Genomic DNA, 110,725 nt, shown 5'->3' on the forward strand with positions numbered 1-110,725 from the left:
CCTTCCGGGAGCGTGGATCAGATGCGGTCCGAGCTGGGAATCCAGGGCCTTGCCCCGGAGGGAAATCCCCCGGATTCATCCGTGGGGATCGTTAAGACAATGCCTTTCCGACGTACGTACGCGAGGGATGACATCACAACAGCACCAGGTCGTCGCGGTGGACGACCTCTCGTTCATAGCCCGGACCGAGCTCCGCGGCCAACTCCGGTGTGGAGCGCCCGAGCAGCGCGGGGAGTTCGACGGCGTCGTAGTTGACCAGCCCGCGGGCCACCGGAGTGCCGGATCCGGCGTCGACCAGATCGACCGGGTCGCCGGCGGCGAACGAGCCGTCCACCGCGGTGATCCCGGCCGGTAGCAGCGACTTGCGCCGGGCCACCACCGCGGCGACCGCGCCCGGGTCCAGGTGCAGGCGGCCGCGGGGGGCGGTGGCGTGCGCGAGCCAGAAGAGCCGGGCCGCGGGGCGGGAGGGCGCCGCCTCGAAGAGCGTGCCCACCTCCTCACCGTCCAGCACCGGCCCGGCCAGCGGCGCGGCGGTCAGCACCACGGGGATGCCGAACCCGGTCGCGATCCGGGCCGCCTCGACCTTGGTGACCATCCCGCCGGTGCCGACCCCGGACTTGCCGGCCGAGCCGATCGCCACGTCGGCGAGGTCGCTCTCGTCGCGGACCAGTGGGATCTTCCGGGAGGTGGGGTCGGCCGGGTTGCCGGTGTAGAGCGCGTCCACATCGGAGAGCAGCACCAGCAGGTCGGCGTCGGCGAGGGCGGCCACCAGCGCGGCCAGCCGGTCGTTGTCGCCGAACCGGATCTCCTCGGTGGCGACCGTGTCGTTCTCGTTGACGATCGGCAGCGCGCCCAGGTCGAGCAGTTTCCGCAGCGTCCGGTACGCGTTCCGGTAGTGCGCCCGCCGGGTCACGTCGTCGACGGTGAGCAGCACCTGCCCGACGGTGATCCCGTGCCGGGCGAATCCGGACGCGTACCGCCCGATCAGGAGTCCCTGGCCCACCGCGGCGGCTGCCTGCTGGGTGGCCAGGTCGCGCGGTCGGCGGCGCAGCTGCAACGGGGCGAGCCCGGCGGCGATGGCGCCGCTGGAGACCAGCACCACCTCGCGCCCGCTCGCGGCCAGCTTGCCCAGGACGTCGACCAGCGTGTCGACGCGTTGCTCGTCGATGCCGCCCGCCGCGGTGGTCAGCGAGGAGGACCCCACCTTCACCACGATCCGGCGCGCACCGGTAACCACTTCCCGCACCCGGCCCATTGTGCTCGGCCGGGCGGTGTCGATCGCCGCCAGATCCCATATCGTGGCCGGTGATGACACCGGAGGAGTACGTCGAAGCGGTCCTCACGCTCGTCGAGAGCATCCCCGAGGGCAGGGTCATGTCGTACGGCGCGATCGCCGACGCGCTGGCCGAGCGGTCCGGCCGCAACTCGCCCCGCCAGATCGGCTCGATCATGGCCCGGCACGGTGGCGGGGTGCCCTGGCATCGCGTGGTGAACAGTGCGGGCCGGACACCGCCCGGGCACGAGCGGGAAGCCCGGGCCCGGCTGACGGCCGAGGGCGTACCGTTGCGGGGCGACCGGGTCGTGATCGCCGAAGCGGGGTGGATGCCTGATGAAGACCGGACAACCGAGTAGGACGGCGTACCAGGCGGCGCGCTACCGGGCGGCACATCAGCTGCTGGAGCGGGGGTCGATCTTCCCGGATCCGATCGCGGTTCCGCTGCTGGGCGAGAGCGAGGAGACACTCCTCGCCGACGAGGCCCGGCGCGGGATGCGGCTCTTCATCGCGGCCCGGCACCGGTTCGCCGAGGACCATCTCGCGGCCGCGGTACGCCGGGGCGTGACCCGGGTGGTGGTGCTCGGCGCGGGGCTGGACACCTTCGCGTATCGGAACCCGTACCCGGAGATCGAAGTGATCGAGATCGACCACCCGGAGACGCAGGCCTGGAAGCGTTCGCGGCTGGAGGCCGCGGGCGTGACGATTCCGGCGAACATGCGATATGTCGGGATCGACTTCGAGCGGGAGAGCCTGGGCGACGCCGGGCTGGGCGAATCAGGTCTGGGCGAATCCGGGCTGGGCGAATCCGGGCTGGCCGGCTTCTTCCTCTGGATGGGCGTGGTGCCCTACCTCACGCCGGAGGCCTTCGCGCAGTCGCTGGACGCCATCGCGGCGACCCCGGGCAACGAGGTGGTCTTCGACTACGCCCAGTCCCCGGAGCGGATGCCGGCCGAGCGTCGTGCCTGGCTGGAGGCGCGGGCCGCCCGGGTCGCCAAGATCGGCGAGCCCTGGCTGACCTTCTTCGAGCCCGAGGAGATCGCCGCCGAGCTGCACGGCCGGGGCTTCGGCGAGATCGAGGACCTGGGCCCGTCCGGTCTCGCGGCCCGCTTCTTCGGCCGCCCGGACGTCCCCGCCGAGACCCCCGGCGGCCACGTCCTGCACGCCCGGAAGCTCTAGCCCGGGTTCCGGCACACGGGCTAGGCGCTCAACCCGACGAGCGAGGCCGCCAACCGGGCCTGCCATTCGAAGAAGCCGCGCCGGTCGTCCTCGATCGTGTTGTTGAGCTGCCCGAACAGCTCGGCGCTGACCGCTCCGCAGAGGTGGATGAAGCCGAACATCGTGGTGCCGACCAGGTGGGCCGGCACCGCGGTACCGAAGTGTTCGGCCACCACGGCCAGTTCCTCACCGAAGCGCCCGGCGGGCGGCTCCGGCACGTCGGTGATCCGCCCGGACTCCAGCGCGTCCCGCACCACCCCGGCGAGCATCATGATCACCCGGGTGGCGGGCATGATCGTGTCCTGCGGCGCCTGGTACCCGGGCACCGGGCTGCCGTAGATCAGTGCCCACTGGTGCGGGCTGGCCAGCGCCCACTCGCGGACCGCATGACCGATCGTGATCCAGCGCTGGTACGGATCGGCGACCGTCGCTGCGGCCCGCTCGGCGGTGTCCCCGACCGCGTCGTACGCGTCGATGATCAGTGCCGTGAGCAGCTCGTCGCGGCTGGCGAAGTACCGGTAGACCGCCGACGAGGCCATCCCCAGATCGCGCGCGACCGCCCGTAGAGACAGGTTCGCCCCGTCGGTGGCCAGGTGGCGGCGGGCCACGTCCTTGATCTCTTCGGTCATCTCGGCCCGGACCCGGGCCCGCAGGTTGGCGGCGCTCATGGGGGCAAGTGTCTCACATCGAGAGCACTGCTCTTGTTTTTCACGAAGCCGCATGAGACTGTTGTTCTCAACAGAGAGCACTGCTCGCAAAGGAGAACATCATGGCTCAGCATCTGGTCGTCGGTTCCGGCCCGATCGGCTCGAACGTCGCCCGCCTCCTCGCCGAGCGGGGCGAGACGGTCCGCGTGGTGACCCGCAGCGGCGGCGGCCCCGAGCACGCGCTGATCGAGCGGGTCAGGGGCGACGCCTCCGACGCCCGGCGCCTCACCGCGCTGGCCGAGGGCGCCGAGGTGGTCTACAACTGCGCGAACCCGAAGTACACCGAGTGGGCCGACAAGTGGTTCCCGATGAACGATGCGATGATCGCCGCCGCGAAGTCCGCCGGAGCCGTCTACGCGATCACCGGCAACCTGTACGGCTACGGCCCCCAGCCCGGCGGCGTGATGACCGAGGACTCCCCGCTCGCCGCGACCGGCCGCAAGGGGCGCATCCGGATCAAGATGTGGCAGGACGCGCTGGCCAGCGGGGTGCGGACCGTCGAGGCCCGTGCGTCGGACTACATCGGGGCCGGCGCGGCCAGCGTCTTCTCGGCCGTGCTGCTGCCGGCGATCCGCAGCGGCCGGACGGCGTGGGGCCCTGCGAAGATGGACGTCCCGCACACCTTCACCTACACCGGCGACATGGCCCGCACGCTGGTCACCCTCGCCCGGGACGAGCGCGCCCACGGGAAGGCCTGGCACGTGCCGTCGCCGGCCCCGGTCACCATCCGCGAGCTCTCGGCGCGCTACTGCGAGCTGGCCGGGCTGCCGCCGGTCAAGGTCGCCGCCATGCCGCGCTTCGTCATGCGTACGGCGGGGCTCGCGGTGCCGATGGCGCACGAGCTGGCCGAGATGGACTACCAGTTCTACGCGCCGTTCATCCTGGACAGCACCCGTACCGAGAAGACCTTCGGCCTCACCGCGACCGGCCTCGACGTGGCGCTGCGCGAGGTCGAGGCCGCCGCCGAGGCCACCGCGGCCCGCACGATGTGACGCCCCGGCGCGGATGTGGCCCGCTCGTGCGCGCCGAGGCCGGCGCCTACAGCAGCAGGCCGACCCCGCCGCGCCGGGGGTCGCCCGCGGCGCCGGCCCGGCCCACCGCCGTGACCCCGCCGAAGTAGTGGGTGGGCTCGGGCCACTCGACGATCTGCCACCCGGCGGCCCGGAGCGCGTCCAGCTCGGCGGGCTCGGACCCGGCCTCCGCGTGCACGGTGTCCTCGACCACGTGGAACCGCGGCCGGGCGATCGCGTCCGGGATGTCCAGCCCGTCCACCAGCACCCCGAGCAGCGTGTCGACCAGCGCCGTCCGGATCCGGGAGGCTCCGGCCGACCCGGCCGCCACCACCAGCCGCCCGTCCGGCCCGATCACCACCAGCGGGCACATGTACGACGACATCCGCTGCCCCGGCGCGAGATCGTCGGTGAGCAGCTCGCCCTCGCCGAGCATCGAGTTCAGGTTGATCCCCAGTCCCGGCAGCCACACCCCGGCGCCCAGCCCGAGCGTCGTGGTGATCACGCAGGCGTTGCCCTCCGGGTCGACCACCGAGACGTTGGTGGTGTCGCCGAGCCGCTGGACGCCCCGGTTGCGGAGCGCGGCGGCCACCCCGGGCGCCCGGCCCGGACGGGAGAGGTCCGCCGGCAGCGCGCTGATCGTCTCCACGGTCCGATTCAGATCGCGCCGGGCGCAGACCTGGAAGCCGGCCAGGCGCGCGTGGTCCACGGCCACCTCGGCGACCCGGTACCCGGCCAGGTCGGCCGACCCGAGCGCGCCGCCGGCCGCCCGGACCGTGTCGACCAGCAGCCGGGCGTACTCGCCGGTGTAGAAGACGTCCGGCCCGTCCGCGGCGAGCGCGTCCATGGCGGTGTCCAGGCCGGGGTGGAAGAGCAGCTCGTCGCGTTCCAGCAGGCGACCGCCCGGCTGGTACGGCTCGGCCCCCTCGCCGTACGCCAGGGCCGTGGCGCACGACCGGAGCGTGGCCGCGTGCTCGGCCGGCAGCAGCACCCCGGTCCGCGCCAGCCCGGCCGCCGGTTCCACCACCTCGGCCCAGGAGAGCCGTCCCCAGCGCTTGTGCACCTCGCCCAGCCCGGCCGGGACCCCCGGTACGGCGACGCTGGCGCCCCCGATCGAGTACATCTGTGGCAGTCCGCCGAAGAAGACGTCGACCGCGACCATCGGCTCCGGCTTCCGGTCGCCGTCCAGTCCTGGTACGGCCACGAAGAAGTCCAGACAGGTGACCTGCCCGGTCCGGCTGTCGAAGTAGGTGGCGAAGCCCCCGCCGCCCAGCCCGGTGTAGATCGTCTCGGCGACACAGCACGCCAGCACGGCGCCGACCGCGGCATCGGCGGCGGACCCGCCGGCCTCGAGGATGCGTACCCCGGTCCGCGCGGTCGCCGGATGGCTTGCGGCGACGCCGGCCGCAACGGTTCCCATGCGAGCGAGGGTAGGCGGCTCAGCCCGATCATGGTTACGATGCGCGTCGATGACACCCCGTGGTCCCTCTACCGTGGTACCCCGCACGGGTGTCTCATCTCGACATGTTTCCCCAGGCCATGCCCATGGTCATCCCCTGGTTGTGGCGGCCGATCTCCTGCTTCCGCTCGATTCCCCCAACACACAGGGTGTCGCTCCGCCACCCCTTGCCCTAGTCAACCCGCTACCCGGTCAGATATCCGACCGGCACGACGAAGGGCGTTGCCGAAGCCGCTTGACGCAATGAATGCGTCATTGTTTCATTGGCTCATGCTCTATCCCACGCCCTCCCTGACCCCGGCAGATCATGACGTTCTGGCCGAGATCGAGACGATGAGGGAGAGCCTGCGTCATCAGATCCAGTCGAGACCTGCCAAATGGGCACAGGGGCTGCGCAAATTCCTGACCGCCGACGCGGTCGCGGCATCGAACTCGATCGAGGGTTTCCGGGTCTCGACGGCCGACGTCCAGGATCTGATGGACGGCGAGCGGGACGTCGACGTCTCCGACGAGAACCGGGCGGAGACCCTCGCCTACCGGCAGATGATGACCTACGTGCAGACGCTGCACGACGTCACCCACTTCTCGTACCACAGCAGCCTGCTGAACGCGCTGCACTGGATGCTGCAGGGGCATCGGCACACCAAGCGCAAACCCGCCGGACAATGGCGTGGCGGTCCGGTCTACGTGACCGATCCTCGCGATCCGACTATCGCTGCCTACACGGCTCCGGCCGCGGACGAGGTGCCGGAGCTGATGGACGAGCTCGTGGCGTGGCTCAACACCGACGACGGCACGCATCCTCTGGTTCGAGCGGCCATGGCGCACCTGCACCTGGTCTCGATCCATCCGTGGGCTGACGGCAACGGCCGGATGTCGCGCTCGCTGCAGACCCTGTTGATCGCGCGTGAGGGCGTCCTGGCCCCGGAGTTCTCCTCGATCGAGGCGTGGCTCGGCCGGCCGGGCAACACCTGGGAGTATTACCGCGAGCTCCAGCGCCGTGGCGGGACCTACCGGCCGGACCAGGATGTCTCCGGCTGGATCCGGTTCAACCTGACGGCATATCACCAGCAGGCGCAGACCGTGCAGGGGCGGGCCAACAGATCAACCGAGGTATGGGGCTTGCTCCTTGCCTTCACCGGCCCGACGGGCCTGGACGAGCGTATGGTCTCCGGGCTGCACGACGTCGCCGTCGTCGGCCGTATCCGCAGGTCCCACTATGAGCAGGCCGAGGGGCTGACACGTCAGCAGGCTCAGCGCGATCTGCGTGATCTGGCGGCGGCGGGGATTCTCGAGTCGGTGGGGCGGACCCGGGCCCGCTATTACACCGCTGGGCCGCGTTTTCCCGAGGATGTGCTTGAGGTGGCGCGGCGGCCGATGACGCTGAGCGAGCCCTATGGGGATGCAGTAGGTTGACCGAATGGCCCTGCCCGGAGTGCTCGGTGAACCCATCCGGTTCGTGCTGAACTGGGGGCGGCGCTACTCGCTGTGGGTGTTCAACTTCGGGCTGGCCTGCTGTGCGATCGAGTTCATCGCGTCCAGCATGAGCCGGCACGACTTCATGCGGCTCGGGGTGATCCCGTTCGCGCACGGGCCGCGCCAGGCCGACCTGATGGTCGTCTCCGGGACGGTCACCGACAAGATGGCGCCGGCCATCAAGCGGCTCTACGACCAGATGCCCGAGCCGAAGTACGTCATCTCGTTCGGCTCCTGCTCGAACTGCGGTGGCCCGTACTGGGATTCATATTCGGTCACCAAGGGGGTCGACCAGATCATCCCGGTGGACGTCTACGTCCCCGGTTGCCCGCCCCGCCCCGAGGCCCTGCTCCACGGCATCCTCCGCCTCCAGGAGAAGATCGCCGCCGAACAGTCCGGCCCGGGTGGCGTTTCCCGCCCCGACCCGCTGGCGGCGAAGCCTGCTTCCGTGCTCACGGCACCCCTGGTGGCTCCACCGAGCTAGCGTGATCGGCATGAGTTCTGGGTCCCGTGCCGACTTCATCGTCGACGTCCTGACTCGCGAGTTCGGCGAGCTGATGGCGATCGACCCCGCCGCGTTCCGCCGGAAGTTCCGGAAGATGGCGGCCTCGCCGTTCGCGTTCTACCGGGGGAGTGCGGCGCTCTTCTACGCCGATCTGACCGACACATACCGGGACGACGGCTACCTCGACGAGCGGACCGGGCGGGTCTGGATCCACGGGGATCTGCACGCCGAGAACTTCGGGACGTACATGAACTCGGACGGGCGGTTGGTCTTCAACGTCAACGACTTCGACGAGGCGTACGTCGGACCCTTCTCCTGGGATCTGAAGCGCTTCTCGGCGAGCCTGGCGCTGATCGGGTACTCCAAGGCGCTCTCCGACGAGAACATCACGGCGCTGGTCACCACGTTCGCGGGGGCGTACCTGACCGAGCTGCGGGCGATCGCGGCCGGCGGGGACGACGCGATCGGCTCGATCACGCTGGCGAACGCGGACGGGGTGCTGCGCCGGGTGCTGCAGGCGGCGCGGCTCAACACCCGGGTCGAGCTGCTCGGCGGGCAGACCACGATCGACGACCACGAGCGCCGCTTCTCCCTCGGCGACGGGGTCTACGAGGTCGACGCGGCCACCGCCGACCGGGTCACCGCCGCGTTCGAGCGGTACCTGGGGACGCTGCCCGAGGCGAGCCGGCCGATCTCGACCAACATCAAGGACATCAAGCTCCGCAAGGGCGTGGGGATCGGCTCGGCCGGGCTGCCGTCGTACAACCTGCTGCTCGAGGGGCACACCGAGGCCCTCGAGAACGACGTGATCATCTACATGAAGCAGGCCCAGATCCCCGCCGTCGCCCGATGGATCGACGATGAGCGCGTCCGGGCGTACTTCGAGCATCAGGGCCATCGCACCGCCGAGTCGCAGCGGGCGCTGCAGGCGCACGCCGACCCCTGGCTCGGTTTCACCGAGCTGAACGGGGTCGGGCAGCTGGTCGCCGAGGTCTCGCCGTACGCGGCCGACCTGGACTGGTCCGACGTCAACGAGCCCGAGGAGCTGACCGGGGTGATCGCCGACCTGGGGCGCGCGGTGGCCCGGATGCACTCGGTCGCCGACGACGAGTCCAGCCACGACCTGGTCGACTTCTCCACCGAGGAGGCGATCGTCGCGGCCGTCGACAAGGACGAGCCGGGCTTCGTCCGGCACCTGGTCGAGTTCGCCCACCGGTACGGCGATCAGGCCCGCGAGGACCACCAGGATTTCGTCGACGTCTTCCGCAACGGCCGCCTCCCCGGCCTCTGAGGCGTTACTCCTCGATCAGGACGTATGCCCTCGCCGCGCGGGCCGGCGAATCGGACCGGTATTGGTCCAGCTCTTCCGTCAGCCGCCGGTTGGCGAACTCGTGATCGATCGGGAACTCGTAGGCCTTCGGGCGTACGCCGCAGGGGATCGTGTGATCGGCCACCACCTCGCCGCCCTCCCGGAGCTGGAAACGGAGCGTCCCGTCGCCCCGGCAGGCCAGCATGAGCGTGTACTTCCGGCCGTCCCGGAGGTGGCCGCCGCCGCTGAGACTGAGCTCGTCGGATCGGGGCATCTCCATCGTGCTGCCGCCCTCTCGCACGAGCGTTCCGGCCCGCGGCTTCGACCCCACCGCGGGGAGCACGCTCCAGGGATCGCCGCTCGGGTCGGTCGGGGCGAGCCGGGTGTCCTCCCGTGAATAGAGGCGATAGGCGAATCCGGCGCCCGCCGCGCCCGTCGTCGCGGCCAGCCGGAGTGTCAGCAGCGTCTCGACGGTGGACTGCACCTTCGCGGTCTTCCGGACCGGTTCCGTCCCGCACGGCACGGTGACCCGGGCCAGTTCACGGGACCTCTCGACGTGCTTGACGTCCTCCGGCATCCGGCCGTCCACCTGCAGGGTGATCTGGCCGCCGGTCCCGGCGCAGGCCACGCTCACCTCCAGGTAGGGCGCGTAGACGCGCTCCTCGCGGCGGTACCCGGCGGTGACCGGTGATCGGACGTCGAACGAGGCGATGACGTCGTCGTCGGTCAGCGCGTCGCTCGCGACGGTCGCGTTCCGATCGGCCTCGGACACCGAGGGCGACACCGAGGGCGCGGCCGGGGCCGGGGCCGTGCTCGCCGGACGGTCGAGGACCGCGAACGCGCCGCCCGCCGCGATCACCACCGCACAGGCCGCGGCGACCATCGTGCCCGCCCGGCGGCGCCGCACGGTCTGCCGCGCGGCCGCCACCCCGGGTGCCCGCATCTCGCCGATCTCCGCGGCGCGCAGGTCCGCGAAGAGCCGCTCCAGCTGGTCGTTCATCGCGCGTCCCCCGTACCCAGCCGCTCCGCCAGTGCCGTACGTCCCCGGTGCAGCCAGGACCGCACGGTTCCCTCCGCTACCCGCTCCCGTTCGGCGATCTCCCCGACCGTCATGTCCGCGAGGTACCGCAGCACGATCGCCCGCCGCTGGGCCGCGGGCAGCGTGCCCAGGGCCGCCACCAGGGCGACCCGCTCCGGGGTGGGACCGGCGACCCGGGGCTCGCCGGGTGGCTGCCGCCGGAGGAAGTTCAGCGCGGTCCGTGCCCGCCGCCACCGGCTGATCGCCAGGTTCCAGGCGATCCGGCGGATCCACGCCACCGGGTCGTCGTATCGCGCGACGGTGCCCCAGCGGGCCAGTGCGCGGCAGAACGCCTCCTGCGCGACGTCCTGCGCCTCCTGCCGGTCCCCGAAGTACGCGTACAACTGGACCGCGAGGTCGGCGAAGTGCGCGGAGTAGATCTCGTCGAAGCTCGGCGGGTGCGCGGCTATCGGTGTCTCCGTTACCACGATGGCTGTCACAGCGACTACACGCGTGACCGCCCGGCGCTGCTGCAGCGGATCAGCGCGAGATCAGGCGGATCAGCGCGAGATCAGGCGGATCAGCGCGAGATCAGCTGGAACGCGAAGTCGGTCGGCTCCGCCGAGGAGTCGGTGTACCGGTAGAGGACGTCCACGTTCTGGTCGAGCTCGCCGAGGTTGAAGTCCTGCCGGGCCGGCGGCCACTGGCACCGCACGTCGAACTCCTGCCCTGTCCCGCGGATCTTCAGTCGGAGTACGCCCGTCCCGGTGCACGCCGCCGCCAGCCAGTACCGTCCGCTCAGCTTGAGCCGCTTCCCGAACGAGCCGTGCTCACCCGGGTCGGCCGAGTCGCTGCCGCCGAAACCGGACTGTCCGCTCAGGTCCAGCGCGACGGTCGGGTCCCCGGCGTCGTCACCGCGGATGATCGGCTCCCCGGTGCTGCTGGTCACCCGGTACGCGAAGCCGGATCCGAGCGACGCCTGTTCCACGCCCTCGAGTGCGTACTCGACCAGGGTGTAGTCGCCCGGTGTGCGGAACGTCGTGTTGGTCGCCTCCGGCTGGGCGCTGCAGGGCACCGGCACCTCGGCGAGCGCGACGTCGCCCGGGAGTCCGCGTACCTTAAGGGTGAATTTGCCGTTTCCGGCACAAGCGGCACGGAGCGTGAGAAGGCCCAGGTAGTTCGGCTCGGACTGGACGTAGTCGTCCCGGACCGGGCCGCGCCGCAGCACCGGAGCGGTCGCCGAGTCGGTGCTGACCGCGGCCAGAGCCAGGTCCACCAGACCGGGGTCCGGCCCCTCGCCCGGGATCGGCGGACCGCCGTCCGCCGGGGGTGCCGCGGCCTGTGTGCTGGTGCTCGAGCCGCTTCCACCCATGACAACGAGCCCACCCACGGCCACCAGCAGCAGCGCCAGGCCGAGCGCGGGAATCCACCACGTCTTGACGGTCGTCGACATCTCGCTACCGGACGATACGGGAAAGTCAGGACGCCGGGCACCCGCCGAGGGATCATAGGATGCACGTCATGACGCCCGAAGAGGTCGCTGAGCGACTGGTCGCCCTGCTCACGGCGGACGAGTCGGAGACGGGACCGGTCGTCGGCAGCGTGTCCGGCGGCGGCGAGAAGCACGCCCGGGCGGTGGTCGACGTGCCGGTGGCCCGCTGGTGGCCGGCCGCCGAGATCGTCCGCGACCAGGGGGCGCTCGGCTGCGACTTCTTCGACTGGCTCTCCGCGGTGGACGAGATGGACGACGGGTTCGACGTGGTCGCCCACCTCTGGTCCACCCGGCGCCGGCACGGGGTCCTGCTGCGTACCCGGGTGCCGCGCGCCGATCCGGTGGTGGAGTCCCTGGTGGACCTCTACCCGGGCGCGTCCTGGCACGAGCGGGAGACGTACGAGATGTTCGGCATCACCTTCGCCCGCCACCCCGACCTGCGCCCGCTGCTGCTGCCCCCGGAGTTCGAGGGCCACCCGCTGCGCAAGGAGTTCGTGCTCGCCGCCCGGGTCGCCAAGCCGTGGCCGGGTGCCAAGGAGCCGGGCGAGTCCGAGGCCGGCACCGCCAAGCGCGCCCCGATGCGCCCGCCGGGCGTGCCCGACCCGAACGAGTGGGGTCCGCGGAAGGGACAGGCCGGCTGATGCCCCTCTGGCTCGATCTCCTCATCCGGGTCGCCGCCGTGCTGGCCGGCTTCCTGGTCCTGCCGCTCGTGGTCGGCCAGGCCGAGCACAAGGTGATGGCGCACATGCAGGGCCGGCTCGGCCCGATGTACGCCGGTGCCTTCCACGGCTGGGCCCAGCTCGTCGCCGACGGCGTGAAGTTCGTGCAGAAGGAGGACATCCACCCGGACGGCTCCGACCGTACGGTCTTCCGCCTGGCCCCGATGGTCGCGCTCTTCCCGTACCTGGTCGTCATCCTGACCATCCCGCTCGGCCCGAACGGCCTGGTCGCGCAGAGCCTCGACATCGGGCTCTTCCTGGTCCTGGCCGTACTCGGCATCGGGGTGGTCGCGGTGCTGATGTCCGCGTGGGCCTCGGCCAACAAGTACAGCCTGCTCGGCGGCCTGCGCGGCGCCGCCCAGCTGCTCGGCTACGAGCTCCCGCTGGTCCTCGCCGCCGCCAGCGTGGCGATGGCGGCCGGCACGCTCAGCCTCCCCGGGATCGTCGAGGCGTGGCGTCCCTGGTGGCTGATCTGGCAGGCCCCGGCCGCGGTGGTCTTCTTCGTCTCCGGTCTCGCCGAGATCCGCCGTCCGCCGTTCGACATGCCGATCGCCGACTCCGAGCTGGTCTTCGGCTACATGACCGAGTACACCGGCCTGCGGTTCGCGTTCTTCCTGCTGGCGGAGTACGTCGGCATCGTGGTGATCGCCGCGCTGACCACGGTCCTCTTCCTCGGGGGCTGGCACGGCCCGTACGCGGAAAGCCTGGGCTGGCTCTGGACCCTGCTGAAGGCCGCCGCCGTCGCGTTCGTGATCATCTGGTTCCGGGTGACCTTCCCCCGGCTGCGCGAGGACCAGCTGCAGCGCCTCTGCTGGCTGATCCTGGTCCCGCTCTCCCTGGCCCAGCTGGTCCTGACGGTCGCGGTGAGGTCCCTGCTCTAGTGCAGGTGGCGGGGCGTCAGCTTCTTGATCGGAACGTCGATCGCCCAGGGGTCGGTCACCCGGATGCGCGCGTCGAGGACGTCGGTCGGCCGGTATGTCCGGTTCTCCGGGTCGAGCCGGTGGACGTGGACGGCGATGCCGTTGGTGGTCTCGATCCGCCAGAAGTGGGGGATGCCCGCCGCCGCGTAGAGCGCCGGCTTCGTGAACCGGTCCATCGCGATCGAACTGGGCGACACGATCTCGACCGCCAGCACGACCTCGGCCGGCAGGTAGTAGCGCCCCCGGCGCCGGGCGGCGTCATCGGTGGCCACCAGCACATCCGGAATGAACGTCCGGTTGTGGCTCAGCCGAATTTCCACCCCTTGGGTGACCTGAAGTTCACTGGGACAGGTCGCTTCGAGCGCGACCCCGAGGCGCATGGCGATGATCTGATGAACATCGGTGGGGGAGGGGGACACGAGGAGCACTCCATCGAGCAACTCGCGGCGTACGCCGTCTTCGGGAAGGTCGTCGAGATCCTCAGTGGTCCAGCCAGCCGCGCGAGGGAAATCGCTGATCGCCATGGTCATCTGGGCCTCCGAAAGGGGGTAATCAACCCTCCGACAAACGTTACTCCAAGATACGGCGGGGTCAGCCTCGCGTCACCCGAAGGGAGCGGGCAGGATATGCCCTTGTGACCGATGACGGCGACCGGAGCGTGCCCGGCAAGGGCTTGATCAATGGCCTTGCCGTCACCATGAAGACGCTGACCCAGCGCACCACCACGCAGCAGTACCCCGACGTCGAGCCGGACCTGCCCCCGCGCAGCCGTGGCGTCATCGCGCTGCTGGAGGAGAACTGCACGGTCTGCATGCTCTGCGCCCGGGAATGCCCGGACTGGTGCATCTACATCGACTCGCACAAGGAGGAGGTCGTCGTCCCGGGCGCCGCCCGCGCGCGTCAGCGCAACGTGCTGGACCGTTTCGACATCGACTTCTCCCTCTGCATGTACTGCGGCATCTGCATCGAGGTCTGCCCGTTCGACGCGCTGCACTGGACGCCCGAGTTCGAATACGCCGAGACCGACGTGCTCAGCCTCCTGCACGACAAGGACCGGCTGGGTGAGTGGATGCGCACGGTCCCCCCGCCGCCGGCGCACGACGTGCTCGGTGAGCCGTCGAAGGAGGAGGCCACCGCGGCGCGCAAGCTCGCCGGTCCGGGTGCGGCCACCGCCGCCAAGACCGCAAGGCCTTCTCCCGTACGCGCAACGCCCCCCACGCCTTCCGCACGTGCGACGCCTCCCCGACCGGAGGCCGACCGGTGACCGTCGCCGATGTGCTGCTGCTGGCCCTGGGCGCCGTCGCGGTCGGTGCGGGTGCCCTGGTCGTCACCGGTGCCCACCTGGTCCGCTCCGGGCTCTACCTGGTGGTGAGCCTGGGCGCGATCGCCGGCCTCTACCTCGTCCTCGGTGCCGAACTGGTCGCCTGGGTGCAGATCCTGGTCTACGTCGGCGCCGTGGTCGTCCTGCTGCTCTTCGCGGTGATGCTGACCCGCGCCCCGATCGGCCCCTCCGACGACCTGGACCGGCCACCCCTCCCGGCCGCCGCGATCGGCGCCGGAGTGGGCCTGGGCCTCGCGGTCCTGCTCGCCGACGCGTTCCACTGGATCGAGTACCCACAACCCGAGACCGGCACCGCCGAGCGCCTCGGCACCGAGATCTTCGGGACCTGGGTGCTGCCCTTCGAGGTGCTCTCCATCCTGCTGCTCTCCGCCCTGGTCGGCGCGATCGTGCTGTCGCGGCCGGACATCGGCGCCCGCCCGGCGGTGCCCGGCGAGACCGGGGAGACCGAGCCGGTGCCCGCCGAGGAGGTGGAGGCCTGATGCACGTGACCATCCCGTACGTGGTCGGTGCCCTGCTCTTCGGGCTCGGCGTTTACGGCGTGCTCCGGCGCCGCAACGCGATCCTGGTGCTGATGGCGGTCGAGCTGATGCTGAACGCGGTCAACCTGATCCTGGTCACCGCCGACGTCTCGCTCCGCTCCGCGCTGTCCGGTGTGCCCGGCGAGGCCTGGTCCACGCCGAGCGCCCAGCCCGGTTCCGGCGCGGTGTTCGCGCTCTTCGTGATCGTCCTGGCCGCCGCCGAGGTGGGCGTCGGGCTCGCCATCGTCCTGCAGTACTACCGGATGCGGCGGGCCGTGGTGATCGACGAGGTGTCGTTGGCCGAGTCGCCCGACGGCGAGGTGCACAAGTGACCGCCGCGGGCGTTCTGGGGGTGCTGCTTCCGGGCGTACCGCTGATCCTCGGTCTTGTGGGCCTGTTGCTGACGCCCGGCGACGATGCGGGAGGAGTACGCAGATCCGCCGCCGCGCTCGGCATCGCCGGCGCCGGGATCGCGCTGGCCGACGCGATCGCCCTGCTCGCGGTCGCGACGAGCCGTAGCGAGCCGCTCGCCGCGGGCACCACCTGGGCCTCGATCGGCGGCATCGACGTGACGCTGGCCTTCTCGGCCGGGCCCGCCGCGCTCTACGTCGCGATCGCGGTCTGCTCGGTGGCGCTCGCCGTGCAGGTCTACTCGGTCACCTACCTGCACGACGACCCGAGATACGCGCCGTACGCCGCCCAGGTGAGCCTCTTCACCGGCGCGATGCTGCTGGTGGTGACCTCCGGCGACCTGATCCTGCTGCTGGTCGGCTGGGAGGTGATGGGCGCCTGCTCGTACCTGCTGATCGGCCACGACCGGCGGCTGCCCGAGGCGCCGGCCGCCGCGATGAAGGCGTTCCTGGTCACCCGGGTCGGCGACGTCGGCTTCCTGCTCGGCATCGCGCTGCTCATCTCCGGAGCCGGCACGTCGCGGATCTCCGAGGTGCTGGCCTTCGATTTCGACAGGGGAACGCTCGTCGCCGCCCTGCTGCTGATCCTGGCCGGTGTCGCGGGCAAGAGCGCCCAGTTCCCGCTGCACACCTGGCTCCCCGACGCGATGGCCGGTCCCACTCCGATCTCCGCGCTGATCCACGCGGCCACCATGGTCGCGGCCGGCGTCTACGTGGTGTTCCGCGCCTACCCGCTCTTCGAACGGTCCCCGGCCGTGCTTGCGACGCTCGCCGTGATGGCCTCGATCACCATCCTGCTCGGCGCGCTCTCCGCGACCGCCCAGGACGACCTGAAACGCGTGCTGGCCTGGTCCACGGTCTCGCAGATCGGCTACATGACCGGGGCGCTGGCCGTCGGCTCGCCCGCCGCCGCACTGTTCCACCTGCTCACCCACGCCGCGTTCAAGGCGCTGCTCTTCCTCGCGGCGGGCGCGGTGATCCACGCGGTGGGCACCAACCACCTCTCCCGGATGGGCGGCCTGCGCGAGCACATGCCGGTCACCTTCTGGACGTTCGTGATCGGGCTCGGCGCGCTGGCCGGGGTGCCGCCGCTGGCCGGCTTCTGGTCCAAGGAGAACGTGCTGACCGCCGCCGCGCACGCCACCGAGGGCACCGAGCCGGTCCCGGTCTGGGCCGGCTGGCTGGTCTGGATCAGCGCGCTCCTCGCCGTCGCGATCACCGCGTGGTACTCGGCCCGGCTGCTGCTCCGCGTGTTCTTCGGCCCGTCCCGCCAGCACGGTCCGGACGGCCCGGACTGGGAGATCGGCTTCGACGACGCCCGCTACACCGAGCCGGCCGTGCCGCACGACCCGCCGACCCTGATGCGCTGGCCGATCGTCCTGCTCGGGATCCCCGCCGCGCTGCTCGGCCTGGCCGCCTTCGCCCCCGGCTTCCGGCACGCGCTGGAGCTCGAGGACCCGCACCTGGGCGTCGCCGTCGTGCTGCCGCTGGTGCTGCTCACGGCCGGTGCGGGCGCCGCGTGGTGGCTCTGGACGGCGGTTCCGGGCGTGGACCCGGCCGAGGCGCTGGGCCGGGCGCGCCCGCTCTTCGCCGCCGGGTTCCACCTCGACCGGGTGCAGAGCCTCCTGGTGGTACGCCCGGTCCGCGCGCTGGCCCGCTGGCTCACCGTCGCCGACGAGCGCGGGATCGACGCGGCCGTACACGGGACCGGCACCGGGGTGAGCCGCCTCGGCGCGATCTTCGCCGACGGGCACCGGGTGGCCCTCCCGGCCGCCGCCGTCCTGGTCTGCCTGGGCGCCCTGGTACTCGGTCTCGTCGCGTGGTTGGGAGCTCTGGCCTGATGTACCGCTACTACCTGAGCTCCTCGGATTTCGGGTTTCCGCAGGCGCTTCTGCTGCTGTTGGTGGTCCTGCCCGCGGTGGGCGCGGCGGTGGTCGCGCTGTTCCCGGCCACGCGTGATCGGCAAGCCCGGATCCTCGCGACCGTCGTGGCTGGTGGGACATTCGCGATCTCCCTGCTTCTGCCGCTCTTCCCGTCATCGGATCGCGGCTGGTTCGCGTACACCCCGCTGTCGAGTTCACCCCAGCTCCCGTGGATCGACCTGGATCTCCCGTGGGTCCCCGACCTCGGGCTGCGTTTCCATCTCGCCGTCGACGGGATCTCGTATCCGCTGGTCGTGCTCACCGGGCTGCTCACGGTGCTCTGTTGCGCGTACACGATAAGGGGTTCCGGCCGTGCCCTGAGCGCGTTGCTCCTGGTCCTCGAGGTCGGCGTGCTCGGCACCTTCCTCGCCTTCGACCTGATCCTCTTCTTCGTCTTCTTCGAGGTCGTCCTGCTTCCGATGTACGCCGTGATCGCGGGCTGGGGCGGCCCGGACCGTCGCGCGGCGGCCCGCAAGTTCGTGCTCTACACGCTCGCCGGCTCGGTCCTGCTGCTGCTCGGCGTGCTCCTGGTGGTCACCCGGGCCGGCACCGGCGACCTGATCGCGCTCGCCGGCGGAGGCACGCTCACCCGGACCACCCAGTGCGTCGCGTTCGCGCTGCTCGCCGTCGCGTTCGCGATCAAAGCCCCGCTCTGGCCGCTGCACACCTGGCTCCCCGACGCACACACCGAGGCACCCACGGTCGGCTCGGTGATCCTGGCCGGCGTACTGCTCAAGATGGGCACGTACGGCCTGATCAGGGTCGCCGTCGGCGTCCTCCCGCAGGGCGCGGCCTGGGCCTCCCCGGTGCTCGGAGCGCTCGCCGCGATCGCGATTCTCGCCGGTTCGCTGATCTGCCTCCGCCAGCACGACCTGAAGCGCCTGATCGCCTACTCCAGTGTCGGCCACATGGGTTTCGTCCTGCTCGGCATCGCCACGCTGACCGCCACCGGCATCCAGGCGGCCCTGCTCGGCAACGTGGCACACGGCCTGATCACCGGCCTGCTCTTCTTCCTGGCCGGCGCGATCAAGGACCGGGCCGGCACCGGCTCCCTGGAACAGCTCAGCGGCCTGCGCGAGACGGCACCTCGCCTGGCCGGCCTCTTCGCCTTCGCCGCGATCGCCTCCCTCGGCCTCCCCGGCCTGGCCGGCTTCTGGGGCGAGGCGTTCGCCGTGGTCGCCGCCGTGCACCGGGGCGGACCGCTCTGGATCACCCTGGCCGTCCTGGCGGCCATCGGCGGCGCGCTGACCGCGGCGTACCTCCTCCGCCTGCTGCGCCGCGTCACCCACGGCCCGGCGACCCCGGCGGTCCACGCGATGAGCCCGGCCATCGCCCCGGCCGAGTGGTTCGCCTGGGCGCCGCTGATCGCTCTCACGCTCGCTGTCGGCCTGGTCCCGGCCCTGGTTCTCACCGACACCCTGGGGGTTCAGCCGTGAGCCAGTCCGTCGACCACGTCGCGCTGCTACCGCTCTACCTCGCGGCCGGTACCGCCGTCCTCGCCTTCCTGGCCGACCTCTTCATCGCCCGGCGGGCCGCCGTCCTCGCCACGACCTGGCTCGGCACCCTGGCCACCGCGGTCTCGGCCCTCGCGGTCGGCGCGCACGCCGGCACCTTCTGCACCCAGGGCGCCTGCTCGTGGGTGCCGACCTGGCCCGCCGCCGTCACCGCCGCGCTCTTCGCCGCGCTGACCGCCGGAGTCCTGGCCTTCTCGGCACCCGCCCTGCGCGTGGGCTTCGCCCCGGCCGGCGAGTTCTGCTTCCTGCTCGCCTGCTCGATGACCGGCGGCGTGGTGGTGGCGTACGCCGGTGACCTGATCTCCCTGATCGTCGGTCTGGAGACGCTGACCCTCCCGCTCTACGTGCTGGTCGGCCTGCGCCGCCCCGCCACCGCCGTCGCCGCGTCCGCCTCCCTGACGTTCTTCCTGATCAGCGTGGTCTCGACGGCGATCGCCCTGCTCGGCATCGCCCTGAACTACGCCGCCACCGGCGCCGTCCACCTGGCCCTGCTGACGGCTCCGTCGCCGTCGTTCCGCGCTGTCTCCGAGGTCGGCGTGGCCCTGCTCGTCACCGGCCTGGCCTTCAAGGTCGCCGCCGTCCCGCTGCACGCCTGGGCCCCCGCGACGTACGACGGCGCGCCCATCCCGATCGCCGCCTACCTCTCCACCGCCTCCAAGCTGGGCGGCATCCTGGCCCTGGCCGCCGTCGTCACCCACCTGGAGGCCCGCGCGATCCTGGCGATCCTGGCCGTCCTCACGATGACCATCGGCAACGTGGTCGCCCTCCGCCAGACCCGCATGATCCGCCTGCTGGCGTGGTCCTCGATCGCCCAGGCCGGCTACATCCTGGCCGCCCTGGCCCTGGGGTCTCCCGGCGTCCCCGCCGCCCTGGCCTACGCGGTCTTCTTCATCACCCTGGAGTTCCTGGCCTTCGGCGTGGTGGTCGCCCTGTGCCCGCCGGGCGCCTCCGCCGGCCCGATCACGGACTTCCGGGGCGCCGGCCGCCGAAGCCCGTGGCTGGGCGCCGCCCTGGTCCTGTCCTTCGCCGGTCTGGCCGGTCTGCCCCCGGGCCTGGCCGGCCTCTTCGCCAAGCTTTCGGTGGTCGACGCGCTGATCGCCCACCACTGGTCCTGGCTGGCCGCGGTGGTCGTCCTGAACGCGGTCATCGCCCTGGCGTACTACGTCAGGGTCTCCGCCCTGCTCTACACCCTGCCCCCGCGTATCGGCCTGTCGGTCGCCGACCCGGTCCTGCTGGACGCCGCCCTGCACCCCCGGCTCCCGATCACCCGCCCGGTGGCAGCCGCTCTGGCTCTCACCGCGGCGCTCGCCGTCATCCTGGGCTTCGCTCCACAGCTCCTGCTCAACGCGCTGACCTAGCGGTTCCGGCTGGGGCTCAGCCGGGAGTACCGTCGTCGGTTCGGCGTACCCCGGAGCGGGTGGCCCTTACTTGACGCGGCGGGTGGAGCGGGCGACCAGCTTCTCGTACTCCGGGTGTTTGTCGAGCCACTTCGCCACGAACGGGCACATCGGGACGATCGTCTGGGATCGCGCCTTGGCCTCGTTCAGGGCCGTACGTGCCAGCTCGGAGCCCACGCCCTTGCCCTCGAAGGCCTCGTCCACCTTGGTGTGTGTGAAGACGACGATGTCGCCGGTCTTCTGGTAGGTCAGCACGCCCGCGAGGGTGCCGTTCTCGTCGCGGGCCTCGAAGCGCTCGCGCTCCGGCACCTCGGTCACCGTGATCGTCACGGGAACCATCCTGTCACGGTCGGCGGCGGGTGAGCCGCTGGGAAACGTCGTCGCGCAGGCCGGCGGGGAGTTCCGGGGCCTCCAGCAACCTCGCGAAGCGGGTCGCGTCATGCATGTAGATGTCGAAGGCCTCGGAGATGGTCAGGCCGTGCGCGGGGCGGGACGTCACCGTGATCCGGTCGCCGGGGACGAGGGTGCCGGGGGTCAGGATCCGCAGGTACGTCCCGGTGCGGTTGGAGTCGGCGAAGCGTTTGATCCAGCCCGGCTCGTTCATCCGGTTCTGGAAGGTCAGGCACGGGATGCGGCCGAACGTGGGCTGCAGGATCAGGCCGGAGCCGAACTCCCACACCTCGCCGACGACGGTGCCGAACAGATCAAGTCCGGATGTGGTCAGGTTCTCGCCGAAGAGACCCGGGGGCAGCGGACGGCCGAGCGACGCCGACCACCAGGCGTAGTCCTCCTCCCCGTACGCGTAGACGGCCTGGTCGTTCCCGCCGTGGTGGTGGGTGTCGCCGATGTGGTCGCCGACGATGCCGCTGTGCAGACCCGTCCGTTTCGGGCCGGGCGGGCGGACCTGGACCGGGTGGTCGACGGGCTGTTTGTGGATGCCGGTCGACCCGGTGTCCTTCCCCATCGGGGGCCGCGCCGCGCCGACGTTGACCGAGATGACCGTGCCGATCACGAGAACGCCACCGCGGCTCGGTCCTCCACCGGGCGGTAGCCGAGCCGCTGGTAGAGCGCGTTGCTCGTCGGGTTCGCCAGGTCGGTGTAGAGCACCACCTCGGCGGCCTCGGACGACGCCAGGCGGGTGGACTCGGCGGTCACCCCGGCAGCGTAACCCCGGCGCCGCAGCGACGGGGGCGTCCAGACGTGCAGGATGCGGACCATGCCGGACTCCGGGCGGGAACGGATCGACATCGAGACCGGGGCGCCGCCGTCGATCCAGAGCGTCACGCCCCCGTGGGCCAGGTGATCGTCGACCAGGCCGGCCACGTCCTCCCGGGGTTCCTCGACGTACGCGTAGAAGTCCCGCAGCCACGTGATCACCAGGACCCGGTCGTCCGCCGTGGCGGGGCGGGCGAAACCGGACGGGGTGGGGGATGGTGGCACCGGTTCGCCGAGCCGGTACAGGCGCGTCCGCATGCCCGGTTCGATGGTGACCGGGCCGTACGCGGCGACGAAGGCGTCCACGTCACCGGCGGCGAGGTTCGCGCCGGAGAGCTGTCGGCCGGCGAGCGCCTCGGCGGCGGGCGCGACGGCCTCGGGCGGGATGCCGCTGATCAGAACCGGGTACGGCGGGGTCTGCAGCAGTACCCCGTCCACCTCCCCGGCAGCCGACGTCCACCAGCCGAAGTACGGGGGTTCCTGGCCGTACGCGAAAAGCCGCGAGCGCAGGGTGGCGATCAGCGTGAGGAAGACGGTGTGGCGGACCGGATCGGTCCGGAGGAATCTCTCCGTCGTGGTGGCGAAGAGCTCGACGTCGGACGTGAGGCGCCAGGGCATGACAGACATCCTGCGTCATAGCAGTCAGCGAGGGACACCGATTTACAGGCCCCAGACCTTGGCGATCCGGGCCAGGGTGTCGCGCCGGGTCGCCGGGTCGAAAACGGTCCCGGCCAGGATCAGTTCGTCGGCGCCGGTCCGCTCGACCAGGGCGTCCAGGCTCGCCACCACCTCGTCCGCGGTGCCCGCGTACTGCGTGCCCGGCAACGACGCGAGCATCGAACGATCCATCTCGGACAGTTCGATCGTCGCGGCCCGCTCCGGCGCGATGATCGGGCCGAGCCGGCCGGTGCGCAGGCTGAGCGCCATTATCCGGCTGGGCCCGGCCAGGTACTGCGCCTCCTCGGTGGTCTCGGCGGCGATCGCCGAGGCGGAGACCATCACGTACGGGCGTGGCAGGCGCGGCGACGGCTGGAATCCGGAGCGGTAGAGCCGGAGCGCGGCCTCCACATCGGAGGCGATTGCGAAGTGATATGCGTAACAGAACGGCAGGCCCAGCGCCGCCGCGATCTGCGCGCCGTAGGTGGACGACCCGAGGATCCAGACCTCGGGGTACGTCTCCGGGGCGGGCGTGGCGCGCAGCCGGCCGGCGCTGTCCGCGGCGCGTTCGTCGCCGAGCAGACCGAGCAGCGTCTGCAGGTGCTCCGGGAACTGCTCGACGGTCAGATAGGGCGAAACGCCGCGAAGTGCCGCCGCGGTCGCCTGGTCGGTGCCGGGTGCGCGGCCGATGCCGAGGTCGATCCGGTCCGGGTAGAGCGCCTCCAGCAGGGCGAACTGCTCGGCGACCACGAACGGCATGTGGTTCGGGAGCATCACGCCGCCGGAGCCGACCCTGATCGTCCTGGTGTTGGCGGCGACCGCACCGATCAGCACCGGCGGGGTGGTCGACGCGACGGCCGGCATGTTGTGGTGCTCGGCCACCCAGAACCGTGAGTAGCCCAGCTCGTCGGCGGCCTTCGCGGTCTCGATCGTGCCGCGCAGCGCGTCGGCACTGCTGTGCCCGTGACGAACCGTCGCCAGGTCCAGCACGGAGAGTGGAACCCGGGTCATCGCGTCCTCCCGCCCAGGGGCCGCTGCTGGTGGCGGATCACCTGAACACCGATCGTCACCGCGGTCAGCGCCGCGCCGGGCACCAGCATCCAGGCAGGCCAGGGGTACAGATCGTCTCCCTGGAACAGAGTGATCTTGACCAGCCCGTAGACCACCAGGTTCACCGCGGCGAGCGCCGCCCACACGGTCCAGAGAACCACCAGCGCAAGCGGAATCCGGCGTTCCTCCGCAATCCGCCGCGCCTTCACGTCGGCCGCGCTCATCCCCGGCCTCGGCAGGTCCCCGACCAGCGGCAGCAGCTCGGCGTAGGTGCGCGCCGCGTAGGCCCGCTGCAGCCGCTCGTCATACTCACCGAGATCGAGCCGCCCCTCGTCGAGCGCGCTCTTGAGCTGATCCGCGATCTGCCGGCGATCCGCGTCCGCCGCACGCATGGTGTCGATCTGCTGCTCGGAACGCCGGCCCCGGCCGGTCAGATCCTTCGCCATCATGGGGCTCCTTCGCGCACACACCGCCTCCGCGCCACGCTAGTCCACCCATTCAAACCCGAAAATCACTGCTGGGGTACGGCCCACACCGCCCGCAACCGCACCATCCCCGCTCCGCCTTCGCGGCCCGCGACCCGCCCTGCCCGGTCCGGTCCGCAGCGCGACTCACCGTCTCGGCTGGTGCTCCGGGGTGCCTCGCTCCGCGTCAGGCACCCCGGAGCACCAGCCAAAACCGTGCGGGCTCGTCCGAAGCGCCAGCTGAAACCGTGCAGGTCTGTCCGGAGCGCCGGCCGGGACCTCGGGTCAGGCCGGCTCGTGGCTCCGGTCAGGCCGGCTCGGTGGCGATCGCGGGTTCGGGGTGGGACTCGGCGCTGGACATCGAGCCGTCCGGTACCGCGGCGACCGCGGTGGCGAGCAGCAGGACCGCGGCGGCGAACGCGAACGACCACGGCGGGCCGCCCGGACGGTCGACGATCACACCGGCGATGGCGCCGCCCGCCGCACTGCCGGCCACCGAGACGGTGACCACCCAGGTGTAGGCCTCGTTCAACATGCCCGGCGGGGTGATCCGGGCGACCAGGCTGGTCTGCACGGTGAGCGCCGGCGCGATCGCCGCACCGCCGAAGACCAGAGCGACGCCCAGGTACAGCGGTCCCGGCATGAAGGCCAGGACCAGGAAACTCGTGGCGACGGCGGCCAGCAGCCAGGCGAACTGGCGGGTCAGGGCCATGGCCGGGTGTCGCGTACCGAACCAGATGCCGCCGATCGCGCTGCCCACACCCCAGACGCCGAGCAGTATCCCGCCGAGCGAGTCGTCGCCGCCGTGCTGGGCCGCGTACGCCGGGACGGTCACCCCGGCCGCGCCGAACGCGAGGCCGAGCGCGCCGACGCAGAGCAGCAGCGCGGGGAGACCACGGGCACGGAGCGGGCCGAGTCCCCGGGCCGCCCCGGCGGCGTGGTGGGCGCCGCGGTGCCGCATCACCGGCAGGCGGGCGATCCACGCGGTGCCGATCAGGGTCGCCAGCGCCGAGGTGACCAGCGCCGTCGCGGGCCGCCCGGTGACGATGAGGAGGGCCGAGACCAGCATCGGGCCGAACACGAAGACCAGCTCGAACAGCGAGGTCTCGGCGGCCAGGGCGGCGCCGCGCAGGTCGTGTTCTCCACTGTCGACCGAGGTCATGTCGTTCCAGGCGCGCCGGATCGCCGCGGTCGACGGCGGGTACGTCGCACCGGCCACCGCCGAGGCCACGAAGATCCAGGTGAGCGCGCCCCCGCCGGCGAGCAGCAGGGCGCCCAGCGCGAACGGGTGCGCCAGCGCGGTGATGAGCAGGATCCGGGCCGGGCCGATCCGGTCGGCGAGGCGCCCGGCGACCGGGCTGAGCGCGGCGCCGGCCAGGGCGTAGATCCCACCGGCGAGCCCCGCGGCCGCGTAACTGCCGGTCGCCTGCGCGACGAGCAGCAGCAGGGCCAGCGGGGTCATGCCGATGCCGAGCCGGGCCGGGATGCCGACCACCAGCAGGGTCCGCGCCCCGGGAAGCCGCCACACGCGTAGGTATCGCCGCAACGCGGTCACGAACCGGCCTCCAGGTGACGAACGGGACGGGAGCCGAGGCTAACGGCACCGGGCCGATCGACACACCTGAAATACGCCCACCCGAACCTGCCCCTGATCGCTCGGCTGTCCGGGCGGCTTCCGGCCGCCGTGCTTCGGCTGGCGTGCTTCGGTTGGCGTGTTTCGGCTGGCTTGTTTCGGTCAGCGCAGGTTCGGGCGGGCGCCGCCGGTGAGGGCCGCCTGCTGGTGGAGGCGCTGGATGCGCTCGCCCATCGGCGGGTGGGTGGAGAAGAGCGCGGAGAGCCCGCCGCCCCGGAACGGGTTGGCGATCATCAGGTGCGCGGCGCTCGTGAGCTGGCCATCGGCCGGGAGCGGGGCTGCCTGCGTACCGTAAGAGATCTTTTCAAGGGCGCTGGCGAGGGCCAGTGGATCTCCGGTGAGGGTGGCTCCGGAGGCGTCTGCCTGGAACTCGCGGTTGCGGCTGATCGCCAGCTGGATGATCGACGCGGCCAGCGGACCGAGGATCACCATCAGCAGCAGCGCCGCCGGGTTGGGCGCGTCATCGTCGTCCGACCCGCCGAACGGCAGGAAGATCGCCAGCTGAGCGATCATCGTGACGATGCCGGCCAGCCCCGCCGCCACACTGGAGATCAGGATGTCCCGGTTGTAGACGTGGGACAGCTCGTGCCCGATCACGCCACGCAGTTCACGCGGGGTGAGCAGCCGGGTGATCCCCACCGTCACCGCGACCGCCGCGTGCTCCGGATCCCGCCCGGTCGCGAACGCGTTCGGCTGCATCGACGGCGACACGTACAGCCGGGGCATCGGCTGTCCCGCCGTGGTCGCCAGCTTCCGGACGATCTGGTACAGCGCTGGGAACTCGGCCTCACTGACCGGCTGCGCCCGCATGGCCCGCAGCGCGATCCGATCCGAGTAGAAGTAGCTCACCGTATTGGTGACCAGCGAGAACAGCACGGCGATGACCAGCCCGGTGCTGCCTCCCAGCCAGTACCCGACGGCCAGGATGAGCCCGGTGAGCAGTCCCAGAAGAGCGGCCGTCTTGAGCCCGTTGTGATGGCTGTGCACTTTCACTCCTTAGGCATGCGAGCTTGTGACTCGCACCCCACACAACGCCCTCGACTTCCCGTTCCATCCGCGAGGACGCTGTGAGTTGCCTGAAGCCCGAACCCATGCCACCGGCCGCGTTCCCCGACTGTGGTCCTCCTGGCCACCCCGACCGGACCAGAGGCGGTCGTCGGTGTCGGGAAGTCGGTGGGAAGTCGGTGGTGGGAATGAGAACGGCCCCGAACTCCGTGGAGTCCGGGGCCGTTCTGCCAGCCTGTGGCGGGTAGAGGATTCGAACCTCTGTAGCTTTCGCGACGGATTTACAGTCCGCTCCCATTGGCCGCTCGGGCAACCCGCCTGGGCAACCACCGCGGTCTCCCGCGGCGGCGGACACCAGGATAGCGATACGACAGAGGGGGTTCGCAACCGGGTACGGTCGGCATGTCGCGGCCCGGCACGGGGCCGCTGAAGAGATCGATTCAAGACCAGCCGCAGGAGTCTGATCATGGCAGCCAGCCCGTCGTTCGACATCGTCAGCAAGGTCGACCGGCAGGAGGTCGACAACGCGTTCCACCAGGCGGAGAAGGAGCTGAGCACCCGGTTCGACTTCCGGGGGACCGGTACCGAGGTCGCCAAGTCGGGGGAGGCGTTCACCATCACCTCGGAGACGGAGGAGCGCGCCACCGCGGCGCTCGACGTGTTCAAGGAGAAGTTGGTCAAGCGGAACATCTCGCTGAAGTCGCTGGATGCGGGGGAGCCGCGCCAGTCCGGCAAGACCTTCAAGATCGACCTCAAGGTCGTCGAGGGGATCGAGTCGGACAAGGCGAAGGCGATCAGCAAGAAGATCCGCGATGAGGGCCCCAAGGGCGTTCAGGCGCAGATCCAGGGTGACCAGCTCCGGGTGACCGGCAAGAAGCGGGACGACCTGCAGGCGGTCATCGCGCTGCTGAAGGCCGAGGACTTCGGGGTCGCCCTGCAGTTCAACAATTACCGCTGATCGCGCGGCCGGCCGGTCGCACACTGAGACGGTGAGTACCGCGGCTCTGGGTGGACTGGTCGGCCTCATGCTGATCGGTTTCGGCCTGCGCATGCTGATCCGGGGGCAGGCGCCGGCGATGATCGGGCACGCGTTCCGTTCGGTGCGCGACGCCGGCTACTACCACCTGCTCTTCGGGCTGGCCCTGGTGGTCTACCTGGCCGGCGTCAGTGTGGACGACGTGGTCCTGGGTCAGGTCGCCGCCGTTCTCGCGGTCGCGCTGGTCGGATTCGCCCTGGTCCGCTTCCGACCGCGCGGCAGGGGGAAGCGTCACCGCGAGGCGCCGCGGTAGGGCGGCGCGGCGGGCGGCGCGGTAGAAACGGTCCATGGACCTCACCCACGCCGTCCTCGCCTTCGCGGTGCTCGGCGCGCTGCTCACCATCACGCCCGGCCTGGACACCGCCCTGGTCCTGCGCGCCGCGATCACGATGGGCCGCGGTCCGGCCTTCGCCACCGCGTTCGGCGTCGGCACCGGAGCGCTGACCTGGGGTGCGGCCGCCGCGGTGGGTGCCACCGCGCTGCTCACCGCGTCGACCGTGGCGTATGACGCGCTGCGCCTGGTCGGGGCGGCGTACATGATCTTCCTGGGTGTCCGGATGATCCGTGGGGCGCTGCGCCCGTCCGGCGGCGAGACGCCGATGGCCGTGGAGCCGGCCGCACCGGGGCTGTGGAACACCTTCGGCCGGGGGCTGCTCACCAACCTGCTCAACCCCAAGGTCGGCGCGTTCTATCTGGCCGTGCTGCCGCAGTTCATCCCGCCGGGCACCTCGTCGCTGGCGGTCGGCGTGCTGCTGGCGCTGGTGCACGACGTCGAGGGCCTGCTCTGGTTCACCGTGATCATTTTCGGCGCTCAGGCGGCCCGCGGCTTCCTCGCCCGTCCGGCCGTCCGCCGGGGTGTCGACGCGGGCACCGGCGCGGTCCTGATCGGGTTCGGTGCGAAGCTGGGCCTGTCCAGTCGCTGAAAGCCGAACGCCAGTCGCTGAAAGCCGAACGAGGGAGAAGTAGCGTGATCGCACCGGTCGTCGACATCACCTGGCTCACCGCGCACCGCGACGACGTCGTGCTCGCCGACGTCCGCTGGTATCTCGACGGTCGTTCCGGGCTCGCGGCGTACGAGAAGGGTCATCTGCCCGGCGCCGTCTTCATCGACCTGGACGCCGCGCTGGCCAGGCCGGGCTCGGCGGCGGAGGGCCGCCATCCGCTGCCGGAGCCGGAGACGTTCGCGGCGGCGATGTCCGCCGCCGGCATCGGGGACACGACGACGGTGATCGCCTATGACGACGCCGGTGGCGTCATCGCGGCGCGCCTGATCTGGATGCTGCGCACGCTGGGGTGCGAGGCCGCCCTCCTGGACGGTGGCTTCTTCGCGTACGACGGCGAGCCGTCCACGGCGACTCCCCGCCCCGCTCCGGCCGCCTTCACGCCGCGGGAGTGGCCGGCCGAGCGGCTGGTCTCCCTGGCCCAGACGACCGAGGGTGGTCACGTCCTGCTCGACGCGCGCGACCGGCCCCGCTTCGCCGGCGAGACCGAGCCGGTCGACCCGCGGGCCGGCCACATCCCCGGCGCCCGCAACCTGCCCTGTCGCGAGAACGTCGACGCCGAGGGCCGTTTCCTCCCGGTCGCCCAGCTGCGGGAGCGGTTCGCCTCGGTCGGCGTCGACGGGTCCACCCACGTGGTCTCCTACTGCGGCTCCGGCGTGACCGCGTGCCACAACCTGATCGCGCTGGAGCACGCGGGCCTCGGCCGGGGCCGCCTCTTCCCGGGTTCCTGGTCCCAGTACAGCCACACCGACCGCCCCGCTGCGACCGGCGACTAAGGCCTGTTTCATAACTGAGGCTGGACCCCGCCTCGCTCTCGCCCCAGTTATGAAACAGGCCTTAGCTGTGATGTCCGGGGACGTTGGTCGAGTCCGGCCGGGGCTACGGCGTGGCCGGACTCGAACGCTGGGCCACGCCGCAGCCCCGGCCGGGCTCCGGAACACGGGCTAACCCGGGGCCGGTCCCCGGGCGTTGCCGGTCGTGCCCGGGTCCGTGCCCTGATAGCCGGACTGCTGCTCCAGCCAGCGCTGATGCGACTCCCAGGCGGCCTGCTTGCTGGTGCCGATCGCCGCGCCGATCTCGGTCCAGGTGGCACCGGCCGCCCGGGCCGAGCGGACCATCGCCTGCCGCCCGTACCCGGCCTTGCGGATCACCACCTCGCTGAGCGCCAGCATCTCCAGCACCTCGGTGGGGGAGAGCACCGGACCGTCGGACTCCGGGTCCATCGCCGCGAGGGCGTCACGCATCCGCAGGTCGTCATAACGCTGCGTGGCTGTGGTGAGCGTGTGGCGGCGTTCCAGATCATCTGGCGTCGTCATGACGCCCAGCCTTCCGTCAGGATTCCTTGACGTCAAGTACTCCTGACGGACTGACGCGAATTGGCCTCACATCTACCCTTAAATCGCCCATAAAGCTGTCAATTCTTCAGCGTGGACAGTCCCGGGATCCTCAGCCGTTCGGCCAGGATTTACCGGAGCGTCGCGCCGACCCGCCGTTGAACACTCCCTGTCGCACAGACGGTGTGGCACGATCAGGGAACCCTGCCAATGCGACCTACCTATGGGAGCCGAACATGTCATCAAGGAGGCTGGGCCGATTCCTCGGCTTGGTTTTCGTCGTCGTCGCGGCTTTCGGGGGCGTAGCTGCAGTCAGCGTCGCCGTTGAGAGCAGTGAGACCGCAGCGGTCAAATACTCGACGCTCGACGCCATCTGGCTGTAAAAGCGTGGTGGCCAGCCGAGCCAGTTGACCGTTAGGAGCGCCATGAGTGGGCCCAAATCTGCTCCTCGGCGTTCGTCCGTCTATTCCTGGCTGGTAACGGTTCCGCTCGGTCTTTTCGGTGCAATCTGCCTCGGCAGCTTCATGGCAACCGACAATGGTTGGTACGACCATTGGTCGACCGGCCTGCTCGTGGCGGTGGGCGCGATCGCCGCCACGGTGTCGGTCACTCAGATCATCATCGGCCGGCAGGCCTACGCGGTAGTGGTGACCGAGATTCCGCTCGTTCTCGGTCTCTACTACCTTCCGCCCGCGATGGCGATCGTCGCGATGACGACCGCGGCGCTGCTGACCCACCTCTGGAACCGCCTCGAGCTGACGAAGCTCTCCTTCAACGTCGCCAAACAGGCCGCGGTGACCTCGGCCGCGCTCGTCGTCATGGTCGCGGTGGGCTTCCGTCCGCCGCTGCACGATGCCGGGCCTGCCACCTGGGCGGTTCTCTTCGTGGCCGCGATGACCACCGCGGCGACCTCGCACGTCGCGGTGGCCGGCGTCATCAGTGCGGTGCAGAACCGGACCGCCGGCCGGCAGGCGCTGACCGCCGGGCTGCCCACCCTGATCACCTCGGCCATCAACACCATCATCGGCCTGGTCTTCCTGGTCGTGATCGAGGCGACCCGTTGGGCCGTGATCCTGCTGGCCGGGCTCACCCTGGCGTTGGTCCTGGTCTTTCGCTCGTTCGCCGGGATCTTCCGTCAGCACCGCACGCTGGCCGAGGTCTACGAGGTCACCCTGGCGCTGCGGGACGAGACCGAGGCCGGCGGCCTGCCCGACGTCTTGCTCGGCCGGGTCCGCGCGCTGATGCACTCGGAGTACGCGACGCTCTGGCTCGCGCCGCAGGGCCGGCATCCCGAGGTCCTGCTGACCGCCCGGGTGGACGACACCGCCGGTCTCTTCGACATCTCCCCGACGCCGCAGGCCGTCCGTGACCGGGTGGTCGAGCGCGGGCATGCCGTTCCGATCGGCTCTCAGTTCGCCGATACCTCCGACCTGCAGGACACGCTCCGGAGCGCCGGGCTGCACGACCTCATCGCGGTACCGCTGAGGTCCGGGCAGATCACGATCGGGACGCTCGAGGTGGTCAACCGGGTCGGGGCGTACACGACGTTCCGGGACGCGGACGTGCAGGTGCTGGAGACCATCGCGACGCACGTGGCCGGTGCGGTGGAGAACTCGCGCCTGGTGGACCGGCTGCGGTACGACGCTTACCACGACCGGCTGACCGCGCTGCCCAACCGGCGCCGGATGATCGACGCGCTGGCCGAGTCGGTGAAGGTGCGGGTCGAGGACGAGGTGGTGGCCGTCCTGCTCTTCGACGTGGACGGGCAGCGGGACGTCAACGAGTCGATGGGGCACGCGGCGGGGGACAAGCTGCTCGCCGAGGTCGCCGAACGGCTGCGCGGGATCGCCGGCCCCGGTGCGCTGGTCGGGCGGATCGGCGGGGACGAGTTCATGGTGACGCTGCGGGCCGAGGGCGTCGACGCGACCATCCAGCTCGCCACCCGGATGCGGGAACGGCTGCGCGGCCCGATGGCGGTCGGCTCGCTCACCCTGGACGTGGACACCGCGGTCGGTGTCTCGGTCTACCCCGACCACGGCGCGGACCCGGAGACGCTGCTGCAGCGGGCCGAGCTGGCCGCCAACGCCGCCAAGGTGCTGCCGTACGGTGTGCAGCCCTTCCACCCGGCGCTGGAGTCCCGTGCCGTACGCCGCCTGGGCATCGCCGCCGACCTGCGCCGCGCGATCGACAACGACCAGCTGGAGGTCTACTTCCAGCCCAAGGTGACGCTCGCCGACCGGCACGTGCTCGGCGTCGAGTGCCTGGCCCGCTGGGTGCACCCGGCGCACGGCGAGGTCGCGCCGGAGGACTTCGTGGCGGTGGCCGAGCACACGGGCCAGCTGGCCCGCCTCACCGAGGTGGTGCTCAGCGCCGGGCTGCACCGCTGCCGGGACTGGGTCGACGCAGATCGCCCGCTCTCCATCGCGGTCAACCTCTCCGCGCGTACGCTCCTCGACTCCCGCTTCCCGGACCTGGTCCGCGAGCTCCTGGAGGAGTACCAGGTGCCGCCCGGCCGGGTGACCTTCGAGATCTCCGAGCCGGGGATGCTCGGCGACATCGAGCGGGTCCTGCCGAGCCTCTATCGGCTGCGGGATCTGGGCGTACGGCTGAGCGTCGACGACTTCGGCACGGGCGCCTCGTCGCTGGCGTACCTGCGGCAGTGGCCGGTGCACGAGGTGAAGATCGACGACAGCTTCGTGCAGGGCATGGCGACCGACTCGGGTGATCTGGCGATCGTCCGGGCGGTGATCGGCCTGGCCCGGGAGTTCGGGCTGACCGTGGTGGCCGAGGGCGTGGAGAGCGAGCTCACCCTCGACCTGCTGGAGGAGATGGGCTGCGAGATCGGCCAGGGCTACCTCTTCAGCCGGCCGTTGCCGTTCGAACGGCTGGAGGCCTGGCTGAGCGCGCAGACCGAGCCCGAGTCCACTCCGGCTGGTGAGGTCCGCAGGCTCCGAGCGGTCATCTGACCTGCGTTTTCGGGTTGGTGGGGATACCGATTTCACCCCCGCATCCGGGCCGTGTAGTCTTACCTCTGCAAGCGAGCGAGTGATCGCAAGCGGGCAGGCCCCCTTAGCTCAGTCGGCAGAGCGTCTCCATGGTAAGGAGAAGGTCTACGGTTCGATTCCGTAAGGGGGCTCTACCGGGTTCGTTCCCCGCCGTTCGGTGCTGGACGTGAGCCTGGCTCGGCGGTGTAGCTCAGATGGCAGAGCAAGCGGCTCATAATCGCTGTGTCGCCGGTTCAAGTCCGGCCACCGCTACTTTTCCCTCTGTGGATAAACCGAGTGAAACCACAGTGTGACCCCAAACCTGGGGCCCCACTTTGCAGAGCGGCTACCGAGCGTCTACGCTGGTTCGTCGTCAGTTAAACACCGTTAGCAGGAAGGCACCCCGCCGTGGCCAAGGCGACCGACGTCCGTCCGAAGATCACCCTGGCGTGCACGGAGTGCAAGGACCGGAACTACATCACCAAGAAGAACCGGCGTAACGACCCGGACCGCGTCGAGCTGAAGAAGTTCTGCCCGCGCGACGGGAAGCACACCCTGCACCGCGAGACCCGCTGATTCTGAGACCTGCGCAGATTCTGAGACCTGTCGAGTCTCGCAGCCTCTAAAGCTTCACAATGCGCCGCCTGGAGTAACTCCAGGCGGCGCATTGTAGTTTGTGGGGCATGCCCCTGGATCAGACTTTTGTCGGCCGTACCTGGCCGCCCACTGAGCCCTACATCGTCGGCCGGGAGAAGATCCGCGAGTTCGCCCGCGCGATCGGCGCCACCGACGCCGCGTACCACGATCCCGAGGCGGCCCGTGCGATCGGCTACACCGACGTGGTCGCCCCGCCGACCTTCCCGGTCGCCATCACCATGGCGGCGAGCCGTCAGGTGATCGAGGACCCGGCCCTGGGCCTGGACTACACCCGGGTGGTGCACGGCGACCAGAAGTTCGCCTACACCCGCCCGGTCGTCGCCGGAGACACGCTGGTCTGTGTGAACTCGGTGGACGAGATCCTCACCCGTGGCGGCCACTGGTTCATCACCACCCGCACCGAGGTCCGTACCGAGGCCGGTGACCCGGTTGTCACGGTGTGGTCGAAGCTTGTCCAGCGCGGCGAGGAGAACGCCTGATGACTGATCTCAGCGAGCCGCAGACCTTCCGGGTCACCCGGGCCGACCTGGTCCGCTACGCCGGCGCCTCGGGCGACTTCAACCCGATCCACTGGAGCGAGCGCATCGCGACCCAGGTGGGCCTCCCCGGCGTGATCGCCCACGGCATGTTCACGATGGCCCTGGTGGGCCGCGCGGTGACCGCCTGGGCGGGTGCTCCGGACGCGGTGAAGGAGTTCAGCGTGCGGTTCGCCCGGCCGGTTCCGGTGCCCGACACCGACGAGGGCACCGAGGTGGTGGTGACGGCCTCGGTCAAGGAGGTCACCGAGGACGGGGACACCTGGCTCGCCCTCACTGCCAGATGTAACGGAGACAAGGTACTGTCTCTGGCACAGGCGCTTGTCAGTAAGCGGTAGCCCTGGGTTGGGATAACCGAGGGCGTACCCGTACACTGGTGCGCCGTGGGGCTGTGATTCGCACAGATGACGGTCCCGCATAGGGGTGTAGCTCAATTGGCAGAGCAGCGGTCTCCAAAACCGCAGGCTGCAGGTTCAAGTCCTGTCACCCCTGCGCATTCTCCTTGACGTGCCCGCCCGGTGCGCGGTTCGCACAAAGTCCGCGTCCGGTCGGTCACCAACGGGAAACCAGATCACCACCGACGACGGAAGTAGGGCGAAGTGGCCGATAAGGACCGGCCCGGTGACGACGTCCCGGGCGACGACGACGTGCTCGCCGATGCTGCCGCCGGTGATGACGAGTCTGACGAGGTCACTGACGAGCCGGTGAGCCGTGGCGGTGGAACCGCGGTCGCCGAGCGCACGAAGGACGACGCGCCGAAGAAGGAGAAGAAGCGCCGGCGCGGTCCTTTCGCCCGCATCGGTGGATTCTTCCGCGAGGTCTTCAGCGAGCTGGGCAAGGTCATCTGGCCGACCCGCAAGGAACTGCTGACCTACACGGGCGTGGTCATCGCGTTCGTCACGGTGATGACAGCCATCGTGGCGGTGCTGGACTACGGGTTCGGTAAGGGAATTCTCTACACGCTCGGCGGTAGCTGATACCCGCCTGACAGCGCCAACCCGAACCGAGAGACTTATCTGGAAGTGAGCGAGCGTGCCTGAGTACGACGACGAGACCGTGCAGTCTGCTGACGAGCAGTCGTCGCCGGACACCGACGAGTCGGTCGAGGCGGCCGACGAGCTGTCGGCCGTCGCGGTCCAGGCGCCCGAGGCCGACGAGGACTACGACCCGGTCAAGGAGCTGCGGCAGAAGCTGCGCTACGCCCCCGGCGACTGGTACGTCGTGCACTCCTACGCCGGGTACGAGAACAAGGTGAAGACCAACCTCGAGACCCGGATCACGAGCCTCGACATGGAGGACTTCATCTTCCAGGTCGAGGTCCCGACCCGTGAAGAGGTCGAGGTCAAGAACGGCAAGCGCAACCAGGTGCAGGCCAAGGTCTTCCCCGGCTACATCCTGGTCCGGATGGACCTCTCCCCGGAGTCGTACTCCTGCGTGCGGAACACGCCCGGCGTGACCGGCTTCGTGGGCGCCACCGACCGGGTCGACCGTCCGGCTCCGCTCTCGCTCGACGAGGTTCTGAAGTGGCTGGCCCCGGCGGTCCAGACCGAGGAGAAGAAGGCCAAGCCCGAGGTCAAGGTTCTCGACTTCGAGGTGGGCGACTCGGTCACGGTCACCGACGGCGCGTTCGCCTCGCTGCCGGCGTCGATCAGCGAGATCAACGCCGACCAGCAGAAGCTCAAGGTCCTGGTCTCGATCTTCGGCCGGGAGACTCCGGTCGAGCTGAACTTCAACCAGGTCACCAAGATCTGAGTCTCTGCGGAGACCGGGTCACCAAGATCTGATCGCCGGAACACCGGCGATGTCAGTGGGAGGGGCCGTCGTCGTACGGCCCTGCCAACAACCACAGGAGTACTGAGAAATGGCACAGCGCAGCAAGGCGTACCGCGCCGCGGTCGAGAAGATCGACGCCGACAAGCTCTACGAGCCCAAGGACGCGATCGCCCTCGCCAAGGAGACCACCACGGCGAAGTTCGACGCCACCGTCGAGGTCGCGATGCGTCTCGGCGTCGACCCCCGCAAGGCGGACCAGATGGTTCGCGGCACGGTCAACCTGCCGCACGGCACCGGTAAGACCGCCCGCGTCATCGTCTTCGCCCAGGGCGCGAAGGCCGAGGAGGCCGTCGCGGCCGGCGCCGACGAGGTCGGCACCGACGAGCTCGTCGCCCGGATCCAGGGTGGCTGGCTGGACTTCGACGCCGCGATCGCGACGCCGGACCAGATGGCCAAGATCGGTCGCATCGCCCGCATCCTCGGCCCGCGTGGCCTGATGCCGAACCCGAAGACCGGCACCGTCACCATGGACGTGACCAAGGCCGTCAACGAGATCAAGGGCGGCAAGATCACCTTCCGGGTGGACAAGCACTCCAACCTGCACCTGATCATCGGCAAGGCGTCCTTCTCCGCCGACCAGCTGATCGACAACTACGCCGCGGTGCTCGACGAGGTCCTGCGGGCCAAGCCGTCGGCCGCCAAGGGCAAGTACCTGAAGAAGGTCACCGTCACCACCACGATGGGCCCGGGCGTCCCGGTCGACCCGAACGTGCAGAAGAACCTGCGCGGTGAGTCCGCCTAGGGCGGAACCGCTCGAAGCGCCGTAAAAAGCCCCCGGGTCACTCCCGGGGGCTTTTTCGTGCCCCCGTCCCGTGGCAGGCTTGCCGCCGTGCGTCTCGAAGGGGTCTGGTTCCGATACACCCGCCGTGCCGACTGGGCGCTGCGCGAGGTGGACGCCACCGTCGAGCCCGGGCAGACGATCGTGGTGCTCGGGCGCAACGGTGCCGGCAAGTCCACCCTGCTGCAGCTGGCCGCCGACGTGCTCCGCCCGGTCCGCGGCGCGGTGCGCGACCGTCCCCGGGTGGTGGGCTGGGTGCCCGAGCGCTTCCCGGCCGATCAGCCGTTCACCGCGCTCGGTTACCTGCACGCGATGGCCGCGCTGCGCGGTCTGCGCCCGGCCGCCGCCGATCCGTGGATCGAGCGTCTCTCGCTCGGCCCGCACACCGGCACCTCGCTCAACGCCCTCTCCAAGGGCACCGCGCAGAAGGTCGGCCTGGCCCAGGCGCTGCTCACGCCGCCCGGCCTGCTCGTCCTCGACGAGCCCTGGGAGGGACTCGACGCCGAGGCCCGCACGCTGATCCCGCGCATCGTCGCCGAGGTCACCGCGGCGGGCGGCGCGGTCCTGGTCAGCGACCACCGCGGCGAGATCGCCGGCCTCCCCGACGCGATCCACTGGTCGGTCTCCGGGGGCACGCTCGACGTCACCGTCCCGGAGCCGGTCACGGTGGGCGCGACGCCGGCGGAGGACGCGGCGTGGGGGACGGGCGCGCTCTCCGGTCCGCCGGATCCGGGAGCGCGGGAGCGCGATGAGGTGGTCGTGGAGATCTCGGTGCCGCGCGCCGAGGCCGCGGCGGCGGTGGTCCGGCTGCGTGCCGACGGTCATCGAGTTCTGGGCGTACGCGAGGAGGACCGTAAGTGATCGCGCTGGCCCGGATGCGGTTGACCGGCTTCCTCCGGGGCGGACGTGCCCTGGCCCCGCTGATCACGGTCCTGGTGATCCTCGGGGTGCTCTACGGCGGGGGTGCGTCGCTCGCCGCCCCGGCCTACGGCTACTCGGCCGTCATGCTCTTCCCGGTGCTGGCCTGGCTGAGCAAGGTGCTGCTCGACACCGAGCCGGACGTGCAGCGCCGCCTGGCCCGGCTGACCGTCGGCCCGGTCCGGGAGGCCGCCGCCGGGCTGCTCGCCGCGGTGGTGGCCGGCGCGGCGGTCTGCGCGCTGGCGATGCTGGCGCCCTGGCTGGTCGGCGGGATCCGCGGCCCGTTGCCCGGGACCGCCGAGCCGGGCGTCGCCCCCGGTGTCGCGCTCGGTGTGCTGGCCCATCTGCTGGCGCTCGCCGGTGGGGTGGCTCTCGGCGCGCTCGCCGGCCGCGCGGTCACCCGGCGGATCCTGCCCGGCGTGGCGGTGCTGGTCACCGGTTCGGTCCTGACGATCGTGCTGGGTCTGCGCGGGTCGATCGCGCCGTGGCTGGTGCCGCCGGTGATGGCGGTCGCCCGGGCGCTGAGCGGGCGGACGCTGCCCACCGCCGGCCTGCTGTTGCATCTGGTCGCCGAGACGATGCTCTGGTGCGCCGTGGTCGTCGCTCTCTACGGCGTGCTGCGCCGGCGGCGGGCCTGACCGGGTGCGTCCCGGTGGGCGGTGGGCGGTGGAGCGGTTGACCGGCGTCCCGGTTGACCGGTGGGGCGGCGGAGAGTGACGGGGCCGATTTGGCGAGGGGCGCGGGGGCGCGTACAGTAAATCCTCGAAGTTCCACCCATAGACCGCTGGTCGCCGCAGCTACCGTCGCAAGACGGACGCCGCAGCCGAAGGTCCCGCCACAAACGGGCGACCTGCGCAGGGCGAAACGGACCGTGATCTATCGGCATGTTCTGCATGCCGTCTGTCGCCCCGTGCCCTGTGCCGGGGCGTTTTTTCGTGTGCGGACCCTCTCGACCAGTGGCTGAAGTATCGAGCACTGAGAGAGGAGGGACATGGCGGACAAGCCGGTCCGGGCCGACAAGGCCACGGCCGTCGTCGAGCTGACGGACAACTTCCGTGACTCTGCGGCCACCGTGTTGACCGAATACCGCGGCCTCACCGTCAAGCAGCTCACCGAGCTGCGACGGTCGCTCGGCCAGCAGGCCAAGTACACCGTCGCCAAGAACACGCTCGCGAAGCGTGCTGCTGGCGACGCGGGCATCGAGGGCCTCGACGACGCGCTGTTCACCGGTCCTACCGCGCTCGCTTTCGTGAACGGTGACGTGGTTGACGCGGCCAAGGCGCTTCGTGCCTTCGCCAAGGCCAACCCCGTCCTGGTCATCAAGGGCGGCGTTTTCGAGGGCAAGGCCATCACGGCCGAGGACGTCAACAAGCTTGCCGACCTCGAGCCCCGTGAGGTTCTGCTGGCCAAGCTGGCCGGCGCCATGAAGGGCAACCTGAGCAAGGCCGCGGCCACGTTCCAGGCTCCGCTCTCCCAGGCCGTGCGCCTGGTGGACGCCCTGCGTGACAAGCGCGAGAAGGACGGTTCCGCCGAGGCCGCCTGACGGCCTCGCGAACCGAGCAACGTTCTACATCAGAAGCTAGGAAAGGTTGCCAATCATGGCGAAGATCAGCACCGAGGACCTGCTCGAGGCGTTCAAGGAAATGACCCTGATCGAGCTCTCCGAGTTCGTGAAGACCTTCGAGGACGTCTTCGACGTCAAGGCTGCCGCTCCGGTCGCCGTCGCCGGCCCGGCCGGCCCGGCCGCCGTCGAGGCTGCCGTGGAGCAGGACTCCTTCGACGTCGTCCTCGAGGGCGACGGTGGCAAGAAGATCCAGGTCATCAAGGTCGTGCGTGAGCTGACCGGCCTGGGCCTCAAGGAGGCCAAGGACGCCGTCGAGAGCGCCCCCAAGGCGATCCTCGAGGGTGTCAACAAGGAGAAGGCCGAGGCCGCCAAGGCCAAGCTCGAGGGCGAGGGCGCGAAGGTCACCCTCAAGTGATCTAACGCTCTACAGCGTTCTCTGTCGATGGCGGGGGTCCGTAACGGATCTCCGCCATCGTCGTTTTCTCTGGTGTCCCCGCAGGTCAACGAGGAGTGCACAAAGCTCCCGACAAAGCCTGCCAAAGCTGGCGATTCATCAGCTAGGGTCCCTTTGGTGCGCCGGCCGGATGACCGGGCGTGTCCGACCCGCGGCACAGCCCTTGACTGTGTGTCCCCTGACAGGCACGCTGACATCAGCAAGTTTCCGCGCTTGCGACAGCCGCCCTGTGGGTATTCGGGGGTTTGACTCCCGGCGTCCACAGACCGGCACCCGAGGAGAGTTGCCGCGTTTCTGAGCGGCCCCGGCCGCGGTGTTGACCATGGAAGTCCAGGTCAGCAGGGTCGGGGACACGTTCCGCAGGCCACCTCGAGTGTGGGCTGGACAGCGGTTAGCCGAGCGGCTACACTGCTAGTTTGCGCTGCCTTCTGTCTTGACGCCTGTCCGGAAATCCACGTGCGTGGATTCCGTTGGGTGTCTTTTGGAGTGCACGCAGACCAGTTGCATCAGCAACTCAGCCGCATAGCAGCACCGGTCCTCGGAAGGACGCATCTTGGCAGCTTCCCGCCCTGCGAAGACCAGCCGTACGTCGAGCGCTTACGCACCCCGCCGGGTCTCTTTCGGCCGGATCACCGAGCAGCTAGAGGTCCCCAACCTCCTCGCCCTCCAGACGGACTCCTTCGACTGGCTGGTCGGCAACGAGGCTTGGCAGGCACGGACGACGGACGACCCGCACGCCCACTCGGGCCTCGCAGAGATCCTCGAAGAGATCAGTCCCATTGAGGACTTCTCCGGCACCATGTCGCTGTCCTTCTCAGCTCCCCGATTCGACGAGGTCAAGGCCTCGATCGAGGAGTGCAAGGAGAAGGACCTGACCTACTGTGCCCCGCTGTTCGTGACCGCGGAGTTCACCAACAACACCACTGGCGAGATCAAGAGCCAGACCGTGTTCATGGGTGACTTCCCGATGATGACCCCCAAGGGGACGTTCGTCATCAACGGCACCGAGCGGGTCGTGGTGAGCCAGCTCGTCCGTTCGCCGGGCGTGTACTTCACCAAGGAGCCGGACAAGACCTCCGACCGCGACCTCACCAGCGTCAAGGTCATCCCGAGCCGGGGTGCCTGGCTGGAGTTCGACATCGACAAGCGCGACACCGTCGGTGTCCGCATCGACCGCAAGCGCCGGCAGGCCGTCACCGTCCTGCTCAAGGCGATCGGCTGGTCCGCCGACCAGATCCGTGAGCGGTTCGGCTGGTCCGAGCTGCTGATGACGACGCTGGAGAAGGACCACATCGCCGGGCAGGACGAGGCCCTGCTCGACATCTACCGCAAGCTGCGGCCGGGTGAGCCCCCGACCCGGGAGAACGCGCAGACCCTGCTCGACAACCTCTTCTTCAACCCGAAGCGGTATGACGTCGCCAAGGTCGGCCGGTACAAGTTCAACAAGAAGCTCGAGATCGACGTCCCGATCGTCCGGGGCACGCTGACCGAGGAAGACGTCGTCAAGACCGTGGACTACCTCTGCCGGCTGCACGCCGGTGAGGAGGGCTACGAGGCCGACGACATCGACCACTTCGGCAACCGTCGCCTGCGCACCGTCGGCGAGCTCATCCAGAACCAGGTCCGCGTCGGCCTGTCCCGGATGGAGCGCGTCGTCCGCGAGCGGATGACGACCCAGGACGTCGAGGCGATCACGCCGCAGACCCTGATCAACATCCGCCCGGTGGTGGCGGCGATCAAGGAGTTCTTCGGTACGTCGCAGCTGTCGCAGTTCATGGACCAGACCAACCCGCTGGCGGGCCTGACCCACCGGCGCCGGCTGAGCGCGCTCGGCCCCGGTGGTCTGAGCCGTGAGCGGGCCGGCTTCGAGGTCCGTGACGTGCACCCGTCGCACTACGGCCGGATGTGCCCGATCGAGACGCCCGAGGGCCCGAACATCGGCCTGATCGGCGCGCTCTCGACGTTCGCGCGGGTCAACCCGTTCGGCTTCATCGAGACCCCGTACCGCAAGGTCGAGGCCGGTGTCGTCACCGACGAGGTGCACTACCTCACGGCGGACGAGGAAGACCGGTACATCAAGGCGCAGGCGAACGCCGTGCTCTCCAGCGACAACACGTTCGCCCAGGACCGCGTCCTGGTCCGCCGTAAGGGCGGTGAGGTCGACTACGTGCCCGGCACCGAGGTCGACTACATGGACGTGTCGCCGCGGCAGATGACCTCGGTCGCCACCGCGATGATCCCGTTCCTCGAGCACGACGACGCCAACCGCGCCCTCATGGGCGCGAACATGCAGCGTCAGGCCGTGCCGCTGGTCAAGGCCGAGGCGCCGCTGGTCGGCACCGGCATGGAGTACCGCGCCGCGGTCGACGCCGGTGACGTGGTCGTCGCCGAGGTCGCCGGTGTGGTCGAGGACCTGTGCGCCGACTATGTGACGGTGCACCAGGACGACGGCCACCGCCGGACCTACCTGCTGCACAAGTTCCGCCGCTCGAACTCCGGCTCCTGCGTCAACCAGAAGCCGGTCGTCTTCGAGGGTGACCGGGTCGAGGCCGGCCAGGTCATCGCCGACGGTCCGTGCACCGACGAGGGGGAGATGGCCCTGGGCCGTAACCTCCTGGTCGCGTTCATGTGCTGGGAGGGCCACAACTACGAGGACGCGATCATCCTGTCGCAGCGCCTCGTGCAGCAGGATGTGCTCACCTCGATCCACATCGAGGAGCACGAGGTCGACGCTCGTGACACCAAGCTGGGTCCGGAAGAGATCACCCGCGACATCCCGAACGTCAGCGAGGAGATGCTCGCCGACCTCGACGAGCGCGGCATCATCCGGATCGGCGCCGAGGTCGTCCCCGGCGACATCCTGGTCGGCAAGGTCACGCCCAAGGGTGAGACCGAGCTGACCCCGGAGGAGCGCCTGCTCCGCGCGATCTTCGGTGAGAAGGCCCGGGAGGTCCGGGACACCTCGCTGAAGGTTCCGCACGGCGAGACCGGCACGGTCATCGGCGTCCGGACGTTCTCCCGCGAGGACGGCGACGAACTGCCCCCCGGCGTCAACGAGCTGGTCCGGGTCTACGTCGCCCAGAAGCGGAAGATCCAGGACGGTGACAAGCTCGCCGGCCGGCACGGCAACAAGGGCGTCATCTCCAAGATCCTTCCGGTCGAGGACATGCCGTTCCTCGAGGACGGCACCCCGGTCGACATCGTGCTCAACCCGCTCGGTGTCCCGTCGCGTATGAACATCGGCCAGGTTCTGGAGACCCACCTCGGGTGGATCGCCAAGACCGGTTGGTCGGTCGAGGGCGACGACGAGGAGTGGAAGCGCCAGCTCCGCTCGATCGAGGCGCACGAGTCCGTGGCCGACAGCAACGTCGCGACCCCGGTCTTCGACGGTGCCCAGGAAGAGGAGATCAAGGGCCTGCTCGAGTCGACCCTGGTCAACCGGGACGGCAAGCGGCTGGTCAACGGCGACGGCAAGGCGCAGCTGTTCGACGGCCGCTCCGGCGAGCCGCTGCCGGACCCGATCTCGGTCGGGTACGTCTACATCCTCAAGCTGAACCACCTGGTCGACGACAAGATCCACGCTCGGTCGACCGGCCCGTACTCGATGATCACGCAGCAGCCGCTGGGTGGTAAGGCGCAGTTCGGTGGCCAGCGGTTCGGCGAGATGGAGTGCTGGGCGATGCAGGCCTACGGAGCGGCGTACGCCCTCCAGGAACTGCTCACCATCAAGTCCGACGACGTCCTGGGCCGAGTGAAGGTCTACGAGGCCATCGTCAAGGGCGAGAACATCCCGGAGCCGGGAATCCCGGAGTCGTTCAAGGTGCTTCTCAAGGAGCTCCAGTCGCTGTGCCTGAACGTTGAGGTGCTTTCCAGCGACGGCGTGGCGCTCGAGATGCGCGAGACCGACGACGAGGTCTTCCGGGCCGCGGAGGAACTCGGCATCGACCTGTCGCGGCGCCCGAACGAGGGCGTCAGCAGCGTCGAAGAGATCTGACGGTCAGCGTCCCCGGCCTCCACGTGAGGCCGGGGACGCTCCCGCCGGCCTTGAATTCACCCGAGCAACGAAACACGAGGGATAGTCCAAGTGCTCGACGTCAACTTCTTCGACGAGTTGCGCATCGGCCTGGCTACCGCTGACGACATCCGGCAGTGGTCGCACGGCGAGGTCAAGAAGCCCGAGACGATCAACTACCGCACCCTCAAGCCCGAGAAGGACGGACTCTTCTGCGAGAAGATCTTCGGTCCGCAGCGGGACTGGGAGTGCTACTGCGGTAAGTACAAGCGCGTCCGGTTCAAGGGCATCATCTGTGAGCGGTGCGGTGTCGAGGTGACCCGCTCCAAGGTCCGGCGTGAGCGCATGGGCCACATCGAGCTGGCCGCCTCGGTCACGCACATCTGGTACTTCAAGGGTGTGCCGAGCCGCCTGGGCTACCTGCTCGACCTGGCGCCCAAGGACCTCGAAAAGATCATCTACTTCGCCTCGTACGTGATCACGAGCGTGGACGCCGAGTCGCGTCACCGCGACATGTCCACCATCGAGAACGAGATCTTCGCGGAGAAGCGGCAGTCCGAGAACGGCCGCGACTCGGAGATCGAGAAGCGGGCCGCCAAGCTCGAGCAGGACCTGGCCGAGCTCGAGGCCGAGGGCGCCAAGGCCGACGTGCGCCGCAAGGTCAAGGAGGCCGGCGAGCGCGAGATGCGCCAGATCCGCGACAAGGCGCAGCGCGAGATCGACCGCCTGGACGAGGTGCTCGACACCTTCCGCAAGCTCGACTCGAAGCAGCTGGTCACCGACGAGCTGCTCTACCGCGAGCTGCGCGACCGCTTCGGTGAGTACTTCACCGGTGGTATGGGTGCCGAGGCGATCAAGGCCCTGCTCGAGAACATGGACCTGGACGCCGAGGCGGAGAACCTCCGGGAGATCATCCGTACCGGTAAGGGCCAGCGGAAGATCCGGGCGCTCAAGCGGCTCAAGGTCGTGGCGGCGTTCCTGAACACCCGCAACTCGCCGCTCGGCATGGTCCTGGACTGCGTCCCGGTCATCCCGCCGGACCTGCGCCCGATGGTGCAGCTCGACGGTGGCCGCTTCGCCACGTCCGACCTGAACGACCTGTACCGCCGCGTGATCAACCGGAACAACCGCCTCAAGCGGCTGATCGACCTCGGCGCGCCCGAGATCATCGTCAACAACGAGAAGCGGATGCTCCAGGAGGCCGTCGACGCGCTGTTCGACAACGGCCGTCGTGGCCGGCCGGTCACCGGTCCGGGTAACCGCCCGCTGAAGTCGCTCTCCGACATGCTCAAGGGCAAGCAGGGCCGGTTCCGTCAGAACCTGCTCGGCAAGCGCGTGGACTACTCCGGCCGTTCCGTCATCGTCGTCGGCCCGCGGCTCAAGCTGCACCAGTGCGGCCTGCCGAAGCAGATGGCGCTGGAGCTGTTCAAGCCGTTCGTGATGAAGCGCCTGGTGGACCTGAACCACGCGCAGAACATCAAGTCGGCCAAGCGGATGGTCGAGCGTCAGCGCCCGGTCGTCTGGGACGTGCTGGAAGAGGTCATCAGCGAGCACCCGGTGCTGCTGAACCGCGCGCCGACCCTGCACCGCCTCGGCATCCAGGCCTTCGAGCCGCAGCTGGTCGAGGGCAAGGCGATCCAGATCCACCCGCTCGTCTGCACCGCGTTCAACGCGGACTTCGACGGTGACCAGATGGCGGTGCACGTGCCGCTGTCGTCCGAGGCGCAGGCCGAGGCCCGGATCCTGATGCTGTCGTCGAACAACATCCTGAAGCCGGCCGACGGCAAGCCCGTCACCATGCCGACCCAGGACATGGTCATCGGCCTCTACTACCTGACGCACGAGACCGTCGGTGCCAAGGGCGAGGGCCGGGTCTTCAGCTCGGACGCCGAGGCGCGGATGGCGTTCGACAACGGTGAGCTGCACCTGCAGGCGAAGGTCAAGATTCGTCTTCAGGAGATCATCGGGGTCGACAACGGTGTGAAGGGCGAGGCCTGGGTCGCGCCGGAGGACTGGACCGAGGGCTCGAAGGCCCTGGTCGAGACCACTCTGGGCCGGGTCATCTTCAACGAGACCCTGCCGCCGGGGTACCGGTACGTCAACTACGAGATCCGCAAGGGTCAGCTGTCGGCGATCGTCAACGACCTCGCCGAGCGCTTCCCCAAGGTCGCCCTGGCCGCGACCCTGGACGCGCTCAAGGAGGCCGGCTTCCACTGGGCCACCTGGTCCGGTGTGACGATCGGTATGGGCGACGTCATCGGTCCCCCGCGCAAGCCGGAGATCCTGGCCCGCTACCAGGTCGAGGCCGACCGGATCGACAAGCAGTACCAGCGTGGTCTGATGACCGCCGAGGAGCGTCGCGGCGAGCTCATCGAGATCTGGACCAAGGCGACCAACGAGATCTCCAAGGAGATGGAGACCGCGCTGCCGCAGGAGAACCCGCTCTGGGTCATGATCAACTCCGGCGCCCGCGGTAACCTCCTCCAGCTCCGGCAGATCGCCGCGATCCGTGGTCTGGTGGCCAACCCCAAGGGTGAGATCATCCCGCGGCCGATCACCTCGTCGTACCGCGAGGGCCTGACCGTGCTGGAGTACTTCATCTCCACGCACGGTGCCCGTAAGGGTCTGGCCGACACCGCGCTGCGTACCGCCGACTCGGGTTACCTGACCCGTCGTCTGGTGGACGTCTCGCAGGACGTCATCATCCGCGAGGAGGACTGCGGCACCGACCGCGCCATCCCGATGGCGGTCGGCGAGCGCGAGGCGGACGGCACCCTCATCGTGCACACGCACTCCGAGACCGGAGCGCACGCCCGCACGCTGGCGGACGACATCACCGACTCGGCCGGAAACCTGGTCGTGGCGCGTGGTACCGACCTCAACTCGATCCTGGTCGACAAGCTGGTCGCCGCGGGCGTGGAGAACGTCCGGGTGCGCAGCGTGCTCACCTGCGAGTCGAAGCTGGGCGTCTGCGCGGCCTGCTACGGCCGTTCGTTGCCGACCGGTAAGTCGGTCGACATCGGCGAGGCGGTCGGCATCATCGCGGCCCAGTCCATCGGTGAGCCGGGTACCCAGCTGACGATGCGTACCTTCCACACCGGTGGTGTCGCGGGTGAGGACATCACCCAGGGTCTGCCGCGTGTGCAGGAGATCTTCGAGGCCCGCGTGCCGAAGGGTAAGGCGCCCATCGCCGACACCCCCGGCCGCATCCGCATCGAGGACGGCGAGCGTTCGCGGAAGATCATCGTCGTTCCGGACGACGGCAGCGACGAGATCGTGTACGACAAGATCTCGAAGCGCGTCAAGCTCCGGGCGCACGACGGCGACCACGTGCAGGTCGGCGAGAAGCTCACCGAGGGCACCATCGACCCGCACGAGCTGCTGCGCATCATGGGCCCGCGCGCGGTCCAGGTCCACCTGACCAGTGAGGTCCAGGAGGTCTACCGCTCGCAGGGTGTGCTCATCCACGACAAGCACATCGAGATCATCATCCGCCAGATGCTCAAGCGGGTGACGGTCATCGACTCCGGCGCGACCGAGTTCCTGCCGGGCGTGCTGGTCGACCGGGCGCTCTTCGAGTCGGAGAACCGCCGGCTCGTGGGCGAGGGTGGCGAGCCCGCCGCGGGTCGTCCGGTGCTGATGGGTATCACCAAGGCCTCGCTGGCCACCGACTCCTGGCTCTCGGCGGCCTCCTTCCAGGAGACCACCCGGGTGCTCACCGACGCGGCGATCAACTCGCGCAGCGACTCGCTGGTGGGCCTCAAGGAGAACGTCATCATCGGCAAGCTCATCCCGGCCGGTACCGGTATCTCCAAGTACCGCAACATCCGGGTCGAGCCGACCGAGGAGGCCAAGGCGAAGGTGTACTCGATGACCGGGTACCCGGAGACCGACTACGGCTTCGGGCCGGCCAGCGGGCAGGCTGTGCCGCTGGACGACTTCGACTTCGGGTCGTACCGCTAGAAGGTCGTAAGTAGTAGATGAGGCCGGGGTGGTCGCGCTGAGCGCGACCACCCCGTCGCCGTTTCTAAGATGGTCGGGTGACCACATCTGCCGTGCCCACCCGGCACCCCCTGGATCCGGAGCCGGCGCCGCTCACGAAGGCCCGGGCGGTCTTCGCGCTCGGCCTGATCGGCCTGCTGACCGGCCCGCTGGTCGGCGGGGTCATCCCGGCCACCCTGGCGCTGCTGATGGCCCGGCAGACGCACCGTCAGGCGTACGCCGCGGGTGGCTACCTGACCGGCGGCGCGTGGATCGAGCGGGGCCGCCGGCTGGCCTGGATCGGACTGGTGCTCGCGGCGACCTCGCTGGTGGTGGCGGTGATCGCCGGGCTGCTGCACCTGGCCACGGTGCCCGGTGGGCAGGACTTCGCGCCCGGCACGGACTGAGCCTGGGTGCGCGCCGGCTCGTACGGGTGACATGCTTCTCTGCATGACGCAGCCCCCTCCCTACGGCCCCCCGTCCCCGCAGTACGGCCCGCCGATGGTGGCGCCGCCCTCGGCCGGGTGGGAGCTGGACCGGGTGGACCGGCTCGCCGGGACCGACTTCGGCCTGGCACAGCTGCGTGTCGTGCCGATCACGTCGGGTCTCGCCATCGGCGGCCTGATCGCCGGGATCGGTGCGATCCTCGTCGCTTTCCTGGTCCTCTGCTTCGGGCTGGCCGGCTCGGGATCGAGCTGGGGAGCGCTGGTCGCCGGGGCTTTCACGCTCCTGGCGATGCTGGCCGGCGGGGGAGCGGTGGCCGCCGGGCTGATCGCGATGCGGCAGATCCGGCGCTCGGCCGCGCCGGGCCGGGTGCACTTCACCGGCCGGGGAGTGGCGATGGGCGCGGTGATCTGCGGCGCCGTGGGTGGGGGAATATCACTCGTCGGGTTGTTGCTGGGATTACTGTTGCGGGCCTGAGGAGGCGGCGGATCCGGCACCGCACGGATGCCGCGTCGGAGCACCCGGTACACTGGTATACGGAGATGTCCATCGTAGGATCCTGGGTTCATTTTGACCTGGGTGCTTAGGGTGGGTACTCTTTCCCCTCGTGCCCGGGCTCGCCCGGGCAACTCGTGCGTGCACCCGAATCGGACGGTACGACGGGTATTGCGGCACGACGGGCAGGGCTCGGTGAGAGCTCGTGTCCCGACAATGACAAGACCCGGTGCGCGTGGTCAAACGCGCGGCGGGACCGTGAGCCGGACGACACGCCCGACCGCGGGTGCGGGACACTCCCCTCGGGGAGCGGCCCGCGCACAGAGGCAGAAACACACGGTGCGGCCGTACAACAGGAAGCGGCCGAAGGGAGCGGAGAAACCCGGTGCCCACGATCCAGCAGCTGGTCCGAAAGGGCCGCCAGGCGAAGACGAGTAAGACGAAGACGCCGGCGCTGAAGGGAAGTCCTCAGCGGCGCGGCGTGTGCACGCGCGTGTACACCACCACCCCCAAGAAGCCCAACTCCGCGCTGCGCAAGGTCGCTCGTGTGAAGCTGAGCAGCCAGATCGAGGTGACGGCGTACATCCCGGGCGTCGGCCACAACCTGCAGGAGCACTCCATCGTGCTCGTGCGTGGCGGTCGTGTTAAGGACCTGCCGGGCGTCCGCTACAAGATCGTTCGTGGTTCGCTGGACACCCAGGGTGTCCGCAACCGCAAGCAGGCCCGCAGCCGTTACGGCGCGAAGAAGGAGAAGAGCTGATATGCCGCGTAAGGGACCCGCTCCGCGCCACCCTGTGGTCGCAGACCCGGTGTACAACTCCCCGCTGGTGACTCAGCTGGTCAACAAGATCCTGGTCGGCGGTAAGCGTCAGCTCGCCGAGCGCATCGTGTACGGCGCCCTCGAGGGTGCCCGCGACAAGAGCGGTGGCACCGACCCGGTGGTCATCCTCAAGCGCGCGATGGACAACGTGAAGCCGACCCTCGAGGTCCGCAGCCGCCGCGTCGGTGGCGCGACCTACCAGGTTCCGGTCGAGGTCCGCACCCCGCGCCAGACCACCCTGGGTCTGCGCTGGCTGGTCCAGTACTCCAAGGCCCGCCGCGAGAAGACCATGATCGACCGCCTGCAGAACGAGCTGCTCGACGCCAGCAACGGCCTCGGTGCGGCCGTGAAGCGGCGTGAGGACACCCACAAGATGGCGGAGTCCAACAAGGCCTTCGCGCACTACCGCTGGTAAGACCCTGCTGAGGCCCGGCTCTTCCGCCGGGCCATTGGCAGTCGTACCGGTCCACGAGACAGACGACGAAGAAAAGTAGGGATGGAAGTGGCCGCCGCAGACGCGCTCGCCAAGGTTCGCAACATCGGCATCATGGCGCACATCGACGCTGGTAAGACCACGACGACCGAGCGGATCCTGTTCTACACCGGCATCACGTACAAGATCGGTGAAGTCCACGAGGGCGCCGCCGTCATGGACTGGATGGAGCAGGAGCAGGAACGCGGTATCACCATCACCTCCGCCGCCACGAAGTGCGAGTGGAAGGGCTACACGATTCAGATCATCGACACGCCCGGCCACGTCGACTTCACGGTCGAGGTCGAGCGGTCGCTGCGCGTGCTCGACGGTGCGGTCGCGGTGTATGACGGTGTGGCCGGCGTAGAGCCCCAGACCGAGAACGTGTGGCGCCAGGCGGACAAGTACAACGTCCCCCGGATGTGCTTCGTCAACAAGCTCGACCGGACCGGCGCGGACTTCTTCCGCTGCGTGCAGATGATGATCGACCGGCTCAACGCCACGCCGCTCGTCCTGCAGATCCCGATCGGGCTCGAGGGCGACCACATCGGCGTCGTCGACCTGATCAACATGAAGGCGCTCACCTGGCGCGGGGAGACCCAGAAGGGTGAGGACTACGCGATCGAGGAGATCCCGGCCGACCTGGTCGACTCCGCGAACGAGTGGCGCGAGAAGCTCGTCGAGACCCTGGCCGACGTCGACGACGCAGTCATGGAGAAGTACCTCGAGGGCGAAGAGGTCTCGGTCGACGAGATCAAGGCCGCCGTCCGGCGCGCCACGATCGCCAGCAAGGCCAACCCGGTCCTGTGCGGCTCGGCGTTCAAGAACAAGGGCGTTCAGCCCATGCTCGACGCCGTCGTCGACTACCTCCCGTCGCCGCTGGACATCCCGGCGATCGAGGGCACCGCGACCGACGGCGAGACGCCGATGCTGCGGAAGCCGTCGAACGACGAGCCCTTCTCCGGCCTGGCCTTCAAGATCCAGACGGACAAGCACCTCGGCAAGCTGACCTACGTCCGGGTCTACTCCGGCACGCTCGACTCCGGTTCCCAGGTGGTCAACTCCACCAAGGACCGCAAGGAGCGGATCGGCAAGATCTACCAGATGCACGCGAACAAGCGTGAGGAGCGCGCCACCGCGCAGGCCGGCGACATCATCGCCGTCCAGGGTCTCAAGCAGACCACCACCGGTGACACGCTCAGCGACCCGGCGAACCCGGTCATCCTGGAGTCGATGACCTTCCCGGAGCCGGTCATCCAGGTCGCCATCGAGCCGAAGACCAAGTCGGACCAGGAGAAGCTGGGCACCGCGATCCAGCGCCTGGCCGAGGAGGACCCGACCTTCCGCGTCTTCAACGACGAGGAGACCGGCCAGACGATCATCGCCGGCATGGGCGAGCTCCACCTGGACATCCTGGTGGACCGCATGCGCCGCGAGTTCAACGTCGAGGCCAACATCGGCAAGCCGCAGGTGGCGTACCGCGAGACGATCCGCGGCAGCGTGGAGAAGCACACGTACGTCCACAAGAAGCAGACCGGTGGCTCGGGCCAGTACGCGAAGGTCGTCGTCAACGTCGAGCCGCTGTCGCTCGAGGCGGACGGCCCCACGTACGAGTTCGTGAACGCGGTGACCGGCGGTCGCATCCCCAAGGAGTTCATCCCCTCGGTGGACGCGGGCGCGCAGGACTCCCTGCAGTACGGCGTTCTCGCCGGCTACCCGCTGGTCGGCGTCAAGTTCACGCTGGTCGACGGTCAGTACCACGAGGTCGACTCGTCCGAGATGGCGTTCAAGATCGCCGGCTCGATGGCGATGAAGGAGGTCGCCCGCAAGGCCGACCCCGCGCTGCTCGAGCCGATGATGTCCGTCGAGGTCACCACGCCCGAGGACAACATGGGCGACGTCATCGGCGACCTCAACTCCCGCCGCGGCCTGATCCAGTCGATGGAGGAGCGCTCCGGCGCCCGCGTCGTCAAGGCTCTGGTGCCGCTCTCCGAGATGTTCGGCTACGTCGGCGACCTGCGGTCGAAGACTGCGGGCCGAGCCAGCTACAGCATGCAGTTCGACTCCTACGCCGAGGTTCCCGCGAACGTGGCTAAGGAGATCATCGCTAAGGCCACCGGCGCCTGACGCGTTGAGGCACGTGCGGCCCGTCGAGGGCCGCACGTGCACGAGCAGTCGACAGAGTCCTGAGCGCCTTATCGGCGTGCCGGGCGAAAAGTAATGATCAGTCCACAGGAGGACACCAGTGGCGAAGGCGAAGTTCGAGCGGACTAAGCCGCACGTCAACATCGGCACCATTGGTCACATCGACCACGGTAAGACGACGCTGACTGCGGCCATCACGAAGGTCCTGCACGACGAGTTCCCGGACCTGAACCCCTACACCCCGTTCGACGAGATCGACAAGGCGCCGGAGGAGAAGGCCCGCGGCATCACGATCTCGATCGCGCACGTCGAGTACCAGACCGCGGCGCGTCACTACGCGCACGTGGACTGCCCCGGCCACGCCGACTACATCAAGAACATGATCACGGGTGCGGCGCAGATGGACGGCGCGATCCTGGTCGTGGCGGCCACCGACGGCCCGATGCCGCAGACCAAGGAGCACGTCCTCCTGGCCCGCCAGGTCGGTGTTCCGTACATCGTCGTCGCCCTGAACAAGAGCGACATGGTCGAGGACGAGGAGCTCCTGGAGCTCGTCGAGCTCGAGGTCCGCGAGCTGCTCAGCACCTACGAGTTCCCGGGCGACGACCTGCCGGTCGTGCGCGTCTCGGCGCTCAAGGCGCTCGAGGGCGACCCGGAGTGGACCGGCAAGCTCATGGAGCTGATGAACGCGGTCGACACCGCGATCCCGCAGCCCGAGCGTGAGACCGAGAAGCCGTTCCTCATGCCGATCGAGGACGTCTTCACGATCACCGGTCGTGGCACCGTGGTGACCGGTCGCGCCGAGCGTGGCATCCTCAAGCCGAACGAGGAGGTCGAGATCGTCGGTATCCGCGAGAAGTCGACCAAGACCGTCTGCACCGGCATCGAGATGTTCCGCAAGCTGCTCGACGAGGCCCGCGCGGGTGAGAACGTCGGCCTGCTGCTCCGCGGCATCAAGCGCGAGGACGTCGAGCGCGGCATGGTCGTCGTGAAGCCCGGCACCAGCACTCCGCACACGGAGTTCGAGGGCCAGGTCTACATCCTCTCGAAGGAGGAGGGTGGCCGGCACACGCCGTTCTTCCAGAACTACCGGCCGCAGTTCTACTTCCGCACCACGGACGTCACCGGCGTCGTCACGCTGCCCGAGGGCACCGAGATGGTCATGCCCGGCGACTCCACCTCGATGGCCGTGAAGCTGATCCAGCCGATCGCCATGGAGCAGGGCCTGAAGTTCGCGATCCGTGAGGGTGGCCGCACCGTCGGCGCCGGAACGGTCACGAAGATCACCAACTGATGCGAGAGAGGGCTGCTCACTGCGGTGAGTGACCCTCGTCGGTGACCCCGATTAGCAATGCTGGAGTCTATCCGGCATACTAGTCAGGTTGCGTCCGCGCGGGGTGGATAGCTGTTCGTTCAGCTATCCACCCTCGCCGGGTGTCCGGGTGTGTTTTCTTTGCCGCCCGGCGCCCCAGATCCCCGCGATCGCTGCCGCCCCGGATCCACTCGGAGGCGGAGGCCGGAAGCTGAATGCCCAGCATTCTGCGACGAGGCGCGACACGCCCGACCGCGGGGGTCGGACAACGCAGGATCAACGGTCCTGCGGGCATGCGAAGGCCACCGCCTTCGCACGTAGCGGCATCGAGAGAAGGAAACAGAAGCCACCATGGCGGGACAGAAGATCCGCATCCGGCTCAAGGCCTACGACCACGAGGTCGTCGACTCCTCGGCACGGAAGATCGTCGAGACGGTGACGCGTACCGGGGCGCAGGTCGCAGGGCCGGTGCCGCTGCCCACGGAGATCAACCGTTTCTGCGTGATCCGTTCGCCGCACAAGTACAAGGACTCGCGCGAGCACTTCGAGATGCGCACGCACAAGCGTCTGATCGACATCATCGACCCGACTCCGAAGACGGTCGACTCGCTCATGCGCCTCGACCTGCCGGCTGGCGTCGACATCGAGATCAAGCTGTAGGGATCCGGACAATGGACAGGCAAGTGAAGGGGATCCTGGGCGCCAAGCTCGGCATGACCCAGGTCTGGGACAACAACAAGGTCGTCCCGGTGACCGTGGTTCAGGCCGGCCCGTGCGTCGTGACCCAGGTCCGTACTGACGAGAAGGACGGCTACGCGGCTGTCCAGTTGGCCTACGGCGCCGTTGACCCTCGTAAGGTCAACAAGCCCGAGAGCGGCCACTACGCGAAGGCCGGTGTGTCGCCGCGGCGTCACCTCGTCGAGCTGCGCACCACCGACGCCGGTGAGTACGAGCTCGGCCAGGAGGTCACCGTCGAGGCGTTCGCCGCCGGTGCCTCGATCGACGTCACCGGCAAGACCAAGGGTAAGGGCTACGCCGGTGTCATGAAGCGGCACGGCTTCCACGGTCTGCGTGCCAGCCACGGTGTCGAGCGCAAGCACCGCTCGCCCGGTTCGATCGGCGCCTGCGCGACCCCCGGTCGCGTCTTCAAGGGCGTCAAGATGGCCGGTCGCATGGGCGGTAAGCGCTACACCGTGCAGAACCTGGTCATCCAGGCGGTCGACACCGAGCGCAACCTGATCCTGGTCCGCGGCGCGGTGCCCGGTCCCAAGGGCGCGCTCATCCTGGTCCGTACCGCGGCGAAGAAGAAGGGCGGTGCCAAGTGAGCTCGGTTGACGTGATCAACACTGAGGGCGCGAAGGCCGGTTCCGTCGAGCTTCCCGGCAACGTCTTCGACGTGCAGGCGAACATCCCGCTGATGCACCAGGTCGTGGTGGCGCAGCTGGCCGCGGCCCGGCAGGGTACCGCCAAGGCGAAGACCCGTGGCGAGGTCGCCGGCGGCGGCAAGAAGCCTTACAAGCAGAAGGGCACCGGCCGGGCTCGTCAGGGCTCGATCCGCGCGCCGCAGTTCACCGGCGGTGGCGTCGTGCACGGTCCCGTGCCGCGCGACTACAGCCAGCGGACCCCCAAGAAGATGAAGGCCGCCGCTCTGCGTGGCGCCCTCTCCGACCGGGCCCGTGACGGCCGCCTGTTCGTCGTCGAGTCCTTCGTCTCCGGCGACAAGCCGTCGACCAAGGCCGCCGTCGCGACGCTGCGCAAGGTCGCCCAGACCACCAAGGTGCTGGTCGTCCTGGACAGCCAGGACGAGCTGAACTGGGTGTCGCTGCGCAACGAGCCGACCGTGCACCTCATCGAGGCCGGCCAGCTCAACACGTACGACGTGCTGGTCGCCGACGAGGTGGTCTTCACCAAGGTCGCGCTCGACGAGTTCCTCGGCGGGTCCGCGAAGTCCGAGGAGGGCGACAAGTGAGCACGATCGCCGACCCGCGCGACATCATCGTCGCCCCGGTGGTCTCCGAGAAGAGCTACAGCGTTCTCGACCAGAACTGGTACACGTTCCTCGTCCACCCGGACGCGAACAAGACCGAGATCAAGATCGCGATCCAGCAGATCTTCAATGTCCGCGTGCTGACGGTGAACACCATCAACCGCCAGGGCAAGCGCAAGCGCACCAAGACCGGTTTCGGTCAGCGCAAGGCGACCAAGCGCGCTCTGGTGAAGCTGGCTGACGGTGACCGTATCGAGGCCTTCGGCGGCCCGGTCAGCTAAGGGGTTGTGAAACATGGCTATCCGTAAGTACAAGCCGACCACGCCGGGCCGTCGCGGCTCGAGCGTCGCCGACTTCGCCGAGATCACCCGGTCGACGCCGGAGAAGTCTCTGCTGGTTCCGCTGCCCAAGAAGGGTGGTCGCAACGTCCACGGCCGCATCACCACGCGGCACCAGGGCGGTGGCCACAAGCGGCAGTACCGGCTCATCGACTTCAAGCGCAACGACAAGGACGGCGTGCCGGCCAAGGTCGCTCACATCGAGTACGACCCCAACCGCACCGCCCGCATCGCGCTGCTGCACTACGCCGACGGCGAGAAGCGCTACATCGTGGCGCCGAAGGACCTGAAGCAGGGTGACCGCGTCGAGTCCGGCGTCGGCGCCGACATCAAGCCGGGGAACAACCTTCCCCTGCGCAACATCCCGGTCGGTACGACGATCCACAACGTGGAGCTTCGTCCCGGCGGTGGCGCCAAGCTGGCCCGCTCGGCCGGCGTCGGCATCCAGCTCCTCGGTCGCGAGGGTGTGTACGCCACGCTGCGTATGCCCTCCGGCGAGATCCGTCGCGTCGACGTGCGCTGCCGCGCCACGGTCGGCGAGATCGGCAACGCCGAACAGTCGAACATCAACTGGGGCAAGGCTGGTCGTATGCGGTGGAAGGGCAAGCGCCCGACCGTCCGTGGTGTCGCCATGAACCCTGTCGACCACCCGCACGGTGGTGGTGAGGGTAAGACCTCCGGTGGTCGCCACCCGGTGAACCCGGCGGGTAAGCCTGAGGGCCGTACCCGTCGCAAGGGCCAGCCGAGCGACAAGCTGATCGTTCGCCGCCGCTACGCGACCCGCAAGCGCGGGTAACGGGAGTAGAAGATGCCTCGCAGCCTCAAGAAGGGCCCGTTCGTCGACGACCACCTGATCAAGAAGGTGGAAGTCCAGAACGAGAAGAACTCGAAGAACGTCATCAAGACCTGGTCGCGGCGCTCGACGATCATCCCCGACATGCTCGGGCACACGATCGCCGTGCACGACGGGCGCAAGCACGTCCCGGTGTTCATCACCGAGGCCATGGTCGGGCACAAGCTCGGCGAGTTCGCTCTGACCCGTACGTTCAAGGGTCACGAGAAGGACGACCGCAAGAGCCGTCGTCGCTAAGCAGATACACGGATTAGAGGATCAAGGAGCTACAGCGATGCCAGCAAAGGGCGACGCTCCGGTGCTTCCGGGCGCGCGGGCGATTGCGCGACACGTGCGCCTCTCGCCGACCAAGGCGCGCCGGGTGGTCAACCTCGTCCGCGGTCTGCCCGCGAAGGAGGCGCTGACCGTCCTGCAGTTCGCGCCGCAGGCCGCCAGCGAGCAGGTTTACAAGGTGCTTGCCAGCGCCGTGGCGAACGCGGAGAACAACGAGCGGCTCGACCCCGACGCACTCCTCGTGAGCGAGGCGTTCGTCGACGAGGGTCCCACGCTCAAGCGGTTCCGTCCGCGGGCGCAGGGCCGGGCGTACCGGATCCGCAAGCGCACGTGTCACATCACCATTGCGGTCGAGGCGGTCCAGGTGGCCCGCCCGGCGAAGAAGGCCGCGGCGAAGAAGGCCACCACGGCCGCTGAGCCCGCAGCCGCCGAGTCCCAGAGCACGGAGGGTGCCGAGTAATGGGTCAGAAGGTTCACCCCACCGGGTTCCGCCTCGGCATTTCCACCGACTGGAAGAGCCGCTGGTTCGCGGACAAGCTCTACAAGGACTACATCGGCGAGGACGTCAAGATCCGCCGCATGATGTCCAAGGGCCTCGAGCGCGCCGGCATCTCCAAGGTGGACATCGAGCGGACCCGTGACCGGGTTCGCGTCGACATCCACACCGCTCGGCCGGGCATCGTCATCGGCCGGAAGGGCCAGGAGGCCGACCGGATCCGCGGCGAGCTCGAGAAGCTCACCGGCAAGCAGGTCCAGCTGAACATCCTCGAGGTCAAGAGCCCCGAGTCGGACGCTCAGCTGGTCGCGCAGGGTGTCGCGGAGCAGCTGTCCTCCCGGGTCAGCTTCCGCCGCGCGATGCGTAAGGCCATGCAGTCGGCCATGAAGAACCCGATCTGCAAGGGCATCCGGGTGCAGGTCTCCGGCCGTCTCGGCGGCGCGGAGATGAGCCGCACGGAGTTCTACCGTGAGGGTCGCGTTCCGCTGCACACGCTGCGGGCCAACATCGAGTACGGCTTCTTCGAGGCCCGTACCACGTTCGGCCGCATCGGTGTGAAGGTCTGGATCTACAAGGGCGACGCCGTTCCGGGTCGCGAGGTCGTCACCGAGGCTCCGGCGCGTCCTCGCCGTGACCGGGCCGACCGTGCCGAGCGTCCGCGTCGTGGCCGTTCCGGTTCGTCCGGCACGACCGCGGGCGGCACCGAGGCCGGCCGGGCGGCTCAGGCCGCCGCGACCGCCGACAACACCGCCGCTGCTCCGGCTGCGGCCGAAAAGCAGCAGGAGGGCTGAGCCATGTTGATGCCGCGTAAGCCCCCGAAGGGCTTCCGCAAGCCGCACCACCCGGACCGCCACGGCGCGTCCAAGGGCGGCAACCGGGTCGTCTTCGGTGAGTTCGGTATCCAGGCGCTGGAGCCCGCGTACGTGACCAACCGGCAGATCGAGTCGGCGCGTATCGCGATGACCCGTCACATCAAGCGTGGCGGCAAGGTCTGGATCTCGATCTTCCCGGACCAGGCCCTGACGAAGAAGCCGGCCGAGACCCGCATGGGTTCCGGTAAGGGTTCTCCGGAGTGGTGGGTGGCGAACGTCAAGCCGGGTCGGATCCTCTTCGAGATGTCCTTCCCGAACGAGACGGTCGCGCGTGAGGCGATGCGCCGCGCGATCCACAAGCTCCCGATGAAGTGCCGCATCGTGACGCGCGAAGTGGGTGAAAGCTGATGGCAGCGGGCGTTAAGGCAGCCGAGCTGCGCGAACTCTCCGAGGAGGAGCTGGTCGCGAAGCTGCGGGAGGCCAAGGCGGAGCTGTTCAACCTTCGCGTGCAGCGCGCGACCGGGCAGCTCGACAATCACCGTCGACTGCAGGTCGTCCGCAAGGACATCGCGAAGATCTACACGATCATGCGTGAGCGTGAGCTTGGGCTCTCGGTCGCGCCGGATGAGGTGACGGCATGAGTGAGAACACCACCACCGCTCCGCGCGCGCAGCGCAAGGTGCGTGAGGGTCTCGTGGTCAGCGACAAGATGGACAAGACCGTCGTCGTCGAGGTCGAGGACCGCGTCAAGCACGCGCTGTACGGCAAGGTCATCCGTCGTACCCGCAAGCTGAAGGTGCACGACGAGGCCAACGCGGCCGGCGTCGGCGACCGGGTTTCGATCATGGAGACTCGTCCGCTCTCCGCCACCAAGCGGTGGCGGATCGTGGAGATCCTCGAAAAGGCCAAGTGAGTACGCTGGGGGGCTGGCTTCGGTCGGTCCCCCAGTGGCCCGTCAACCGCCCCGCCTCCCGCCCCTAATAAGGTCTGTGGGCAGGGCGCATGGTTCCGCCAAGCTTCGGTACGTCTCCGGAGAACTGGCAGACATAGGAGACAGACGTGATCCAGCAGGAGTCGCGACTGCGCGTCGCTGACAACACGGGTGCCCGGGAGATCCTGTGCATCCGGGTGCTCGGCGGCTCCGGTCGTCGTTACGCGAGCATCGGCGACGTCATCGTGGCCACGGTCAAGGACGCCATTCCGGGCGCCGGTGTGAAGAAGGGTGACGTCGTCAAGGCGGTCGTCGTCCGCACCGCCAAGGAGCGGCGTCGTCCGGATGGCTCGTACATCCGCTTCGACGAGAACGCCGCCGTCATCATCAAGGACGGTGGGGACCCCCGCGGTACCCGCATCTTCGGCCCGGTCGGGCGCGAGCTGCGCGACAAGCGGTTCATGAAGATCATCAGCCTGGCGCCGGAGGTGCTCTGACCGTGAAGATCAAGAAGGGCGACACGGTCGTCGTCATCGCCGGTAAGGACAAGGGCGCCAAGGGCAAGGTCATCGCGGCCTACCCGACGCGGGACAAGGTCCTGGTCGAGGGCGTCAACCGAGTCAAGAAGCACGAGCGGATCCGGACCACCCAGCGTGGTTCGAAGACCGGCGGCATCGTGACGCAGGAAGCCGCGATCCACATCTCCAACGTGCAGGTCCTGGACGACCAGGGCAAGCCGACCCGGATCGGCTACCGGATCGACGAGAACGGCAACAAGGTCCGGATCGCGCGTACGACCGGTAAGGAACTCTGATGACTGCCGCCACCGAGACCAAGACGCTGCCGCGCCTCAAGAGCAAGTACCGCTCTGAGGTCGTGCCGGCTATCAACGAGCAGTTCAAGTACGCCAACCCGATGCAGATCCCCGGTCTTGTCAAGATCGTGGTGAACATGGGTGTCGGCGAGGCTGCCCGCGACGCCAAGCTCATCGACGGCGCTGTCCGCGACCTGACCACCATCACCGGCCAGAAGCCGCTGGTGCGCCGGGCGACCAAGTCGATCGCGCAGTTCAAGCTCCGTGAGGGCATGCCGATCGGCGCGAAGGTCACCCTCCGTGGCGACCGGATGTGGGAGTTCCTGGACCGGCTGCTCTCCATCTCGCTGCCGCGTATCCGCGACTTCCGCGGACTCGACGGCCGCAAGCTGGACGGGCACGGCAACTACACCTTCGGTCTGACCGAGCAGTCGGTGTTCCACGAGATCGATCAGGACAAGATCGATCGTCCGCGGGGCATGGACATCACGGTGGTCACCACGGCCACGACCGACGACGAGGGCCGGGCGCTGCTGAAGCTCCTGGGCTTCCCGTTCAAGGAGAACTGAGCATGGCGAAGAAGGCGCTGATCATCAAGGCTGCCGCGAAGCCGAAGTTCGCTGTGCGCGCCTACACCCGCTGCCAGAAGTGCGGTCGCCCGCACTCGGTGTACCGCAAGTTCGGCCTCTGCCGTGTTTGCGTGCGGGACATGGCTCACCGTGGTGAGCTGCCCGGCGTGTCCAAGGCCTCCTGGTAACCCCATCCAACCGCCCCACCCGCCACTCAAAAGCGGAACAAGGGCAGTTCAGAAATACCGCTTCGCCGTAGGCCTGGGGGCTTGTCCCCCGGGAACCCCGGCGAGAAAGGTTGACGAATACCCATGACGATGACGGACCCGATCGCAGACATGCTGACGCGTCTGCGTAACGCCAACCAGGCGTACCACGACAAGGTGACCATGCCCTACTCGAAGATCAAGGCGAACATCGCCGAGGTCCTCAAGGCCGAGGGTTACATCGCCTCCTGGTCGGCTGAGGAGCCCGAGGAAGGCGCGGTCGGCAAGCGTCTGGTCGTTGAGCTCAAGTACGGCCAGAACCGCGAGCGCAGCCTCGCCGGCATCAAGCGCGTCTCGAAGCCCGGTCTGCGGGTTTACGCCAAGTCTGACGAGCTGCCCCGCGTGCTCGGCGGTCTCGGCGTCGCGATCATTTCGACGTCCCAGGGACTGCTGACCGACAAGCAGGCCCGCAAGCGGAGCGTTGGCGGGGAAGTCCTCGCCTTCGTCTGGTAACTGGAGACTTTGACATGTCGCGAATCGGACGTAAGTCGATCCCGGTCCCGGCCGGCGTCGACGTCACCATCACGGGGCAGACCGTCAAGGTCAAGGGCCCCAAGGGCGAGCTGTCGCACACCGTCGCCGAGCCGATCACGGTCTCGCAGGAGGGCGGCGAGCTCCTCGTCAACCGCCCCAACGACGACCGCAAGGCCAAGGAGCTGCACGGTCTCTCGCGCACCCTGGTCGCCAACATGATCGTCGGTGTGACCGAGGGTTACAAGAAGACCCTCGAGATCAACGGCACCGGCTACCGTGTCACCGCGAAGGGCAAGGACCTGGAGTTCGCTCTGGGCTTCTCGCACCCGGTGAACATCGTGCCGCCGACGGGGATCACCTTCTCGGTGGAGAAGCCGACCCAGTTCACTGTGGCCGGCATCGACAAGCAGCTGGTCGGCGAGGTCGCCGCCAACATCCGGAAGATCCGCCCGCCGGAGCCCTACAAGGGCAAGGGTGTCAAGTACCAGGGTGAGGTCATCCGCCGCAAGGCTGGAAAGGCAGGTAAGAAGTGACCGCCACGCTGCTCAAGCGCCGCAATGGCGGCGGTGTCGCCGCATCGCGTGCCGTTGGCAAGGCGCGTCGGCACTTCCGGGTCCGCAAGAACGTGCGTGGCACGGCCGAGCGTCCCCGCCTGGTCGTCACGCGGTCCACGCGGAACATCACCGCGCAGATCGTCGACGACCTCAAGGGCCACACGCTGGCCTCGGCCTCGACCCTCGACACCTCGATCCGGGGCACCGAGGGCGACAAGAGCGCGCAGGCCGGCAAGGTCGGTGCGCTCCTCGCCGAGCGCGCCAAGTCCGCGGGTATTTCCAAGGTCGTCTTCGACCGCGGTGGCAACAAGTACGCGGGGCGTATCGCCGCGCTTGCCGATGCCGCTCGCGAAGCCGGACTCGAGTTCTAGGAGGAATTGACCAATGCCTGGTCAGCAGCGCCGAGGCGGCGGGTCCGGCGGTAACACCGAGGGTGGCAACCGCCGGGACAACCGCCGTGAGGGCGGCCGCGGCAACGCGCCCGTCGAGAAGACCCCGCACCTGGAGCGGGTCGTCGCGATCAACCGGGTCGCCAAGGTCGTGAAGGGTGGTCGTCGCTTCAGCTTCACCGCCCTGGTGATCGTGGGCGACGGCGACGGCACCGTCGGCATCGGCTACGGGAAGGCCAAGGAGGTGCCCGCGGCGATCGCCAAGGGCGTCGAGGAGGCCAAGAAGCACTTCTTCAAGGTTCCGCGTATCGGTGCGACCATCCCGCACCCGATCACGGGTGAGGCTGCCGCGGGCGTCGTCCTGCTCAAGCCGGCGTCCGCCGGTACCGGTGTCATCGCCGGTGGCCCGGTGCGTGCCGTGCTGGAGTGCGCCGGCATCCACGACATCCTGTCGAAGAGCCTCGGCTCCTCGAACCCGATCAACATCGTGCACGCGACCGTGGCCGCTCTGAAGGGCCTCGAGTCGCCGGAGCAGGTCGCGGCTCGCCGTGGCCTCCCGGTCGAGGACGTCGCGCCGGCCGCCATGCTGGCCGCGCGGGCGGAAGCGGCGGTGCACTGATGGCTCGTTTGAAGGTCACCCAGATCCGGTCCGAGATCGGCCGTAAGCAGAACCAGCGGGACTCCCTGCGGTCGCTCGGCCTCAAGCGGATCAACGATGTGGTGGTCAAGGAGGACCGTCCCGAGATTCGGGGCATGATCTTCGCGGTGAACCACCTCGTCACTGTCGAGGAGGTCGAGTAATGGCGATCAAGGTCCACCACCTGCGCCCGGCGCCCGGAGCCAAGACCGCGAAGACCCGTGTGGGTCGCGGTGAGGGTTCCAAGGGCAAGACCGCCGGTCGCGGCACCAAGGGCACCGGTGCCCGCAAGAACACCTCGGCGGCGTTCGAGGGTGGGCAGATGCCCATCCACATGCGCCTGCCGAAGATGAAGGGCCTGGGGAACCGGCCCCGCAACAAGGTCGTGTTCCAGGTCGTGAACCTGGACCGCCTCGCGGAGCTCTTCCCGAACGGCGGCGAGATCGGCCCGGCCGAGCTCGTCGAGGCCGGCGCGGTCCGCAAGGGCCACCAGGTCAAGGTCCTCGGCTCGGGTGAGCTGGGCGGCGTCGCGCTGACGATTTCGGCGCACGCGTTCAGCGAGTCGGCCAAGGAGAAGATCGCTGCTGCTGGTGGTTCCACCACCGAGCTGTGACGCTCGCGGGGATGCTCGTCCGGACACGAAAGATTATTTCGTCCGGCGGGCATCCCCTTGTGGCGTCTGACCAGCACTTTTGTGGTCGGTTGTAACGCACTGCCGTGGTCACGGCTACCGTGGCTGACTGCGGCGCCGCAAGACTGTTAGAGTCCGTTCCCAGCTAGGGATATCGGTCATCCGGACCGATGCCTTCCCCCCACACCGCCAACCGGGCGGTTACCTCGCGCAGGAGGAAGAAGTTGCTCTCCGCCTTTTCGAGTGCGTTGCGGACGCCTGACCTGCGCAAGAAATTGTTGTTCACGGTGGCGATCGTCGCGCTCTACCGGCTCGGGGCCACGTTGCCCAGCCCTGGCGTGTCGTACACCAATGTGCAGGCCTGCCTCAAGATCACAGAGCAGCAGGGCAACGGCGTTCTGAACCTTCTGAACCTGTTCTCCGGTGGAGCACTGCTCCAGCTCTCGGTCTTCGCGCTCGGCATCATGCCGTACATCACGGCCTCGATCATCCTTCAGCTGCTGACCGTGGTCATTCCGCGGCTCGAGCAGCTCCGCAAGGAGGGTCAGTCGGGCCAGGCCAAGATCACGCAGTACACCCGGTACCTGACGCTCGGCCTGGCGATCCTCCAGTCCTCGGCGTTCGTCGCGCTGGCGCGGACCGGGCAGCTCTTCGGCGGTCTCTGCGACCAGGACGACTCGCAGTACCAGATCATCCCGGAGAACACCGGGCTGCCGATCTGGCTGACCCTGCTGGTCCTGGTGCTCACGATGACGGCCGGCACCGGCATGGTCATGTGGCTCGGCGAGCTCATCACCGACCGCGGCGTCGGCAACGGCATGTCCGTCCTGATCTTCACCTCGATCGCCGCCCGCCTCCCCGGTGAGGGCTGGACGATCAAGCAGTCGAGCGGCACCGCGAAGTTCTTCCTGGTGATCGCGCTGGTTCTGGTGATCATCGCCCTGGTGGTCTTCATCGAGCAGGCACAGCGCCGGATCCCGGTGCAGTACGCCAAGCGGATGATCGGCCGGCGGATGTACGGCGGCACCTCCACCTACATCCCGCTGAAGGTGAACCAGGCGGGTGTCGTCCCGGTCATCTTCGCGTCGTCGCTGCTCTACCTGCCGCAGCTGTACCTGCAGTTCTTCGACAAGAACAACCTCAAGGGCTACCAGATCTGGATCCAGAACTGGCTCGCCGACCCGACCAGCTGGCTGTACATCAGCGTCTACTTCCTGCTGATCATCTTCTTCACGTACTTCTACGTGTCGATCACGTTCAACCCGACTGAGGTCGCGGAGAACATGAAGAAGTACGGTGGTTTCGTACCGGGTATCCGCCCGGGCAAGCCGACCGCCGACTACCTGGACTTCATCCTCAGCCGGATCACCCTCCCGGGCGCGCTGTACCTGGGCCTGATCTCGGTTCTGCCGAACTTCTTCTTCATCTGGCTGAACCAGAGTCAGTACCAGAACTTCCCGTTCGGCGGCACCGCGGTGCTGATCATGGTGGGTGTGGGTCTGGAAACGGTGAAGCAGATCGAGAGCCAGCTCATGCAGCGGAACTATGAAGGGTTCCTCCGGTAGTGGGTACGCGGGGCCGGGGGGCTCTGGCGTCGGCGGTAGGCGTGGCTTCTCCTGACCGAAGCGAGGCGATGTAGGTGCGGCTGGTACTGGTGGGCCCTCCGGGGGCCGGCAAGGGGACCCAGGCTGAGTTCATCGCCGCCCATCTCGCCGTACCGAAGATCTCGACCGGGGACATCTTCCGGGCGAACGTGTCGCAGGGGACGCCACTCGGCGTCGAGGCCAAGCGGTACATGGACGCCGGGCAGCTGGTTCCGGACGAGGTGACCATCAACATGGTCCGCGACCGGCTCGCCGAGCCGGACGCCGGCGACGGCTTCCTGCTGGACGGCTTCCCGCGGACCGTTCCGCAGGCGGCGGCGCTGGACAAGCTGCTGGCCGACCTCGGTACGGCGCTGGACCTGGTGATGGAGCTCGTGGTCGACGACGACGAGGTCGTCCGGCGGCTCTCCGGCCGCCGGACCTGCCGCGGCTGCGGCAAGATCTGGCACGTCGAGTTCGACCCGACGAGCAAGGAGAACATCTGCGACCGCTGCGGGTCGGAGCTGTTCCAGCGGGACGACGACAAGGCCGAGACGATCGGCAACCGCCTGGTGGAGTACGCGGACAAGACCGCGCCCCTGGTGGACTACTACGGCGCTCAGGGCAAGCTGGTGGGTATCGACGCGACCGGTCCGGTGGAGGATGTCACCGTCCGCGCGATCGACGCCCTGCGCTCCTACGGCGGCTGAGATGCGTCGTCAGGAGCAGGACATCCAGCTGAAGACGCCGGAGCAGATCGTGAAGATGCGGGCGGCCGGCCTGGTGGTCGCCGCCGCGCTCGACGCGATGCGGGAGGCGGTCGCGCCCGGCGTCTCCACCGCCGACCTGGACGCGATCGCCGAGAAGGTGATCCGGGACAACGGGGCCGTCCCGTCGTTCAAGGGTTACCACGGCTTCCCGGCCTCGATCTGCGCCTCGGTCAACGAGCAGGTCGTGCACGGCATCCCGAGTGCCGAGCAGGTCCTGGTCGAGGGCGACCTGATCTCGCTCGACTGCGGCGCGATCCTGGACGGCTGGCACGGCGACTCGGCGATCACCGTCGGCGTCGGCGAGACCGACCCGGCGCTGCTGAAGATGGCCGAGATCGCCGAGGACTCGATGTGGGCCGGGATCGCCGCGGCGGCCCGGGGCGTCGCGAACGGCCGGGGCCGGCTCACCGACATCTCGTTCAACATCGAGAAGGTGATCCGCAAGGCCGCCGGCCGGTACGGCATCGTCGACGGCTACGGCGGGCACGGCATCGGCACCGAGATGCACCAGGACCCGCACGTGCTCAACCACGGCAAGCCGGGTCGCGGCCCGCGGCTGATCGCCGGCATGGCGCTCGCCATCGAGCCGATGATCACCATGGGCTCGCCGCGGACCCAGGAGCTCTCCGACGGCTGGACCGTGGTGACCCGGGACGGCTCCCGGGCGGCGCACGTGGAACACACCATGGCGCTCCTGGAGGACGGCGTGTGGGTCACCACCGCCCACGACGGCGGCCGGGCCCGCCTCGGCGATCTGGTGACCGCTAAACAGCCCTAGCGACAGCGCTGCCGGGCGGGCGTGGTCAGACTGGCGCCCGCCTGGCATGCTGTGCCCCATGGGACGCGAGGGGATGCGGGCGGGGGACGCCGACCGTCAGCGGGTCGCCGATCAGTTGAAGACCGCGCTCGATGAGGGCCGGCTCGACCTGGGCGAGTATGACGAGCGGCTCCAGCGGACCTATGCGGCGAAGACCTACGGCGACCTGGACGGGCTTCTCGGCGATCTGCCGGGCCCGATCCCCCGGCAGAGGTCCCAGGTCAACCCGCATCCGGCGGCCCACCTCGGCCACCCGCCGAAGGGGAGCGCGGGACAGGCGCGGGTCGCCCCGGCGCTCGGCGCCTTCCTCATCTGCACGCTGATCTGGGCGATCAGCAGTGCGACCTCGGGCCATCTGCAGTATTTCTGGCCGGCCTGGGTGCTGATCCCGGTCGTTCTCAGCGTCGTCGCGGTTCTCTCGGGCAAGGGCAAGCGTCACCGCTGAGCGACCTGTGACACGCCCGACCCCGGGTTGCGGAACCCTCGGTTTGGCGTCCCTGTTACGTGCGCGTAGACTGGTTTGCTGGCGCGCAGCGTCCACTCCTTCATGTCCTCAGCGCTTCGAGGAACCGGGGGAGCCGCGGCTGGTTCGAGGCGATTTCGGCCCCGGATGAACGTTGCAGAGCGCCTGCCCCAGAACCCGATGTCAGGTAGCGGAGGACATGCCAAAGAAAGACGGAGCCATCGAGATCGAAGGCCGAGTGATCGAGCCGCTGCCGAACGCCATGTTCCGCGTCGAGCTCGCCAATGGTCACAAGGTCCTGGCACACATCTCCGGGAAGATGCGCCAGCACTACATCCGCATCCTTCCCGAGGACAGGGTCGTCGTCGAGCTCTCGCCGTACGACCTGACCCGTGGGCGAATCGTCTACCGCTACAAGTAACCCGGGTCGCGGGGTTTCCACATCCCGTCTGACTGAGAGTTAAGGCAAACCGTGAAGGTCAAGCCGAGCGTCAAGCGGATCTGCAACAACTGCCGGATCATCCGGCGGCACGGCCGGGTCATGGTCATCTGCAGCACTGACCCGCGCCACAAGCAGCGCCAGGGCTGAGCGAGAGCTCTCCCGCGCAGGATCCGTACCACTGAACGAGCCCTTCCCAGCCTCGTAAGAGGCTGTACCCCCGGTCGGAGGCCGGGGCCCACCCGGGCAGGTGGGGTGGCAAGGGCACAGACCTCCGCGATACCAACGAGGAGTACGCCCAGAAATGGCACGTCTCGTCGGCGTCGATCTTCCCCGCGAAAAGCGGATGGAGATCGCGCTCACCTACATCTTCGGGATCGGGCGTACCCGGTCCGTCGAAGCGTTGACCGCTACGGCAATTGACCTGAACAAGCGTGCCAAGGACCTCACCGAAGAAGAGCTGCTCGCCCTTCGTGAGTACATCGAGGCCAACTTCAAGGTCGAAGGCGACCTGCGCCGCGAGGTCGCCGCGGACATCCGCCGCAAGGTAGAGATCGGCTGCTACGCCGGCATCCGCCACCGCAAGGGCCTGCCCGTGCGTGGACAGCGGACCCGGACCAACGCTCGTACCCGCAAGGGCCCGAAGCGCACGGTCGCCGGTAAGAAGAAGCCCGGTCGGAAGTAATAGGAGCGCACTGACTTATGCCACCGAAGGCACGCGCAGGGGCCGCAGTCAAGAAGGTCCGGCGCAAGGAACGCAAGAACGTCGCCCACGGGCAGGCGCACATCAAGAGCACCTTCAACAACACCATCGTGTCGATCACCGACCCGACCGGTGCGGTCATCTCCTGGGCCTCCTCCGGCCAGGTGGGCTTCAAGGGCTCCCGCAAGTCGACTCCGTTCGCCGCCCAGCTGGCCGCCGAGGCCGCTGCGCGCCGCGCCATGGAGCACGGCATGCGCAAGGTGGACGTGTTCGTCAAGGGCCCCGGCTCCGGCCGGGAGACCGCGATCCGTTCGCTGCAGGCCGCCGGTCTCGAGGTCGGTCAGATCTCCGACGTGACCCCGCAGCCGCACAACGGATGCCGTCCGCCGAAGCGTCGCCGGGTCTAAGGGAGAGATCGAAGCAATGGCTCGTTACACAGGTGCGGACTGCAAGCGCTGCCGCCGCGAGAAGATGAAGCTGTTCCTCAAGGGCAGCAAGTGCGACGGGCCGAAGTGCCCGTTCGAGTCGCGTCCCTTCCCGCCCGGCCAGCACGGCCGCGGTCGGACCAAGGAGACCGAGTACCTGCTCCAGCACCGCGAGAAGCAGAAGGCCCGCCGCGTCTACGGCGTGCTGGAGAAGCAGTTCTTCACTTACTACAAGGAAGCTGTCACCAAGCCGGGTCGTACCGGCGAGGTGCTGCTCCAGATCCTCGAGTCGCGTCTGGACAACGTCGTCTACCGTGCCGGTTTCGCCGCGTCCCGCGACGCCGCCCGGCAGCTGGTCAAGCACGGCCACTTCCTGGTCAACGGCGCCAAGGTCGACATCCCGTCGTACCGGGTGAAGGAGCACGACATCGTCTCGCTCCGCGAGAAGTCGAAGGAGATGACTCCCTTCGTCGTCGCGCAGGCCCAGGCCGGTTCCCGTCCGGTGCCGGCGTGGATCGAGCCCATCCCGGCCGAGATGAAGATCCTCGTTCACTCGCTCCCGGCCCGCGCCGTCATCGACACGCAGGTCCAGGAGCAGCTGATCGTCGAGCTCTACTCCAAGTAACAGGTTGCCCGGCGCTTGAACGAGCGCCGGGCAATTCAGATGGCCATCAAATAGCGGTTGGCCTGACAGAAGGAAGAACAGCGTGCTCATCAGCCAGCGGCCGAGCCTCTCGGAAGAGTCGCTCAGCGAGACCCGCTCCCGGTTCACCATCGAGCCTCTGGAGCCGGGCTTCGGCTACACCCTCGGCAACTCCCTGCGGCGGACCCTGCTGTCGTCCATCCCGGGCGCGGCGGTCACCAGCATCAAGATCGACGGCGTTCTGCACGAGTTCACCACCATCCCCGGTGTCAAGGAGGATGTGGTCGAGCTGGTCATGAACGTCAAGGAGCTCACCGTCAGCTCCGAGCACGACGAGCCGGTCAGCATGTACCTGCGCAAGCAGGGCCCGGGCGACGTCACCGCCGGTGACATCCAGCCCCCGGCCGGTGTCTCCGTGCACAACCCCGACCTGAAGCTGGCCACCCTGAACAGCAAGGGCCGGCTCGACATGGAGCTGACCGTGGAGCGTGGCCGTGGCTACGTCACCGCGGCCCAGAACAAGAGCGCGGGCGCGGAGATCGGCCGGATCCCGGTCGACTCGATCTACTCGCCGGTGCTCAAGGTCACCTACCGCGTCGAGGCGACCCGTGTCGAGCAGCGGACCGACTTCGACCGGCTGATCATCGATGTCGAGTCGAAGGCGTCCATCTCGCCGCGGACCGCTCTGGCGTCGGCCGGCTCGACCCTGGTCGAGCTCTTCGGCCTCTGCCGTGAGCTGGACGAGACCGCCGAGGGCATCGACATCGGCCCGTCGCCCCAGGACGCGCAGCTCGCTGCCGACCTGGCCCTCCCGATCGAGGAGCTGGACCTCACCGTCCGGTCGTACAACTGCCTCAAGCGCGAAGGCATCAACTCGGTGGGCGAATTGATAGGGCGTACGGAGGCCGACCTTCTGGACATCCGGAACTTCGGCCAGAAGTCGATCGACGAGGTCAAGATGAAGCTCGCCGGAATGGGCCTGGGCCTCAAGGACAGCGCGCCGTCCTTCGACCCGGCGCACGTCGTGGACTCGTTCGGCGACGTGGACTACGACACCGACGACTACCGCGAGACCGAGCAGCTGTAAGGCTCGGGCGCGCCCCATTTTCAAGGAGCATCTGAAATGCCCACGCCCACCAAGGGTGCCCGCCTCGGCGGCAGCCCGGCGCACGAGAAGCTCATCATGGCCAACCTGGCCACCGAGCTCTTCCGGCACGGGAAGATCAAGACCACCGAGACGAAGGCCAAGCGGCTGCGCCCGCTGGCCGAGCAGCTCATCACGAAGGCCAAGCGCGGCGACCTGCACGCCCGTCGCCGGGTCCTGGCCACCGTGAAGGACAAGGACGTCGTGTACGCCCTGTTCGAGCAGATCGCTCCGCGGTACACCAACCGCCCCGGTGGCTACACCCGGATCACCAAGACCGGCCCGCGCAAGGGTGACGCCGCTCCCATGGCGATCATCGAGCTGGTCGAGGAGGCCCAGGTCGCGGCCACCACCTCCGCCCCGTCCAAGGAGGCCCGCAAGGCCGCCGCGCAGCAGGCCAAGGTCGAGGCCCTGGCCCCCGAGGAGGAGGAGCTCCCCACGAGCGCCGCCGCCGAGGAGCCCGCGGCCGACAAGGCCGAGGACAAGGTCGAGGACGACAAGGCCTGACGGCTTTGATCTTCGGAAAGGCCCGGCATCCTTCTTCGGGGTGCCGGGCCTTTCGCCTTTTCAAGCGACATTTCCCGTACGGATCACAGGAGCACGCTGCGGCATGACGGACTCCATCCGCCTTCGACTGGACGTCTCCTACGACGGCGCCGACTTCTCCGGATGGGCCGTCCAGCCCGCCCGCCGCACCGTCGCGGGTGTGCTGATCGAGGCGATCCAGCGCCTGCTCGGTGCCGACCACGCCGACACGCCGCTCGGGCTCACGGTCGCCGGCCGGACCGATGCCGGGGTGCACGCGACCGGCCAGGTGTGCCACGTCGACCTCCCGGCGGCCCGGTACGCCGAACTGGAGAGCTCGCTGCTGCGACGTCTCGGCGCGCTGATGCCACCGGACGCCCGGGTCCGTTCGATCGCCGAGGTGCCGCCCACCTTCGACGCCCGCTTCTCGGCGACCTTCCGGCGCTACGAGTACCGGGTCTGCGACGAGGCCTGGGGACCGGAGCCGCTGCGCCGCCACGACACCCTGGGCTGGCTGCGCCCGCTCGACCTGGACCTGCTGAACGAGGCCGCCGCGGGCCTGCTCGGCGAGCACGACTTCGCGGCGTTCTGCAAGCGCAAGGAGCACGCCACCACGATCCGGGCGATCAACCGGCTGGACTGGCGCCGCGATCCGGACCGGATCCTGGTCGCCACGGTCCAGGCGGACGCGTTCTGCCAGTCGATGGTCCGCAGCCTGGTCGGCGCCATGCTCGCGGTGGGAGAGGGGCGCCGTCCCGCGGAGTGGCCCGCCAAGCTGCTGACGATGCGCGAGCGGTCCAGCGAGGTGATGGTCGCGGCCGCGCACGGGCTGACCCTCGTCGAGGTCGGGTACCCCGACGAGGGCGAGTACGCGGCCCGCGCCGACGCCACCCGCCGCCTGCGCGCCTAGCGAGCCCGGCGGGCCAGGACGGTTCCGCTCAGGTATCCGTCCAGCAGGTTCGCGGTGATCGCTTCCGGTCCGGCGCTGGTCACCGGCGCGTCCGGCGGGGTCGTGATCACGCAGTAGAGCAGGTAGTGGCCCCGGGACCGCCAGCCCACCGGGGTGCCCGGGGTCGGCTGGTCACCGGTGATCGCGGTGAACCCGCCCTCGCTGGTCTCGACGAGGCGGCGGACCCGCTCGCCGACGGCCGTGGCGCTCTCCGTGTCGGCGAGGTTCAGGATGCCGGCCGTGACCCGGTAGCCGCCCTCGGGGACGGTGAGGGAGGCGCGGACCGCCTGGGAACACCCGTACCCGGAGATCGCCTTTCGCAGTGCGCCGGTGACGGTGACCCGGCAGTCGGCCTCGACCTCGGTCCGGTCGACGCGGTAGCCGGCGGCGCCGGTGGGGAACGCCTCGGCGGCGGTGAGCGGTCGCGGGTCGACCGAGCGGGAGGCGATGGCGCGGTCGGTGGGCTCGGCCGGTGGCTCGTCGCCGACGATGAGGAAGCCGCTGGTCAGGAGGATCCCCAGCACGATGAGCCCGGCCAGCCCTCGGGTGAGCAGCTGCATCGTGGCGTACGGATCGCGCCGGGCATGCCGCCGGGACCGGCGCCGGTCGTGCGGGAAGGGGCTGTGGATAAACCTGTGGACAGCGCTGTGGATATCGCGGTTGGGCTGGCGATGTTGGCCGGTGGCGGGGCGGAGCAGGGTACGGACCAGGATCATGTGCAGACCAGGGGTGTCGGGGATGGTGGCGGACCGCCTCGGGGCAGGTTAGAGGCGCACGTCGGTCGATGAACGCACAGCCTGTCCGGTACCCCGGCCTACCGGTGCGGAACGGGCGGCGGGAGACTGGTGGGGTGAGCACCGAGCATTACTTCTCCGCCGAGCCGGACGCCCCGATGCGGCGTGGCGAGATCGAGTTCAGCGTCGCCGGGCGGGACTACCGGCTCGCCGTCGCCTCCGGGGTGTTCTCGGCCGGGCGGCTCGACCCCGGGACGGCCGTGCTGCTGCGCAAGGCCGCGCTGCCCACCGCGCCGACCGAGGGCGCGCTGCTCGACCTGGGCTGTGGATACGGGCCGATCACCTGCGTGCTGGCGAGCGAGGCGCCGCGCGCGACGGTCTGGGGCGTGGACGTCAACGCCCGTGCCCGCGAGCTGGCCACCGAGAACGCCGCCGCGCTGAAGCTGGCCGATCGGGTGCGGGTGGCGGCCCCGGACGACGTGCCCGACGGCGTGACGTTCGCCGAGATCTGGAGCAACCCGCCCACCCACATCGGCAAGGCCGGGCTGCACGCGCTGCTGGAGCGCTGGCTGCCCCGCCTCGCGCCGGACGGCACCGCCTGGCTGGTGATCAACAGGCACCTCGGCGGCGACTCCCTGCACGCCTGGCTGGTCGGCCTCGGCTGGCAGGTCGAGCGGGTGGCCAGTCAGAAGGGGTTCCGGGTGCTGCGGGTCACCGGAAATCCGGCTGCCGCCTGACGCGCGACAGGGAAGGATGCCCGGCATGGGTTACGTGGATGTCGCCGGTGCCGGGTTCGTCCTGCCGGACGGGCGGGAGCTCTTCACCGACGTGTCGTTCCGGGTCGGCGAGGGTGCCAAGGTCGCGCTGGTCGGGCCGAACGGGGCGGGCAAGACCACGCTGATGAGGATGGTGGCCGGGGACATCCCGGCCCAGAGCGGGACCATCGCGCGCTCCGGCGGGCTCGGCGTGATGCGGCAGTTCATCGGCATGATCGGTGACGACCGGACGCTGGAGGACTTCGCGCTCTCGCTGGTCACCCCGCCGCTGCGGGAGGCCGGGGAGCGCCTGCGGAAGGCCGTGGCGAACCTCGACGAGACCGAGAAGAGCCAGATCGCGTACGCGAACGCACTCACCCACTGGGGCGAGGTGGGCGGCTACGACGCCGAGGTGCTCTTCGACACGGTCGCCGTCGCCATCCTCGGCAAGCCGTGGGAGGAGGCGAAGGACCGCATCGTGCGGACGCTCTCCGGCGGCGAGCAGAAGCGTTTCGCCCTCGACCTGCTGCTCCGGGGCGGCGACGAGGTGCTGCTCCTCGACGAGCCGGACAACTTCCTCGACGTGCCGGCCAAGCGCTGGCTGGAGCAGCGGCTGCGCGAGTCGTCCAAGTCGGTGCTCTACGTCTCGCACGACCGGGAGCTGCTGAACCAGACCGCCGACCGGGTGGTCGCCGTCGAGGGCGGCGGCGCGTGGACGCATCCCGGCGGGTTCGCCTCCTGGCACGAGGCCCGCGGGAACCGGCACGAGCGGATGGAGGAGCTGCGCCGCCGCTGGGACGAGGAGCACGAGAAGCTCCGGGAGCTCGTCTTCACCCTGAAGAACAAGGCCGCCTTCAACGACGGGCTGGCCTCGCGCTACCAGGCCGCGCAGACCCGCCTGAAGAAGTTCGAGGAGGCCGGCCCGCCGCCGCTGCCGCCCAAGGAGCAGTCCGTCCGGATGAATCTGCGCGGCGGGCGTACGGCCAAGCGTGCCGTCATCTGCGAGGGCCTGGAGCTGACGAACCTGACCTTCCCGTTCGACCTGGAGATCTGGTACGGCGACCGGGTGGCGGTCCTCGGCGCGAACGGCACCGGCAAGTCGCACTTCCTCCGCCTGCTAGCGGCCGGTGGCACGGAGCCCGACCTGGAGCACAAGCCGGTCGACGGCGCCCCGCTGGCCCACGTGGCGCACGAGGGTGTCGCGCGGCTCGGCGCCCGGGTCCGGCCGGGTCACTTCTCGCAGACCCACGACCGGCCCGAGCTGATGGAGCGGACGCTGGTCGAGATCCTCTGGCGGGGCGACGAGCACCGTTCCGGAGTGGACCGGGCCGGCGCGATGAAGGTGCTCAGCCGGTACGAGCTCTCCGCGCAGGGTGACCAGAGGTTCGGCACGCTCTCCGGCGGCCAGCAGGCCCGTTTCCTGGTCCTGCTGCTGGAGCTCTCCGGCGCGACCGTGCTGCTGCTCGACGAGCCGACCGACAACCTGGACATGGCCTCGGCCGAGGCGCTGGAGCAGGGGTTGCAGGCGTTCGACGGCACCGTGATAGCGGTCACCCACGACCGCTGGTTCACCCGCTCCTTCGACCGCTTCGTGCTGTTCAGGGGAGACGGCGACGTGGTCGAGGTCCCGGAACCGGTCTGGGACGTCCGCTAGCGCAATCCTTACTGCGGAGTTATGGTCCGATTACACGTAACCCACGGGAGTCCGGGCACCGGGCTGAGAGGGGGGCTGATGCGGCCCCCGACCGTAGAACCTGATCCGGGTCATGCCGGCGCAGGGAGGAGTGCTTCATGCACGGTTCGGTCTTTCCCCGAGTCCATGTCATAACCGACTCGATCGACGTCGTCCGGGGCGTCGCCCAGCCCGGTGTGGCGGTCCAGATCAGAGTCAAGGTCAACGACGCTTTCGCGTACGCCGTCGCGGTCGAAGCCGTCGCGATCTGCCGAGCGAACGACGCCCTGTGCCTGGTCGACGACCGGGTCGGGGTCGCGCTGGCGTCCGGTGCGGACGGCGTGCACCTCGGCGCCGACGATCTTCCGGTGGCCGCCGCCCGCCGTGTCCTCGGGCCCGCGGCGACGATCGGCGCCACCTGCCGGGACGCCGCGCAGGCGCGCGCCGCGGTTCGTGACGGCGCCACCTACCTCGGCGTCGGGCCGACGTACCCGACCTCCACAAAGGATGGATTGCCACCACCGCTCGGACCGGAACGGGTCGCGGCGATCGCCGCGGCGGTCCCGGGTACGCCGGTGGTGGCGATCGGCGGCATCACCCCGCGACGCGTCCCGCCCGGGGTGCACGGGGTGGCCGCGATCTCCGCCTTCGCGGCGGACCCGAAGGGGGCGGTGGCCGAGTTCCTGGCAGCCCTCCGATGATCGCGGTCGTCGGTGGCGGGATCATCGGGCTCTCGATCGCGTGGGAGCTGCGGCGCCGCGGAGCGGACGTGGTCGTGTACGACCCGGCGCCGGACGGCACCGGCGGGGCCTGGCACGTCGCGGCCGGGATGCTCGCACCGGGCGGGGAGTCGGCCTTCGAGGTCCCGGCGCTCCACGCGCTGCTGGCGGTGTCGAACGATCTCTGGCAGAGGTTCGCGGCGGCGCTCGGGCCGGTCGGGTACGACGAGGCCGGGACGCTCGGGGTGGCGCTGACCGCGGATGACGTCGCCGAGATGGCGCGGGAGTGGCGGCATCAGGGGCTCGCGCCGTTGACCGGGTCCCAGCTGCGGTCCCGGGAACCGGCGCTGTCGCCCCGTGTCCGGGCGGGCGCCTACGCCGCCACGGAGCGCCAGGTCGATCCACGTCGGGTAGTGGCTGCCCTGCGCGCCAGTTTATCGGGAGATATCGTACCGGAAAGCGTTGTTGATCTTGAAAAAGTGGACGCTGATCGGATCGTGGTCGCGGCGGGTTGTGGGACGGCGGCACTGACCGGGCTGCCGATCCGACCGGTCAAGGGCCAGGTGCTGCGCCTGCGGGGCGAAGCCGGACTCCTCCGTCATGTGATCGGCGGCTCGGCGGACGGGCGGCATGTCTACCTCGTCCCGCGGGCCGACGGCGAGGTGGTCGTCGGCGCCACCCAGGAGGAACGCGGCGACGACCGGCCGACCGCGGGCGGGGTGCACGAGCTGCTGCGCGCGGCGCTCGACCTGGTGCCCGGGCTGGCCGACCACGAACTCGCCGAGGTCACCGTCGGGCACCGCCCGGGAACCCCGGACAACGCCCCGATCCTGGGCTTCCTCGACGACGATCGCCGGATCGCGGTCGCCGCCGGGCACCACCGCAACGGGGTGCTGCTCGCCCCGATCACCGCCCGGCTCATCGCCGACCTGGTGCTCACCGGCTCGGCCGATCCCCTCATCGACGACTTCACACCCGGGAGGTTCGCGTGCGTCTGATGGTCAACGGCCGGCATCAGAACCGGTCCGAGTCCTGCTCGGTGGCGGCCCTGGTCGCCGAGATCACCGCGGCGAGCCGTGGTGTCGCGGTCGCCGTCAACGGCACCGTGGTGCCCCGCTCGACGTGGGCCGAGGTCTCCCTCGCCGACGGCGACGCGATCGAGGTGCTCACCGCGGCGCAGGGGGGATGACCGGATGTCCTTCCTTCCCCTCAACGGCCTGATCGTCGGCACCGGCGGGGCGACCAGCCTGTCCGCCCTGGAGGACGCGATCCTGGCCGCGGAGACCACGCTGGTCACCGTCGCGCTGCGCCGGGTGGAGGCGGCCGGGCCGGGGCTGCTGCCGATGCTCACGCGGCTCGGCGTCCGCGTCCTGCCGAACACGGCGGGTTGCTTCACGGCCGGCGACGCGGTGCGGACCGCCCGGATGGCCCGCGAGGCGTTCGAGACCGACCTGATCAAGCTGGAGGTGATCGGCGACGAGCGGACCCTGCTGCCGGACGGCGTCGAGCTGCTCCGGGCGGCCGAGACGCTGGTGGCGGAGGGTTTCACCGTGCTGCCGTACACCACCGACGACCCGATCCTGGCCCGCCGTCTCGCGGACGCCGGGTGCGCCGCGGTGATGCCGGCCGGCTCGCCGATCGGCTCTGGGCTCGGCATCGCGAACCCGCACCACATCGAGCTGATCCGGCAGAGCGTCGACGTGCCGGTGGTGCTCGACGCGGGGATCGGCACGGCCTCGGACGCCGCCCTGGCGATGGAGCTGGGCTGCGACGCGGTGCTGGTGGCCAGCGCGATCACCCGGTCGGACGATCCGGCGGGGATGGCGGCGGCGATGCGGCACGCGGTCGCGGCGGGCCGTCTCGCCCGCACCGCCGGACGCATCCCGCGCCGATACCACGCGATCGCGTCCACATCGGACGAAGGGATTCCGGTGTGGTGACCCCTTTCGGTCTCGTGCTGCTCACCGACCGGCGGTCCGCTGCCGGCCCGCTTCCGGCGGTGGTCGAGGCGGCGGTCCGCGGCGGCGTCGCGTGGGTCATCCTGAGGGAACGCGATCTGCCGTACGGGGAGAGAGCCGCCCTCGCCGCCCGCCTGCGAACCCTGCTGCCACCGGGGCGTCTCATCGTGGCCGGACCGGACCCGCTCGGCGGCTCGGCGGTGCACCTGTCCGCGGCCGACCCCCTGCCCGTGCCCGACCCCCTGCCCGTGCCGCCCGACCCCCTGCCCGACTCGCGTCCCGCCCGGTCCTCAGCCGGCCCGCGGTCCGCCGGGCTGTCGATGGTCGGGCGCTCCTGGCACGGCCGTGAGCCTCTCTCCGCTGTGGACTACGTGACCCTGTCGCCGATCTATCCGACGCTCACGAAGCCCGGATACGGCCCGGCCCTGACCCCGTCCGGCGCCGCCGCGCTGTCCCCACCGGTCCCGTGGCTTGCTCTGGGCGGCGTCGACACCCCCGCGCGGGCCCGGGCGTGTGTGGCCGCGGGCGCGTCCGGCGTCGCGGTTCTCGGCGCCATCATGCGTGCCCCCGACCCGTTCCTGGTCGCCCGCGCCCTGTCGCTCGCTCTCTTGGCTGGTACGCAGGGGTGTGTGGCGGGGCCTGAGGCACCCGTGAGCGCCAGCCGGGAGGGCGACGGGATCCTCCTGGCCGGCGCCGAGGGGTGGGTGGGGTGACGCCGCGGGTGGTGGTGACGATCGCCGGGTCGGACTCCGGCGGGGGAGCGGGGATTCAGGCGGATCTCAAGACGTTCGCGGCGCTGGGGGTCTACGGGGTCTCCGTGATCACCGCGATCACGGCGCAGAACACGCTCGGCGTGACCGGGATCCATCCCGTTCCGGCGGAGAGCGTGGCGGCGCAACTGGACGCGGTGCTCTCCGATTTCGACGTGGCGGCGGTCAAGGTCGGCATGATCGGGGATCCGGCGATCGTCACGGTGATCGCCGAACGGGCGGCGGATCTGCCGAATCTCGTCGTCGACCCGGTGCTGGTGGCGACCGCGGGCAGCCGGCTCGGGGACGTCGACGTCGTCCGGGGGCTCACGGCGTACGCGGAGATCCTCACACCGAACCGGCACGAAGCCGGCGCCCTCGTCGGGAGGGCGATCGAGACGGCCGGGGAGATGGCCGAGGCCGCGGCCGAGATCGGTCAGAGCGGGGCGCGCGCGGTGGCGGTCACCGGCAGCGAGGTCGCGCTCGACGTGCTCTGGTGCGAGGGCCGGTTGATCGAGTTGCACGGGGAACCGGTCAAGACCGAGAACAATCACGGCTCGGGCTGCACGTTCTCCTCCGCGATCGCTGTCCGGCTGGCCCTGGGCGACACGATCCCGGATGCCGTCGTGACCGCGAAGGACTACGTCGCGGGTGCGCTGCGCGGCGGCAGCGAATGGCGGCTGGGCGCCGGGCCCGGACCGCTGAACCACTTCTGGCAGTTCTAGCCCGGCGAGTCGCGGTGTGGGCCGAATGCTGCCCGGCGCCGTCGTTTTCATCATCATTTGGGAGGAATCATGAGGCGCAAGGTCTACGTGGAAGGCTCCCGTCCGGAGATCCGGGTGCCCTTCACCGAGGTGGTGCTGACCGGCGACGAGCCGCCGGTCCGGCTCTACGACACGTCCGGTCCCGGCAGCGACCCGGCGGTCGGTCTGCCGCCGCTGCGCGCACCCTGGTGGACCGGAAAGACACAGCTCGCTGCCGCGCGGGCCGGTGAGATCACACCGGAGATGGAGTTCGTCGCGGTGCGCGAGGGGGTGGCGCCGGAGGTGGTGCGCGACGAGATCGCGGCGGGTCGCGCGGTGCTGCCGGTGAACCGCAACCACCCGGAGAGCGAGCCGATGGTCATCGGTTCGCGGTTCCTGGTGAAGGTCAACGCGAACATCGGCACCTCGGCGGTGACCTCCTCGATCGACGAGGAGGTGGAGAAGCTGACCTGGGCCACCCGGTGGGGCGCGGACACCGTGATGGACCTGTCGACCGGCCCGCGAATCCACGAGACCCGCGAGTCCATTGTCCGGAACTCACCAGTGCCGATCGGCACCGTGCCGATCTATCAGGCGCTCGAGAAGGTCAACGGCGACCCGCTTCGACTGTCCTGGGAGTTGTTCCGGGAGACCGTTATTGAACAGGCCGAGCAGGGTGTCGACTACATGACGATCCACGCCGGGGTACTGCTCGCGCACGTGCCGCTGGCCGCCGAGCGGGTGACCGGGATCGTCTCCCGCGGCGGCTCGATCATGGCGGCCTGGTGCCTCGCCGAGCACCGGGAGAACTTCCTCTACACGCACTTCCGGGAGCTCTGCGAGATCTTCCGCGAGTACGACATCACCTTCTCGCTCGGCGACGGCCTGCGGCCGGGTTCGATCGCGGACGCCAACGACGAGGCACAGTTCGCCGAGCTGCGGACGCTGGGCGAGCTGACCCACATCGCCCGGGAGTACGACGTCCAGGTGATGGTCGAGGGCCCCGGCCACGTACCGATGCACAAGATCAAGGAGAACGTGGACCTGCAGGTCGAGCTCTGCGACGGGGCGCCGTTCTACACGCTCGGCCCGCTCGCCACCGACATCGCGCCGGCCTACGACCACATCACCTCCGCGATCGGCGCCGCGATGATCGGCATGTTCGGCACCGCGATGCTCTGCTACGTCACGCCCAAGGAGCACCTCGGCCTGCCGAACCGGGACGACGTCAAGGCCGGGATGATCGCGTACAAGATCGCTGCGCACTCCGCCGACCTGGCCAAGGGCCACGCCGGCGCGCAGGAGTGGGATGACGCGCTCTCCCGGGCCCGGTTCGACTTCCGCTGGGAGGACCAGTTCGAGCTGGCCCTCGACCCGGAGACGGCGCGCGCCTACCACGACGAGACGCTGCCGGCGGCCCCGGCGAAGACGGCACACTTCTGCTCGATGTGCGGCCCGAAGTTCTGCTCCATGAGGATCAGCCACGAGCTGCGGGCGGCGGGCATGAAGGCGAAGTCGACGGAGTTCGTGGACGCCGGCGGGCGCGTCTACCTGCCGATCTCGTCCTGATCGTGCTCGGCCCCACCGGTCTCCGCGGGCGTCCGAGCCGACGCTGACGTCGTCTGGTCCGGCGTCGACTCGGTGGTCCCGGTCGGCGTCGACTCGGTCGTCTGGGTTGACGTCGCTCCGTGCGTCGGCCGCTGCGTCGGCATGAAGTCGTAGACCGGGTCACGCTGAGCGGTCCGCCGGGCCACACGTTCCCGGCGGGCCTGGTCAGCGGCGGCCTGGTCCCGCTCCGCCTGCTCGTTGATCTCCTTCTCCAGCGCCAGATTCCGCTCCGCGAGCTCTTCCGCCGCCAGCCGCTCCGCTTCTTGGCGCGCCGCCATCTCCCGAATCTCTTCTTCACTCAACTCCGGCACCGCGCCCGCCGCTCCTGCCGGGTCCTCCGCAAGCCCTTCGATCCGCGCCCGCTCCGAAGCCTCGGGCCGCTTCTCCATCAGAGCTTCCACTTGCGCCCACACCGGAGTCTCGGCCTGCTGCTGAGCCCGGACTCCGCCCGACGCTCGCATCGGCGTTCCGTCCTGCTTCTCCGCCTGCGCCCCGGCCTGCGTTTCGCCTTGCGCTTCGTCCTGCGTTTCGGCCTGCGCTTTGCTCTGCGCCTGTGCCGGGGCCTGCGCTTCGGCCGGGGTTTGTGCTTCGGCCGGGGTCTGCGCTTCGGCCGGGGTCTGCGCTGAGGCTTCCGCTGGTGTCGGTGCCGACGCGGGTTGCGGGTCGGACTCAGCCTTGGGCGCGGCCTTGGGCGCCACACGAGGCGCGGCTTTGGACGCGGTCTTCGCCGGGGCCTTCCTCGCGGGCCGCTTCGCGGTGGTCGGCCCGCTCTCACCCGCGGCCGTCTGCGTAGAGCTGCCCACGGCCTCATCCGTGGCGGGCTGAACCGGACGCCGTGCCCGAGCACTGCGGCGGGGCCCTCGCTTGCGCGCCGGTTGCGCTGCGTCTTCCGCAGCCTGCTCTTCTTCCGGTACGCCCGGAGCCGCCACCGTCCCCACCGACCTACCCGGCCACGGCTGAGCGCCCCAGTCAGGCGTCTCCGGTTCCACCCGCCCCCGAACACTCAGATCCCGCCCAGCCTGTTCCTGCGGGGCCTGTTCCGGAGCCGTCGCGTCCTCAGTCGCCTTCTCCTCGACGGCCTCTTCTCCCGCGTGGTGTGCCGACCCGGGTTCGTCGTGGCTCAGCGGAGTGCGCGGCCACGGGTTAGCCGCCCAATGAAGGGTTTCCGGTTCCGCGACCTTCTCCGCCATGCTCGCCGCCGGAGCCGCCGGAGCCGCCGGAGCCGCCGGAGCCGCCGGAGCCGCCGGAGCCGCCGGAGCCGCCGGAGCCGCCGGAGCCGCCGGAGCCGCCGGAGGTGAGGCGGGAGTTGGGGCTGGGGTTGCGGCCGGTTTGCGGCTGGACGGGCGACGGCCAGGTGACTTGCGCGCGGTGGTGGTGGCCTTCCGAGTGGGTTCCGGCTTGGCCGTTTCGGTCTGGGCGGTGCTATCGGAGGTTGTGTCCTCTTTAGTCGCTGTGGCCCCGGTGGTCTCTGTGGGCTCGCCGGTCGCAGGAATGGACTCGGGTCCGGCGTCGGCTGCGGAGCTGGTCCCGGTCCCGGACACTGTTCCGCGCCCGCTGGTGCTGGAAGTGGAGGTGGGGCGAGGGGTGATCACTGAGGCTATGCCGAGGGCAGCGGATCTCTGGGCGCGGCGGTTCGGGTGCGGGATGCTCGGGAGCGGGGGCTTCGGTGGCTGCGGCCGTGGCGGGACGATCCGGAAGCGGTAGGTGACCCCGTCGTCGCGGACCACGAAGTCGTCGGAGCCGTCCGGCCGGGTCCAGGTGAGGATCATCTGCCCGTACTTCTCGGCCAGCTTCACCAGCGCCGGGAACGTGTCGACCGTGACCACCGGCTTCCCCGGCGGACTCGCCATCGGCTCGACCGGCACCAGGAGATGGCCGTACCGCCGCTGGATCTGTGACCTGGTCTGCAGCGGAACCCTCCGCAGCGCTGTCATCGCGATCGCCACGGCCCCGGCGATCGCCACCAGCAGCAGGTAGACGGAGTACTTCCGCGCCTGCCCCGCCGTCATCAGATCCCGCCCCAGCACGCTGATCTGCCGCGGTACGGTCCCACCCCCGCTCGTCGTCCCGGACTCACTGACCACCAGGCTGCTGGAGTCACCGGTGAGCCCGAGTTGGATCGAGTCGAGTCCGAGCGTGAGTTTCGGCGCGAAGGTGGTGCCGTCGTCGTGCTGGATGTCGGCGGTCACCGCGATGATCAGCGATCCCAGATTGGCTCCGATCGCGCTTCCGGCCTCGTTGACCTGATCCTCGAGGCCGTTGAGGTCGAGCGTCACGGAGTCGACGTAGCGTTCGGCGGTGAACTGTTTCGGCTGGGACAACTGGACTGTGGAGTGCCACCCGCTGCTCTGTGTGGAGAGCCGGGCGGTGACGCCGATCCGGCCGGGTTCTCCCTCGTAGCTGAGCTGCAGGGTGACGAAGTCGGCGAGTTTGCGGTAGATCGGATCCGGCGAGTAGGCCACCGTTCCGTCGTAGGCGGCGGATCGCTGCACCTCGGCCGAGTAGGAGAACGTCATCGTTTCCCCGGCACTGGTGGCGCTGGCGGACGTCTCGGTGGTGGGCCGCATCCACCCGAGGACTCCGAGCAGGAGTCCACCGGCGGCGGCGAGCACCACCACGGCGGCGAGGAGCCGGAAGAAAGGATGGAGACGGCTGACGGCCTTGAAGATGGCCGTGGCCGCCGCCCAGGAGCCGCCTTGGCCGGACATGCCAGTCACTCTCTTCTTGAGGCGGCCGCGCGGGATGTCCCTGCGGGTTTTGGCCGTGGCCGCTCCACCGCTGATGAACAGGAAACTGATCATGCCCAGACCGGTGGGACTGAGCATCGGCCGGAGCCAGACGCCTCCTTTGGGGACGTGCAGGACGGCTCGCCCGATCATCCGGTCCTCGGTGACCTTGCCGCCGTCGATCTCCGGGTTGTTGTCTCCCTTGAAGACGAAGCCGGTCTCGCCGTCACCGCCGATGATGCGGTGAAGTACCTCTGCCTCGCTCCCGGACCCATGGTATGCGGCGATCTGACCGACTTGGTAGGAATCGGCTTTCACGACGAAGACAAGATCGTCGGCGTGGTACAGGGGTTGCATGCTGACGCCGTGAGTGACGACGTATGACACGCGGTGGGTGCCGATGGCCCAAGCACCGATGGCCGCCATCGCGATGATGGCGGCCATGAGGAGATTGCGGGTGCCTGATCGGATGGGGTCTCCCGGACTGGCGTGACTTTCAGCAGCATGCCAGCCCGGGAGAGGGTTCTACGGCAGGTTAGGCGACCTGGATCTGCATGCTGGTCAGGCCGGTGTAGTAACTCGCCGCGGCGTGGGTGCCATCCGAGGTGAGCGCGGTGATGCAGGTGACCGAGGTGCCGGAGACCGTCGGGCAGTAGAACTGGTCGGCCGAGGCGGAGCCGTAGCCGGTGCCGGTCGGCGTCAGCGTGACGGCTTTGCCGTTCGCCGCGCTGTCGGTAAAGGTCAGGGTGACGCCGGTGATCTGGGTCTTCGTGGCGTCGTTGAAGGCGTAGGTGACCGCGCTGAGGCTGGCGCCGGTGACCGTCTGCGACACCGTGCCCCCGATGAACTGCGTAGTGCCCGCGCCGTTGGTCAGGCCGTTGGAGGCGGTGAAGGCGGTGCTGCCAGCGGCGACCGCGCCAGCTACGGCGACGCCGCCGACGAGCTGAAGCATGCTGCGCATAAGGAGTCTCCTCTTGTTCGTTCGGTGGAAGCAGCCCAGCCGGCCCCCTCTGGGGCCCTGTCGGCTTTGCGTCCCCGGCTCGCGCCGGGTTTGCCTTTCACGCCGAGCGGACGGTCGTTGTCCCTGGCAGCTGTTTCATCGGTCACCTCGCACAGCGGGGTAGAAGTTCGGGCCGGGTTTTTTCGGCGAGCCCCGAGATTCCCCGGCCTGAGCGCACCTGAGGTGCTAAAGGGGTGCGGGACGGGTGCGGGACGCGTACCCGAAACGGGAGAAAAGGCGCGGCGGCCGTCAGGGAGACGGCCGCCGCGAAGATGCGCGCAGAGAGGGGGTCAGAGCTTGTAGAACGTCGTGTAGTGGTCGGGGGTGAAGTAGGCGACCTTCGAGGTCCGGTCCACCACGATCCGGTACGCATCACGCGACGCGCCCTTGGCCCGGGAGTAGACGTCGTACTCGTTGTAGGTGGAGGTGGGCAGCTGGCCCTCGCGGTTCTGGAACGTACCGCCGGTGTAGTTGTACTGGCCGTACGGCCAGGAGTACCACCCGGCGGTGAGCGGCCAGCTGAGCGAGGCCCACCCGGTGTACGCCGTCCGTGCGGCCGTGCAGGTGCTGATCGTGCAGCTGGAGTAGACGGCGGCCTGCGCGGCCGAGGTGGCGGTCGGCGCGACCACGGCGGGTGCGACGAGCGCGGTGCCGGAGAGGGCGAAGACCAGGGCGAGGCCGAGGAGGAGTCGGCGGATGCGGGGCAGGGGGGCGAGCCGGTCGACGGTCATGTGCGGTGCTCCCGACGTGAACGAGGGATGTGGCCGGACATCGGTCATCGTCGACGCTTCGCCGCCCCCGCGGTACCTCCCAGCGGCATCATTCCATCGGTGTTTACGAATGTTTTACGCGTTTCCGAGACCGTTGACCCAATCGACATAATCCGTCTCCGTCGATTGTCCCCGGCCTCGCATACCATCCGCGGCGGCCGTCTGCGGGAACGGGCCACTGATCGAGGTCGGCTCGACGACAGGGCCGTGAGCTGCGGTGACGCGCGGCTGCTCGGCGGTCATCGCGCCGGCCCGCCCGGTCGGCTGGCCGGTCGTGAAGCCGTTGAAGGCCGTGGTGTCACCCCGTCCGCGGCGCGGAGCGGCGGGCGGCTGCTGACCGGAGAAGCGAGGCTCGGCGGCGGGCGGCGGAGTGTGCGGCGCGACCGGCGGGGGAGTGTGCGCGGCCTCGGGCTGGGTGGGGTACGGCGTTCCGGACCGGAACGGGCTGCCGCTGCCGCCGCTGAACGGGTTGTTCGGCGTACCGGGTGCGGGCAGGACGCCGGTGTCGGAGGGCCGGAGCTGGTCCTCGGGGCGCTGCGCGGCGGCGGCCGCGGCCTGCGCTATGGCCGACTGCACCGGGGCGTCCCGGCGGGGCAGCGGGGTGCTCGCCGGGGAGTCGCCGGCCGGGCCCTCCGGGGTGCTCGCCGGGGAGTCGTGGCCGGGCTTGGCGCCGGGGGTGGCCGGGGCGCTGCGGACGATCGCGGCGATCACCGAGCCGAGCACGCCGGCACCGGCCGCGGTCATCGCCGACCAGTACGGGTCGAGCTGGAACCCGGCCGCGTCCTGGGCCGGGCCGGCGATCAGGTATGCCATGGTGAGCAGCGCGGCGCCGGGTAGCCCGGCGAACGCGACGGCCAGCGTGGACGTGCCCTTGCCGCGGCCGATCCAGCCGACGATCAGGCCGGCCAGCAGAGCGAGCACCGGCATGGTCAGGAACGGCGTGTGCTCGGCGACGGCGGCTGGGATCAGGCTGCCCTCCAGGACGCCGACGCGTACCGCGGTGGCCGTGTGGCCGGGCAGCAGCGAGGGCCCGATGGTGACCAGGGCGACGATCCAGGTCAGCACGCTCATCACGGCCAGGTTCCACCGGAAGACCGGCTTGGCCGCGGCCGCGGCGGCCGCGAAGATGCCCACCGCGGCGCCGATGCCGGCGGCGGCGCCGATCACGAAGACCGGCTGCACCCCGGCGACCACGGCGGACCGGGCCGGCTGCATGGTCAGCGGCAGTACCGCGAGGGAGCCGAGCCCGGCCGTGACGCCGAGGCCGATCGATCCGGCGGCGCTGACCGGGCGGGGCAGCCAGCGTGAGCGCATCCCGGTGGCGACGATCGCGCCGATGGCGGCCGCGGTCATCGTCATCCAGGCGACCCAGGCCAATTGTGCGGTCCATTGATCACGCGCTGTGATGTCGAGAGCCCGGTCGAGCCGTACCATGCCGAGCCCGTACGCGATGCCGAGTTGGCCCGCACCGACCACCGCGGCTGCCGTGGCGGTGGTGGCGACCAGCTTCACCCAGCTCCGAATTGCCATGCCGGGCACGTTACGGAATGCGGTGCGGGGTACGCCAGTACACGGACAGCTTCTTAAGGCGTCCTAAAATCTTGATCTTCCTCGATCGAGGAATGTCACTTTTCACGGTGATCACTCTGGGTCACTGCGGGGCGACGTAGGCGACATTCGCGGACCGTGATTCCATAGTGGACGATGAGCGATCACGGACAGCGGGTCCGTCGCGCCATGCCGAAATTTCGACAACGTGGTCCGCGACTTTTCTCCCACATGGTGGTTCGCCGCCCGGGGCCCGTTCGGTGAGACATTTGTGCACGTCAAACCCCATATATCGGGTCGCCGAGGTACGCGCGCACGCTTATCACCAGGGAACCTGCTTGTTTTCCAGGAGGATCAAGGCTTCCCAAACCCGCCCCCGTTCTGGTGAAATCGCCGCCGTGCCAAAACCGGCGCAGCTTCTGCTGTGTGCGCCGAACGGGGCCGGACCGCAGTCGTCAAACGGCCGCTGGACGGCCGATATGAGCGGGACGACCGCGAAGGAGAAGTCGTGAGCACGGGATCCTCGGGTCATGCTGTGCGACGCCGTTTCTTGCCTCGACTACGAGACGCGCGGATTCGCGCCAAGCTGGCCGGTTTGATGGTGATTCCACTTGCCGCAGTGCTGGTGCTGGGAACCGTTCGGCTGATCGAGGTACGCGGAACGGCGTCGGATTCGAGCCGAGTGGCCGACCTGACCAGAATCGGTACCGACATCTCCAACATCACTCGCCTCGTGCAGGTCGAGCGGATGGCCGCCGCGGCGTTCCTCGCCTCGCGCGGCAAGGACGAGAGCGGCTACGCGGACCGGATCAAAGAGGTCGACGCGCAGATCCAGACGTTCCGTGAGCACCGGGCCGATCTGCCCGATCTGCCGGACCGGGTGATGGACAAGTTCTCGGTGATCGACGAGCAGCTCGCCACCCTGACCGACACCCGCAACCAGGTCAACGGCCGCAAGGACATCACCGTCTTCGGCGCCATCCAGCAGTACGGCGACGTGCTGAACGGCCTCGCCGGCTTCGAGGACGCGGTCAGCCAGATCGCCGACCCGGGCTCGGCCGCCGACGCGCTCCGCTCGCTCGGCGCGTTCAGCCGGATCGAGAACTCGGTGGCCCAGCAGGAGGCGATCGCCTACTCGGTGCGGGTGAGCGGCGAGTTCACCCAGGTCCGTGACCAGCAGCTGACCGCCGCCAAGGCCAGCCGGGACTCGGCGTACACGGACTTCCGTACGCTCGCCTCGACGAACCAGATCGGCATGGTCGAGGCGATCCTCGCGGACGCCAAGATGACCACCGCGGACGGCCTGAACACCCGGCTGACCGGCAACCTCAAGGCCAGCCTCGACGACATCGTCAAGGCGTACGAGGACGTGCTGGACCTGCTGCGCACCACCGAGCGGACCCTCGAGGACCAGACGGTCGCGATCGCCGAGGACGCCGCCGCCAGCGCGAGCCGCCGGGCCACCATCGAGTTCGCCGTCGTGCTCCTCGCGCTGCTGACCACCATCGCGTTCGCGGTGGCGCTGGCCGCCAACCTGAACCTCGCGGCCCGCCGCCTGCGGCACGGCGCGCTCACCGTCGCCAACCGCGACCTGCCCGAGGCCGTGCACCGCCTGCAGGACATCGACAGCCTGGGTGACCGTGGCGTGGAGCGGATCCTCGCCGAGACCCGGGATCCCATCCGGCTTACCGGAAAGGACGAGTTCGGCCAGGTGGCCGAGGCGTTCAACATGGTGCACCGGGAGGCCATCCGGGTCGCCGCCGAGCAGGCCGCGCTCCGGACCAGCGTCTCCGCGATGTTCCTCAGCCTCGCCCGGCGCAGTCAGGCGCTGGTCGACCGGATGATCGGCGAGCTCGACGGCATCGAGCGCACCGAGGAGGACCCGAAGCGGCTCGCGAAGCTCTTCGACCTGGACCACCTGGCCACCCGGATGCGCCGCAACGACGAGAACCTGCTGGTGCTGGCGGGTGCCGAGGTGGGCACCCCGCGCCGCGAGGACGCGCCGCTGATCGACGTGCTGCGCGCCGCCCAGTCCGAGGTGGAGCAGTACAACCGGATCGAGTTCGGGTCGATCGACACCGACGTGCTGGTGATGGCCGGCGCCGTCAACGACACGGTCCGCCTGATCGCCGAGCTCTTCGACAACGCGACCCACTTCTCGCCGCCGACCACCCAGGTGATGGCGTCCGGCCGGCAGATCGGCCACCACGCGGTGGTCCAGATCGAGGACCGCGGCCTGGGCATCTCCGCCGACCAGCTGGAGATGATCAACCGGCGTCTGGCCGAGCCGACCGAGGTCGACGTGGCCACGTTCCGCCTGATGGGCTTCGCGGTCATCGCCCGGCTCGCCAGCCGGCACGGCATCCGGGTGCGGGTGCTGCCCGGCCGCGAGGGCGGGACGATCGCCGAGGTCACCCTCCCCTCGGACATCGTCATGGTGCCCGGCGTCCCGGCGGTGCCGCAGCGCTCCGCCGGCTGGAACCGTTCGCCCGCGACACCGCAGCTCTCCGCGGGCTCGGACTACCGCCCGCCGATCCGCGCGGTCGCCTCGCAGAGCCCGGCCCTGCCGCGGATGCAGCAGCTGCCGGCCGCCGAGGACGACCTCGACCTGCGCCCGACCCCGGACCGTCCGAAGCTGCCCACCCGGGTGCCGGCGTCGGCGACCGCGGGACCCGAGGCCCCGCCGGCCCGGTACGGCGCCCAGCCCGAGCCCCCGGCTCCGGCTCCGGCCGCCGTCCCGGCCGCCCAGCCGGCCTGGCACACCCCGTCCTACGAGCAGCCCGGGTACGGGCGGCCCGCGTACACCGAGCCGGCCTACACCCAGCCCGCCTACGAGCAGCCGGCCGCGCCGTCCTGGCAGAGCCAGTCGGCCGCCCAGCCCGCCTACCAGCAGCCGGTCGCCCGGACCGCGTACTCCCCGCCCGCCGCGCAGCCCGCTTACGCGCAGCCGGCGGCACAGCCCGCCTATGCGGCGCAGCCGGCCGGGTACGCTCAGCCCGCCCAGAGCAACGGCTGGAGCGCGCCGATCCAGGTCGAGATGCAGCAGAGCTGGTTCGAGGTGACCGCCTCGTCCACCCGGCCGGAGGGCGGGATGCCGACCGCGGGGTACGCTCCGCCGCCGACCCCGATGCAGCCGATCTCCGCACCCCCCTCGGCGCACCACCCGGCCCCCGCGACATCGACACCCCCTGCTGCTACCGTTCCCAGGCCACGAGTGTCCCCAGAGGACAGATGGCGTACGGCGGCGGACGAGGGGTGGGCGCGCGCGATGGCCGCGGCCGCGCCGAGGGACGCCGGTAATACGATGTCTGGCCTGCCCAAGCGGGTCCCTCAGGCACAGTTGGTTCCCGGCGGCGTGCAGCCCGCGCCCCGGGCACAGAACCGTCGCAGCGCCGACGAGGTGCGCGGACTGCTGTCCGCCTACACCCGTGGCGTCCAGCGAGGGCGGACGGACGGCGTCGCCGAGTCCGGCGCCGCGGCATTCCAGGCCACTAAGGAGAACAACAAGTGACCAGGCCTCCCACCATGCAGGACATGGGCTGGCTGCTCAACAACTTCGCCGACAGCATCGCGGGCGTCGCGCACGTCGTCGCGACCTCCGCCGACGGCCTGCTGCTGGCCCAGACGAGGGATCTGCCAGCGGACCGGGCGGACCAGCTCGCCGCGATCTCCTCCGGCGTGGTCAGCCTGACCGACGGTGCTTCCCGGATGTTCAATGCCGGTCAGGTGCAGCAGACCATCATTGAAATGGACAGCGGTTACCTTTTCCTGATGTCCATCAGCGACGGCTCATGCATGGCCGTTCTGGCTGCTCGCAGCTGCGATGTCGGTCAGGTCGGCTACGAGATGGCCCTCTTGGTGGAGCGCGTGGGTGCGGCACTGTCGCCGGCGCCACGCGCAGCCGTCGGCTATTAGACGCCGGGCCCGGACGAGCTCGGTGGGAGTTGAGGTGACCGCGACATGACAGAGCCGCAGGATCCCAGGGGAAGCCTGGTGCGGCCGTACGCGGTTACCCGCGGCCGGACCGAGCCCATCCGGGAGATACCGATCGAAGCGGTCCTGGTCGCCAACGCGGCGGCCGTGCAGGAAGCCCGCTTCGCCGGACATGACAAATACCGCATCGCCGTGCTGTGTGAGCCGAAGGCCCAGTCGCTCGCCGAGTTGGCGGCCCTGACCCGGCTGCCCCTCGGGGTGGCCCGGGTCCTCGTCGCCGACATGGTGGCCGGTGGATTACTCGCGTTGCACAGTGCCGCTCCCCGACAGAGCTACACGGAGCGGATGGATTTGCTGGGAAGGGTGTTGAGTGGACTTCGCAAGCTCTGAGAGAGCGGTGTCGCCTCCGGAGATCGTCTCGGCGAAGATCGTGGTGGCCGGTGGCTTCGGCGTGGGCAAGACCACGCTGGTCGGGGCGGTCTCCGAGATCGAGCCGCTGACCACCGAGGCGGTGATGACCACCGCCGGCGCCGGCATCGACGACGCCTCCAAGGTGCCCTCCAAGGGCTCCACCACCGTGGCGATGGACTTCGGCCGGATCACCATGGCCGACGACCTGATCCTCTACCTGTTCGGCACCCCGGGCCAGACCCGCTTCTGGTTCATGTGGGACGAACTCATCCGCGGCGCCGTCGGTGCCGCCGTGCTGGTCGACACGCGCCGTCTCACCGACGCGTTCGCCCCGCTCGACTACTTCGAGAACAGGCACCTGCCGTACCTGGTGGCCGTGAACTGTTTCGACACCGCTCCCCGTTACGAGGCCCACGAGGTCCGCGAGGCACTGGCGATCCCGCCACACGTCCCGCTGGTCATGTGCGACGCCCGGCACCGGGAGTCCGCCAAGGAGGTCCTGATCGGCGTCGTCGAACACGCCATGGCCACCCTGGTCGCCGAGCACGAGGCCGGCCCGACGCTGGTCGGCTGAGCCTCTTCGGCGAGTTCAACTTCAACTTCATAAGACCCATGTCGCATCGGGGTGGTGGGTGCAGACCGCTGCTCCCGCCGAGGGCGCGGGGCGGTTCGCTGGCCGCTGGCGCGTCCAAACCGCTCACCACCCCGCGCGACCTGCGTAACCACTCCCGCTCACCCCACCCCACACGCCCTCCGCCTCGCGCCACCTAGCCCGCCGTCGCGCCACCTCGCGTCGTCTCACGCCTCACCGTGCGCCATTTTTCCGTTTCATGCCTCTTTGTGCCGCCCCGCGCCGCACCCCGTGCCGCCGCCCCGTTACCTGATGCCACCTCGCGCCGCCGCGGGGTTTTTGCCCGGGCAGGGGCGGTGCCGAGCCGTCGTGTCGCTCTGTCGCCCCCAGCCGGACCGCTGTGTGGCTGTCGCCCCTAGCCGAGTCGTTGTGTGGGGCTGTAGTCCCCAGGCGAGTCGCTGTCCCGTCGTCGCCCCACGCAAGCCGCTGTGGCGGGCTGTCGCTCCCGGATGCGTTGCCGGGGTGGGCGGGGGTGGGCTGGCTAGGTGGGGAGGCGGTAGCCGCGCTTGACGACCGTCTGGATGGCGCCGGGGACGGACAGGCCGGCGCGGAGACGGGCGACCGCCATCTCGACCGCGTGCTCGTCGGCGCCGCGGGGCAGCGTCTGCAGGAGGGCGGCCCGGGACAGGACCCGGCCCGGCGCGTTGGCGAGGGCCCGCAGTACGGCCATCGGGCCCGGTGCGAGCGGCCGGAGCTCCCCGTCCACCACGGCGGCGTGCCCGCGCAGGGTGATCGAGTGGCCGTTGACCTGCACCGAGACCGCCCGTTTGGGCAGCTCCTCGACGAGCGTGCGGACCAGCGAGCTCAGCCGTGCCCGGGCGGGCGTGGAGACCGGGACGTCGACCCGGCGCAGCGGAGCGGCGGTGACCGGGCCCACGCAGGCGGCCAGGACGTCGGTGCGGAACGCGTCGAGGAGAGCCTCGGTGCTGGGAGCCGCCGTACGCAGAAGGGCCTGAACCGCCGCGGCCGAGGTGAACGTCACGGCATCGACGAGTTTCCCGGCGACCAGGTCGACCAGCCGGTGCAGCGGGGCCTGGTCGGTCGGCGGCGCCCAGCGGTAGACCGGGACCTCGATCACCCGGGCTCCGGCGGCCTGGAGCGCCTCGGTGTACTCCGGCTGGCTCTCGCCGTGCAGCTGCATGGCGACCGTGAGTCCGGACACACCCCGGGCGGTCAGGTGCTCGACCACCTCCTCGTAGCCCTCGCCCTCCGGTGACCAGCTGTCCTTCAGGCCGGCGGCGCGGACGGCGGCTCGGGCCTTCGGTCCCCGGGCGACCAGGTAGGCACGGCCGAGCGTGGTCCGCAGCGGGTCGGCCAGGCCCCAGCCCTCGGCCGCCTCGAGCCAGCCGCGCATCCCGATACCGGTGTTGACCAGCACGATGTCCGGCGGGTTGTCCAGGCAGGCGCGGGTGGCGGCGCGGAGCTCGGCGTCGTCGGCGATCGGCACGATGCGCAGCGCGGGAGCGATCACGACGCGTGCGCCGCGGCTCTCCAGCAGGCTGGCCAGCTCGTCCCGGCGACGGTCGGAGGTGACACCGATGGTGTAGCCGGAGAGGGTGGCCGTCGGCTCGGCCAGCGCGGCCGCGGTCAGCACCGGCCGGCGGGCTCCCGGGGTCCGGTCCGTCATCCGGCGATGGTCCTCTGCGCAGTCCTCACGGACTTGTCGAGAAGTCGCGGCGTGGCCGGGCGGTCCACCGAAGGGCACGCTCGAAGCCCGCCGTCCTCAGCGTCGACCCGCTCCCATGTCACGCCTGCGGTCCTCGCCATGCCTCCGTCCGGGGCACGCCGCGACTTCTCCTCGCCACTCCGGCGAACCGGGGTGGCGGACACCGTCAGGTCCGTCCTCAACCCTGACGGTGGTCTCTCCATGGTGCGCCCGTGGACGCCGCGTCGGCCGAAGCCGGGCCGCGTCGTCGGAAGGTACGCACCGTTGGGCATGTCCCGAAGCGTGCCGTTGGGGAATTTCAACCAAGCGTCCCATTTGTTTCGAGCCTGCTAAGAGGCATCGAGCGGGACATGACACACCCGAGAAGGGTGGGTCATCGGCGGCGAGTATGCTGGATGTGCATGGGGTCCCTCCCAGATCACCTATCGGGGATGGCCTGCTTTGACCACGCGCCGCGCGGCCGGGTATTGTTGCCTGCTGTTGTGCGATAGCTGCGAGCGCTCCCCCTCCGGGGGTGCTTGGTGTTCGTGACTCACACGACCAGCGCGCGCCCCCAGACCGACGACGAGACAAGGTAATTCTGTGCGTACGTACAGCCCGAAGCCGGGTGAGATCGAGCGTCAGTGGCACATTATCGACGCTTCTGACGTCGTCCTGGGCCGCCTGGCTACCCACACCGCCACTCTTCTGCGTGGCAAGCACAAGCCGACGTTCGCACCGCACGTCGACACCGGCGATTTCGTGGTGATCATCAACGCCGGCAAGGTCGCCCTGACCGGCAACAAGCGGCAGACCAAGGTTGCGTACCGGCACTCCGGTTACCCGGGCGGTCTGAAGCAGGTCGGCTACGAGGAGCTGCTCTCCAAGCGCCCCGAGAAGGCGATCGAGCTGGCCGTCAAGGGCATGCTTCCGCACAACAAGCTCGCGCGGCAGATCATCAAGAAGCTGAAGGTCTACCCGGGCGCCGAGCACCCGCACGCCGCTCAGCAGCCGCAGCCGTTCGAAATCACCCAGATCGCGCAGTGAGCGCGGGAGAAGGCAGCAGCATGACCGACATCATCGAGCCCGAGGTCGTCGAGGCCGTCGAGACCGTCGAGGAGCCCGCTGAGACGGTCGTCGTGGTCGAGGCCGCTCCGGCCGCCGTCCGCGCCCCGCGCCCGGGTGACCGTCCCGTGCAGACCGTGGGCCGCCGCAAGGAGGCCATCGTCCGCGTGCGCCTCGTGCCCGGCACCGGCAAGGTCACCTGCAACGGCCGTGACCTCGAGAACTACTTCCCGAGCAAGGTGCACCAGCAGCTCATCCGTGAGCCCCTGGTGACCACCGAGCGCGCCGAGCAGTTCGACGTCATCGCGAACCTGCGTGGCGGCGGCATCACCGGGCAGGCCGGCGCGCTGCGCCTCGGCATCGCCCGCGCGCTGATCGCGCACGAGCCGGACGACCGCCCGGCCCTGAAGAAGGCCGGCTTCCTGACCCGTGACGCCCGGGTCAAGGAGAGCAAGAAGTACGGTCTCAAGAAGGCCCGTAAGGCTCCGCAGTACTCGAAGCGCTGATTTTGCGCCACGTCTGACCGACGGCCGAGTTACGCTCCCCGAATTTGGGGGCGTGCTCGGCCGTCGCCGTTTCACCGTTGTTTCACTCCCTCCCCAACTAGCCGTACCGGTCACTCCGGCCCCGGGCCCCCAACGACGCCAGAGGGACCGTGCTGCGACCGGCGAAAGGAAGCCGCCATGGGGCGACTCTTCGGCACCGACGGCGTTCGTGGTCTTGCGAACGGCGATCTGCTCACCCCCGAACTCGCTCTCTCGGTCGCCGTCGCGGCGGCCCGGGTCCTCGTCGAGAGCGACAGCAGTCACCAGCCGCTCGCCATCGTGGGGCGTGACCCCCGGGCCAGCGGCGAGATGCTGGAGGCAGCGGTCGTAGCGGGCCTGACCAGCGCGGGCGCGAACGTGGTCCGGGTCGGTGTGCTGCCGACGCCGGCGGTCGCGTACCTGGTGGGGCAGACCGGTGCCGATCTGGGTGTGATGCTCTCCGCGTCGCACAACGCCATGCCGGACAACGGGATCAAGCTCTTCGCCGCTGGTGGCCAGAAGCTGCCGGACGAGCTGGAGGAGCGGATCGAGAAGACGATCGAGGACGGGCACGGGCTGGTCGGCCGCCCCACCGGCGCCGGCATCGGCCGGGTGCACGACCTGCTGGACGGTGCCGAGCACTACATCAAGCACCTGGTCGAGTCGCTGCCGCACCGGCTCGAGGGCATCAAGGTCGTGGTGGACTGCGCGAACGGGGCGGCCAGCGAGGTCGGTCCGGTGGCGTATCGGGAGGCGGGCGCCGAGGTCATCGCGATCCACGCCGAGCCGGACGGCCTGAACATCAACGAGAACTGCGGGTCCACCCACCTGGAGCGGGTGCAGGAGGCGGTCGTACGGGAAGGGGCTGATCTCGGTCTTGCCCATGACGGTGACGCTGACCGCTGCCTGGCGGTGACCGCGTCGGGTGACGTCGTGGACGGTGACCAGATCATGGCGATCCTCGCGCTCGCCATGCGCGACGCCGGTCGGCTCACCGAGAACACCCTGGTGGCGACCGTGATGAGCAACCTGGGCCTGCGGATCGCGATGAAGCAGTCCGGCATCAAACTGATCGAGACCAAGGTCGGCGACCGGTACGTGCTGGAGGAGCTTCAGGCCGGCGGTCTGGCCCTGGGTGGCGAGCAGAGCGGGCACATCGTGATGCCGGCCTACGCCACCACCGGCGACGGCGTCCTGACCGGCCTGCACCTGATGGCGCAGCTCGCCGCCACCGGCAAGTCGCTGGCCGACCTGGCCGCCGTGGTGCACCCGCTGCCCCAGGTGCTGATCAACGTGCAGGTGGGTGACCGGGAGGCGGGTGCCGCGGCCCCGACCGTGCAGGCCGCGGTGGCCCTCGCCGAGAACGAGCTCGGCGAGACCGGCCGGGTGCTGCTCCGCCCGTCCGGTACCGAGCCGCTGGTCCGGGTGATGGTCGAGGCCGCCACCGAGGAGACCGCGCGCAGTGTCGCCGAGCGGATCGCCGACGAGGTCCGCGCGGCCAGCCCGGCGAAGTAGGCGGGCCTTACGCGAGCGTCTTGAGGCGGCCGACGGCTTCGTCGATCACCTCGGGGCGCTTGCAGAAGGCGAACCTGATGAGGTGCCGGCCCGCGTCCTGATGGTCGTAGAAGACCTGGGTCGGCACCGCCACCACGCCACACCTGTCCGGCAGCTCGCGGCAGAACGCGACGCCGTCGGTCCCGCCCAGCGGCCGGATGTCGGCGGTCACGAAGTAGGTGCCCTCCGAGGGCAGGACACCCAGCCCGGCCGCGGTCAGCCCCTCGACCAGGCGATCCCGGTTGGCCTTCAGCCGGGCGGTGAAACCGGTGAAGTACGCGTCCGGCAGGCCCAGGGCCACGGCGACGGCGGGCTGCAGCGGCCCCGCGTTCACGAAGGTCAGGAACTGCTTGACCCGCTGGACCGCGGAGACCAGTTCGGCCGGCCCGGTCGCCCAGCCGATCTTCCAGCCGGTGCAGGAGAACGTCTTGCCGGCCGAGGAGATCCGCAGGGTGCGCTCGCGCATGCCGGGCAGGCTCGCCAGCGGGACGTGTTCCCCCTCGAAGATCAGGTGCTCGTACACCTCGTCGGTCACGGCGTACGTCCGATGCTCCCGACAGAGTTCGGCGATCAAGGCCAGCTCGGCGGGGGTGAAGACCTTGCCGGTCGGGTTGTGCGGCGAGTTGAGCAGCACCAGACGGGTACGCGGCCCGAACGCCGCCCGCAGCGCCTCCTCGTCGAACCGGTACCGCCCGTCGGGGCCCGGCCGCAGCGTGACCGGACGGCGGACCGCGCCCGCCAGGGTGATCGCGGCGGCGTACGAGTCGTAGTACGGCTCGAAGCAGACCACCTCGTCGCCCGGCTCGCAGAGCGCCAGGATCGTCGCCGCGATCGCCTCGGTGGCGCCGGCGGTGACCACCACCTCGGTGTCCGGATCCGTGGTCAGCCCCCAGAACCGCTGATCGTGCGCCACGATCGCCTGCCGGAGTGCGGGGATGCCGGGTAGCGGCGGGTACTGGTTCGCCCCTGCGGCGAGCGCCTCGGCCGCCGCGGCGAGCATCTCCGGTGGGCCGTCGGTGTCCGGGAAGCCCTGACCGAGATTGACCGCTCCGGTACGGATCGCGAGAGCGGACATCTCGCTGAAGATCGTGGTTCCGAACGGGCGCATGCGTTCGACGAGCGGCACTGACGCTCCCTACTTGATGACGATCTTGTTGCACGTGGCCGTGGCGGCCGGCCCCGACGCGGTGTCCTCCGACACGATCTCACCATCGATGGTCACGCGACAGGTGATGCTGCCGTCCAGCAGGCTGTGCCGGATCGCCGAGACCGAGACGACCGCCGCGCCGGACATGGTGATCTTCTTCTTCCACGGCAGCTCGACGCGGGTCTCCTGCTGCGGCAGCTCGTTCAGCTTCTCGGTCCAGACCACGCTGGCCGCGCCGTCCCCGGTTACCTGATAGACCACGTTGATCTCGGTGTCGCCGAGGCCGGGCACGTTCGGCACGTCGGTGGGGAGCTGGGTCGGCAGCGCGGTCGGGATCGCCTCGGTGGTCTGCTTCACCCTGTCCGAGGTGCGCTGGTAGAGCAGCACGCCGGTAGTGGCGATGCCGCCGCAGAGCAGTGCGCCGATGGCGAGGACCAGTGCCACCAGCGGCGCGTTGCTGCGCCGGGGCGCCGGGGTGTAGGCCGGCGGATATCCGGTCCCGTGCCCGGTCCCGTGCCCCTGCTGGTAGCCCGTCGGGTCGTATCCCGGCTGGTGACCCGGCTCTGGGCGGCCGACCGGCGGGAACTCCGAGGTCGGCGGATAGTCCGGTCCCGGCTCGCTCATGTGACTGACGGTACTCCTGTGATGAAAACCCGCTTTCGATCAAATTGCGTGCTCGAAAGAGTGCTTCCTGCGCATGACGTCTGCGCGAAAGTCGGATACGCTGCCCCGCATGTGTGGGATCGTGGGTTACGTAGGCGGCCGTCCTGCGTTGAGCATCGTGCTGGATGGTCTGCGGCGACTCGAATATCGCGGTTACGACTCCGCGGGCGTCGCCATCATCGACAATGACGTGGTTCGCACCGAGAAGCGTGCGGGCAAGCTGGCCAACCTGGAGAAGGCGCTCGCCGAGCGCGGGGCGGACGGGATCGCCGCCGGCGTGACCGGTATCGGCCACACCCGGTGGGCCACCCACGGCGGGCCGACCGACCGGAACGCCCACCCGCACCTCTCCGCGGACGGCCGGGTCGCGGTCATCCACAACGGCATCATCGAGAACTTCGCCCGGCTCCGCAGCGAACTGGAGGCCCAGGGCATCGAGTTCCGCAGCGACACCGACACCGAGTGCGCGGCCCACCTGCTCGCCCTGGAGATGAGCGCGCTGCGCGCCGCGGGTGGCGAGGAGGGTCCCGCGCTGCTCGCCGAGGGCATGCGCCGGACCGTACGCCGCCTGGAAGGTGCCTTCACCCTGCTCGCCGTCGACGTCGAGGTGCCGGACGCGGTGGTCGCCGCCCGGCGCAACTCGCCGCTGGTGGTCGGCCGCGGCGACGGGGAGAACTTCCTGGCCAGCGATGTGTCGGCGTTCATCGAGCACACCCGTGAGGCGATCGAACTCGGTCAGGACCAGGTCGTCCTGATCACCCCGGCGGGCATCGAGATCACCGGCTTCGACGGCTCGCCCGGCGTCGGCACCGAGTTCCACATCGACTGGGACGCCTCGGCCGCCGAGAAGGGCGGCTACGAGTACTTCATGCTCAAGGAGATCGCCGAGCAGCCCCAGGCGATCGCCGACACGCTGCTGGGCCGTCTCTCCGAGCGCGGCGAGATCATCCTGGACGAGGTCCGCCTCACCGACCAGGACCTGCGCGACGTCGACAAGGTCTTCATCGTCGCGTGCGGCACGTCGTACCACGCCGGCATGGTCGCCAAGTACGCGATCGAGCACTGGGTCCGGATCCCCTGCGAGGTGGAGCTCGCCAGCGAGTTCCGATACCGCGACCCGATCCTGGACCGCTCCACTCTGGTGATCGCGATCAGCCAGTCCGGCGAGACCATGGACACCCTGATGGCGATCCGGCACGCCAAGGAGCAGAAGGCCCGCGTCCTGGCGATCTGCAACACCAACGGCTCGACGATCCCGCGCGAGTCCGACGCGGTGCTCTACACCCACGGCGGCCCGGAGGTCGCCGTCGCCTCCACCAAGGCATTCATGACCCAGCTGGTCGCCTGCTACCTGATCGGCCTGCACCTGGCCCAGATCCGCGGCGTGATGTACGCCGACGAGGTCGCCGCCGTCGTCTCCCGCCTGCGCCGCACCCCGGACAACCTGCGCGTCCTGCTCGACCGGATGGAGGACGTCCGCGTGCTGGCCCGGGACCTGAAGACCGCCTCGACGGTGCTCTTCATCGGCCGGCACGTCGGCTTCCCGGTCGCTCTCGAGGGCGCGCTGAAGCTCAAGGAGCTGGCGTACATGCACGCCGAGGGCTTCGCCGCCGGTGAGCTCAAGCACGGCCCGATCTCCCTGATCGACCAGGGCACCCCGGTGATCTGCGTCGTACCCTCCCCGCAGGGTCGCGGCGTGATGCGCGACAAGGTCGTCTCCAACATCCAGGAGGTCCGCGCCCGCGGTGCCCGCACCATCGTGATCGCCGAGGAGGGCGACGACGACGTGGCGGCCTTCGCCGACCACCTCATCCACGTCCCGCACACGCCGACCCTGCTGGCGCCGTTGATGACCGTGGTGCCGCTGCAGATCCTGGCCTGCGAGATCGCCGCCGCCCGCGGCAACGACGTCGACCAGCCCCGCAACCTGGCCAAGTCCGTCACCGTCGAATAGGCGCCTTCACCGACCCGTGTCGCGGAAGCCGGCCGAGTGGTCGGCTTCCGAAGCACGGGCTAGGGCCCGGGCCGGTCGCCCAGCGTGATCGCCGCCAGCGCGTCGAGAGCCGGCCGGCCCGGATCCCAGTAGCCCAGGTGCCCGGCGTCCACCTGGCTGTGGAACACCCGCGCGCCGAACCCCGGATCGCTCGGATCCCGCCCGAACCACAGATCCCGCCCCGGATGCCGGTCGACCGGGTCGATCGCGAGGTACTGGATCGGGTCGCTCACCGACGTCGAGGCCCAGACCCGCTGCCCGGCCGGAAGGTGCAGCTCGCCCACCGAGTCCGCCCCGACCCCCGGCGAGCCGACGAAGACCACGTTCTCCGCGGCCAGCCCGCCCGCGGCCGCCCGGCCCACCAGCAGCGACCCGTAGCTGTGACCCAGAACGGTCAGCCGCCCCGCTCCCTCGTGGGTCGTCCGCAGACCCTCCTGGAAGCTCCGCAGCCCGGCGGCGCCCTCCTCGGCCTGCCGCGCGGACCAGGCCTCGTCCAGGAAGTCGGGCGCGTCGTAGTCCAGCCAGAGGATCGCGCTGGTGGCCTCGGCCGGCCGCACGTCGGTGGCGCGCTCGGCGACCCGTTCGGCGCGGGTCAGCTCGCCGCCGACGGACTCCAGATCGGCGGTCATCCCCGGTACATGGGTCAGAACGTTATCGGCCAGGTCCGGGTCACCCAGGGCGATCACGGCCCGGCCGTCCGCCGCCACGTTCAGGCCTATCAGGTACGCCCGGAGCCCGCTCCCGCCATCGCCGCTCCCGCCATCGCCGCCGCCGCTGCTCCAGGCCGAGCCGTACCCGCCGTCGCCGCTGCCGCTTTTCCCGGCCGGGGCTGAGCCGCTCGCGCCGTCGATCCGGGCCCGCAGCGCGTCCAGCCCGGCCCGGTTCGGCAGGGTGTCGAGGAGCAGCCGGTTGGCGAGATCCCGATCGGCCACCGGAACCCCGGCGAACCCGGCCACCGACCCCGGCTCCACCGCGAGCAGCCACATCCGCTCCGCCGCGCCGAGCCCGCCCCACCAGGCACGCACCTCCGCCGCCGTAGCCGCGCAGCTCGGCCGGTCCCGGGCCCGTGGTGGCACCGCCTCCACCGAGATCCCGGCCAGCCGCTCGACGGTCGCCGTGTCCGCCTCCGCCGCGATCGACAGCGCCGCCGCCAGATCCGCCGAGCCCGCCACCGGCGCCGCCGACCCGGTGGCGACGCCCGCCGACCCGATGATCGCCCCCACCGATGCCGCGGCCGGAGCCGCCGATCCCGCCGGCGCGGTCGCCGGCGGCGGTGCGGAGACCGTGCCGTCGTCGTGGATGACCAGGCCGGCGGCGCGTGCCCGGTCGAGCAGGGATCGCGCCCGGCCCAGCGCCGCCGCGAACTCGCTGAGCGCCTGATCGACCCGCCAGCACACCAGCCGGAACAGCGTGATCCGCCGCCGGAACCCGTCGATCACGGCGGTCGCCGCGTCCGCCGCCGCGCCGGACCAGGCCGCGCGCAGCCGGGTGACCAGCGAGCCCAGATCGGCGCCGAGAACCCCGGCCAGCGCCGCCCAACGTCGCCAGTCCAGCGCCGCCGCCGTCCAGCGCGCCGGATCGGTGGCCCGGAGCCGCGCGTACGTGACCCGACCCGAGAAGGAAAGTGTGACCCGACCCGAGAAGGAGAGCGGAGCGGCGGTCATCGAGCGGCCCGGAAGCGGGTGGACGTGCGGGCGTCGGCGTCCTCGTACTCCAGAACGGTGGTGGAGATCGACGCCGACGTGCCGGAGAGATCGGCGCTCAGCTCCCGCATGCGGTGGCCGGCCGCCTCGGCGGCTCGCTCGGCGGAGTAGGCGGACGCCCAGCGCGGCGGCGGGATCAGCCCCGGCACCGCACTCGCCGCGTCACCCGCCTGGACGGCGGCGGCGGTCACCGCGGCGGCGACACGGCCCAGCGCGGCGGTGTCGACACGAACATGGCCGGCCGAGCCGGTCCGCGGGTCGTCGCCGTGCGGGTCGTCGCCGTGAAGGTCGTCGGCGTGCGGGTGGTCGACGGTGTCGACATGGGGATCGGGACGCATCGGCGACCTCCGGGCGAGACGGCGGGACACGTCGACGTTAGGGCTGCCGGAGACGTCGTGGGCCGGCCTGTGGACAGCGGATCCCACTGTCCACAGGCTGGGCCGGGTGTTGAGAAAGTCACCACGAGCACCGTTAGTGTGGCCGTGTGATCGTGTCTGTCGGCATTGACGTCGTCCTGGTGGAGCGCTTCGCCCGTGCTCTGGATCGGACCCCGCTGCTCGCTGACCGCCTGTTCACCGAGGAGGAGCGGACCACCGGCTCCGGCAACCCACGCTCGCCCGAGTCGCTGGCCGCCCGGTTCGCGGCGAAGGAGGCGGTGGCCAAGGCCCTCGGCGCTCCGGCCGGCATGCGCTGGCACGACTGCGAGATCGTCACCGATCCGGACGGGCGTCCCTGGTTGACCGTCTCCGGTACGGTCGCCGCCGCCGCGTCCGAACGCGGTGTGAACCGGTGGCACCTGTCGTTGTCGCACGACGGCGGGATCGCGTCCGCGATGGTGGTGGCCGAGGCCTAGGCCGCTGAGCCGGGGCCGGTCAGTGTCGGGGCCGGTCAGTGTCGGGGCCGGTCGGGGTCAGTCAGGGGAGGAGACGGGATGCGGCAGGCGTGGCGGGTCACGGACGTACGCGCGGCGGAGAAGGCGCTGATGGCGACGCTGCCGGAGGGCACGCTGATGCAGCGCGCCGCAGCCGGACTGGCCCGCCGGTGCGCGCTGCTGCTGGAGGACTCCGGCGGTGTCTACGGCGCCCGGGTGCTGCTGCTGGTGGGCAGCGGCGACAACGGCGGCGACACGCTCTACGCCGGCGCCGCCCTGGCCTCCCGCGGCGCTCAGGTGCGGGCGCTGCTGCTCAGCCCGGAGCGCGTCCATCTGGCCGGGCTCGCCGCGCTGCGCCAGGCAGGCGGGTTCACCACGGCCGACCTGCCGACCCGTGCGGACCTGGTGATGGACGGCATCGTCGGGATCGGGGCGAGCGGCGGGCTGCGTCCCCCGGCGGCGGCGATCGTGCGCGAGCTGGGCGGGCTGCGCGGGCGTGACGGGCGGCGGCCGATCGTGGTGGCGGTGGACGTGCCCAGCGGCGTGACGGTGGACACCGGTGACGTGCCCGCCGAGGCGGTGACCGCGGACGTCACGGTGACCTTCGGCTGCCTCAAGCCGGCCCACGTGATCGGCCCGGCGGCGACCCGCTGCGGCCAGGTCGAGCTGGTCGACATCGGTCTGGCCCGGACGCTGACCGCGGATCCGGCGGTCCGGGTGGCGGAGGCAGCCGACATCGCGGAGTGGTGGCCGAGGCCGGACGCGACCTCGGACAAGTACTCGCGCGGCGTGGTCGGCCTGGCCACCGGATCGGCCGGCTACCCCGGGGCGGCCCTGCTCTCGGCCACCGGCGCGCTGGCCGGGCCGACCGGCATGGTGCGGTATGCGGGCAGTGCCCACCGGGAGGTGGTCCGGGCGCATCCGTCGGTGGTCGCGGCGCCCCGGGTCGCCGAGACGGGGCGGGTGCAGGCCTGGGTCTGCGGGTCCGGGCTCGGCACCACGGACGAGGCGCGTACCGAACTGCGCAGCGTCCTGGCCACCTCCCTGCCGGTGCTGCTGGACGCGGACGCGATCACCCTGCTGGTCGGCGGCGAGCACGCCGAGGACCTGCGCCGCGACGCCCCGCTGGTGCTCACCCCGCACGACGGCGAGTTCACGCGACTGGCCGGCGAGGCGCCCGGTGCCGACCGGGCGGGCTCGGCGGCCCGGCTCGCGGCGTGGACCAACGCGGTGGTGCTGCTCAAGGGCGACCGGACGATCGTCGCCTCGCCCGCGGGGGAGATCTGGGCCAACCCGACGGGCAGCCCGGCGCTGGCCACGGCGGGCTCCGGCGACGTCCTGGCCGGGCTGCTCGGCTCGCTGCTCGCGGCCGGGTTGCCTCCGGTGCGCGCGGCGGTCGCGGCGGCCTACGTGCACGGCATGGCCGGTCGCCGCGCGGCCCTGGACGGCCCGGCGACCGCCCCGGACGTGGCGGCCGCCCTGCGCCCGATCCTCGCCGCCCTGCTCAGCTGAGCGCACCCGCCGTCGGCCGGAGCGGGAGCGCGGGCGGTGGCTGCCGGGGCCGGAGCGGGAGCGCGGGCAGCTGCCGGGGGGCGTGGCGATCCGGTGTGGTGGTGAGGGTGCCGGCGGGGTGAGGTGCGGGGGTGGGGTAGGACACCCGGTCCGGCCGGAACTGTCGTACCCCTCAGTAGGGTGGATGGCATGTGGCAGGCCGAAGTCAGCGTCGATCTGGGCGCGATCCGGGACAACGTCGCGGCGGTGCGCGCCGGTATCTCCGCCGAGGTGCTGGTCGCGGTCAAAGCGGATGGGTATGGGCACGGCATGGTTCCGTCCGCCCGCGCGGCGGTGGCCGGCGGTGCGACCTGGATCGGCGTGGCCACCCTCGACGAGGCGCTCGCCCTGCGCCGGGGCGGTATCACCGTCCGGGTGCTCTCCTGGCTGCTCGCGCCCGGGCTGCCGCTGCACGAGGGGATCGAGGCCGGCGTCGACCTGAGCGCGGCCACCCCGGGGCTGATCGACGAGCTGGTCGCCGCCGCGCGGCGGGCCGGGCAGCCGGCCCGGGTGCACCTCAAGCTCGACACCGGGCTGCACCGTGGCGGGGCGGTCCGGGAGGACTGGCCGGCGCTGCTCGAGGCGGCCGCCAAGGCCGAGGCGGGCGGGGACATCGAGATCGTCGGGATCTGGAGTCATTTCGCCTGTGCCGACGAGCCCGGCGACTCCTCGATCGACCGGCAGCTCGCCACCTTCGAGGAGGGGCTGGCCCTGGCCCGGCAGTATGCGATCGAGCCGCGGTTCCGGCACATCGCCAACTCGGCGGCCACGCTGACCCGGCCGGACGCGCACTACGACATGGTCCGGCTGGGGATCGCGGCGTACGGGCTGTCGCCGATCGCGGGGCGCTCGTTCGGGCTGCGGCCGGCGATGACGGCGCGGGCCCGGGTGATCATCGCGAAACGGGTGCCCGCGGGGCAGGGCGTGTCGTACGGGCACACGTACCACACGTCCGGCGAGACCACGCTGGCCGTCGTGCCGCTCGGGTACGGCGACGGGGTGCCCCGGCACGCGTCGAACGCGGCGCCGGTCAAGGTCGGCGGCGTGGTCGCGCCGATCGCCGGGCGGGTCTGCATGGACCAGTTCGTGGTCGACGTCGGTGACACCCCGGTCGAGGCCGGCGACGTGGCGACCCTCTTCGGTCCGGGGGACGACGGCGAGCCGACCGCCGACGACTGGGCCGCGGCCACCGGCACGATCAACTACGAGATCGTCACCCGCTTCGGGAGCAGCCGGGTGCCCCGGATCTACCACGGGGAGATCGCGTCGTGAGCCCGGCACGCTCGGGGAGGGCGAATCGGGCCGCCAAGACCGCGGGGGTGTTCGGGGCCGTGGTGGGTGTGGCGGCGGCGGGACTGGCGACGGCGTTCGCGGTGGAGCGGGCCCTGGTGCGGCGGTCGGTGAACGCCCCGGGTGACCCGTACGTGGAGGAGCCCTTCGGTGATCAGCCCTTCGACGAGGAGGTGACCGTCACCGCCGCGGACGGCACCGATCTGCACGTCGAGATCGTCAACCCACGGAAGCGGACGAGGGCCACCGGCCGGCCGGGCCGGAAGGGGAGCACGAACGGGGCGAAGCCGACCATCGTCTTCGTGCACGGCTTCGCGCTGGACATGGGCACCTTCTACTTCCAGCGCCAGGCGCTCGCCGAGCGCGGCGACCACCGCCTGGTCTTCTACGACCAGCCCGGGCACGGCCGGTCCAGCAAGTTGAAGTCGGGGACGTACGACCTGGCGGCGCTGGGCCGCTCGCTCGCCGCGGTGCTCGACGCGACCGTGCCGGACGGGCACATCATCCTGGTCGGGCACTCGATGGGCGGCATGACGATCATGGCGTTCGCCGAGCAGTACCCGGAGTGGTTCGGCAACCGGGTCACCGGCGTGGTGCTGATGTCCACCTCGGCCGGGCTCTTCGACAAGGCGACGCTCGGCGTGACCAACGTGGTGGCCCGGGTCAGCGCGCCGTTCTTCCCGCTCTGGGACAAGGCGGCCAAGCTGGGCGGCGGGACGATCGACAAGGCCCGGGTGGCCTCCTCCGACCTGGCCTGGCTGCTCACCCGGCGGTACGGATTCGGCGAGGTCAAGCCGAGCCCGACCCTGGTCACGTTCGTGGAGAGCATGAACTCGAAGACCTCGGTGGAGACGCTGACGAAGTACCTGAACACGATCTACCGGCACAGCCGGCTGCCGGCGCTCTCGGTGCTGCGTGGCGTGCCGGTGCTGGTGATCGTGGGGGACCGGGACTACCTCACCCCGGTGACCCACTCCAGGGAGATCATCGAACAGCTCCCCGAGGCCGAACTGCTGACCATAGAGAACAGCGGCCACGTGGTGATGCTGGAGAAGGCCGACGAGGTCAACGCCGTGCTCATCCCCTTCCTGGAAAAGATCTCGTGAAGCCATCACTGAAACTGACCACCGTCGAGGACACCAGGGAGTTCGGCCGCCGTCTCGCGACCGTGCTCCGGCCGGGCGACCTCGTCCTGCTCACCGGCCCGCTCGGCGCCGGCAAGACCGCCCTGGTCCAGGGCATCGGCGCGGGGCTCGGCGTGCAGGGCCCGATCACCTCGCCGACCTTCGTGATCGCCCGCGTGCACCGGGGGCCGATCCCCCTGGTGCACGCGGACGCGTACCGGCTGGGCGACCGGCCCGACCCGCGCGCCGAGATCGACGACCTGGACCTGGACGCCGCCGCCGAGGAGGCGGTGACCGTCGTGGAGTGGGGCGCCGGGCTGGTGGAACAACTGAACGACGAGTATCTGCGGGTCCGCATCGACCGTCTGGACGACGACACCCGAGTGATCGACCTGGAGCCGCACGGCGGCGACTGGGCACACCGACTGGAGACCATGTGAACCTGACCGAGAGCCTGCCCGCCGAGTGGCGCGCCGCGCTGACGCCCTTCCTGGACGAGGCCGCGACCACCGCGCTGGGTGAGTTCGTCGCCGCGGAGTACGCCGAGCACACCATCTACCCCCCGGTGGAGGACCTCTTCGCGGCGTACCGGCTCTGCCCGCCGGAGCGGACCCGGGTGCTGATCCTGGGGCAGGACCCGTACCACGGCCCGGGGCAGGCGCACGGGCTGAGCTTCAGCGTGCGGGACGGCGTCCGGGTGCCGCCGTCGCTGCGCAACGTCTTCAAGGAGCTCTCCGAGGACGTCAACATCGCCCCGCCGAAGAGCGGCGACCTGACCGGGTGGGCGAGCCAGGGGGTTCTCCTGCTCAACGCGGTTCTGACGGTACGCGCGGGGAAGGCCGCCTCGCACGCCGGCAAGGGCTGGGAGGCGTTCACCGACGCGACCATCCGCGCGCTGAACGAGCGGAACGAGCGGATCGTCTTCCTGCTCTGGGGCGGGTACGCGAAGAAGAAGGCCGAGCTGATCACCAACCCGGTGCACGCGGTGCTGGAGGCGGGCCACCCGAGCCCGCTGAACCGGGTCGGTTTCCTGGGCAGCCGCCCGTTCAGCGCGGCGAACAAGGCCCTCGCCGACGGCGGCCGCCCGCTGATCGACTGGGACCCGAAGGCGACCGCCTGACCCGAGCACGAGGGGCCGGGCGGGGCGGGCGATAGGGTCGACACCGTGCTCGTACTCGCTCTGGACACCGCCACGCCCGCCTCGACCGCGGCGCTCGTCGAGGTGACCGCGGACGGCCTGTTCGGTGTCGCCGAAAGCCGCACGGTCGACCCCCGCGCGCACGGCGAGAAGCTCGCGCCGGAGATCGCGGCGGTGCTCGCCGAGGCCGGTAAGCGGCCGCGTGACCTCTCCGCGATCGTCGCCGGGCTCGGCCCCGGCCCGTTCACCGGGCTCCGGGTCGGTCTGGCGACCGCGGCGAGCATGGGCCAGGCGCTCGGCATCCCGGTCTACGGCGTCTGCTCGCTGGACGCCCTGGGGCGGGCCGCCGGGCCGGGGCGGGTGCTGATCGCCACCGACGCCCGGCGGCGGGAGGTCTACTACGCGGTGTACGCGGACGGCGTACGGGAGAAGGGTCCTGATGTGGCGAAGCCGGCGGAGGTCGAGTTCGCCGCCGAGCGGGCCGCCGGCGAGGGTGCGCTGAAATACGGGGACGTCTTCGGCGTGCCGGTCGAGGAGCACCTGCTCTACCCGCCCGGTGCGGCCCTCGTGGCGATCGCGGCCGACCGGATCCGAACGGCCGCCCCGAGTGAGTCGCTGACGCCGCTCTACCTGCGCCGCCCGGATGCGGTGGAGCCGTCCGGGCGCAAGCCGGTGCTGACCTGATGGCGACCATCGAGCGTCTGCGCTGGTGGCACATCGAGGAGATCCTTCCGATCGAGAAGGATCTCTTCGGCGCCGAGAAGTGGTCCGCCGCGATGTTCTGGAACGAGCTGGCCCAGCGGCACCACTACGTGGTCGCGACCCGCGACGACGAGGTGCTGGGCTATGCGGGGCTGTCCGTTGTGGATCAGGACGAGTCCTGGGTGCAGAACATCGCGGTACGCCGGGACGCCCAGCGGCTCGGCCTCGGTCGCGCCCTGCTGGAGGACCTGTTGGCCGAGGCGGCCCGGCGGGGCTCGCGGAAGACGCTGCTCGAGGTGGCGGTCGACAACGCGCCCGCCCAGAAGCTCTACGCCACGTACGACTTCGAGCCGGTCGGTATCCGGCGCGGCTACTACCAACCCAGCAACACGGATGCCCTGGTGATGATGCGCGATGCCTGACGAGCCCCTGGTCCTCGGGATCGAGACCTCCTGCGACGAGACCGGCATCGGCATCGTGCGCGGGCACACCCTGCTCGCCGACGCGCTGGCCTCCAGTGTGGACCAGCACGCCCGGTTCGGCGGGGTGGTGCCCGAGGTGGCCAGCCGTGCCCACCTGGAGGCGCTGGTCCCGACCATGCAGCGGGCCCTGGACGACGCCGGCGTGACGCTCTCCGACGTGGACGCGATCGCGGTGACCAGCGGACCCGGCCTGGCCGGCGCGCTGCTGGTCGGGGTCGCCGCGGCCAAGGGCTGGGCGCTCGCCGCCGAGAAGCCGATCTACGGGGTGAACCATCTCGCCGCGCACGTGGCGGTGGACACCCTGGAGCACGGCCCGCTGCCCGAGCCCGCGGTGGCGATGCTGGTCTCCGGCGGGCACTCCTCGCTGCTGCTGGTCGACGACCTGACCGCGGGCGTCACCCCGCTCGGCGCGACCATCGACGACGCGGCCGGCGAGGCGTTCGACAAGGTGGCCCGGCTGCTCGGGCTCGGCTTCCCGGGCGGGCCGATCATCGACCGCTCGGCCCGGGACGGGAACTCCGTCGCGATCGCCTTCCCTCGTGGACTGACCGCGCCGAAGGACCAGGCCGCGCACCGCTTCGACTTCTCCTTCTCCGGGCTGAAGACCGCGGTGGCCCGCTGGGTGGAGGCACGCGAGCGGGCCGGTGAACCGGTGCCGGTGGCCGACGTCGCGGCGAGCTTCCAGGAGGCGGTCTGCGACGTGCTCACCGCCAAGGCGATCGACGCGTGCCGGACGAACGGTGTGGAGACCCTGGTCATCGGCGGCGGGGTGGCGGCCAACTCGCGGCTGCGGGTGCTCGCCGAGGAGCGCGCCGCCAGGCACGGCATCCGCGTGCGGGTGCCCCGGCCGGGCCTGTGCACCGACAACGGGGCGATGGTCGCGGCGCTCGGCTCGCATCTGGTCGCCGCCGGTGTCGCGCCCAGCCGTCTCGATCTGCCCGCGGATTCGGCGATGAGTTTGACCTCGGTGAGTGTGCCGGGGTAGGAAGCCATCATGATCGCGCGGATGTGGGAGATACGGGCCTCGCGCAGTGGCTTCGACGAGCTGCTGGCCTGGGTCTGCGACACGGCGGTGCCCTCCATCGAGGTGCTGCCGCAACATGTGTCGAGTGACGTCTATTCGTCCACGGATCAACGCATCGTCGTCATCTCCAAATGGCGCAATGCTCCGGAGAACCTGCCCGCGCCGCCGGAGAAGCTGGTGGCACGCGCTCCGCACGTCTGGGATTTCACTCAAGTAGACCGCTGACTGTTCTCAGCGTCACCACCCCGGCCGTACCGTCGGGGCCTGATGCAGAGATTGCCAGCGGCCGATCCGACGCCGCCCACCTCCCGTACACCCACCCGTTACCTGGGCTGGCTGGTCCGGCGCGCCCACCTGACGATCGTCGCTGCGGTGCTGCTCGCGGTGGTCTGGATGGGCTTCCAGTCGCTGGTCCCCTCGGTGATCGGGCGGGCCGTCGACGCGGCCGCCGCCCGTGACCCGGCGCACCTGTTCGGCTGGGCGGCCGTGCTGCTCGCGGTCGGTGTGCTGGAGGCGATGGTCGGCATCACCCGGCACCGCTTCGCCACGATGAACTGGCTGGGCGCCTCGTTCCGTACGGTCCGGGTCGCGGTCCGCCAGGCCGGGCGGCTCGGCTCGGCGCTGCCCCGGCGGCTGGACGCCGGCGAGGTGGTGGCGATCGGCACCTCGGACATCGGCCACATCGGCGCCGCGATCGACATCACCACCCGGGGCACCGGCGCGCTGATCGCGGTCACCGTGGTCACCGTCCTGCTGATCCGCACGTCGGTGCCGCTCGGCCTGGTGGTGCTGATAGGC

General features: G+C 70.0%; 123 protein-coding genes, 4 tRNA genes and 2 riboswitches (1 of these 129 cut by a window edge). Of the genes, 101 read left to right on the forward strand and 26 right to left on the reverse strand.

The features are described from left to right. Positions 1–133: 133 nt before the first annotated feature. Positions 134–1,246 (reverse strand): glutamate 5-kinase, encoded by a 1,113-nt coding sequence (gene proB / locus AB0M08_RS08020; protein ID WP_364490334.1) that lies wholly within the window; start codon positions 1,244–1,246, stop codon positions 134–136. 62 nt (positions 1,247–1,308) lie between these two features. On the opposite strand from proB, the gene AB0M08_RS08025 reads away from it, so the two are divergent. Together AB0M08_RS08025 and AB0M08_RS08030 are read left to right on the forward strand one after the other, a co-directional pair. Next, the gene (locus AB0M08_RS08025; RefSeq protein WP_364490337.1) at positions 1,309–1,632 is read left to right on the forward strand and encodes an MGMT family protein; all 324 of its coding nucleotides are present in this window, start codon (positions 1,309–1,311) and stop codon (positions 1,630–1,632) included. Further along, on the forward strand, positions 1,610–2,452 hold the full coding sequence (locus AB0M08_RS08030) for an SAM-dependent methyltransferase (RefSeq protein ID WP_364490340.1): 843 nt from the start codon (positions 1,610–1,612) through the stop codon (positions 2,450–2,452). The genes AB0M08_RS08025 and AB0M08_RS08030 overlap by 23 nt, the downstream gene beginning before the upstream one ends. Positions 2,453–2,472: 20 nt before the next feature. Here AB0M08_RS08030 and AB0M08_RS08035 read toward each other — a convergent pair whose 3' ends face one another. Further along, a complete protein-coding gene (locus tag AB0M08_RS08035; RefSeq protein ID WP_364490343.1) occupies positions 2,473–3,159 on the reverse strand; it encodes a TetR/AcrR family transcriptional regulator in 687 nt (228 codons plus the stop codon). Between the two features lie 101 nt (positions 3,160–3,260). On the opposite strand from AB0M08_RS08035, the gene AB0M08_RS08040 reads away from it, so the two are divergent. Beyond that, positions 3,261–4,190, forward strand: coding sequence for an NAD-dependent epimerase/dehydratase family protein (locus AB0M08_RS08040; RefSeq protein WP_364490346.1), 930 nt, complete (start codon positions 3,261–3,263; stop codon positions 4,188–4,190). A 46-nt stretch (positions 4,191–4,236) separates the two neighbouring features. Here AB0M08_RS08040 and AB0M08_RS08045 read toward each other — a convergent pair whose 3' ends face one another. Continuing rightward, entirely contained in the window at positions 4,237–5,628 is a 1,392-nt protein-coding gene (locus AB0M08_RS08045; protein ID WP_364490349.1) for a gamma-glutamyltransferase, read from the reverse strand. A gap of 309 nt (positions 5,629–5,937) precedes the next feature. Here AB0M08_RS08045 and AB0M08_RS08050 point away from each other — a divergent pair, with 309 nt between their 5' ends. Genes AB0M08_RS08050 through AB0M08_RS08060 form a run of 3 tightly spaced genes read left to right on the forward strand, consistent with a single transcriptional unit; the run spans position 5,938 to position 8,939 of the window. Then, a complete protein-coding gene (locus AB0M08_RS08050; RefSeq protein WP_364490352.1) occupies positions 5,938–7,083 on the forward strand; it encodes a Fic family protein in 1,146 nt (381 codons plus the stop codon). Positions 7,084–7,087: 4 nt separating this feature from the next. After that, a complete protein-coding gene (locus tag AB0M08_RS08055; protein WP_364490355.1) occupies positions 7,088–7,627 on the forward strand; it encodes an NADH-quinone oxidoreductase subunit B family protein in 540 nt (179 codons plus the stop codon). A 10-nt stretch (positions 7,628–7,637) separates the two neighbouring features. After that, positions 7,638–8,939 (forward strand): DUF2252 domain-containing protein, encoded by a 1,302-nt coding sequence (locus AB0M08_RS08060; protein WP_364490358.1) that lies wholly within the window; start codon positions 7,638–7,640, stop codon positions 8,937–8,939. A 4-nt stretch (positions 8,940–8,943) separates the two neighbouring features. Here the strand turns inward: AB0M08_RS08060 and AB0M08_RS08065 are convergent, their stop codons facing one another. The 3 genes from AB0M08_RS08065 to AB0M08_RS08075 form a co-directional block, all read right to left on the reverse strand. Beyond that, a complete protein-coding gene (locus AB0M08_RS08065) occupies positions 8,944–9,957 on the reverse strand; it encodes a hypothetical protein (protein WP_364490361.1) in 1,014 nt (337 codons plus the stop codon). After that, the gene (locus tag AB0M08_RS08070) at positions 9,954–10,475 is read right to left on the reverse strand and encodes a SigE family RNA polymerase sigma factor (RefSeq protein ID WP_364490364.1); all 522 of its coding nucleotides are present in this window, start codon (positions 10,473–10,475) and stop codon (positions 9,954–9,956) included. The genes AB0M08_RS08065 and AB0M08_RS08070 overlap by 4 nt, the downstream gene beginning before the upstream one ends. 80 nt (positions 10,476–10,555) lie before the next feature. Beyond that, positions 10,556–11,428 (reverse strand): hypothetical protein, encoded by an 873-nt coding sequence (locus tag AB0M08_RS08075; protein WP_364490367.1) that lies wholly within the window; start codon positions 11,426–11,428, stop codon positions 10,556–10,558. A gap of 68 nt (positions 11,429–11,496) precedes the next feature. Between AB0M08_RS08075 and AB0M08_RS08080 the strand changes: the two genes are divergently transcribed. Further along, positions 11,497–12,108, forward strand: a complete 612-nt coding sequence (locus AB0M08_RS08080; protein WP_364490370.1) for an NADH-quinone oxidoreductase subunit C — start codon at positions 11,497–11,499, stop codon at positions 12,106–12,108. Continuing rightward, positions 12,108–13,067 (forward strand): complex I subunit 1 family protein, encoded by a 960-nt coding sequence (locus tag AB0M08_RS08085; protein WP_364490373.1) that lies wholly within the window; start codon positions 12,108–12,110, stop codon positions 13,065–13,067. Before AB0M08_RS08080 ends, AB0M08_RS08085 begins: the two co-directional genes overlap by 1 nt. On the opposite strand, the gene AB0M08_RS08090 is transcribed toward AB0M08_RS08085, so the two are convergent. Beyond that, the gene (locus AB0M08_RS08090; RefSeq protein WP_364490376.1) at positions 13,064–13,636 is read right to left on the reverse strand and encodes a Uma2 family endonuclease; all 573 of its coding nucleotides are present in this window, start codon (positions 13,634–13,636) and stop codon (positions 13,064–13,066) included. The genes AB0M08_RS08085 and AB0M08_RS08090 overlap by 4 nt on opposite strands. A 104-nt stretch (positions 13,637–13,740) precedes the next feature. Here AB0M08_RS08090 and AB0M08_RS08095 point away from each other — a divergent pair, with 104 nt between their 5' ends. The 6 genes from AB0M08_RS08095 to AB0M08_RS08120 are packed head-to-tail and all read left to right on the forward strand — an operon-like array spanning position 13,741 to position 20,170. Continuing rightward, on the forward strand, positions 13,741–14,370 hold the full coding sequence (locus AB0M08_RS08095; protein WP_364490379.1) for a 4Fe-4S binding protein: 630 nt from the start codon (positions 13,741–13,743) through the stop codon (positions 14,368–14,370). Next, positions 14,367–14,927 carry an NADH-quinone oxidoreductase subunit J gene (locus tag AB0M08_RS08100; RefSeq protein ID WP_364490382.1) on the forward strand — a complete coding sequence of 187 codons (561 nt, stop codon included), beginning with the start codon at positions 14,367–14,369 and terminating at the stop codon, positions 14,925–14,927. Before AB0M08_RS08095 ends, AB0M08_RS08100 begins: the two co-directional genes overlap by 4 nt. Continuing rightward, positions 14,927–15,298 carry an NADH-quinone oxidoreductase subunit NuoK gene (gene nuoK, locus AB0M08_RS08105; RefSeq protein ID WP_364490385.1) on the forward strand — a complete coding sequence of 124 codons (372 nt, stop codon included), beginning with the start codon at positions 14,927–14,929 and terminating at the stop codon, positions 15,296–15,298. The genes AB0M08_RS08100 and nuoK overlap by 1 nt, the downstream gene beginning before the upstream one ends. Beyond that, positions 15,295–17,217: an NADH-quinone oxidoreductase subunit L gene (locus AB0M08_RS08110; protein WP_364490388.1), complete on the forward strand. Its 1,923-nt coding sequence runs from the start codon at positions 15,295–15,297 to the stop codon at positions 17,215–17,217. The genes nuoK and AB0M08_RS08110 overlap by 4 nt, the downstream gene beginning before the upstream one ends. Next, positions 17,217–18,734: an NADH-quinone oxidoreductase subunit M gene (locus tag AB0M08_RS08115; RefSeq protein ID WP_364490391.1), complete on the forward strand. Its 1,518-nt coding sequence runs from the start codon at positions 17,217–17,219 to the stop codon at positions 18,732–18,734. Before AB0M08_RS08110 ends, AB0M08_RS08115 begins: the two co-directional genes overlap by 1 nt. After that, on the forward strand, positions 18,731–20,170 hold the full coding sequence (locus tag AB0M08_RS08120) for an NADH-quinone oxidoreductase subunit N (RefSeq protein ID WP_364490394.1): 1,440 nt from the start codon (positions 18,731–18,733) through the stop codon (positions 20,168–20,170). Before AB0M08_RS08115 ends, AB0M08_RS08120 begins: the two co-directional genes overlap by 4 nt. A 66-nt stretch (positions 20,171–20,236) precedes the next feature. Here the strand turns inward: AB0M08_RS08120 and AB0M08_RS08125 are convergent, their stop codons facing one another. The 8 genes from AB0M08_RS08125 to AB0M08_RS08160 all read right to left on the reverse strand — a co-directional run bounded on the left by AB0M08_RS08125 (position 20,237) and on the right by AB0M08_RS08160 (position 26,552). Continuing rightward, complete coding sequence (locus AB0M08_RS08125) at positions 20,237–20,548, reverse strand: GNAT family N-acetyltransferase (RefSeq protein WP_364490397.1); 312 nt, start codon at positions 20,546–20,548, stop codon at positions 20,237–20,239. A 4-nt stretch (positions 20,549–20,552) separates the two neighbouring features. After that, complete coding sequence (locus tag AB0M08_RS08130; protein ID WP_364490815.1) at positions 20,553–21,173, reverse strand: MOSC domain-containing protein; 621 nt, start codon at positions 21,171–21,173, stop codon at positions 20,553–20,555. A gap of 44 nt (positions 21,174–21,217) precedes the next feature. After that, positions 21,218–22,042 (reverse strand): GNAT family N-acetyltransferase, encoded by an 825-nt coding sequence (locus tag AB0M08_RS08135; protein WP_364490400.1) that lies wholly within the window; start codon positions 22,040–22,042, stop codon positions 21,218–21,220. A 42-nt stretch (positions 22,043–22,084) separates the two neighbouring features. Further along, entirely contained in the window at positions 22,085–23,092 is a 1,008-nt protein-coding gene (locus AB0M08_RS08140) for an LLM class flavin-dependent oxidoreductase (RefSeq protein ID WP_364490403.1), read from the reverse strand. Beyond that, complete coding sequence (locus AB0M08_RS08145; protein ID WP_364490406.1) at positions 23,089–23,577, reverse strand: DUF1707 domain-containing protein; 489 nt, start codon at positions 23,575–23,577, stop codon at positions 23,089–23,091. The genes AB0M08_RS08140 and AB0M08_RS08145 overlap by 4 nt, the downstream gene beginning before the upstream one ends. A 325-nt stretch (positions 23,578–23,902) precedes the next feature. Next, a complete protein-coding gene (locus tag AB0M08_RS08150; protein ID WP_364490409.1) occupies positions 23,903–25,150 on the reverse strand; it encodes an MFS transporter in 1,248 nt (415 codons plus the stop codon). A gap of 180 nt (positions 25,151–25,330) precedes the next feature. Then, the gene (gene htpX / locus AB0M08_RS08155; protein WP_364490412.1) at positions 25,331–26,215 is read right to left on the reverse strand and encodes a zinc metalloprotease HtpX; all 885 of its coding nucleotides are present in this window, start codon (positions 26,213–26,215) and stop codon (positions 25,331–25,333) included. Between the two features lie 256 nt (positions 26,216–26,471). Next, positions 26,472–26,552, reverse strand: a tRNA-Tyr gene (locus tag AB0M08_RS08160). A gap of 147 nt (positions 26,553–26,699) precedes the next feature. On the opposite strand from AB0M08_RS08160, the gene AB0M08_RS08165 reads away from it, so the two are divergent. From AB0M08_RS08165 to AB0M08_RS08180, 4 genes are read left to right on the forward strand one after another with little or no spacing between them, the layout of a single operon-like run. Further along, entirely contained in the window at positions 26,700–27,191 is a 492-nt protein-coding gene (locus AB0M08_RS08165; RefSeq protein ID WP_364490414.1) for a YajQ family cyclic di-GMP-binding protein, read from the forward strand. A gap of 31 nt (positions 27,192–27,222) precedes the next feature. Further along, positions 27,223–27,522, forward strand: coding sequence for a hypothetical protein (locus tag AB0M08_RS08170; RefSeq protein ID WP_364490417.1), 300 nt, complete (start codon positions 27,223–27,225; stop codon positions 27,520–27,522). Between the two features lie 34 nt (positions 27,523–27,556). Next, positions 27,557–28,192 carry a LysE family translocator gene (locus AB0M08_RS08175; protein WP_364490420.1) on the forward strand — a complete coding sequence of 212 codons (636 nt, stop codon included), beginning with the start codon at positions 27,557–27,559 and terminating at the stop codon, positions 28,190–28,192. A gap of 44 nt (positions 28,193–28,236) precedes the next feature. Then, positions 28,237–29,046 (forward strand): sulfurtransferase, encoded by an 810-nt coding sequence (locus AB0M08_RS08180; RefSeq protein WP_364490423.1) that lies wholly within the window; start codon positions 28,237–28,239, stop codon positions 29,044–29,046. 168 nt (positions 29,047–29,214) lie between these two features. On the opposite strand, the gene AB0M08_RS08185 is transcribed toward AB0M08_RS08180, so the two are convergent. After that, a complete protein-coding gene (locus tag AB0M08_RS08185; RefSeq protein WP_364490426.1) occupies positions 29,215–29,586 on the reverse strand; it encodes a hypothetical protein in 372 nt (123 codons plus the stop codon). Between the two features lie 443 nt (positions 29,587–30,029). Between AB0M08_RS08185 and AB0M08_RS08190 the strand changes: the two genes are divergently transcribed. The 55 genes from AB0M08_RS08190 to truA all read left to right on the forward strand — a co-directional run bounded on the left by AB0M08_RS08190 (position 30,030) and on the right by truA (position 71,455). Beyond that, positions 30,030–32,570, forward strand: coding sequence for a bifunctional diguanylate cyclase/phosphodiesterase (locus tag AB0M08_RS08190; RefSeq protein WP_364490429.1), 2,541 nt, complete (start codon positions 30,030–30,032; stop codon positions 32,568–32,570). Between the two features lie 97 nt (positions 32,571–32,667). Further along, positions 32,668–32,740 (forward strand) — tRNA-Thr (locus AB0M08_RS08195). A gap of 48 nt (positions 32,741–32,788) precedes the next feature. Beyond that, positions 32,789–32,861, forward strand: a tRNA-Met gene (locus AB0M08_RS08200). Between the two features lie 135 nt (positions 32,862–32,996). After that, the gene (gene rpmG, locus AB0M08_RS08205) at positions 32,997–33,164 is read left to right on the forward strand and encodes a 50S ribosomal protein L33 (RefSeq protein WP_014687739.1); all 168 of its coding nucleotides are present in this window, start codon (positions 32,997–32,999) and stop codon (positions 33,162–33,164) included. 107 nt (positions 33,165–33,271) lie between these two features. Beyond that, positions 33,272–33,724, forward strand: a complete 453-nt coding sequence (locus AB0M08_RS08210) for a MaoC family dehydratase N-terminal domain-containing protein (RefSeq protein WP_364490432.1) — start codon at positions 33,272–33,274, stop codon at positions 33,722–33,724. Then, positions 33,724–34,119 (forward strand): MaoC/PaaZ C-terminal domain-containing protein, encoded by a 396-nt coding sequence (locus AB0M08_RS08215; protein WP_364490435.1) that lies wholly within the window; start codon positions 33,724–33,726, stop codon positions 34,117–34,119. Before AB0M08_RS08210 ends, AB0M08_RS08215 begins: the two co-directional genes overlap by 1 nt. A gap of 81 nt (positions 34,120–34,200) precedes the next feature. Beyond that, a tRNA-Trp gene (locus AB0M08_RS08220) sits at positions 34,201–34,273 on the forward strand. Between the two features lie 107 nt (positions 34,274–34,380). After that, positions 34,381–34,758, forward strand: coding sequence for a preprotein translocase subunit SecE (secE, locus tag AB0M08_RS08225; RefSeq protein ID WP_364490438.1), 378 nt, complete (start codon positions 34,381–34,383; stop codon positions 34,756–34,758). A 55-nt stretch (positions 34,759–34,813) separates the two neighbouring features. Next, positions 34,814–35,533 (forward strand): transcription termination/antitermination protein NusG, encoded by a 720-nt coding sequence (nusG, locus tag AB0M08_RS08230; RefSeq protein WP_364490441.1) that lies wholly within the window; start codon positions 34,814–34,816, stop codon positions 35,531–35,533. Between the two features lie 109 nt (positions 35,534–35,642). Further along, the gene (gene rplA, locus AB0M08_RS08235) at positions 35,643–36,356 is read left to right on the forward strand and encodes a 50S ribosomal protein L1 (protein ID WP_364490444.1); all 714 of its coding nucleotides are present in this window, start codon (positions 35,643–35,645) and stop codon (positions 36,354–36,356) included. Positions 36,357–36,443: 87 nt separating this feature from the next. Beyond that, on the forward strand, positions 36,444–37,253 hold the full coding sequence (locus tag AB0M08_RS08240) for an ATP-binding cassette domain-containing protein (protein WP_364490446.1): 810 nt from the start codon (positions 36,444–36,446) through the stop codon (positions 37,251–37,253). After that, the gene (locus AB0M08_RS08245) at positions 37,250–37,948 is read left to right on the forward strand and encodes a hypothetical protein (protein WP_364490448.1); all 699 of its coding nucleotides are present in this window, start codon (positions 37,250–37,252) and stop codon (positions 37,946–37,948) included. The genes AB0M08_RS08240 and AB0M08_RS08245 overlap by 4 nt, the downstream gene beginning before the upstream one ends. 353 nt (positions 37,949–38,301) lie before the next feature. Further along, positions 38,302–38,853 (forward strand): 50S ribosomal protein L10, encoded by a 552-nt coding sequence (gene rplJ / locus AB0M08_RS08250; protein ID WP_364490450.1) that lies wholly within the window; start codon positions 38,302–38,304, stop codon positions 38,851–38,853. 55 nt (positions 38,854–38,908) lie between these two features. Further along, positions 38,909–39,289, forward strand: a complete 381-nt coding sequence (gene rplL / locus AB0M08_RS08255) for a 50S ribosomal protein L7/L12 (protein ID WP_364490452.1) — start codon at positions 38,909–38,911, stop codon at positions 39,287–39,289. Between the two features lie 592 nt (positions 39,290–39,881). Continuing rightward, positions 39,882–43,322, forward strand: a complete 3,441-nt coding sequence (locus tag AB0M08_RS08260) for a DNA-directed RNA polymerase subunit beta (protein WP_364490454.1) — start codon at positions 39,882–39,884, stop codon at positions 43,320–43,322. Positions 43,323–43,412: 90 nt separating this feature from the next. Beyond that, complete coding sequence (locus tag AB0M08_RS08265; protein ID WP_364490456.1) at positions 43,413–47,303, forward strand: DNA-directed RNA polymerase subunit beta'; 3,891 nt, start codon at positions 43,413–43,415, stop codon at positions 47,301–47,303. 77 nt (positions 47,304–47,380) lie between these two features. Continuing rightward, complete coding sequence (locus tag AB0M08_RS08270; protein ID WP_364490458.1) at positions 47,381–47,728, forward strand: hypothetical protein; 348 nt, start codon at positions 47,381–47,383, stop codon at positions 47,726–47,728. Between the two features lie 43 nt (positions 47,729–47,771). Continuing rightward, positions 47,772–48,242, forward strand: a complete 471-nt coding sequence (locus AB0M08_RS08275; RefSeq protein WP_364490460.1) for a hypothetical protein — start codon at positions 47,772–47,774, stop codon at positions 48,240–48,242. 403 nt (positions 48,243–48,645) lie between these two features. Then, positions 48,646–49,020: a 30S ribosomal protein S12 gene (rpsL, locus tag AB0M08_RS08280; RefSeq protein WP_014440718.1), complete on the forward strand. Its 375-nt coding sequence runs from the start codon at positions 48,646–48,648 to the stop codon at positions 49,018–49,020. 1 nt (position 49,021) lies between these two features. Next, positions 49,022–49,495 (forward strand): 30S ribosomal protein S7, encoded by a 474-nt coding sequence (rpsG, locus tag AB0M08_RS08285; RefSeq protein ID WP_364490462.1) that lies wholly within the window; start codon positions 49,022–49,024, stop codon positions 49,493–49,495. 87 nt (positions 49,496–49,582) lie between these two features. Continuing rightward, the gene (fusA, locus tag AB0M08_RS08290; RefSeq protein WP_364490464.1) at positions 49,583–51,679 is read left to right on the forward strand and encodes an elongation factor G; all 2,097 of its coding nucleotides are present in this window, start codon (positions 49,583–49,585) and stop codon (positions 51,677–51,679) included. A 118-nt stretch (positions 51,680–51,797) separates the two neighbouring features. Continuing rightward, complete coding sequence (gene tuf, locus AB0M08_RS08295) at positions 51,798–52,991, forward strand: elongation factor Tu (protein WP_364490466.1); 1,194 nt, start codon at positions 51,798–51,800, stop codon at positions 52,989–52,991. A 369-nt stretch (positions 52,992–53,360) separates the two neighbouring features. After that, entirely contained in the window at positions 53,361–53,669 is a 309-nt protein-coding gene (gene rpsJ, locus AB0M08_RS08300) for a 30S ribosomal protein S10 (protein ID WP_007073037.1), read from the forward strand. Between the two features lie 11 nt (positions 53,670–53,680). After that, positions 53,681–54,334 (forward strand): 50S ribosomal protein L3, encoded by a 654-nt coding sequence (gene rplC, locus AB0M08_RS08305; protein ID WP_364490468.1) that lies wholly within the window; start codon positions 53,681–53,683, stop codon positions 54,332–54,334. Next, positions 54,331–54,978 (forward strand): 50S ribosomal protein L4, encoded by a 648-nt coding sequence (gene rplD, locus AB0M08_RS08310; RefSeq protein ID WP_364490470.1) that lies wholly within the window; start codon positions 54,331–54,333, stop codon positions 54,976–54,978. The genes rplC and rplD overlap by 4 nt, the downstream gene beginning before the upstream one ends. Continuing rightward, on the forward strand, positions 54,975–55,277 hold the full coding sequence (gene rplW, locus AB0M08_RS08315) for a 50S ribosomal protein L23 (protein ID WP_089292869.1): 303 nt from the start codon (positions 54,975–54,977) through the stop codon (positions 55,275–55,277). The genes rplD and rplW overlap by 4 nt, the downstream gene beginning before the upstream one ends. Before the next feature lie 13 nt (positions 55,278–55,290). After that, a complete protein-coding gene (rplB, locus tag AB0M08_RS08320) occupies positions 55,291–56,130 on the forward strand; it encodes a 50S ribosomal protein L2 (protein ID WP_014687759.1) in 840 nt (279 codons plus the stop codon). 12 nt (positions 56,131–56,142) lie between these two features. Further along, positions 56,143–56,424, forward strand: coding sequence for a 30S ribosomal protein S19 (gene rpsS / locus AB0M08_RS08325; RefSeq protein WP_014440726.1), 282 nt, complete (start codon positions 56,143–56,145; stop codon positions 56,422–56,424). Positions 56,425–56,461: 37 nt separating this feature from the next. Next, positions 56,462–56,920, forward strand: a complete 459-nt coding sequence (gene rplV, locus AB0M08_RS08330) for a 50S ribosomal protein L22 (RefSeq protein ID WP_364490473.1) — start codon at positions 56,462–56,464, stop codon at positions 56,918–56,920. Beyond that, a complete protein-coding gene (gene rpsC / locus AB0M08_RS08335) occupies positions 56,920–57,747 on the forward strand; it encodes a 30S ribosomal protein S3 (RefSeq protein WP_364490475.1) in 828 nt (275 codons plus the stop codon). Before rplV ends, rpsC begins: the two co-directional genes overlap by 1 nt. Before the next feature lie 3 nt (positions 57,748–57,750). Continuing rightward, positions 57,751–58,176, forward strand: a complete 426-nt coding sequence (rplP, locus tag AB0M08_RS08340; protein WP_014687763.1) for a 50S ribosomal protein L16 — start codon at positions 57,751–57,753, stop codon at positions 58,174–58,176. Beyond that, positions 58,176–58,409 carry a 50S ribosomal protein L29 gene (gene rpmC, locus AB0M08_RS08345; protein ID WP_364490477.1) on the forward strand — a complete coding sequence of 78 codons (234 nt, stop codon included), beginning with the start codon at positions 58,176–58,178 and terminating at the stop codon, positions 58,407–58,409. Before rplP ends, rpmC begins: the two co-directional genes overlap by 1 nt. After that, on the forward strand, positions 58,406–58,681 hold the full coding sequence (rpsQ, locus tag AB0M08_RS08350; protein WP_364490479.1) for a 30S ribosomal protein S17: 276 nt from the start codon (positions 58,406–58,408) through the stop codon (positions 58,679–58,681). The genes rpmC and rpsQ overlap by 4 nt, the downstream gene beginning before the upstream one ends. A 146-nt stretch (positions 58,682–58,827) precedes the next feature. Beyond that, on the forward strand, positions 58,828–59,196 hold the full coding sequence (rplN, locus tag AB0M08_RS08355; RefSeq protein ID WP_007465279.1) for a 50S ribosomal protein L14: 369 nt from the start codon (positions 58,828–58,830) through the stop codon (positions 59,194–59,196). Then, complete coding sequence (gene rplX, locus AB0M08_RS08360) at positions 59,193–59,513, forward strand: 50S ribosomal protein L24 (protein WP_364490817.1); 321 nt, start codon at positions 59,193–59,195, stop codon at positions 59,511–59,513. The genes rplN and rplX overlap by 4 nt, the downstream gene beginning before the upstream one ends. Then, on the forward strand, positions 59,513–60,082 hold the full coding sequence (gene rplE, locus AB0M08_RS08365; protein ID WP_364490481.1) for a 50S ribosomal protein L5: 570 nt from the start codon (positions 59,513–59,515) through the stop codon (positions 60,080–60,082). Before rplX ends, rplE begins: the two co-directional genes overlap by 1 nt. 2 nt (positions 60,083–60,084) lie before the next feature. After that, positions 60,085–60,270 carry a type Z 30S ribosomal protein S14 gene (locus AB0M08_RS08370; protein ID WP_014440734.1) on the forward strand — a complete coding sequence of 62 codons (186 nt, stop codon included), beginning with the start codon at positions 60,085–60,087 and terminating at the stop codon, positions 60,268–60,270. A 123-nt stretch (positions 60,271–60,393) separates the two neighbouring features. Beyond that, a complete protein-coding gene (gene rpsH, locus AB0M08_RS08375; RefSeq protein ID WP_229073955.1) occupies positions 60,394–60,801 on the forward strand; it encodes a 30S ribosomal protein S8 in 408 nt (135 codons plus the stop codon). A gap of 14 nt (positions 60,802–60,815) precedes the next feature. Beyond that, a complete protein-coding gene (rplF, locus tag AB0M08_RS08380; protein ID WP_364490484.1) occupies positions 60,816–61,355 on the forward strand; it encodes a 50S ribosomal protein L6 in 540 nt (179 codons plus the stop codon). Between the two features lie 8 nt (positions 61,356–61,363). Beyond that, positions 61,364–61,747 carry a 50S ribosomal protein L18 gene (gene rplR, locus AB0M08_RS08385; protein WP_364490819.1) on the forward strand — a complete coding sequence of 128 codons (384 nt, stop codon included), beginning with the start codon at positions 61,364–61,366 and terminating at the stop codon, positions 61,745–61,747. A gap of 13 nt (positions 61,748–61,760) precedes the next feature. Further along, positions 61,761–62,384 carry a 30S ribosomal protein S5 gene (gene rpsE / locus AB0M08_RS08390; RefSeq protein ID WP_364490486.1) on the forward strand — a complete coding sequence of 208 codons (624 nt, stop codon included), beginning with the start codon at positions 61,761–61,763 and terminating at the stop codon, positions 62,382–62,384. Beyond that, positions 62,384–62,566 (forward strand): 50S ribosomal protein L30, encoded by a 183-nt coding sequence (gene rpmD / locus AB0M08_RS08395; protein WP_014687772.1) that lies wholly within the window; start codon positions 62,384–62,386, stop codon positions 62,564–62,566. Before rpsE ends, rpmD begins: the two co-directional genes overlap by 1 nt. Further along, the gene (gene rplO / locus AB0M08_RS08400) at positions 62,566–63,015 is read left to right on the forward strand and encodes a 50S ribosomal protein L15 (protein ID WP_364490489.1); all 450 of its coding nucleotides are present in this window, start codon (positions 62,566–62,568) and stop codon (positions 63,013–63,015) included. Before rpmD ends, rplO begins: the two co-directional genes overlap by 1 nt. A gap of 242 nt (positions 63,016–63,257) precedes the next feature. Then, complete coding sequence (gene secY / locus AB0M08_RS08405) at positions 63,258–64,598, forward strand: preprotein translocase subunit SecY (protein WP_364490491.1); 1,341 nt, start codon at positions 63,258–63,260, stop codon at positions 64,596–64,598. A 74-nt stretch (positions 64,599–64,672) separates the two neighbouring features. Beyond that, positions 64,673–65,326 carry an adenylate kinase gene (locus tag AB0M08_RS08410; RefSeq protein WP_364490493.1) on the forward strand — a complete coding sequence of 218 codons (654 nt, stop codon included), beginning with the start codon at positions 64,673–64,675 and terminating at the stop codon, positions 65,324–65,326. Position 65,327: 1 nt separating this feature from the next. After that, positions 65,328–66,164, forward strand: a complete 837-nt coding sequence (gene map / locus AB0M08_RS08415) for a type I methionyl aminopeptidase (protein ID WP_364490495.1) — start codon at positions 65,328–65,330, stop codon at positions 66,162–66,164. Positions 66,165–66,222: 58 nt separating this feature from the next. Further along, complete coding sequence (locus AB0M08_RS08420) at positions 66,223–66,648, forward strand: DUF1707 domain-containing protein (RefSeq protein ID WP_364490497.1); 426 nt, start codon at positions 66,223–66,225, stop codon at positions 66,646–66,648. A gap of 217 nt (positions 66,649–66,865) precedes the next feature. After that, positions 66,866–67,087 carry a translation initiation factor IF-1 gene (gene infA, locus AB0M08_RS08425; protein ID WP_007073013.1) on the forward strand — a complete coding sequence of 74 codons (222 nt, stop codon included), beginning with the start codon at positions 66,866–66,868 and terminating at the stop codon, positions 67,085–67,087. 51 nt (positions 67,088–67,138) lie between these two features. After that, the gene (rpmJ, locus tag AB0M08_RS08430; protein WP_014687778.1) at positions 67,139–67,255 is read left to right on the forward strand and encodes a 50S ribosomal protein L36; all 117 of its coding nucleotides are present in this window, start codon (positions 67,139–67,141) and stop codon (positions 67,253–67,255) included. A gap of 154 nt (positions 67,256–67,409) precedes the next feature. Continuing rightward, entirely contained in the window at positions 67,410–67,790 is a 381-nt protein-coding gene (gene rpsM, locus AB0M08_RS08435) for a 30S ribosomal protein S13 (RefSeq protein ID WP_364490500.1), read from the forward strand. 17 nt (positions 67,791–67,807) lie between these two features. Next, complete coding sequence (rpsK, locus tag AB0M08_RS08440; protein ID WP_014440747.1) at positions 67,808–68,215, forward strand: 30S ribosomal protein S11; 408 nt, start codon at positions 67,808–67,810, stop codon at positions 68,213–68,215. Positions 68,216–68,231: 16 nt separating this feature from the next. Next, on the forward strand, positions 68,232–68,858 hold the full coding sequence (gene rpsD, locus AB0M08_RS08445; protein ID WP_364490502.1) for a 30S ribosomal protein S4: 627 nt from the start codon (positions 68,232–68,234) through the stop codon (positions 68,856–68,858). Positions 68,859–68,940: 82 nt separating this feature from the next. Continuing rightward, positions 68,941–69,963 carry a DNA-directed RNA polymerase subunit alpha gene (locus tag AB0M08_RS08450; protein WP_364223319.1) on the forward strand — a complete coding sequence of 341 codons (1,023 nt, stop codon included), beginning with the start codon at positions 68,941–68,943 and terminating at the stop codon, positions 69,961–69,963. 36 nt (positions 69,964–69,999) lie between these two features. Continuing rightward, entirely contained in the window at positions 70,000–70,527 is a 528-nt protein-coding gene (gene rplQ, locus AB0M08_RS08455; RefSeq protein ID WP_364490504.1) for a 50S ribosomal protein L17, read from the forward strand. Between the two features lie 103 nt (positions 70,528–70,630). Continuing rightward, positions 70,631–71,455 carry a tRNA pseudouridine(38-40) synthase TruA gene (gene truA / locus AB0M08_RS08460; RefSeq protein ID WP_364490506.1) on the forward strand — a complete coding sequence of 275 codons (825 nt, stop codon included), beginning with the start codon at positions 70,631–70,633 and terminating at the stop codon, positions 71,453–71,455. On the opposite strand, the gene AB0M08_RS08465 is transcribed toward truA, so the two are convergent. Then, the gene (locus tag AB0M08_RS08465) at positions 71,452–72,054 is read right to left on the reverse strand and encodes a hypothetical protein (RefSeq protein WP_364490508.1); all 603 of its coding nucleotides are present in this window, start codon (positions 72,052–72,054) and stop codon (positions 71,452–71,454) included. The two genes, truA and AB0M08_RS08465, sit on opposite strands and share 4 nt — an antisense overlap. A 290-nt stretch (positions 72,055–72,344) precedes the next feature. On the opposite strand from AB0M08_RS08465, the gene AB0M08_RS08470 reads away from it, so the two are divergent. The 9 genes from AB0M08_RS08470 to thiC all read left to right on the forward strand — a co-directional run bounded on the left by AB0M08_RS08470 (position 72,345) and on the right by thiC (position 80,393). Continuing rightward, positions 72,345–72,965, forward strand: a complete 621-nt coding sequence (locus AB0M08_RS08470; RefSeq protein WP_364490510.1) for a methyltransferase — start codon at positions 72,345–72,347, stop codon at positions 72,963–72,965. 25 nt (positions 72,966–72,990) lie between these two features. Then, complete coding sequence (locus tag AB0M08_RS08475; protein WP_364490512.1) at positions 72,991–74,637, forward strand: ATP-binding cassette domain-containing protein; 1,647 nt, start codon at positions 72,991–72,993, stop codon at positions 74,635–74,637. A 34-nt stretch (positions 74,638–74,671) separates the two neighbouring features. Beyond that, positions 74,672–74,781: riboswitch (TPP riboswitch) on the forward strand. Further along, positions 74,775–75,356, forward strand: coding sequence for a thiamine phosphate synthase (locus AB0M08_RS08480; RefSeq protein WP_364490514.1), 582 nt, complete (start codon positions 74,775–74,777; stop codon positions 75,354–75,356). (Overlaps the previous riboswitch by 7 nt.) Further along, positions 75,353–76,372, forward strand: coding sequence for a glycine oxidase ThiO (gene thiO, locus AB0M08_RS08485; RefSeq protein ID WP_364490516.1), 1,020 nt, complete (start codon positions 75,353–75,355; stop codon positions 76,370–76,372). Before AB0M08_RS08480 ends, thiO begins: the two co-directional genes overlap by 4 nt. After that, complete coding sequence (thiS, locus tag AB0M08_RS08490; RefSeq protein ID WP_364490821.1) at positions 76,372–76,563, forward strand: sulfur carrier protein ThiS; 192 nt, start codon at positions 76,372–76,374, stop codon at positions 76,561–76,563. Before thiO ends, thiS begins: the two co-directional genes overlap by 1 nt. A 4-nt stretch (positions 76,564–76,567) precedes the next feature. Then, complete coding sequence (locus AB0M08_RS08495; RefSeq protein WP_364490518.1) at positions 76,568–77,314, forward strand: thiazole synthase; 747 nt, start codon at positions 76,568–76,570, stop codon at positions 77,312–77,314. Further along, positions 77,308–78,045 carry a thiamine phosphate synthase gene (locus AB0M08_RS08500; RefSeq protein WP_364490520.1) on the forward strand — a complete coding sequence of 246 codons (738 nt, stop codon included), beginning with the start codon at positions 77,308–77,310 and terminating at the stop codon, positions 78,043–78,045. The genes AB0M08_RS08495 and AB0M08_RS08500 overlap by 7 nt, the downstream gene beginning before the upstream one ends. Beyond that, complete coding sequence (gene thiD, locus AB0M08_RS08505) at positions 78,042–78,806, forward strand: bifunctional hydroxymethylpyrimidine kinase/phosphomethylpyrimidine kinase (protein WP_364490522.1); 765 nt, start codon at positions 78,042–78,044, stop codon at positions 78,804–78,806. The genes AB0M08_RS08500 and thiD overlap by 4 nt, the downstream gene beginning before the upstream one ends. Positions 78,807–78,875: 69 nt before the next feature. After that, the gene (gene thiC / locus AB0M08_RS08510; RefSeq protein ID WP_364490524.1) at positions 78,876–80,393 is read left to right on the forward strand and encodes a phosphomethylpyrimidine synthase ThiC; all 1,518 of its coding nucleotides are present in this window, start codon (positions 78,876–78,878) and stop codon (positions 80,391–80,393) included. Here the strand turns inward: thiC and AB0M08_RS08515 are convergent. From AB0M08_RS08515 to AB0M08_RS08530, 4 genes are all read right to left on the reverse strand, one after another. Beyond that, on the reverse strand, positions 80,372–83,602 hold the full coding sequence (locus tag AB0M08_RS08515) for a DUF5305 family protein (protein WP_364490526.1): 3,231 nt from the start codon (positions 83,600–83,602) through the stop codon (positions 80,372–80,374). The two genes, thiC and AB0M08_RS08515, sit on opposite strands and share 22 nt — an antisense overlap. Positions 83,603–83,693: 91 nt before the next feature. Continuing rightward, on the reverse strand, positions 83,694–84,119 hold the full coding sequence (locus AB0M08_RS08520; RefSeq protein ID WP_364490528.1) for a hypothetical protein: 426 nt from the start codon (positions 84,117–84,119) through the stop codon (positions 83,694–83,696). A gap of 26 nt (positions 84,120–84,145) precedes the next feature. Beyond that, a riboswitch (cyclic di-GMP riboswitch) is annotated at positions 84,146–84,224 on the reverse strand. A gap of 224 nt (positions 84,225–84,448) precedes the next feature. Then, entirely contained in the window at positions 84,449–84,889 is a 441-nt protein-coding gene (locus AB0M08_RS08525; RefSeq protein WP_364490530.1) for a ribonuclease domain-containing protein, read from the reverse strand. A 114-nt stretch (positions 84,890–85,003) separates the two neighbouring features. Next, positions 85,004–86,458 (reverse strand): hypothetical protein, encoded by a 1,455-nt coding sequence (locus tag AB0M08_RS08530; protein WP_364490532.1) that lies wholly within the window; start codon positions 86,456–86,458, stop codon positions 85,004–85,006. A 616-nt stretch (positions 86,459–87,074) separates the two neighbouring features. Between AB0M08_RS08530 and AB0M08_RS08535 the strand changes: the two genes are divergently transcribed. The 4 genes from AB0M08_RS08535 to AB0M08_RS08550 are packed head-to-tail and all read left to right on the forward strand — an operon-like array spanning position 87,075 to position 91,394. After that, a complete protein-coding gene (locus AB0M08_RS08535) occupies positions 87,075–89,987 on the forward strand; it encodes a nitrate- and nitrite sensing domain-containing protein (protein WP_364490534.1) in 2,913 nt (970 codons plus the stop codon). Further along, complete coding sequence (locus AB0M08_RS08540; protein ID WP_364490536.1) at positions 89,984–90,391, forward strand: roadblock/LC7 domain-containing protein; 408 nt, start codon at positions 89,984–89,986, stop codon at positions 90,389–90,391. Before AB0M08_RS08535 ends, AB0M08_RS08540 begins: the two co-directional genes overlap by 4 nt. 45 nt (positions 90,392–90,436) lie before the next feature. Next, entirely contained in the window at positions 90,437–90,799 is a 363-nt protein-coding gene (locus tag AB0M08_RS08545) for a DUF742 domain-containing protein (protein ID WP_364490538.1), read from the forward strand. Then, positions 90,780–91,394 carry an ATP/GTP-binding protein gene (locus tag AB0M08_RS08550; RefSeq protein WP_364490540.1) on the forward strand — a complete coding sequence of 205 codons (615 nt, stop codon included), beginning with the start codon at positions 90,780–90,782 and terminating at the stop codon, positions 91,392–91,394. The genes AB0M08_RS08545 and AB0M08_RS08550 overlap by 20 nt, the downstream gene beginning before the upstream one ends. 538 nt (positions 91,395–91,932) lie before the next feature. On the opposite strand, the gene AB0M08_RS08555 is transcribed toward AB0M08_RS08550, so the two are convergent. Then, positions 91,933–93,078 (reverse strand): uroporphyrinogen-III synthase, encoded by a 1,146-nt coding sequence (locus AB0M08_RS08555; protein WP_364490542.1) that lies wholly within the window; start codon positions 93,076–93,078, stop codon positions 91,933–91,935. A gap of 621 nt (positions 93,079–93,699) precedes the next feature. On the opposite strand from AB0M08_RS08555, the gene rplM reads away from it, so the two are divergent. From rplM to glmM, 3 genes are all read left to right on the forward strand, one after another. After that, complete coding sequence (gene rplM / locus AB0M08_RS08560; protein ID WP_215792927.1) at positions 93,700–94,143, forward strand: 50S ribosomal protein L13; 444 nt, start codon at positions 93,700–93,702, stop codon at positions 94,141–94,143. Between the two features lie 20 nt (positions 94,144–94,163). Beyond that, on the forward strand, positions 94,164–94,667 hold the full coding sequence (gene rpsI / locus AB0M08_RS08565) for a 30S ribosomal protein S9 (protein WP_364490544.1): 504 nt from the start codon (positions 94,164–94,166) through the stop codon (positions 94,665–94,667). 177 nt (positions 94,668–94,844) lie between these two features. After that, a complete protein-coding gene (gene glmM, locus AB0M08_RS08570) occupies positions 94,845–96,200 on the forward strand; it encodes a phosphoglucosamine mutase (protein ID WP_364490546.1) in 1,356 nt (451 codons plus the stop codon). A 7-nt stretch (positions 96,201–96,207) separates the two neighbouring features. Here the strand turns inward: glmM and AB0M08_RS08575 are convergent, their stop codons facing one another. Both AB0M08_RS08575 and AB0M08_RS08580 read right to left on the reverse strand, forming a co-directional pair. Continuing rightward, positions 96,208–97,347 carry a pyridoxal phosphate-dependent aminotransferase gene (locus AB0M08_RS08575; protein ID WP_364490823.1) on the reverse strand — a complete coding sequence of 380 codons (1,140 nt, stop codon included), beginning with the start codon at positions 97,345–97,347 and terminating at the stop codon, positions 96,208–96,210. A 27-nt stretch (positions 97,348–97,374) separates the two neighbouring features. Beyond that, positions 97,375–98,010, reverse strand: coding sequence for an MmpS family transport accessory protein (locus tag AB0M08_RS08580; protein WP_364490548.1), 636 nt, complete (start codon positions 98,008–98,010; stop codon positions 97,375–97,377). A gap of 109 nt (positions 98,011–98,119) precedes the next feature. Here AB0M08_RS08580 and glmS point away from each other — a divergent pair, with 109 nt between their 5' ends. Continuing rightward, positions 98,120–100,003: a glutamine--fructose-6-phosphate transaminase (isomerizing) gene (gene glmS, locus AB0M08_RS08585; RefSeq protein ID WP_364490550.1), complete on the forward strand. Its 1,884-nt coding sequence runs from the start codon at positions 98,120–98,122 to the stop codon at positions 100,001–100,003. A gap of 59 nt (positions 100,004–100,062) precedes the next feature. On the opposite strand, the gene AB0M08_RS08590 is transcribed toward glmS, so the two are convergent. Both AB0M08_RS08590 and AB0M08_RS08595 read right to left on the reverse strand, forming a co-directional pair. After that, on the reverse strand, positions 100,063–101,706 hold the full coding sequence (locus AB0M08_RS08590) for an alpha/beta hydrolase (protein WP_364490552.1): 1,644 nt from the start codon (positions 101,704–101,706) through the stop codon (positions 100,063–100,065). Further along, complete coding sequence (locus tag AB0M08_RS08595) at positions 101,703–102,083, reverse strand: hypothetical protein (protein ID WP_364490554.1); 381 nt, start codon at positions 102,081–102,083, stop codon at positions 101,703–101,705. Before AB0M08_RS08595 ends, AB0M08_RS08590 begins: the two co-directional genes overlap by 4 nt. A 146-nt stretch (positions 102,084–102,229) precedes the next feature. Between AB0M08_RS08595 and AB0M08_RS08600 the strand changes: the two genes are divergently transcribed. From AB0M08_RS08600 to AB0M08_RS08650, 11 genes are all read left to right on the forward strand, one after another. Continuing rightward, complete coding sequence (locus AB0M08_RS08600) at positions 102,230–102,598, forward strand: holo-ACP synthase (RefSeq protein ID WP_364490556.1); 369 nt, start codon at positions 102,230–102,232, stop codon at positions 102,596–102,598. A 78-nt stretch (positions 102,599–102,676) separates the two neighbouring features. After that, positions 102,677–104,128, forward strand: a complete 1,452-nt coding sequence (locus AB0M08_RS08605) for an NAD(P)H-hydrate dehydratase (protein WP_364490558.1) — start codon at positions 102,677–102,679, stop codon at positions 104,126–104,128. Positions 104,129–104,317: 189 nt separating this feature from the next. Further along, a complete protein-coding gene (gene alr / locus AB0M08_RS08610) occupies positions 104,318–105,439 on the forward strand; it encodes an alanine racemase (RefSeq protein WP_364490559.1) in 1,122 nt (373 codons plus the stop codon). Next, the gene (locus tag AB0M08_RS08615; RefSeq protein ID WP_364490560.1) at positions 105,436–106,563 is read left to right on the forward strand and encodes an alpha/beta hydrolase; all 1,128 of its coding nucleotides are present in this window, start codon (positions 105,436–105,438) and stop codon (positions 106,561–106,563) included. The genes alr and AB0M08_RS08615 overlap by 4 nt, the downstream gene beginning before the upstream one ends. Then, positions 106,560–107,021 (forward strand): tRNA (adenosine(37)-N6)-threonylcarbamoyltransferase complex ATPase subunit type 1 TsaE, encoded by a 462-nt coding sequence (tsaE, locus tag AB0M08_RS08620; protein ID WP_364490562.1) that lies wholly within the window; start codon positions 106,560–106,562, stop codon positions 107,019–107,021. The genes AB0M08_RS08615 and tsaE overlap by 4 nt, the downstream gene beginning before the upstream one ends. Then, positions 107,018–107,701, forward strand: a complete 684-nt coding sequence (gene ung / locus AB0M08_RS08625) for a uracil-DNA glycosylase (protein ID WP_364490564.1) — start codon at positions 107,018–107,020, stop codon at positions 107,699–107,701. The genes tsaE and ung overlap by 4 nt, the downstream gene beginning before the upstream one ends. 45 nt (positions 107,702–107,746) lie before the next feature. Beyond that, on the forward strand, positions 107,747–108,403 hold the full coding sequence (gene tsaB, locus AB0M08_RS08630; protein WP_364490566.1) for a tRNA (adenosine(37)-N6)-threonylcarbamoyltransferase complex dimerization subunit type 1 TsaB: 657 nt from the start codon (positions 107,747–107,749) through the stop codon (positions 108,401–108,403). Continuing rightward, positions 108,403–108,843, forward strand: a complete 441-nt coding sequence (rimI, locus tag AB0M08_RS08635) for a ribosomal protein S18-alanine N-acetyltransferase (RefSeq protein WP_364490568.1) — start codon at positions 108,403–108,405, stop codon at positions 108,841–108,843. Before tsaB ends, rimI begins: the two co-directional genes overlap by 1 nt. Further along, positions 108,836–109,888 carry a tRNA (adenosine(37)-N6)-threonylcarbamoyltransferase complex transferase subunit TsaD gene (tsaD, locus tag AB0M08_RS08640; protein WP_364490570.1) on the forward strand — a complete coding sequence of 351 codons (1,053 nt, stop codon included), beginning with the start codon at positions 108,836–108,838 and terminating at the stop codon, positions 109,886–109,888. The genes rimI and tsaD overlap by 8 nt, the downstream gene beginning before the upstream one ends. A gap of 9 nt (positions 109,889–109,897) precedes the next feature. Beyond that, positions 109,898–110,152, forward strand: a complete 255-nt coding sequence (locus tag AB0M08_RS08645; protein ID WP_364490572.1) for a hypothetical protein — start codon at positions 109,898–109,900, stop codon at positions 110,150–110,152. Between the two features lie 42 nt (positions 110,153–110,194). After that, positions 110,195–110,725, forward strand: the 5' end (the start) of a protein-coding gene (locus AB0M08_RS08650) for an ABC transporter ATP-binding protein (protein WP_364490574.1). Its footprint extends 1,155 nt past the window's final position; the window shows 531 of its 1,686 coding nt (coding positions 1–531); the start codon lies at positions 110,195–110,197; the stop codon falls past the right edge of the window.

Source organism: Actinoplanes sp. NPDC051851, from assembly GCF_040681165.1.
Taxonomy (GTDB): domain Bacteria; phylum Actinomycetota; class Actinomycetes; order Mycobacteriales; family Micromonosporaceae; genus Actinoplanes.

Bases quoted from the DNA above. Each gene is read 5' to 3' on its own strand.
- AB0M08_RS08025 (WP_364490337.1), top strand. From the start codon at position 1,309: ATGACACCGGAGGAGTACGTCGAAGCGGTCCTCACGCTCGTCGAGAGC.
- AB0M08_RS08030 (WP_364490340.1), top strand. From the start codon at position 1,610: ATGAAGACCGGACAACCGAGTAGGACGGCGTACCAGGCGGCGCGCTAC.
- AB0M08_RS08035 (WP_364490343.1), bottom strand. From the start codon at position 3,159: ATGAGCGCCGCCAACCTGCGGGCCCGGGTCCGGGCCGAGATGACCGAA.
- AB0M08_RS08040 (WP_364490346.1), top strand. From the start codon at position 3,261: ATGGCTCAGCATCTGGTCGTCGGTTCCGGCCCGATCGGCTCGAACGTC.
- AB0M08_RS08045 (WP_364490349.1), bottom strand. From the start codon at position 5,628: ATGGGAACCGTTGCGGCCGGCGTCGCCGCAAGCCATCCGGCGACCGCG.
- AB0M08_RS08050 (WP_364490352.1), top strand. From the start codon at position 5,938: ATGCTCTATCCCACGCCCTCCCTGACCCCGGCAGATCATGACGTTCTG.
- AB0M08_RS08055 (WP_364490355.1), top strand. From the start codon at position 7,088: ATGGCCCTGCCCGGAGTGCTCGGTGAACCCATCCGGTTCGTGCTGAAC.
- AB0M08_RS08060 (WP_364490358.1), top strand. From the start codon at position 7,638: ATGAGTTCTGGGTCCCGTGCCGACTTCATCGTCGACGTCCTGACTCGC.
- AB0M08_RS08065 (WP_364490361.1), bottom strand. From the start codon at position 9,957: ATGAACGACCAGCTGGAGCGGCTCTTCGCGGACCTGCGCGCCGCGGAG.
- AB0M08_RS08075 (WP_364490367.1), bottom strand. From the start codon at position 11,428: ATGTCGACGACCGTCAAGACGTGGTGGATTCCCGCGCTCGGCCTGGCG.
- AB0M08_RS08080 (WP_364490370.1), top strand. From the start codon at position 11,497: ATGACGCCCGAAGAGGTCGCTGAGCGACTGGTCGCCCTGCTCACGGCG.
- AB0M08_RS08085 (WP_364490373.1), top strand. From the start codon at position 12,108: ATGCCCCTCTGGCTCGATCTCCTCATCCGGGTCGCCGCCGTGCTGGCC.
- AB0M08_RS08090 (WP_364490376.1), bottom strand. From the start codon at position 13,636: ATGACCATGGCGATCAGCGATTTCCCTCGCGCGGCTGGCTGGACCACT.
- nuoK (WP_364490385.1), top strand. From the start codon at position 14,927: ATGCACGTGACCATCCCGTACGTGGTCGGTGCCCTGCTCTTCGGGCTC.
- AB0M08_RS08115 (WP_364490391.1), top strand. From the start codon at position 17,217: ATGTACCGCTACTACCTGAGCTCCTCGGATTTCGGGTTTCCGCAGGCG.
- AB0M08_RS08125 (WP_364490397.1), bottom strand. From the start codon at position 20,548: ATGGTTCCCGTGACGATCACGGTGACCGAGGTGCCGGAGCGCGAGCGC.
- AB0M08_RS08130 (WP_364490815.1), bottom strand. From the start codon at position 21,173: ATGGGGAAGGACACCGGGTCGACCGGCATCCACAAACAGCCCGTCGAC.
- AB0M08_RS08135 (WP_364490400.1), bottom strand. From the start codon at position 22,042: ATGCCCTGGCGCCTCACGTCCGACGTCGAGCTCTTCGCCACCACGACG.
- AB0M08_RS08140 (WP_364490403.1), bottom strand. From the start codon at position 23,092: ATGACCCGGGTTCCACTCTCCGTGCTGGACCTGGCGACGGTTCGTCAC.
- AB0M08_RS08145 (WP_364490406.1), bottom strand. From the start codon at position 23,577: ATGGCGAAGGATCTGACCGGCCGGGGCCGGCGTTCCGAGCAGCAGATC.
- AB0M08_RS08165 (WP_364490414.1), top strand. From the start codon at position 26,700: ATGGCAGCCAGCCCGTCGTTCGACATCGTCAGCAAGGTCGACCGGCAG.
- AB0M08_RS08175 (WP_364490420.1), top strand. From the start codon at position 27,557: ATGGACCTCACCCACGCCGTCCTCGCCTTCGCGGTGCTCGGCGCGCTG.
- AB0M08_RS08185 (WP_364490426.1), bottom strand. From the start codon at position 29,586: ATGACGACGCCAGATGATCTGGAACGCCGCCACACGCTCACCACAGCC.
- AB0M08_RS08190 (WP_364490429.1), top strand. From the start codon at position 30,030: ATGAGTGGGCCCAAATCTGCTCCTCGGCGTTCGTCCGTCTATTCCTGG.
- AB0M08_RS08210 (WP_364490432.1), top strand. From the start codon at position 33,272: ATGCCCCTGGATCAGACTTTTGTCGGCCGTACCTGGCCGCCCACTGAG.
- AB0M08_RS08215 (WP_364490435.1), top strand. From the start codon at position 33,724: ATGACTGATCTCAGCGAGCCGCAGACCTTCCGGGTCACCCGGGCCGAC.
- rplA (WP_364490444.1), top strand. From the start codon at position 35,643: ATGGCACAGCGCAGCAAGGCGTACCGCGCCGCGGTCGAGAAGATCGAC.
- rplJ (WP_364490450.1), top strand. From the start codon at position 38,302: ATGGCGGACAAGCCGGTCCGGGCCGACAAGGCCACGGCCGTCGTCGAG.
- rplL (WP_364490452.1), top strand. From the start codon at position 38,909: ATGGCGAAGATCAGCACCGAGGACCTGCTCGAGGCGTTCAAGGAAATG.
- AB0M08_RS08275 (WP_364490460.1), top strand. From the start codon at position 47,772: ATGACGCAGCCCCCTCCCTACGGCCCCCCGTCCCCGCAGTACGGCCCG.
- rpsG (WP_364490462.1), top strand. From the start codon at position 49,022: ATGCCGCGTAAGGGACCCGCTCCGCGCCACCCTGTGGTCGCAGACCCG.
- rpsJ (WP_007073037.1), top strand. From the start codon at position 53,361: ATGGCGGGACAGAAGATCCGCATCCGGCTCAAGGCCTACGACCACGAG.
- rplC (WP_364490468.1), top strand. From the start codon at position 53,681: ATGGACAGGCAAGTGAAGGGGATCCTGGGCGCCAAGCTCGGCATGACC.
- rplB (WP_014687759.1), top strand. From the start codon at position 55,291: ATGGCTATCCGTAAGTACAAGCCGACCACGCCGGGCCGTCGCGGCTCG.
- rpsS (WP_014440726.1), top strand. From the start codon at position 56,143: ATGCCTCGCAGCCTCAAGAAGGGCCCGTTCGTCGACGACCACCTGATC.
- rplV (WP_364490473.1), top strand. From the start codon at position 56,462: ATGCCAGCAAAGGGCGACGCTCCGGTGCTTCCGGGCGCGCGGGCGATT.
- rpsC (WP_364490475.1), top strand. From the start codon at position 56,920: ATGGGTCAGAAGGTTCACCCCACCGGGTTCCGCCTCGGCATTTCCACC.
- rplP (WP_014687763.1), top strand. From the start codon at position 57,751: ATGTTGATGCCGCGTAAGCCCCCGAAGGGCTTCCGCAAGCCGCACCAC.
- rpmC (WP_364490477.1), top strand. From the start codon at position 58,176: ATGGCAGCGGGCGTTAAGGCAGCCGAGCTGCGCGAACTCTCCGAGGAG.
- rpsQ (WP_364490479.1), top strand. From the start codon at position 58,406: ATGAGTGAGAACACCACCACCGCTCCGCGCGCGCAGCGCAAGGTGCGT.
- rplE (WP_364490481.1), top strand. From the start codon at position 59,513: ATGACTGCCGCCACCGAGACCAAGACGCTGCCGCGCCTCAAGAGCAAG.
- AB0M08_RS08370 (WP_014440734.1), top strand. From the start codon at position 60,085: ATGGCGAAGAAGGCGCTGATCATCAAGGCTGCCGCGAAGCCGAAGTTC.
- rpsH (WP_229073955.1), top strand. From the start codon at position 60,394: ATGACGATGACGGACCCGATCGCAGACATGCTGACGCGTCTGCGTAAC.
- rplF (WP_364490484.1), top strand. From the start codon at position 60,816: ATGTCGCGAATCGGACGTAAGTCGATCCCGGTCCCGGCCGGCGTCGAC.
- rpsE (WP_364490486.1), top strand. From the start codon at position 61,761: ATGCCTGGTCAGCAGCGCCGAGGCGGCGGGTCCGGCGGTAACACCGAG.
- rpmD (WP_014687772.1), top strand. From the start codon at position 62,384: ATGGCTCGTTTGAAGGTCACCCAGATCCGGTCCGAGATCGGCCGTAAG.
- rplO (WP_364490489.1), top strand. From the start codon at position 62,566: ATGGCGATCAAGGTCCACCACCTGCGCCCGGCGCCCGGAGCCAAGACC.
- map (WP_364490495.1), top strand. From the start codon at position 65,328: ATGCGTCGTCAGGAGCAGGACATCCAGCTGAAGACGCCGGAGCAGATC.
- AB0M08_RS08420 (WP_364490497.1), top strand. From the start codon at position 66,223: ATGGGACGCGAGGGGATGCGGGCGGGGGACGCCGACCGTCAGCGGGTC.
- infA (WP_007073013.1), top strand. From the start codon at position 66,866: ATGCCAAAGAAAGACGGAGCCATCGAGATCGAAGGCCGAGTGATCGAG.
- rpsM (WP_364490500.1), top strand. From the start codon at position 67,410: ATGGCACGTCTCGTCGGCGTCGATCTTCCCCGCGAAAAGCGGATGGAG.
- rpsK (WP_014440747.1), top strand. From the start codon at position 67,808: ATGCCACCGAAGGCACGCGCAGGGGCCGCAGTCAAGAAGGTCCGGCGC.
- rpsD (WP_364490502.1), top strand. From the start codon at position 68,232: ATGGCTCGTTACACAGGTGCGGACTGCAAGCGCTGCCGCCGCGAGAAG.
- rplQ (WP_364490504.1), top strand. From the start codon at position 70,000: ATGCCCACGCCCACCAAGGGTGCCCGCCTCGGCGGCAGCCCGGCGCAC.
- truA (WP_364490506.1), top strand. From the start codon at position 70,631: ATGACGGACTCCATCCGCCTTCGACTGGACGTCTCCTACGACGGCGCC.
- AB0M08_RS08465 (WP_364490508.1), bottom strand. From the start codon at position 72,054: ATGCAGCTGCTCACCCGAGGGCTGGCCGGGCTCATCGTGCTGGGGATC.
- AB0M08_RS08475 (WP_364490512.1), top strand. From the start codon at position 72,991: ATGGGTTACGTGGATGTCGCCGGTGCCGGGTTCGTCCTGCCGGACGGG.
- AB0M08_RS08480 (WP_364490514.1), top strand. From the start codon at position 74,775: ATGCACGGTTCGGTCTTTCCCCGAGTCCATGTCATAACCGACTCGATC.
- thiO (WP_364490516.1), top strand. From the start codon at position 75,353: ATGATCGCGGTCGTCGGTGGCGGGATCATCGGGCTCTCGATCGCGTGG.
- thiS (WP_364490821.1), top strand. From the start codon at position 76,372: ATGGTCAACGGCCGGCATCAGAACCGGTCCGAGTCCTGCTCGGTGGCG.
- AB0M08_RS08495 (WP_364490518.1), top strand. From the start codon at position 76,568: ATGTCCTTCCTTCCCCTCAACGGCCTGATCGTCGGCACCGGCGGGGCG.
- thiC (WP_364490524.1), top strand. From the start codon at position 78,876: ATGAGGCGCAAGGTCTACGTGGAAGGCTCCCGTCCGGAGATCCGGGTG.
- AB0M08_RS08515 (WP_364490526.1), bottom strand. From the start codon at position 83,602: ATGGCCGCCATCATCGCGATGGCGGCCATCGGTGCTTGGGCCATCGGC.
- AB0M08_RS08520 (WP_364490528.1), bottom strand. From the start codon at position 84,119: ATGCGCAGCATGCTTCAGCTCGTCGGCGGCGTCGCCGTAGCTGGCGCG.
- AB0M08_RS08525 (WP_364490530.1), bottom strand. From the start codon at position 84,889: ATGACCGTCGACCGGCTCGCCCCCCTGCCCCGCATCCGCCGACTCCTC.
- AB0M08_RS08530 (WP_364490532.1), bottom strand. From the start codon at position 86,458: ATGGCAATTCGGAGCTGGGTGAAGCTGGTCGCCACCACCGCCACGGCA.
- AB0M08_RS08535 (WP_364490534.1), top strand. From the start codon at position 87,075: ATGGTGATTCCACTTGCCGCAGTGCTGGTGCTGGGAACCGTTCGGCTG.
- AB0M08_RS08545 (WP_364490538.1), top strand. From the start codon at position 90,437: ATGACAGAGCCGCAGGATCCCAGGGGAAGCCTGGTGCGGCCGTACGCG.
- AB0M08_RS08555 (WP_364490542.1), bottom strand. From the start codon at position 93,078: ATGACGGACCGGACCCCGGGAGCCCGCCGGCCGGTGCTGACCGCGGCC.
- rpsI (WP_364490544.1), top strand. From the start codon at position 94,164: ATGACCGACATCATCGAGCCCGAGGTCGTCGAGGCCGTCGAGACCGTC.
- glmM (WP_364490546.1), top strand. From the start codon at position 94,845: ATGGGGCGACTCTTCGGCACCGACGGCGTTCGTGGTCTTGCGAACGGC.
- AB0M08_RS08575 (WP_364490823.1), bottom strand. From the start codon at position 97,347: ATGCGCCCGTTCGGAACCACGATCTTCAGCGAGATGTCCGCTCTCGCG.
- AB0M08_RS08580 (WP_364490548.1), bottom strand. From the start codon at position 98,010: ATGAGCGAGCCGGGACCGGACTATCCGCCGACCTCGGAGTTCCCGCCG.
- glmS (WP_364490550.1), top strand. From the start codon at position 98,120: ATGTGTGGGATCGTGGGTTACGTAGGCGGCCGTCCTGCGTTGAGCATC.
- AB0M08_RS08590 (WP_364490552.1), bottom strand. From the start codon at position 101,706: ATGACCGCCGCTCCGCTCTCCTTCTCGGGTCGGGTCACACTTTCCTTC.
- AB0M08_RS08595 (WP_364490554.1), bottom strand. From the start codon at position 102,083: ATGCGTCCCGATCCCCATGTCGACACCGTCGACCACCCGCACGCCGAC.
- AB0M08_RS08605 (WP_364490558.1), top strand. From the start codon at position 102,677: ATGCGGCAGGCGTGGCGGGTCACGGACGTACGCGCGGCGGAGAAGGCG.
- alr (WP_364490559.1), top strand. From the start codon at position 104,318: ATGTGGCAGGCCGAAGTCAGCGTCGATCTGGGCGCGATCCGGGACAAC.
- rimI (WP_364490568.1), top strand. From the start codon at position 108,403: ATGGCGACCATCGAGCGTCTGCGCTGGTGGCACATCGAGGAGATCCTT.
- tsaD (WP_364490570.1), top strand. From the start codon at position 108,836: ATGCCTGACGAGCCCCTGGTCCTCGGGATCGAGACCTCCTGCGACGAG.
- AB0M08_RS08645 (WP_364490572.1), top strand. From the start codon at position 109,898: ATGATCGCGCGGATGTGGGAGATACGGGCCTCGCGCAGTGGCTTCGAC.